This window comes from Oceanobacillus sp. M60 (genome assembly GCF_053839645.1).
In genome coordinates, this window is the sequence record NZ_JBSSNH010000003.1 from 1 (window position 1) to 113,762 (window position 113,762).

The 113,762-nt window shown below is 38.2% G+C and carries 132 protein-coding genes, 2 tRNA genes and 1 rRNA gene (1 of these 135 running past the window's edge); 102 read left to right on the forward strand and 33 right to left on the reverse strand.

Annotated features, from left to right (window positions below; all coding sequences use genetic code 11):
* Positions 1–76: ribosomal RNA gene (rrf, locus tag ACW0TQ_RS07795) — 5S ribosomal RNA — on the forward strand; the annotation flags it as partial.
* Positions 77–258: 182 nt separating this feature from the next.
* Here the strand turns inward: rrf and ACW0TQ_RS07800 are convergent.
* Positions 259–816: a DUF1697 domain-containing protein gene (locus ACW0TQ_RS07800; RefSeq protein WP_368901714.1), complete on the reverse strand. Its 558-nt coding sequence runs from the start codon at positions 814–816 to the stop codon at positions 259–261.
* 194 nt (positions 817–1,010) lie between these two features.
* Between ACW0TQ_RS07800 and ACW0TQ_RS07805 the strand changes: the two genes are divergently transcribed.
* Together ACW0TQ_RS07805 and yidC are read left to right on the forward strand one after the other, a co-directional pair.
* Positions 1,011–1,385, forward strand: a complete 375-nt coding sequence (locus ACW0TQ_RS07805; protein ID WP_042532511.1) for a hypothetical protein — start codon at positions 1,011–1,013, stop codon at positions 1,383–1,385.
* Entirely contained in the window at positions 1,331–2,113 is a 783-nt protein-coding gene (gene yidC / locus ACW0TQ_RS07810) for a membrane protein insertase YidC (protein ID WP_455725476.1), read from the forward strand. The genes ACW0TQ_RS07805 and yidC overlap by 55 nt, the downstream gene beginning before the upstream one ends.
* A 163-nt stretch (positions 2,114–2,276) precedes the next feature.
* Here the strand turns inward: yidC and ACW0TQ_RS07815 are convergent, their stop codons facing one another.
* Positions 2,277–3,053, reverse strand: coding sequence for a hypothetical protein (locus tag ACW0TQ_RS07815; protein WP_042532514.1), 777 nt, complete (start codon positions 3,051–3,053; stop codon positions 2,277–2,279).
* A 315-nt stretch (positions 3,054–3,368) separates the two neighbouring features.
* Between ACW0TQ_RS07815 and ACW0TQ_RS07820 the strand changes: the two genes are divergently transcribed.
* The 8 genes from ACW0TQ_RS07820 to ACW0TQ_RS07855 all read left to right on the forward strand — a co-directional run bounded on the left by ACW0TQ_RS07820 (position 3,369) and on the right by ACW0TQ_RS07855 (position 8,718).
* Positions 3,369–3,445: transfer RNA gene (locus tag ACW0TQ_RS07820), tRNA-Met, on the forward strand.
* Between the two features lie 53 nt (positions 3,446–3,498).
* Positions 3,499–3,575, forward strand: a tRNA-Asp gene (locus tag ACW0TQ_RS07825).
* Positions 3,576–3,791: 216 nt separating this feature from the next.
* The gene (gene thiL / locus ACW0TQ_RS07830; RefSeq protein ID WP_455725477.1) at positions 3,792–4,757 is read left to right on the forward strand and encodes a thiamine-phosphate kinase; all 966 of its coding nucleotides are present in this window, start codon (positions 3,792–3,794) and stop codon (positions 4,755–4,757) included.
* A 12-nt stretch (positions 4,758–4,769) separates the two neighbouring features.
* A complete protein-coding gene (tsaE, locus tag ACW0TQ_RS07835) occupies positions 4,770–5,216 on the forward strand; it encodes a tRNA (adenosine(37)-N6)-threonylcarbamoyltransferase complex ATPase subunit type 1 TsaE (protein WP_368901713.1) in 447 nt (148 codons plus the stop codon).
* Positions 5,217–5,226: 10 nt separating this feature from the next.
* Positions 5,227–5,931 carry a tRNA (adenosine(37)-N6)-threonylcarbamoyltransferase complex dimerization subunit type 1 TsaB gene (gene tsaB, locus ACW0TQ_RS07840; RefSeq protein ID WP_042532520.1) on the forward strand — a complete coding sequence of 235 codons (705 nt, stop codon included), beginning with the start codon at positions 5,227–5,229 and terminating at the stop codon, positions 5,929–5,931.
* Positions 5,895–6,377, forward strand: a complete 483-nt coding sequence (gene rimI / locus ACW0TQ_RS07845) for a ribosomal protein S18-alanine N-acetyltransferase (protein ID WP_306432763.1) — start codon at positions 5,895–5,897, stop codon at positions 6,375–6,377. Before tsaB ends, rimI begins: the two co-directional genes overlap by 37 nt.
* Complete coding sequence (tsaD, locus tag ACW0TQ_RS07850; protein WP_042532524.1) at positions 6,374–7,384, forward strand: tRNA (adenosine(37)-N6)-threonylcarbamoyltransferase complex transferase subunit TsaD; 1,011 nt, start codon at positions 6,374–6,376, stop codon at positions 7,382–7,384. The genes rimI and tsaD overlap by 4 nt, the downstream gene beginning before the upstream one ends.
* Positions 7,385–7,545: 161 nt before the next feature.
* Positions 7,546–8,718 (forward strand): FtsW/RodA/SpoVE family cell cycle protein, encoded by a 1,173-nt coding sequence (locus ACW0TQ_RS07855; protein WP_042532526.1) that lies wholly within the window; start codon positions 7,546–7,548, stop codon positions 8,716–8,718.
* Between the two features lie 97 nt (positions 8,719–8,815).
* Here the strand turns inward: ACW0TQ_RS07855 and ACW0TQ_RS07860 are convergent, their stop codons facing one another.
* Positions 8,816–9,976 (reverse strand): CBS domain-containing protein, encoded by a 1,161-nt coding sequence (locus ACW0TQ_RS07860; RefSeq protein ID WP_212928806.1) that lies wholly within the window; start codon positions 9,974–9,976, stop codon positions 8,816–8,818.
* Between the two features lie 117 nt (positions 9,977–10,093).
* Positions 10,094–12,028: an ABC-F family ATP-binding cassette domain-containing protein gene (locus ACW0TQ_RS07865; protein ID WP_042532528.1), complete on the reverse strand. Its 1,935-nt coding sequence runs from the start codon at positions 12,026–12,028 to the stop codon at positions 10,094–10,096.
* 356 nt (positions 12,029–12,384) lie between these two features.
* Here ACW0TQ_RS07865 and ACW0TQ_RS07870 point away from each other — a divergent pair, with 356 nt between their 5' ends.
* A complete protein-coding gene (locus tag ACW0TQ_RS07870; protein WP_042532530.1) occupies positions 12,385–13,020 on the forward strand; it encodes a redox-sensing transcriptional repressor Rex in 636 nt (211 codons plus the stop codon).
* Positions 13,021–13,138: 118 nt separating this feature from the next.
* On the opposite strand, the gene ACW0TQ_RS07875 is transcribed toward ACW0TQ_RS07870, so the two are convergent.
* Both ACW0TQ_RS07875 and ACW0TQ_RS07880 read right to left on the reverse strand, forming a co-directional pair.
* Complete coding sequence (locus ACW0TQ_RS07875) at positions 13,139–13,333, reverse strand: DUF4305 domain-containing protein (protein WP_042532532.1); 195 nt, start codon at positions 13,331–13,333, stop codon at positions 13,139–13,141.
* Between the two features lies 1 nt (position 13,334).
* Positions 13,335–14,039, reverse strand: coding sequence for a CPBP family intramembrane glutamic endopeptidase (locus tag ACW0TQ_RS07880; RefSeq protein ID WP_042532533.1), 705 nt, complete (start codon positions 14,037–14,039; stop codon positions 13,335–13,337).
* 383 nt (positions 14,040–14,422) lie between these two features.
* Between ACW0TQ_RS07880 and groES the strand changes: the two genes are divergently transcribed.
* Together groES and groL are read left to right on the forward strand one after the other, a co-directional pair.
* Complete coding sequence (groES, locus tag ACW0TQ_RS07885) at positions 14,423–14,704, forward strand: co-chaperone GroES (protein ID WP_042532535.1); 282 nt, start codon at positions 14,423–14,425, stop codon at positions 14,702–14,704.
* Between the two features lie 61 nt (positions 14,705–14,765).
* Positions 14,766–16,397: a chaperonin GroEL gene (gene groL / locus ACW0TQ_RS07890; protein ID WP_042532537.1), complete on the forward strand. Its 1,632-nt coding sequence runs from the start codon at positions 14,766–14,768 to the stop codon at positions 16,395–16,397.
* Between the two features lie 77 nt (positions 16,398–16,474).
* Here the strand turns inward: groL and ACW0TQ_RS07895 are convergent, their stop codons facing one another.
* From ACW0TQ_RS07895 to ACW0TQ_RS07910, 4 genes are read right to left on the reverse strand one after another with little or no spacing between them, the layout of a single operon-like run.
* Positions 16,475–17,677, reverse strand: a complete 1,203-nt coding sequence (locus ACW0TQ_RS07895) for a site-specific integrase (RefSeq protein WP_455725478.1) — start codon at positions 17,675–17,677, stop codon at positions 16,475–16,477.
* The gene (locus ACW0TQ_RS07900) at positions 17,677–17,802 is read right to left on the reverse strand and encodes a hypothetical protein (protein ID WP_455725479.1); all 126 of its coding nucleotides are present in this window, start codon (positions 17,800–17,802) and stop codon (positions 17,677–17,679) included. The genes ACW0TQ_RS07895 and ACW0TQ_RS07900 overlap by 1 nt, the downstream gene beginning before the upstream one ends.
* Positions 17,803–17,840: 38 nt before the next feature.
* Positions 17,841–18,110, reverse strand: coding sequence for a hypothetical protein (locus ACW0TQ_RS07905; protein WP_455725480.1), 270 nt, complete (start codon positions 18,108–18,110; stop codon positions 17,841–17,843).
* A 35-nt stretch (positions 18,111–18,145) separates the two neighbouring features.
* Positions 18,146–18,520, reverse strand: a complete 375-nt coding sequence (locus ACW0TQ_RS07910) for an ImmA/IrrE family metallo-endopeptidase (RefSeq protein WP_487247468.1) — start codon at positions 18,518–18,520, stop codon at positions 18,146–18,148.
* 262 nt (positions 18,521–18,782) lie between these two features.
* Between ACW0TQ_RS07910 and ACW0TQ_RS07915 the strand changes: the two genes are divergently transcribed.
* Positions 18,783–19,010 (forward strand): hypothetical protein, encoded by a 228-nt coding sequence (locus ACW0TQ_RS07915; protein ID WP_455725482.1) that lies wholly within the window; start codon positions 18,783–18,785, stop codon positions 19,008–19,010.
* Here the strand turns inward: ACW0TQ_RS07915 and ACW0TQ_RS07920 are convergent.
* From ACW0TQ_RS07920 to ACW0TQ_RS07940, 5 genes are read right to left on the reverse strand one after another with little or no spacing between them, the layout of a single operon-like run.
* Entirely contained in the window at positions 19,007–19,387 is a 381-nt protein-coding gene (locus ACW0TQ_RS07920) for a hypothetical protein (RefSeq protein WP_455725483.1), read from the reverse strand. The genes ACW0TQ_RS07915 and ACW0TQ_RS07920 overlap by 4 nt on opposite strands.
* Positions 19,377–19,829, reverse strand: coding sequence for a hypothetical protein (locus tag ACW0TQ_RS07925; protein ID WP_455725484.1), 453 nt, complete (start codon positions 19,827–19,829; stop codon positions 19,377–19,379). Before ACW0TQ_RS07925 ends, ACW0TQ_RS07920 begins: the two co-directional genes overlap by 11 nt.
* Positions 19,830–19,860: 31 nt before the next feature.
* Positions 19,861–19,947: an SHOCT domain-containing protein gene (locus ACW0TQ_RS07930; protein ID WP_455725645.1), complete on the reverse strand. Its 87-nt coding sequence runs from the start codon at positions 19,945–19,947 to the stop codon at positions 19,861–19,863.
* A gap of 33 nt (positions 19,948–19,980) precedes the next feature.
* Entirely contained in the window at positions 19,981–20,976 is a 996-nt protein-coding gene (locus tag ACW0TQ_RS07935; RefSeq protein WP_455725485.1) for a hypothetical protein, read from the reverse strand.
* 44 nt (positions 20,977–21,020) lie between these two features.
* Positions 21,021–21,431 carry a helix-turn-helix domain-containing protein gene (locus ACW0TQ_RS07940; RefSeq protein ID WP_455725486.1) on the reverse strand — a complete coding sequence of 137 codons (411 nt, stop codon included), beginning with the start codon at positions 21,429–21,431 and terminating at the stop codon, positions 21,021–21,023.
* Between the two features lie 150 nt (positions 21,432–21,581).
* Here ACW0TQ_RS07940 and ACW0TQ_RS07945 point away from each other — a divergent pair, with 150 nt between their 5' ends.
* The 21 genes from ACW0TQ_RS07945 to ACW0TQ_RS08045 all read left to right on the forward strand — a co-directional run bounded on the left by ACW0TQ_RS07945 (position 21,582) and on the right by ACW0TQ_RS08045 (position 32,199).
* A complete protein-coding gene (locus tag ACW0TQ_RS07945; protein WP_455725487.1) occupies positions 21,582–21,809 on the forward strand; it encodes a helix-turn-helix domain-containing protein in 228 nt (75 codons plus the stop codon).
* 11 nt (positions 21,810–21,820) lie between these two features.
* The gene (locus ACW0TQ_RS07950; RefSeq protein WP_455725488.1) at positions 21,821–22,627 is read left to right on the forward strand and encodes a phage antirepressor; all 807 of its coding nucleotides are present in this window, start codon (positions 21,821–21,823) and stop codon (positions 22,625–22,627) included.
* Positions 22,627–22,938 (forward strand): hypothetical protein, encoded by a 312-nt coding sequence (locus tag ACW0TQ_RS07955; protein WP_339236813.1) that lies wholly within the window; start codon positions 22,627–22,629, stop codon positions 22,936–22,938. The genes ACW0TQ_RS07950 and ACW0TQ_RS07955 overlap by 1 nt, the downstream gene beginning before the upstream one ends.
* A 13-nt stretch (positions 22,939–22,951) precedes the next feature.
* Positions 22,952–23,260 carry a hypothetical protein gene (locus ACW0TQ_RS07960; RefSeq protein WP_332094315.1) on the forward strand — a complete coding sequence of 103 codons (309 nt, stop codon included), beginning with the start codon at positions 22,952–22,954 and terminating at the stop codon, positions 23,258–23,260.
* Between the two features lie 115 nt (positions 23,261–23,375).
* Positions 23,376–23,639: a helix-turn-helix domain-containing protein gene (locus ACW0TQ_RS07965; protein WP_455725489.1), complete on the forward strand. Its 264-nt coding sequence runs from the start codon at positions 23,376–23,378 to the stop codon at positions 23,637–23,639.
* Positions 23,636–23,878 carry a hypothetical protein gene (locus ACW0TQ_RS07970; protein WP_193065309.1) on the forward strand — a complete coding sequence of 81 codons (243 nt, stop codon included), beginning with the start codon at positions 23,636–23,638 and terminating at the stop codon, positions 23,876–23,878. The genes ACW0TQ_RS07965 and ACW0TQ_RS07970 overlap by 4 nt, the downstream gene beginning before the upstream one ends.
* A 93-nt stretch (positions 23,879–23,971) precedes the next feature.
* A complete protein-coding gene (locus ACW0TQ_RS07975) occupies positions 23,972–24,190 on the forward strand; it encodes a hypothetical protein (RefSeq protein ID WP_193065310.1) in 219 nt (72 codons plus the stop codon).
* Positions 24,187–24,315 (forward strand): hypothetical protein, encoded by a 129-nt coding sequence (locus ACW0TQ_RS07980; protein ID WP_264299306.1) that lies wholly within the window; start codon positions 24,187–24,189, stop codon positions 24,313–24,315. Before ACW0TQ_RS07975 ends, ACW0TQ_RS07980 begins: the two co-directional genes overlap by 4 nt.
* Before the next feature lie 183 nt (positions 24,316–24,498).
* Complete coding sequence (locus ACW0TQ_RS07985) at positions 24,499–24,702, forward strand: helix-turn-helix domain-containing protein (RefSeq protein WP_455725490.1); 204 nt, start codon at positions 24,499–24,501, stop codon at positions 24,700–24,702.
* A gap of 449 nt (positions 24,703–25,151) precedes the next feature.
* Complete coding sequence (locus tag ACW0TQ_RS07990) at positions 25,152–25,421, forward strand: hypothetical protein (protein WP_455725491.1); 270 nt, start codon at positions 25,152–25,154, stop codon at positions 25,419–25,421.
* Complete coding sequence (locus ACW0TQ_RS07995; protein ID WP_455725492.1) at positions 25,387–27,360, forward strand: AAA family ATPase; 1,974 nt, start codon at positions 25,387–25,389, stop codon at positions 27,358–27,360. The genes ACW0TQ_RS07990 and ACW0TQ_RS07995 overlap by 35 nt, the downstream gene beginning before the upstream one ends.
* The gene (locus tag ACW0TQ_RS08000; RefSeq protein WP_455725493.1) at positions 27,360–28,328 is read left to right on the forward strand and encodes a recombinase RecT; all 969 of its coding nucleotides are present in this window, start codon (positions 27,360–27,362) and stop codon (positions 28,326–28,328) included. The genes ACW0TQ_RS07995 and ACW0TQ_RS08000 overlap by 1 nt, the downstream gene beginning before the upstream one ends.
* The gene (locus ACW0TQ_RS08005) at positions 28,328–29,029 is read left to right on the forward strand and encodes an MBL fold metallo-hydrolase (RefSeq protein ID WP_455725494.1); all 702 of its coding nucleotides are present in this window, start codon (positions 28,328–28,330) and stop codon (positions 29,027–29,029) included. Before ACW0TQ_RS08000 ends, ACW0TQ_RS08005 begins: the two co-directional genes overlap by 1 nt.
* Before the next feature lie 20 nt (positions 29,030–29,049).
* A complete protein-coding gene (locus ACW0TQ_RS08010) occupies positions 29,050–29,949 on the forward strand; it encodes a phage replisome organizer N-terminal domain-containing protein (RefSeq protein WP_455725495.1) in 900 nt (299 codons plus the stop codon).
* Entirely contained in the window at positions 29,879–30,688 is an 810-nt protein-coding gene (locus ACW0TQ_RS08015) for an ATP-binding protein (protein WP_455725496.1), read from the forward strand. The genes ACW0TQ_RS08010 and ACW0TQ_RS08015 overlap by 71 nt, the downstream gene beginning before the upstream one ends.
* A 2-nt stretch (positions 30,689–30,690) precedes the next feature.
* The gene (locus ACW0TQ_RS08020; protein ID WP_339183262.1) at positions 30,691–30,861 is read left to right on the forward strand and encodes a DUF6011 domain-containing protein; all 171 of its coding nucleotides are present in this window, start codon (positions 30,691–30,693) and stop codon (positions 30,859–30,861) included.
* Complete coding sequence (locus ACW0TQ_RS08025; protein WP_339183264.1) at positions 30,851–31,015, forward strand: hypothetical protein; 165 nt, start codon at positions 30,851–30,853, stop codon at positions 31,013–31,015. The genes ACW0TQ_RS08020 and ACW0TQ_RS08025 overlap by 11 nt, the downstream gene beginning before the upstream one ends.
* Positions 31,015–31,287, forward strand: a complete 273-nt coding sequence (locus tag ACW0TQ_RS08030) for a hypothetical protein (protein WP_455725497.1) — start codon at positions 31,015–31,017, stop codon at positions 31,285–31,287. Before ACW0TQ_RS08025 ends, ACW0TQ_RS08030 begins: the two co-directional genes overlap by 1 nt.
* Positions 31,288–31,299: 12 nt before the next feature.
* Positions 31,300–31,560 (forward strand): hypothetical protein, encoded by a 261-nt coding sequence (locus ACW0TQ_RS08035; protein WP_339183268.1) that lies wholly within the window; start codon positions 31,300–31,302, stop codon positions 31,558–31,560.
* Positions 31,561–31,664: 104 nt separating this feature from the next.
* Positions 31,665–31,964: a hypothetical protein gene (locus tag ACW0TQ_RS08040; RefSeq protein ID WP_455725498.1), complete on the forward strand. Its 300-nt coding sequence runs from the start codon at positions 31,665–31,667 to the stop codon at positions 31,962–31,964.
* 1 nt (position 31,965) lies between these two features.
* On the forward strand, positions 31,966–32,199 hold the full coding sequence (locus ACW0TQ_RS08045) for a hypothetical protein (protein ID WP_455725499.1): 234 nt from the start codon (positions 31,966–31,968) through the stop codon (positions 32,197–32,199).
* 56 nt (positions 32,200–32,255) lie between these two features.
* Here ACW0TQ_RS08045 and ACW0TQ_RS08050 read toward each other — a convergent pair whose 3' ends face one another.
* Entirely contained in the window at positions 32,256–32,540 is a 285-nt protein-coding gene (locus ACW0TQ_RS08050) for a transposase (protein ID WP_339183275.1), read from the reverse strand.
* Positions 32,541–32,678: 138 nt separating this feature from the next.
* Between ACW0TQ_RS08050 and ACW0TQ_RS08055 the strand changes: the two genes are divergently transcribed.
* From ACW0TQ_RS08055 to ACW0TQ_RS08120, 14 genes are all read left to right on the forward strand, one after another.
* The gene (locus tag ACW0TQ_RS08055; protein WP_455725500.1) at positions 32,679–32,918 is read left to right on the forward strand and encodes a hypothetical protein; all 240 of its coding nucleotides are present in this window, start codon (positions 32,679–32,681) and stop codon (positions 32,916–32,918) included.
* Complete coding sequence (locus ACW0TQ_RS08060) at positions 32,918–33,190, forward strand: hypothetical protein (protein WP_455725501.1); 273 nt, start codon at positions 32,918–32,920, stop codon at positions 33,188–33,190. Before ACW0TQ_RS08055 ends, ACW0TQ_RS08060 begins: the two co-directional genes overlap by 1 nt.
* Positions 33,147–33,521: a MazG-like family protein gene (locus ACW0TQ_RS08065; RefSeq protein ID WP_455725502.1), complete on the forward strand. Its 375-nt coding sequence runs from the start codon at positions 33,147–33,149 to the stop codon at positions 33,519–33,521. The genes ACW0TQ_RS08060 and ACW0TQ_RS08065 overlap by 44 nt, the downstream gene beginning before the upstream one ends.
* A gap of 204 nt (positions 33,522–33,725) precedes the next feature.
* Positions 33,726–34,088, forward strand: a complete 363-nt coding sequence (locus tag ACW0TQ_RS08070) for a RusA family crossover junction endodeoxyribonuclease (protein ID WP_455725503.1) — start codon at positions 33,726–33,728, stop codon at positions 34,086–34,088.
* A gap of 59 nt (positions 34,089–34,147) precedes the next feature.
* Entirely contained in the window at positions 34,148–34,342 is a 195-nt protein-coding gene (locus tag ACW0TQ_RS08075) for an XtrA/YqaO family protein (protein ID WP_455725504.1), read from the forward strand.
* On the forward strand, positions 34,339–35,076 hold the full coding sequence (locus tag ACW0TQ_RS08080) for a hypothetical protein (RefSeq protein WP_455725505.1): 738 nt from the start codon (positions 34,339–34,341) through the stop codon (positions 35,074–35,076). The genes ACW0TQ_RS08075 and ACW0TQ_RS08080 overlap by 4 nt, the downstream gene beginning before the upstream one ends.
* 125 nt (positions 35,077–35,201) lie before the next feature.
* On the forward strand, positions 35,202–35,642 hold the full coding sequence (locus ACW0TQ_RS08085; protein WP_455725506.1) for a helix-turn-helix transcriptional regulator: 441 nt from the start codon (positions 35,202–35,204) through the stop codon (positions 35,640–35,642).
* Between the two features lie 117 nt (positions 35,643–35,759).
* Positions 35,760–36,509 carry a hypothetical protein gene (locus ACW0TQ_RS08090; protein ID WP_455725507.1) on the forward strand — a complete coding sequence of 250 codons (750 nt, stop codon included), beginning with the start codon at positions 35,760–35,762 and terminating at the stop codon, positions 36,507–36,509.
* 120 nt (positions 36,510–36,629) lie between these two features.
* Positions 36,630–37,136, forward strand: coding sequence for a hypothetical protein (locus ACW0TQ_RS08095; protein WP_455725508.1), 507 nt, complete (start codon positions 36,630–36,632; stop codon positions 37,134–37,136).
* Positions 37,137–37,211: 75 nt separating this feature from the next.
* Positions 37,212–37,730 carry a terminase small subunit gene (locus ACW0TQ_RS08100; protein ID WP_455725509.1) on the forward strand — a complete coding sequence of 173 codons (519 nt, stop codon included), beginning with the start codon at positions 37,212–37,214 and terminating at the stop codon, positions 37,728–37,730.
* A complete protein-coding gene (locus tag ACW0TQ_RS08105; protein ID WP_455725510.1) occupies positions 37,720–39,012 on the forward strand; it encodes a PBSX family phage terminase large subunit in 1,293 nt (430 codons plus the stop codon). The genes ACW0TQ_RS08100 and ACW0TQ_RS08105 overlap by 11 nt, the downstream gene beginning before the upstream one ends.
* Positions 39,013–39,025: 13 nt before the next feature.
* A complete protein-coding gene (locus ACW0TQ_RS08110) occupies positions 39,026–40,480 on the forward strand; it encodes a phage portal protein (RefSeq protein ID WP_455725511.1) in 1,455 nt (484 codons plus the stop codon).
* Positions 40,464–41,390: a minor capsid protein gene (locus ACW0TQ_RS08115; protein ID WP_455725512.1), complete on the forward strand. Its 927-nt coding sequence runs from the start codon at positions 40,464–40,466 to the stop codon at positions 41,388–41,390. Before ACW0TQ_RS08110 ends, ACW0TQ_RS08115 begins: the two co-directional genes overlap by 17 nt.
* Entirely contained in the window at positions 41,387–41,557 is a 171-nt protein-coding gene (locus ACW0TQ_RS08120) for a hypothetical protein (RefSeq protein WP_339183305.1), read from the forward strand. The genes ACW0TQ_RS08115 and ACW0TQ_RS08120 overlap by 4 nt, the downstream gene beginning before the upstream one ends.
* Before the next feature lie 200 nt (positions 41,558–41,757).
* Here the strand turns inward: ACW0TQ_RS08120 and ACW0TQ_RS08125 are convergent, their stop codons facing one another.
* A complete protein-coding gene (locus tag ACW0TQ_RS08125) occupies positions 41,758–42,075 on the reverse strand; it encodes a hypothetical protein (protein WP_256705864.1) in 318 nt (105 codons plus the stop codon).
* A gap of 235 nt (positions 42,076–42,310) precedes the next feature.
* Here ACW0TQ_RS08125 and ACW0TQ_RS08130 point away from each other — a divergent pair, with 235 nt between their 5' ends.
* The 14 genes from ACW0TQ_RS08130 (at position 42,311) to ACW0TQ_RS08195 (ending at position 53,496) form a co-directional block, all read left to right on the forward strand.
* On the forward strand, positions 42,311–43,057 hold the full coding sequence (locus ACW0TQ_RS08130; RefSeq protein ID WP_455725513.1) for a DUF4355 domain-containing protein: 747 nt from the start codon (positions 42,311–42,313) through the stop codon (positions 43,055–43,057).
* A 2-nt stretch (positions 43,058–43,059) separates the two neighbouring features.
* Complete coding sequence (locus ACW0TQ_RS08135) at positions 43,060–43,419, forward strand: hypothetical protein (protein WP_339236890.1); 360 nt, start codon at positions 43,060–43,062, stop codon at positions 43,417–43,419.
* A gap of 10 nt (positions 43,420–43,429) precedes the next feature.
* Complete coding sequence (locus ACW0TQ_RS08140; RefSeq protein ID WP_455725514.1) at positions 43,430–44,491, forward strand: major capsid protein; 1,062 nt, start codon at positions 43,430–43,432, stop codon at positions 44,489–44,491.
* A gap of 65 nt (positions 44,492–44,556) precedes the next feature.
* Positions 44,557–44,850, forward strand: a complete 294-nt coding sequence (locus tag ACW0TQ_RS08145; RefSeq protein WP_455725515.1) for a hypothetical protein — start codon at positions 44,557–44,559, stop codon at positions 44,848–44,850.
* A gap of 2 nt (positions 44,851–44,852) precedes the next feature.
* Positions 44,853–45,206, forward strand: coding sequence for a phage head-tail connector protein (locus ACW0TQ_RS08150; RefSeq protein ID WP_379585831.1), 354 nt, complete (start codon positions 44,853–44,855; stop codon positions 45,204–45,206).
* Entirely contained in the window at positions 45,206–45,514 is a 309-nt protein-coding gene (locus ACW0TQ_RS08155) for a hypothetical protein (protein WP_379585833.1), read from the forward strand. The genes ACW0TQ_RS08150 and ACW0TQ_RS08155 overlap by 1 nt, the downstream gene beginning before the upstream one ends.
* Complete coding sequence (locus tag ACW0TQ_RS08160) at positions 45,514–45,894, forward strand: HK97-gp10 family putative phage morphogenesis protein (protein ID WP_455725516.1); 381 nt, start codon at positions 45,514–45,516, stop codon at positions 45,892–45,894. Before ACW0TQ_RS08155 ends, ACW0TQ_RS08160 begins: the two co-directional genes overlap by 1 nt.
* A gap of 9 nt (positions 45,895–45,903) precedes the next feature.
* Positions 45,904–46,293 carry a hypothetical protein gene (locus ACW0TQ_RS08165; RefSeq protein ID WP_455725517.1) on the forward strand — a complete coding sequence of 130 codons (390 nt, stop codon included), beginning with the start codon at positions 45,904–45,906 and terminating at the stop codon, positions 46,291–46,293.
* Positions 46,294–46,305: 12 nt separating this feature from the next.
* Positions 46,306–46,848 (forward strand): phage major tail protein, TP901-1 family, encoded by a 543-nt coding sequence (locus tag ACW0TQ_RS08170; RefSeq protein WP_455725518.1) that lies wholly within the window; start codon positions 46,306–46,308, stop codon positions 46,846–46,848.
* A gap of 118 nt (positions 46,849–46,966) precedes the next feature.
* A complete protein-coding gene (locus ACW0TQ_RS08175) occupies positions 46,967–47,347 on the forward strand; it encodes a tail assembly chaperone (protein WP_455725519.1) in 381 nt (126 codons plus the stop codon).
* Between the two features lie 137 nt (positions 47,348–47,484).
* Positions 47,485–47,739, forward strand: coding sequence for a hypothetical protein (locus ACW0TQ_RS08180; RefSeq protein ID WP_339236902.1), 255 nt, complete (start codon positions 47,485–47,487; stop codon positions 47,737–47,739).
* A gap of 133 nt (positions 47,740–47,872) precedes the next feature.
* Entirely contained in the window at positions 47,873–52,432 is a 4,560-nt protein-coding gene (locus ACW0TQ_RS08185; RefSeq protein WP_455725520.1) for a tape measure protein, read from the forward strand.
* A 10-nt stretch (positions 52,433–52,442) separates the two neighbouring features.
* On the forward strand, positions 52,443–53,231 hold the full coding sequence (locus ACW0TQ_RS08190; RefSeq protein WP_379585844.1) for a distal tail protein Dit: 789 nt from the start codon (positions 52,443–52,445) through the stop codon (positions 53,229–53,231).
* A gap of 10 nt (positions 53,232–53,241) precedes the next feature.
* Positions 53,242–53,496 (forward strand): hypothetical protein, encoded by a 255-nt coding sequence (locus ACW0TQ_RS08195; RefSeq protein WP_379585846.1) that lies wholly within the window; start codon positions 53,242–53,244, stop codon positions 53,494–53,496.
* Here the strand turns inward: ACW0TQ_RS08195 and ACW0TQ_RS08200 are convergent.
* Positions 53,493–53,696, reverse strand: a complete 204-nt coding sequence (locus tag ACW0TQ_RS08200; protein ID WP_379585848.1) for a hypothetical protein — start codon at positions 53,694–53,696, stop codon at positions 53,493–53,495. The genes ACW0TQ_RS08195 and ACW0TQ_RS08200 overlap by 4 nt on opposite strands.
* Positions 53,697–53,767: 71 nt before the next feature.
* Between ACW0TQ_RS08200 and ACW0TQ_RS08205 the strand changes: the two genes are divergently transcribed.
* The 6 genes from ACW0TQ_RS08205 (at position 53,768) to ACW0TQ_RS08230 (ending at position 59,770) form a co-directional block, all read left to right on the forward strand.
* Entirely contained in the window at positions 53,768–57,619 is a 3,852-nt protein-coding gene (locus ACW0TQ_RS08205; protein ID WP_455725521.1) for a phage tail protein, read from the forward strand.
* A complete protein-coding gene (locus ACW0TQ_RS08210; RefSeq protein ID WP_455725522.1) occupies positions 57,616–58,065 on the forward strand; it encodes a hypothetical protein in 450 nt (149 codons plus the stop codon). Before ACW0TQ_RS08205 ends, ACW0TQ_RS08210 begins: the two co-directional genes overlap by 4 nt.
* Complete coding sequence (locus ACW0TQ_RS08215; protein ID WP_455725523.1) at positions 58,055–58,309, forward strand: hypothetical protein; 255 nt, start codon at positions 58,055–58,057, stop codon at positions 58,307–58,309. The genes ACW0TQ_RS08210 and ACW0TQ_RS08215 overlap by 11 nt, the downstream gene beginning before the upstream one ends.
* Before the next feature lie 67 nt (positions 58,310–58,376).
* Entirely contained in the window at positions 58,377–58,691 is a 315-nt protein-coding gene (locus tag ACW0TQ_RS08220; RefSeq protein WP_455725524.1) for a hypothetical protein, read from the forward strand.
* 12 nt (positions 58,692–58,703) lie between these two features.
* The gene (locus ACW0TQ_RS08225) at positions 58,704–58,949 is read left to right on the forward strand and encodes a phage holin (protein ID WP_455725525.1); all 246 of its coding nucleotides are present in this window, start codon (positions 58,704–58,706) and stop codon (positions 58,947–58,949) included.
* Between the two features lie 56 nt (positions 58,950–59,005).
* Positions 59,006–59,770 carry an N-acetylmuramoyl-L-alanine amidase gene (locus ACW0TQ_RS08230; RefSeq protein WP_455725526.1) on the forward strand — a complete coding sequence of 255 codons (765 nt, stop codon included), beginning with the start codon at positions 59,006–59,008 and terminating at the stop codon, positions 59,768–59,770.
* A 514-nt stretch (positions 59,771–60,284) separates the two neighbouring features.
* Here the strand turns inward: ACW0TQ_RS08230 and ACW0TQ_RS08235 are convergent.
* The 7 genes from ACW0TQ_RS08235 to ku form a co-directional block, all read right to left on the reverse strand.
* Positions 60,285–60,959: a hypothetical protein gene (locus ACW0TQ_RS08235; RefSeq protein WP_455725527.1), complete on the reverse strand. Its 675-nt coding sequence runs from the start codon at positions 60,957–60,959 to the stop codon at positions 60,285–60,287.
* The gene (locus ACW0TQ_RS08240; RefSeq protein ID WP_455725528.1) at positions 60,960–61,343 is read right to left on the reverse strand and encodes a hypothetical protein; all 384 of its coding nucleotides are present in this window, start codon (positions 61,341–61,343) and stop codon (positions 60,960–60,962) included.
* The gene (locus ACW0TQ_RS08245; RefSeq protein WP_455725529.1) at positions 61,340–62,182 is read right to left on the reverse strand and encodes a ParA family protein; all 843 of its coding nucleotides are present in this window, start codon (positions 62,180–62,182) and stop codon (positions 61,340–61,342) included. Before ACW0TQ_RS08245 ends, ACW0TQ_RS08240 begins: the two co-directional genes overlap by 4 nt.
* Positions 62,183–62,399: 217 nt before the next feature.
* Complete coding sequence (locus tag ACW0TQ_RS08250; protein ID WP_455725530.1) at positions 62,400–62,597, reverse strand: hypothetical protein; 198 nt, start codon at positions 62,595–62,597, stop codon at positions 62,400–62,402.
* A 212-nt stretch (positions 62,598–62,809) separates the two neighbouring features.
* Entirely contained in the window at positions 62,810–63,247 is a 438-nt protein-coding gene (locus ACW0TQ_RS08255; protein ID WP_256705882.1) for an HIT family protein, read from the reverse strand.
* A gap of 330 nt (positions 63,248–63,577) precedes the next feature.
* Entirely contained in the window at positions 63,578–64,273 is a 696-nt protein-coding gene (gene yycF, locus ACW0TQ_RS08260) for a response regulator YycF (RefSeq protein WP_455725531.1), read from the reverse strand.
* A 746-nt stretch (positions 64,274–65,019) separates the two neighbouring features.
* Positions 65,020–65,898, reverse strand: coding sequence for a non-homologous end joining protein Ku (gene ku / locus ACW0TQ_RS08265; protein WP_339236941.1), 879 nt, complete (start codon positions 65,896–65,898; stop codon positions 65,020–65,022).
* A 90-nt stretch (positions 65,899–65,988) separates the two neighbouring features.
* Between ku and ACW0TQ_RS08270 the strand changes: the two genes are divergently transcribed.
* A complete protein-coding gene (locus tag ACW0TQ_RS08270) occupies positions 65,989–67,773 on the forward strand; it encodes a DNA ligase D (protein WP_256705885.1) in 1,785 nt (594 codons plus the stop codon).
* Positions 67,774–67,981: 208 nt separating this feature from the next.
* On the opposite strand, the gene ACW0TQ_RS08275 is transcribed toward ACW0TQ_RS08270, so the two are convergent.
* On the reverse strand, positions 67,982–69,286 hold the full coding sequence (locus ACW0TQ_RS08275; RefSeq protein ID WP_455725532.1) for a Y-family DNA polymerase: 1,305 nt from the start codon (positions 69,284–69,286) through the stop codon (positions 67,982–67,984).
* Positions 69,287–69,460: 174 nt separating this feature from the next.
* Here ACW0TQ_RS08275 and ACW0TQ_RS08280 point away from each other — a divergent pair, with 174 nt between their 5' ends.
* The 19 genes from ACW0TQ_RS08280 to ACW0TQ_RS08370 all read left to right on the forward strand — a co-directional run bounded on the left by ACW0TQ_RS08280 (position 69,461) and on the right by ACW0TQ_RS08370 (position 93,686).
* Positions 69,461–69,682, forward strand: a complete 222-nt coding sequence (locus tag ACW0TQ_RS08280) for a hypothetical protein (RefSeq protein ID WP_193063025.1) — start codon at positions 69,461–69,463, stop codon at positions 69,680–69,682.
* Positions 69,683–70,708: 1,026 nt separating this feature from the next.
* A complete protein-coding gene (locus ACW0TQ_RS08285; RefSeq protein ID WP_368901712.1) occupies positions 70,709–72,760 on the forward strand; it encodes a PTS sugar transporter subunit IIA in 2,052 nt (683 codons plus the stop codon).
* A complete protein-coding gene (locus tag ACW0TQ_RS08290) occupies positions 72,757–73,038 on the forward strand; it encodes a PTS sugar transporter subunit IIB (RefSeq protein WP_042532541.1) in 282 nt (93 codons plus the stop codon). Before ACW0TQ_RS08285 ends, ACW0TQ_RS08290 begins: the two co-directional genes overlap by 4 nt.
* A gap of 32 nt (positions 73,039–73,070) precedes the next feature.
* Entirely contained in the window at positions 73,071–74,429 is a 1,359-nt protein-coding gene (ulaA, locus tag ACW0TQ_RS08295) for a PTS ascorbate transporter subunit IIC (RefSeq protein WP_042532542.1), read from the forward strand.
* Positions 74,430–74,533: 104 nt separating this feature from the next.
* Positions 74,534–76,528: a transketolase gene (gene tkt / locus ACW0TQ_RS08300; RefSeq protein ID WP_042532544.1), complete on the forward strand. Its 1,995-nt coding sequence runs from the start codon at positions 74,534–74,536 to the stop codon at positions 76,526–76,528.
* A 644-nt stretch (positions 76,529–77,172) separates the two neighbouring features.
* Positions 77,173–78,081, forward strand: coding sequence for a DMT family transporter (locus tag ACW0TQ_RS08305; protein ID WP_341172724.1), 909 nt, complete (start codon positions 77,173–77,175; stop codon positions 78,079–78,081).
* 124 nt (positions 78,082–78,205) lie between these two features.
* Positions 78,206–78,934, forward strand: a complete 729-nt coding sequence (locus ACW0TQ_RS08310) for a YqjF family protein (protein ID WP_256705889.1) — start codon at positions 78,206–78,208, stop codon at positions 78,932–78,934.
* 97 nt (positions 78,935–79,031) lie between these two features.
* Positions 79,032–79,778: a DUF3270 family protein gene (locus ACW0TQ_RS08315; protein WP_042532548.1), complete on the forward strand. Its 747-nt coding sequence runs from the start codon at positions 79,032–79,034 to the stop codon at positions 79,776–79,778.
* A gap of 407 nt (positions 79,779–80,185) precedes the next feature.
* On the forward strand, positions 80,186–82,063 hold the full coding sequence (locus tag ACW0TQ_RS08320; protein ID WP_256705890.1) for a beta-N-acetylhexosaminidase: 1,878 nt from the start codon (positions 80,186–80,188) through the stop codon (positions 82,061–82,063).
* Positions 82,064–82,095: 32 nt separating this feature from the next.
* Entirely contained in the window at positions 82,096–83,685 is a 1,590-nt protein-coding gene (nagZ, locus tag ACW0TQ_RS08325) for a beta-N-acetylhexosaminidase (RefSeq protein WP_256705891.1), read from the forward strand.
* Between the two features lie 301 nt (positions 83,686–83,986).
* Positions 83,987–85,600: an extracellular solute-binding protein gene (locus tag ACW0TQ_RS08330; RefSeq protein ID WP_455725533.1), complete on the forward strand. Its 1,614-nt coding sequence runs from the start codon at positions 83,987–83,989 to the stop codon at positions 85,598–85,600.
* A 196-nt stretch (positions 85,601–85,796) separates the two neighbouring features.
* The gene (locus ACW0TQ_RS08335) at positions 85,797–87,410 is read left to right on the forward strand and encodes an extracellular solute-binding protein (RefSeq protein WP_212928857.1); all 1,614 of its coding nucleotides are present in this window, start codon (positions 85,797–85,799) and stop codon (positions 87,408–87,410) included.
* 80 nt (positions 87,411–87,490) lie between these two features.
* Entirely contained in the window at positions 87,491–88,438 is a 948-nt protein-coding gene (locus ACW0TQ_RS08340) for an ABC transporter permease (RefSeq protein ID WP_042532558.1), read from the forward strand.
* A gap of 13 nt (positions 88,439–88,451) precedes the next feature.
* On the forward strand, positions 88,452–89,339 hold the full coding sequence (locus ACW0TQ_RS08345) for a carbohydrate ABC transporter permease (RefSeq protein ID WP_455725534.1): 888 nt from the start codon (positions 88,452–88,454) through the stop codon (positions 89,337–89,339).
* Positions 89,340–89,359: 20 nt separating this feature from the next.
* Positions 89,360–89,977 carry a YesL family protein gene (locus tag ACW0TQ_RS08350; protein WP_042532561.1) on the forward strand — a complete coding sequence of 206 codons (618 nt, stop codon included), beginning with the start codon at positions 89,360–89,362 and terminating at the stop codon, positions 89,975–89,977.
* Between the two features lie 22 nt (positions 89,978–89,999).
* Entirely contained in the window at positions 90,000–91,151 is a 1,152-nt protein-coding gene (locus tag ACW0TQ_RS08355) for an exo-beta-N-acetylmuramidase NamZ family protein (RefSeq protein ID WP_226894778.1), read from the forward strand.
* A gap of 111 nt (positions 91,152–91,262) precedes the next feature.
* The gene (locus tag ACW0TQ_RS08360) at positions 91,263–92,138 is read left to right on the forward strand and encodes a MurR/RpiR family transcriptional regulator (RefSeq protein WP_084613031.1); all 876 of its coding nucleotides are present in this window, start codon (positions 91,263–91,265) and stop codon (positions 92,136–92,138) included.
* Positions 92,139–92,235: 97 nt separating this feature from the next.
* Positions 92,236–93,189: a GNAT family N-acetyltransferase gene (locus tag ACW0TQ_RS08365; protein ID WP_455725535.1), complete on the forward strand. Its 954-nt coding sequence runs from the start codon at positions 92,236–92,238 to the stop codon at positions 93,187–93,189.
* Between the two features lie 89 nt (positions 93,190–93,278).
* Positions 93,279–93,686: a cytidine deaminase gene (locus tag ACW0TQ_RS08370; RefSeq protein WP_193063039.1), complete on the forward strand. Its 408-nt coding sequence runs from the start codon at positions 93,279–93,281 to the stop codon at positions 93,684–93,686.
* 73 nt (positions 93,687–93,759) lie between these two features.
* Here ACW0TQ_RS08370 and ACW0TQ_RS08375 read toward each other — a convergent pair whose 3' ends face one another.
* A complete protein-coding gene (locus tag ACW0TQ_RS08375) occupies positions 93,760–94,953 on the reverse strand; it encodes an MFS transporter (protein ID WP_455725536.1) in 1,194 nt (397 codons plus the stop codon).
* A 249-nt stretch (positions 94,954–95,202) separates the two neighbouring features.
* Here ACW0TQ_RS08375 and ACW0TQ_RS08380 point away from each other — a divergent pair, with 249 nt between their 5' ends.
* Together ACW0TQ_RS08380 and ACW0TQ_RS08385 are read left to right on the forward strand one after the other, a co-directional pair.
* A complete protein-coding gene (locus tag ACW0TQ_RS08380; protein WP_042532572.1) occupies positions 95,203–96,120 on the forward strand; it encodes a VOC family protein in 918 nt (305 codons plus the stop codon).
* A gap of 4 nt (positions 96,121–96,124) precedes the next feature.
* Positions 96,125–96,547, forward strand: a complete 423-nt coding sequence (locus ACW0TQ_RS08385; protein WP_042532574.1) for a DUF1801 domain-containing protein — start codon at positions 96,125–96,127, stop codon at positions 96,545–96,547.
* A gap of 108 nt (positions 96,548–96,655) precedes the next feature.
* Here ACW0TQ_RS08385 and ACW0TQ_RS08390 read toward each other — a convergent pair whose 3' ends face one another.
* On the reverse strand, positions 96,656–98,683 hold the full coding sequence (locus ACW0TQ_RS08390) for a helix-turn-helix domain-containing protein (protein WP_455725537.1): 2,028 nt from the start codon (positions 98,681–98,683) through the stop codon (positions 96,656–96,658).
* A 134-nt stretch (positions 98,684–98,817) separates the two neighbouring features.
* Between ACW0TQ_RS08390 and ACW0TQ_RS08395 the strand changes: the two genes are divergently transcribed.
* The 4 genes from ACW0TQ_RS08395 to ACW0TQ_RS08410 all read left to right on the forward strand — a co-directional run bounded on the left by ACW0TQ_RS08395 (position 98,818) and on the right by ACW0TQ_RS08410 (position 103,124).
* Positions 98,818–100,269, forward strand: a complete 1,452-nt coding sequence (locus ACW0TQ_RS08395) for a M20 family metallopeptidase (RefSeq protein ID WP_455725538.1) — start codon at positions 98,818–98,820, stop codon at positions 100,267–100,269.
* 28 nt (positions 100,270–100,297) lie between these two features.
* On the forward strand, positions 100,298–101,119 hold the full coding sequence (locus ACW0TQ_RS08400; RefSeq protein ID WP_042532579.1) for a DUF3100 domain-containing protein: 822 nt from the start codon (positions 100,298–100,300) through the stop codon (positions 101,117–101,119).
* Positions 101,116–101,571: a hypothetical protein gene (locus ACW0TQ_RS08405; protein ID WP_289585292.1), complete on the forward strand. Its 456-nt coding sequence runs from the start codon at positions 101,116–101,118 to the stop codon at positions 101,569–101,571. Before ACW0TQ_RS08400 ends, ACW0TQ_RS08405 begins: the two co-directional genes overlap by 4 nt.
* A gap of 110 nt (positions 101,572–101,681) precedes the next feature.
* Positions 101,682–103,124 carry a M20 family metallopeptidase gene (locus tag ACW0TQ_RS08410; RefSeq protein ID WP_455725539.1) on the forward strand — a complete coding sequence of 481 codons (1,443 nt, stop codon included), beginning with the start codon at positions 101,682–101,684 and terminating at the stop codon, positions 103,122–103,124.
* A 104-nt stretch (positions 103,125–103,228) separates the two neighbouring features.
* On the opposite strand, the gene ACW0TQ_RS08415 is transcribed toward ACW0TQ_RS08410, so the two are convergent.
* From ACW0TQ_RS08415 to ACW0TQ_RS08435, 5 genes are all read right to left on the reverse strand, one after another.
* Positions 103,229–103,777: a CBO0543 family protein gene (locus ACW0TQ_RS08415; protein ID WP_455725540.1), complete on the reverse strand. Its 549-nt coding sequence runs from the start codon at positions 103,775–103,777 to the stop codon at positions 103,229–103,231.
* 55 nt (positions 103,778–103,832) lie between these two features.
* A complete protein-coding gene (locus ACW0TQ_RS08420) occupies positions 103,833–104,291 on the reverse strand; it encodes a hypothetical protein (protein WP_455725646.1) in 459 nt (152 codons plus the stop codon).
* A gap of 2 nt (positions 104,292–104,293) precedes the next feature.
* Positions 104,294–105,085 carry a hypothetical protein gene (locus tag ACW0TQ_RS08425; RefSeq protein WP_455725541.1) on the reverse strand — a complete coding sequence of 264 codons (792 nt, stop codon included), beginning with the start codon at positions 105,083–105,085 and terminating at the stop codon, positions 104,294–104,296.
* A gap of 306 nt (positions 105,086–105,391) precedes the next feature.
* A complete protein-coding gene (locus ACW0TQ_RS08430) occupies positions 105,392–105,892 on the reverse strand; it encodes a hypothetical protein (protein WP_455725647.1) in 501 nt (166 codons plus the stop codon).
* A 286-nt stretch (positions 105,893–106,178) separates the two neighbouring features.
* Positions 106,179–107,198 (reverse strand): DUF3231 family protein, encoded by a 1,020-nt coding sequence (locus tag ACW0TQ_RS08435; RefSeq protein WP_455725542.1) that lies wholly within the window; start codon positions 107,196–107,198, stop codon positions 106,179–106,181.
* 184 nt (positions 107,199–107,382) lie between these two features.
* Here ACW0TQ_RS08435 and ACW0TQ_RS08440 point away from each other — a divergent pair, with 184 nt between their 5' ends.
* The 6 genes from ACW0TQ_RS08440 to ACW0TQ_RS08465 all read left to right on the forward strand — a co-directional run.
* Complete coding sequence (locus tag ACW0TQ_RS08440; protein ID WP_455725543.1) at positions 107,383–108,921, forward strand: spore germination protein; 1,539 nt, start codon at positions 107,383–107,385, stop codon at positions 108,919–108,921.
* The gene (locus ACW0TQ_RS08445) at positions 108,918–110,027 is read left to right on the forward strand and encodes a GerAB/ArcD/ProY family transporter (RefSeq protein WP_455725544.1); all 1,110 of its coding nucleotides are present in this window, start codon (positions 108,918–108,920) and stop codon (positions 110,025–110,027) included. Before ACW0TQ_RS08440 ends, ACW0TQ_RS08445 begins: the two co-directional genes overlap by 4 nt.
* Positions 110,020–111,186, forward strand: coding sequence for a Ger(x)C family spore germination protein (locus ACW0TQ_RS08450; RefSeq protein WP_455725545.1), 1,167 nt, complete (start codon positions 110,020–110,022; stop codon positions 111,184–111,186). The genes ACW0TQ_RS08445 and ACW0TQ_RS08450 overlap by 8 nt, the downstream gene beginning before the upstream one ends.
* 19 nt (positions 111,187–111,205) lie before the next feature.
* A complete protein-coding gene (locus tag ACW0TQ_RS08455; RefSeq protein ID WP_339183440.1) occupies positions 111,206–111,376 on the forward strand; it encodes a hypothetical protein in 171 nt (56 codons plus the stop codon).
* 174 nt (positions 111,377–111,550) lie between these two features.
* Positions 111,551–112,978 (forward strand): FMN-binding glutamate synthase family protein, encoded by a 1,428-nt coding sequence (locus ACW0TQ_RS08460; RefSeq protein WP_455725546.1) that lies wholly within the window; start codon positions 111,551–111,553, stop codon positions 112,976–112,978.
* A gap of 325 nt (positions 112,979–113,303) precedes the next feature.
* Positions 113,304–113,762 carry the 5' portion of a GntR family transcriptional regulator gene (locus tag ACW0TQ_RS08465; RefSeq protein WP_455725547.1) on the forward strand. The gene runs 267 nt beyond the window's last position, so only the first 459 of its 726 coding nucleotides appear in the window; the start codon lies at positions 113,304–113,306; its stop codon lies beyond the right edge, outside the window.

Here is a 113,762-nt window from a genome sequence, read left to right on the forward strand (position 1 = left end):
CGAACACAGAAGTTAAGTTCTTCAGCGCCAATGGTAGTTGGGGGCTTCCCCCTGCGAGAGTAGGACGTTGCCAGGCATATTGAAAAAGAGTTAAGCATCATGCTTAGCTCTTTTTTGCATAAGTAAACATTAATTAATACACTAAAGACAAGCTCAGTATATATATGAGCTTGTCTGACTGGCTAAAAGTGTTGCAATTACTCGTATAATCAATATTTCGAAGTTTATCAAGTTTAAATGCTTTTACCTTAGCCTTTTTTATTCCGTTATTTTGGACATTGTTGCTAATTTATTAACTGTTTTCCAATTACGAGTTGTAGATTGGGTATCTAGTTTCTGAAGTTGATTTGCCAGTTTAGAGTTATGGATACTATCATAAAATAGAAGATAGATTTCTTTGTTTTGAATATGATATTTTTCTTTTTCATTTTGGAATTTCCGTAAACTTACTAAATTAGCTTTAGACGGATTGCTTGGAAAAAATGCTACATAGAGACTCTCTCCTGTAGAATCTGCTTCAGCTTTTGTAATCTCTTCTGCAGAGAAGGGGCAAGCTTTCATTATTTGTTCCCATTCTTCGGAGGTTCTCAAAATCACAGGAATGGAAAGTTGATAATCTTGCATTATTTTATATTCTATTTCCTCTTTAATAATTTTTTCCTGCTTATTGGATTGAAATAAGATATTTCCACTCTGTATATATGTTCGAACGTTTTTTAAACCTATTGCTGTAAGGGATTCTCGCAATTCCGCCATCTTAATCTTATTTTTTCCGCCTACATTAATACCTCGTAACAATGCAATATATCCTGTCATAGCCCGTCAACTCCTTTTGTATCAGTGTAGTCCAGTATTCTTTTTATTATTTTACTCTATTGACTGAAGCAATACAAAAAAGAAACCAATAATAAACTCTCTAGTTCTGAAGCAGATGCAGATAGGAAATCGTTTGTTTTTTTGATATAATTATAATCAGCTTAAACATTAATATGTGAAGGAGGTGAGTAAGTATGTTATTGGAATTGTTTAATAATGCTTTCATAGATTCTTCCATCTTTTATATGTATTTTGGTGTTATTTTGATGACGATGGGAATTATGTATTTTGTTAATCTGCATCATAATACTCCGGTTATCTATGAATACTCTTTTGGCAGTAAACACCAAAATATTAAAATTAATATGAATCAAATGAGAAAGACCTTAATTATTAATGAACCCTTTCTGATTTGGCTCATCATCACATTTAAAAGAGTCGACCAAAAAGATGATAAAATGGACAATGTATCCTCTTATTTTAAAAATGAGTTTAAAATAAGAGGAGGAGAATTATGGGAAAACATGGCTTACTCACAGCCTTTAAAAAATACAGGTTTTTCTTTTTAGTAATATTGTTAGTCTTTGTACTTGCAGGGTGTGGAGGTAATAACACACCTATTGACAGTTCATCAACAGGGTTCTTTGATCATTATTTTGTATATACCTTTTCTCTGCTAATAAAAAAGATTGCTTCTTTATTTCAGGGTAACTATGGAATTGCTATTGTATTGATTACAATTATTATCCGATTTGTGTTAATGCCGTTCTTTATTCGCCAGTCAAAGAATAGTAAAGACTCGCAAAAGAAAATGGCAGTTATGAAGCCTGAGATGGATGAGATTCAAAAGAAATATAAAGGAAAGAGCAGTACAGAAGATCAGCTAAGCATGCAGAGAGAGCTTAGTGAAGTTTATAAAAAGCATGATTTTAATCCGGTAAAGATGGCTGTGGGGTGTTTGCCGCTAATCATTCAGATGCCTATTCTTCTGGGGTTTTATTATGCTATTATGCGGACTACGGAAATAGCTGAGCACTCATTTCTATGGTTTAGTTTAGGAGAAACAGATATTTTATTTGTTGTTTTTGCTGTACTCATATACTATCTTCAAGCAAGAGTGAGTCTGATTGGTATGGATGAAACGCAGCGAAAGCAAATGGCTGTTATGAGCTTTATATCCCCGATTATGATTGGAGTGGTCTCTTTAAATGCACCTGCGGCTTTGCCTTTGTATTGGGCTGTCGGCGGAATGTTTATGATTGTACAGACACTGATTATAAAAAAATATGTGCATTAGTAAAAGAGACTGATAAAGGAATATAAAAAATATCAATTTCTTTTCCATACTGAAGTCAAGTTGATAACATGCTCTGAAAAACGCTTATTTTGTCTAATCTAATAGATGAAATAAGCGTTTTATTAATGTCTATTCATCTTTCAGGCATTATCAGATAAACGATTTATTTGCCTGATATCAACGCCTCAAAGGTTTCAACCTTTTGCTTTGTAGTAAAAGACTGCTCGTTCCACTCACTGGCCTGAAACGAATTTTTTCTTGTTTCGATAAGGAGCTGTTCAGAATTTGGACCAACGGTTACATCTTTAAACAATTTTACATCGGTAGTCTCATTATCTTCATTAAACAGTGTTAAGTAAATATTTCCGTTATATGGAGTGCTTCCGTTATTTCTTATGTGAAAATAATTATCATATGTTCTGCCGGTACGCGGCCGCGTTAATGGATCGTATGATGAGTCAATGAGTGCTACCATCATATTCTTATCTTCATCTGTCACTACACTTTTTTCATTTGGGTTTGCAAATAATTCCTCTTTTGTATCCAGCCTGTTCACATATAAATATTTATGTCCTAAAGGAATTATCCAAGTGAGAAAGAGTAATATGATGAGAAAGAAAACAGCGACCGCTTGAATAGATACTTTTTTTGTTTTTTTTAATCTGCTGGAGATACTGTTAAAAATATAGAGGATGATCGTTACGCCTAATAGGATAAAAATCATCGTATTTAAATTTTTAGTATTTGGTAAAACATTCAAATTATAAACGTAATAATAATACATATGACCAATCGTTGTGAGCAATAAAATAGTAATAGCTTCCATTAAGTAATAAGAAAGTAATCTAAGCTTTTTTTCTTTATAGACTGAGAAAAAAACATATGCAATAAGTGGAAGTATGATTAGCAAAATCAGGATAAAAAGGGTTAAAAAAGTCAATTCAATATTCTCCTTATTTCTTATTTAATAATTTTTGAAGCTAGAAATGTATATAAGATAAATGTCACTTATTAACAAATTGTATCAGATGCTGTTTTAAATGATAATAACTGTTTTAAAGAAAACATATAACTGCTTGTAAACAATCTTTCATCATTCTCCAAAACAGTTATAAATAACGCTTCTACTGGATAAACTTATAGATAAGCAAATAAAAATGAAAAAGTTTTAAAAAGGTATTGCATTATTCTCTAAAAAGAGATATAATAAATCTTGTCCTTAAATAAGGCATTGAAAAAAATTGATTATTCACATCGCGGGGTGGAGCAGTCTGGCAGCTCGTTGGGCTCATAACCCAAAGGTCGCAGGTTCAAATCCTGCCCCCGCAACCAAATAAGATCCAGATTCACCATCGAAGTACTGGATAAGAGAGAATACATACTTAGGTCCGGTAGTTCAGTTGGTTAGAATGCCTGCCTGTCACGCAGGAGGTCGCGGGTTCGAGTCCCGTCCGGACCGCCATGATTTTTAAAAATAATAGTAATCAGCGACACATGGTTTCCGATGAGAAACATGTGTTTTTTTAATGCAATAAATGAAGCAAGCATGCTTAGGTGTGTGAAAATAAGAAAAACAGGCCGTCGGAATAATTTATATTGATTTGCATGACATAAATTTTTATTTTTTGCCGTTGATTTGCTATGATAAATAGTAGAAAATAAAGGAATTGGTGATAGCATGGATGAATTTTCATTTATTAACGCCATTAAACCCAATACATATAATCAACCTGCATTGATTAAAGGAATCGGGGACGATGCTGCTGTTTTCCGCAGCACATCTGATATTGTCACCACAGTAGATACGTTTGTGGAAGATATCCATTTTTCCTTAGAAACAATGGCTCCCTTTCATATTGGGTATCGTATACTGGCTGCCAATATTAGTGATTTAGCAGCTATGGGAGCAGAGCCCGCCTTTTATTTGGTGTCGATGTGTATCCCAAAAAAATGGAAACAATCAGCGTTAGAGGAGATTTATCAAGGAATGCATGAATTGGCATCGATGTATCAAATGGACTTGATTGGCGGAGATACGGTATCGAGTGAACGGTTGATGATCTCGATTACAGCAATGGGTTACGTGCCAGAGAATAAAGCAAGATACAGAAGCCATGCAGAGCCAAATGATATTGTTTTTGCGACTGGAACCTTAGGAGATTCCAGAGCAGGATTAGAGATATTGCTGCAAGGACAGGAATGTAAAGATAAAGACTACTATATAGAACGTCATCGCCTGCCGAATCCGAGAGTGGCATTGGCATCAGGATTATGTGAGATAGACCGTGTGGCTTTAAATGACATCAGTGATGGTATCTCAAGTGAAGCAAATGAAATAGCAGAGGCTTCCAATGTGGAGCTTACAATTATAGAAGAAAAAATTCCTGTTTCTAACAGTTTTCAACAGTTTTCCAAAGAGCAGCAGTATGACTGGAAGCTGTCAGGAGGAGAAGACTTTGAGCTCCTGGGGACTGTGTCAGAGGTGCATTGGCCGCGAGTACAGGAAATTGCTGTCCAGACAGATACGCCTATCCAGCAGATTGGCTATGTCCGTGAAGCAGAAGAGCCATGTGTTCTCATTCAGACTCAGACGCATGGAGAGACGAAAAAATTAATGAAAAGTGGATATACACATTTAAAGTAGGTGAATGCGTTGATGCAGAGGCTATTAAAAACAGAAAAAGATACACAGGATTTTGCCTGCCGCCTGGCTGAAAAATTACAGCCGAACGATGTTTTGACGCTTGAAGGTCAATTAGGTGTCGGGAAAACGACGTTTACAAAAGGTCTGGCACAGGGATTAGATATCAAGCGGAATATCAGCAGTCCGACTTTTACAATTGTAAAGGAATACCGTGGGCGTTTGCCGCTTTATCATATGGATGTGTATCGTTTGGAAAATTCGATGGAGGATATCGGCTTTGATGACTATTTCTTTGGAGATGGTGTCACTGTGATTGAATGGGCAAGCTTTATTGAAGATTTTCTTCCAAAGGAACGGCTGGATATCAAACTGCATTATACAGAAGATGCGGATCAGCGTGAAATAACACTTACTCCTTTCGGGGAGCATTTTGAACAAGTTGTCAAAGCATTAAGTTAGGAGTTTTTTTATGAAAATACTTGCGATGGATACTTCCAATCAGGTTTTAAGTGTGGCATTATTAGAAGATAAACAATTAATCGGTGAAATCACTACGAATATTGCTAAGAACCATTCCGTACGTTTAATGCCGGCGGTGGAAAAGCTGATGCAGGATGTACATATCACTCCATCTGAATTAGACCGTATTGTCGTTGCGAAAGGCCCCGGTTCTTTTACAGGTGTTCGAATTGGTCTGGCTACAGCCAAAACAATGGCCTGGGCGTTAAACATACCGGTTATCGGTGTATCGAGCTTGGAAGCATTCGCTTACCAGGGGATTTTATTTGATGGAATCATTTGTCCGTTTTTTGATGCCAGACGCGGTTTAGTTTATACAGGGGCGTATCGATGGAAAAATGGAGAGCTTGAAACGGTAATGGAAGAAGAAAATATTTTAATGACAGAATGGCTGGCAAAACTGAAAGAAACGGGAGAAAACGTTTTGTTCTTAAGCCAGGATATCGAGGCATTTAAAGAAGTTATTAAAGAGCATTTACAGGATAAGGCTGTGATTGCTGATTCATCATTCCAGCTCCCGAGAGCAGCCCACTTGGCTTTGCTGGGAAGAGAAAGAGAAGCTGATTCTGTGCATGCGCTCGTTCCGAACTATCTTCGTTTGGCAGAGGCAGAAGCAAATTGGCAAAAACAGCAGAAGGAACAAGCAGATTCATGAGTGAGCTTGTTATTCGTCAGATGAATCTGGAGGATGTTCCGGGAGTAATGGAAGTGGAAGAAGCTGCTTTTACAGGACCGTGGGATGCAGAGATTTTTCATAAAGAGCTATGTGAAAATGATCATGCTTATTATTTTGTAGCCTGCCTAAGGGACAGAATTGTCGGCTATATTGGTTCATGGGTTGTATTTGAAGATGGGCAGATTACAAATTTTGCTGTTCATCCCGATATGCGCGGGCGCAAAATCGGGGAAAAGCTGTTTGGATATGTTACGACATTTATGACCGGTAACGGGGTGGAGCGTCTCTCCTTAGAGGTTCGTGTTTCAAATACCGTTGCACAATCTCTATACAAAAAATTCGGGCTTGTACCTGGCGGGATTAGAAAGCATTATTACACGGATAATTTTGAAGATGCTATTGTAATGTGGGTGAATTTAAAATGAAAAAAGATACAATGATATTAGGTATAGAAACAAGCTGTGATGAGACGGCTGCATCGATTGTAAAGAACGGACGTGAAATACTTTCAAATGTGGTTGCCTCACAAATTGAAAGCCATAAGCGATTCGGCGGTGTGGTTCCTGAAATAGCTTCCAGACATCATGTCGAACAAATGACGATGGTTTTAGAGGAAGCAGTGAATCAGGCGGACGTAACCTGGGAGGATATCGATGCAATTGCAGTCACAGAAGGCCCGGGCTTAGTAGGCGCCCTTCTTGTCGGGGTCAATGCTGCGAAAGCTCTTGCCTTTGCAAAAAATAAACCGCTTATTGGTGTTCATCATATTGCCGGGCATATTTATGCAAACCGTTTAGAAAATGAATTTGCTTTTCCGTTATTGGCCCTGATTGTTTCTGGAGGGCATACAGAGCTGGTTATTATGAAAGATCATTATGATTATGAATTAATTGGTGAAACAAGAGATGATGCGGCTGGAGAAGCCTATGATAAAGTAGCAAGAATGCTGAAGCTTCCTTACCCGGGAGGGCCGCAAATTGACCGTTTAAGTGCAGAAGGGAAGGATACGATTGATTTCCCGCGTGCGTGGCTGGAAGAAGGAAGCTATGACTTTAGCTTCAGCGGCTTAAAGTCAGCAGTTATCAATACGCTCCATAACGCTGAACAGCGCAGGGAAACCCTGAATCCCGCAGATGTTGCTGCGAGCTTTCAACAAAGTGTAATTGACGTATTGACTGAAAAAACATACCGGGCAGCACAGGAGTATAAGGTGAAACAGGTCATTGTTGCGGGCGGTGTTGCAGCGAATAAAGGCTTGCGGCAAAGCTTGAAAAATCGTTTTAATCATACAGATACGGAATTGTACATTCCACCGATTCATTTATGTACAGATAACGCCGCTATGATTGCGGCGGCCGGAACGATTTTGTATGAAAAAGAAAAATTTAAAGCACTTGATTTAAACGCAAATCCTTCTTTAATGTTAGAATAGAAATAGTAAATAATGAAAGCTTGTGATTTGCAAGAATGCAGATTGATTTTTATGTAACATAATGGATTATGTTGAATTTATCATTAATGATAACAGCTTATCTTATGAGGTTGGCTCATGAAAATCAAGGGTAGCGACAGGAGAAATTTGGTGGGAATCCGATGAATAAAAAACAAAATTATTATTTTCAAACCGATTTAATCTTATTATTGATTGCTTTCGCAATAATAAGCTTTCTGGCCGTGTACAATGCACAGCAGCTGGAACAATATAGTACAAACTTTCTGATACGGCAAATGCTCTTTTACGCAATTGGAGTCGGTATGATTGCTGCTATTCAGTTTTTAGACTTAGAGCAGTTATATAAAACAAGCCTCTACATTTATATAGGCGGGGTTGTGCTGCTGGCGCTTATCCCTATCAGTCCAGACTTTATTGCGAGAGAAATAAACGGTGCGAAAAGCTGGTATACCTTTATACCAGGATTGACGCTGCAGCCGGCAGAGTTCGTTAAGATATCAACTATATTATTTTTATCGGCAGTCATCAGCAGACATAAAGAAAAATTTGAAGTAAGTACGTTAAAGACTGATATACAGCTTCTTGGTAAGCTATTACTGTATACAGCTATCCCGGTATTTTTAATTATGCTGCAGCCGGATTTCGGTACGGCCATGGTATATTTATTTATTGCCGGCATGCTGATTATTTTATCCGGGATTAATTGGAGAATCATCTTTTCTCTAATTATTGTAGGAGTTGCTGTTATAGCCAGTGCTTTATTCGTTATCATTGAATTTCCGGAATTTGCGGAAGAGACAATTGGAGTAGCGCCCTATCAAATTGATCGTGTAATGACATGGTTTGACCCGTCACAGCAGTCACCAGATGCTAATTATCACTTTGAACGCTCACATATGGCGCTCGGGTCAGGGCAATTATTTGGTAAGGGAATAGGAAGCGTGGAAGTAAATTATCCGGAAGCCCAAACTGATTTTATCTTCTCTGTTATTGGAGAAAGCTTTGGTTTTGTCGGCAGCGCTTTTGTTGTTCTGCTTTATTTTATGCTTTTATATAAACTGGTAACGCTCGGCTTAAATATTTATAAGCACTCGCCATTTGGCGCTTATTTCTGTTTTGGTTTTTTGAGCATGATGCTTGTTCACGTCTTTCAAAACATTGGCATGACAGTAGGAATCATGCCAGTTACCGGGATTCCTTTGCTTCTGATAAGCTACGGAGGAAGTTCGGTGATGTCGACCATGCTGGGTATGGCGGTCGTTTATCGCGTTGCTGTGGAAGAAACGATACAGAATGACTATTTATTTAAATAAAAGGATGGCATCAGGAACAAAATTTGAACATGTAATTAAAATAGAAAGAAGTGCTTGGAATACCATATCCAAGCACTTCTTTCTATTTTATATAAAATCAGCCGGTAAATTGCTGTCCCATCAAATCCTCATCATATACTGTAACAACCACAGATTCAATAGGATTGTCCTTTGCAGAATGTACAGTAAATAATAAATGCTTATAGTGTATCGTGTTTGGATTGTCAGGCTGCTGTTTCATTAATTCCGATAAAAAGCTGTCCAACGTCTGATGCGGTGTATCGATTGGAAAAGTGATTCCAAGTGTTCCCTCTAATATAAACAGGCTGACCGACCCGTTAATCAGATAACGATTACCGGAAAGCGGCAGGATGTCCTTTGACTCTGTTGCCATTGACTTCTGTTCTCCTAACAAGTCTTTCGCTATGTCTCTGATAATATCTTCCAAAGTAATTAACCCAAATGTTCCTCCAAATTCATCGAGAACAATGGCGATGCTGTAATCTCTTTCCCTCATATCCTTAAAAACTTCATCCATTTCTTGATTCATTCTGATGTATACAGCAGGGCGAATAATATGATGAAGAGTAAAGAAAGCAGGAGATCCACCTGATTTCATACTTCGAAAGAAATCTTTTACATGTAATATCCCAGCGATTTCGTCAATATCTTCATCATAAACTGGTATTCTTGTAAATTCGGTTTCTTGCACAGCAGCAAATACTTCTTCCATGGTTGCATCTATTTGCAGAACGGTTAAATCCGTACGATGCGTTGCAATTTCACCTACATCCTTGCCGCTGAATTCGATAATATTTTGAGCTTCCTGATGATTATCTGACCATGTTGCTTCCTCACTCATTTTATTCGTAAAGGTATGGGGAATCAGCCGAGATAATCCTTGTGCAATAAACTGAGAATGATGATTTGCCAGCCATTTAGGCAAAAGTTGTCCTAAGCTGACCCACAAGCCAAATAAAAGCAGACTGGAGCCAAAAAGAATCATAAACTCATTTAGATTTTGTGAAAAAGGTAAAACCGAGTGAAAGAAAGCCTGACCAAGCGGAAGAGTGACAGCCGCAGTAAGCCATACACTGCTGAAAAGGCCGATAAATATCACGGCAAAGCGAAGGAAACGAAGAAAGGAATGGGAACGTACTTCTGCTGCGGTTGATTGAGACAGCATTGTTTCTTTGATAGCATAGTACATCAAACTGGCAAGAATGAAAACTAAAAAAGTAACGATGGGTATCGCCACGGGATAACAACCTCCGTTTATCGAATTGAATAGTTTACTATGTTGATTTAAGTAAAAAAACAGGCATTGGTTCTGCCTGTTTTCAGTATACAACAATCTGAAAATTATATCAATTGCTTAATTCTCTTCTAATTCTGCCCATTCCTCCATGAACTGATCCAACTCTTCTTTTAAAGCCGATAATTTATTGGTTAGTTCCATTGTCTTTTTATGGTCATCAAAGACGTCTGGCTTGGTCATCTCCAGTTCAATGGCTGCAATGGTTTCTTCCTGCTGTTCAATGCTTGTTTCCAGCTCTTCAATACGGCGCTTGCGTTTGCGTTCCTCCCGCTGACGCTGTTTTTCTTCCTGAAAGCTGCGTTTTTTTGCTGAAGCTGCCGGTTCTTCTGTTACCTTCTGCTGATTTTGCAGCTGTAACAGCCTTCGTTCCTCTTCCTCTGCTTTTTTCTCTAAATAATAATCATAGTCACCAAGATATATTTTTACACTGCTTGCCTGCATTTCTGCAACTTGATCGGCAATCCGGTTAATAAAATAACGGTCATGAGAAACAAAAAGAATAGTTCCTGGAAAATCAATTAAAGCACTTTCTAATACTTCTTTGCTGTCGATATCCAAATGGTTGGTCGGCTCATCAAGGATAAGCAAATTTGCTTTTTGCATTTTTAATTTTGCCAGAGCAAGCCTTGATTTCTCACCGCCGCTTAAGGCGGACACAGGTTTTAAGACATCCTCGCCAGAGAATAGAAAATTCCCGAGGATTGTACGAATGTCTTTCTCATTAATCAATGGATAATCATCCCACAGCTCCTGCAGAACAGTTTTATTTGAGTGAAGGTTTGCCTGCTCCTGATCGTAGTAGCCGATTTGAACATTCGTCCCGAGCTGGATCTCACCTTGATTTGCCAGATACTTGCCGACAATATTTTTTAATAAGGTGGTTTTGCCGACACCGTTTGGGCCTACCAATGCGATACGGTCGCCCCGGTTAGCATGCAGCGTGATGTTTTTGAAAATCGGCTGATCCGTATCAGGATATTGAAAGGTTAAATCTTTTATTTTTAATACATCATTTCCGCTCTGCCGGTTCACTTGGAAGGAAATTGATGCGGAGGATTCATCACCGGCTGGGTGATCAAGACGGTCTATTTTTTCAAGCTTTTTCCGTCTGCTCTGGGCACGTTTCGTCGTAGAAGCGCGTGCTAAGTTACGCTGAATAAAATCTTCCATCCGTTTAATTTCTGTCTGCTGTTTTTCAAATTCTTTTTTCTCCTGCTCATAATCAAGCGCTTTTTGAGCTAAGTAGTTACTGTATGTTCCGTGGAACTTTTTAGAATGATGTCTGGAAATTTCATAAACAATTGATACAGTTTTGTCTAAAAAGTAGCGGTCATGGGAAACAATAATGATAGCACCTGGATAGCTTACTAAATAGCCTTCGAGCCATGTAAGTGTGTCAATATCTAAGTGGTTCGTCGGTTCATCGAGAATAAGCAGCTGCGGTTTTTGCAGTAGAAGCTTACCGAGGGCAAGTCTTGTTTTCTGTCCGCCGCTTAAATCGGTAATTAATGTATCGTAATCATAATCACCAAAGGACAACCCGGTGAGCACAGATTTTATTTCCGCTTGATACGTATATCCGCCATTTGATTGATATTCATTTTGAAGCGTATCATATCTTTCGAGCAGCTGTTGATAATCAGATGCTTCCATATTGGAGGCGTCTGCCATCTGTGCTTCCAGTTCACGTAATTTTTTCTCCATGGCAAGCAGAGGCGAAAATACATCCAGCATCTCTTGCCAGATGGTTTTTCCGGACTCTAACGTCATATGCTGTGAGAGATAGCCGAATGTCAGGTCTTTCGGCTGGAAGATCTCACCGCCGTCATAAGGCATTTCTCCTGCCATGATTTTGAGAAGTGTTGACTTTCCGGCTCCATTGCGGCCGACTATTGCAATCCGTTCATTATCTTTTATTTCCATTTTTATATTAGCTAGAATCTCTTCTGCTCCAAAGGATTTAGAGATTCCATTTAGTTGCATTAAAATCATCGTTGCCATCCTTTCTGACTCGTAAAAAAGCTGTTCAAAAAGCACATGAAAATAAGGTGACGAGCATGTTATTGCTTATCCTGTCTTCTTGAACCATCCTGTAAAAGGAAAGTAATACCTTCTATCAGTGTAACGTATCCAAATAGAAGCTACAATAAAATTATAATAAAGTTCGCTATGTTGGCTGTATTTCTGTTAAAATTATATAGTAGAGTGTGTACTATTGAATAAATGCGTTATTTACAACATAATGAAAGCGAACGTGTAAAATTATGGCAGTATCCATGTACAAAAAATGAAATAATTTAACATGTAAGTTTTCCTAGACATTAGTAATTGAAGAGAGGCCGTTTCAAATGGAACAAAATAAAATCCCGCAGGCAACAGCAAAGCGTTTGCCTTTATATTACCGATTTTTAAATAATTTATATCAGCAAGGGAAGATGCGTGTATCTTCCAAAGAGTTAAGTGAGGCTGTTAAAGTAGATTCTGCAACGATCCGCAGAGACTTTTCCTATTTTGGTGCACTTGGGAAAAAAGGATACGGATATAATGTGGAGTATCTATTAGGGTTCTTTAAAAGTACACTGGACCAGCATGAGATAACGAATGTTGCTTTAATTGGTGTTGGAAACCTGGGAACTGCATTTTTGCATTATAACTTTTTAAAGAACAATAATATTCGTATCACGATGGCGTTTGATACGGATGATTCCAAGGTAGGCACGGAAGTTGGCGGTGTTCCCGTGTATCATGTGAATGAATTAGAGGATAAAATAAGCGGAATTGAAGTTGCTATTTTAACAATACCTGCAGAAGAAGCAGATGCCGCTGCGAACCGCCTTGTGGAGCTCGGTATTAAAGGTATTCTTAATTTCACGCCGGCACGTATTACCGTTCCAAACTATATTCGTGTCCATCACATTGATTTAACAGTAGAATTGCAATCACTTGTATACTTTTTGAAGCATTATTCCTTAGAAGAGGAGTAGGATATGCACAGAAGCTCCATAATGTTTTCTTAACCAATCTTCTGCTTTCTAATTGCAAAAAACTAGCTCTTTACAGAACTTCTAAATTTAAGAAGCTTCCTGCCTAAGAGCTAGTTTTTTATTTTTTATTCTTTACTTTAAAATAGAATCGCAGCATCCGGAAGCCGGCATAGAAGGTTAAAGCTGCAAATCCGGCGAATATAAGGGGAACTGTATCCCAGACGGATTCTCCCTTGCTGAGAACCCCGACATAAATAAATAAAACACCGAATAAAACATAAAGAATGGCTTTTATTAAATAAGGCTGATGCATGTTAACCTCCAAAGAATATGAGTTGTAATTGGTCAAGCCGTTTTTGAATTTCTTCTGGATCTAAGGAAAGCTGAGCCAGCACGACAAGGGTGTTCATCCCGGCATGTACGATGATAGGTACAAGAATTCGTTTTGTTTGTACATAAAGGAATGCAAAAACAAAGCCCATCGCAGCATATACTAGTATATGCAGAAAATCTGTATGAATCACGGCAAAAATAAGAGAAGAAATTAAAGCCGCAAAGAAAAAGTTCATTTTTTTATACAGCGAACCAAATATAATTTTCCGGAAAATGATTTCTTCTAAAATAGGCGCCAAAATTGCCGGAAGAACAATAAAAATTGGCACAGCCCGTGCCATGTTCATAATGCCTTGGGTATTCTCTGAACCGGGATCGATTCCAAATAGCTCCATTTCAATGGTGGCAGCCAGCCCTTGTGAAAGAAGGGCCATAATAATTCCCAGAACAGACCAGACAATAATACCGCCGATCCCGACAGCATCTGGATGAGCCCGGACCTGCATATCAGGCTTTAAGAGCCAGAGAACAATAACAAGGCCAAGAGTGAAACTAAAGACAGACCAATAAATACTGGCAAGCGCAAGGTTTACACCAAATATGGATGTAATCAGCGGGGCCATAAGTAAAACAGAAAATTGCATAATGATATATGTGAGAATGACATATGTATATCTTCGAGTCATAAAAACGCTCCTTCAACTATTATCGCCATAGGATATATTCTAACACAACTGTTACTGAAAATTATAATCAAAAGTACATCAAATCATGCATGAAACATTGAAAAAGAAAATAAACAAGGGTTAAAATAAGAAAGCAGAAAGTGAAAAGTAGAAGTTATCTTCAAAAAGTAAACGAATACAAGTTTTTCTAACACGATGGAGCAGTATAAGAAAAACGAAGGATTCGCTGAAGAACAAGCGAATACAAGTTTTTCTAAAAATTCATCATCATCGTGCTTGCATTTTTTCCAAGAATTAATTATTATAATAATTGGAGTTAGCACTCAAGTGTATAGAGTGCTAATAAAAAATAAAATGATTTGGGATTAAGGAGGCAATTCTACATGATTAAACCATTAGGAGATCGTGTTGTTATCAAACTTGTTGAACAAGAAGAAACAACAGCAAGCGGAATCGTACTTCCAGACTCTGCAAAGGAAAAACCGCAAGAAGGTGAAGTAGTTGCAGTAGGATCTGGACGTGTGGAAGATGGGAAAAAAGTGGCACTGGAAGTTTCTGAAGGAGACCGCATTATTTTCTCTAAATTTGCTGGTACCGAAGTGAAATATGAAGGTACAGAATACTTAATTCTTCGTGAGAATGATATTTTAGCGATTGTAGGCTAATCAAAAATATACGATGAATCTTTAATGAAACCGTGAATCAATTTGAAGGAGGAAGATTAACATGGCTAAAGACATTAAATTTAGTGAAGACGCACGACGCGCAATGCTGCGTGGTGTGGACACCTTAGCAGATGCAGTAAAAGTAACCTTAGGACCAAAAGGCCGCAACGTGGTTTTAGATAAAAAATTCGGTTCTCCATTAATTACAAATGATGGCGTAACCATTGCAAAAGAAATCGAATTAGAAGATGCATTTGAAAACATGGGTGCGCAGCTTGTATCCGAAGTAGCATCTAAAACAAATGACGTTGCAGGTGACGGTACAACTACAGCAACTGTACTTGCTCAAGCAATGATTCGTGAAGGACTTAAAAACGTAACTTCCGGTGCAAATCCAGTTGGAATCCGCCGCGGTATCGAAAAAGCAGTTGAGCTGGCAGTGCAAGAATTAAAAGGCATTTCTCAGCCAATCGAAAGCAAAGAAGCAATTTCCCAAATTGCAGCTGTTTCTTCAGGCGACGGCGAAGTAGGTCAATTGATTGCAGAAGCAATGGAACGTGTAGGCAATGACGGTGTTATCACCATTGAAGAATCAAAAGGCTTCAACACAGAGCTTGAAGTAGTAGAAGGGATGCAATTCGATCGCGGATACTCTTCTCCTTATATGGTTACTGACCAAGATAAAATGGAAGCTGTACTAGAAGATCCATATATCTTGATTACAGATAAGAAAATTGGAAATATCCAGGAAGTACTGCCAGTGTTAGAACAAGTTGTTCAACAAGGCAAACCGCTTCTTATGATTGCAGAAGATGTTGAAGGCGAAGCACTTGCTACCTTAGTAGTAAACAAATTACGCGGTACATTCAACGCGGTAGCTGTGAAAGCTCCAGGATTCGGTGACCGCCGTAAAGCAATGCTTGAGGATATCGCTGTACTGACTGGTGCAGAAGTAATTACAGAAGACCTTGGACTGGATCTTAAATCAACAAGCATTGAGCAATTAGGACGTGCTTCTAAAGTTGTCGTAACCAAAGATGATACAACAATCGTAGAAGGCTCAGGAGACCCAGAAACAATCTCCAGCCGTGTGGCACAAATCCGTGCACAAGCAGAAGAAACAACTTCTGATTTCGATAAAGAAAAATTACAAGAGCGCCTGGCAAAATTAGCTGGCGGTGTTGCTGTCGTTAAAGTTGGTGCAGCTACAGAAACAGAATTGAAAGAACGTAAACTTCGCATTGAGGATGCACTGAACTCTACGCGTGCAGGTGTAGAAGAAGGAATGGTTCCTGGTGGCGGTACTGCCCTTGTGAACATCCACGGAAAAGTAAGCGAACTTAGCTTAGAAGGCGACGAAGCAACTGGTGCGAGTATCGTACTTCGTGCACTAGAAGAGCCGGTTCGTCAAATCGTTCATAATGCTGGACTGGAAGGTTCTATCATTGTAGAGCGTCTAAAAGGCGAAAAAGTAGGCATCGGCTACAATGCAGCAACAGACGAATGGGTAAACATGGTTGAGGCTGGAATCGTAGACCCAACGAAAGTAACTCGTTACGCGCTTCAAAACGCAGCATCTGTTGCAGCAATGTTCTTAACTACAGAAGCTGTCGTAGCAGATAAGCCGGATGAAAATGAAGGCGGCGGAATGCCTGATATGGGCGGCATGGGCGGTATGCCTGGGATGATGTAAATCATTCGCAGAACGCTGATACAGCAATGGTTTAAGCGGTGTACTAATAAAAATGACCGCATTTTGACCACATTTCATTAAAAATCAAGCAAATTATTCATGAGACTTCCGAATTTTTCGGAGTCTCTTTTTCTTACTTCTTCGGTTGTATGCAAATAAATGTTGGTTGTTGTTTTATCATCAGAATGACCTAACCTCTCCATAATTCTCTCTAACGGAACGCCAGCTTCTGCTAATAAGGAAGTATGAGTATGTCTCAATGTATGTGGAGATAACTCTTGATTCAATTCCTTTGTTTTCTTTAAGATTCGTTTCATTCGAGAATCGATTAATTTAGGATAGATAGGATACCCATAATTCTCATTCCGATTAACAAATATAAAGTTTTCGTCATGATATTCTTCTCCGACCTCGTTTTTTATTTGATGATTTAATTCTATTACTTCTTTGAGGGCTTTAACAACACTATTGTCAATATCAATAGTTCTGACAGAGCTTTCTGTTTTTGGCGTAAGAATTTGATAATCAATAATATTATTTTTAGGATTGTAATAAGTCTTGGTTATTTTTAGAAAATAATGGCCGTTTTCATTTATCAAGTCTGTTTCTTTTAAAGCACACATTTCTCCAACGCGTAACCCTGAATAGGCTAATGTTAAAAATACCTCAAAATCAAGATCGAGACCTTCACTGTTTGCAGTTAATAAAAAGTATGCTAGTTGCCCTTTCTCCATATATTTTGGTAAGTAAGCCGTTGTTTCTAATTCTTCAACGGTTTTCTTCTTTCTTGTTAAATATGCATATTCTGTAGGGTTTTTCTTAATCACTTCTAATTGCATTGCTTTTTTAAATATCATTTTCCCGGTAGTATGGATACCGTGCACAGTTTGATAAGCGAATTTTTCTTGTAAATCATGCAATGCTTCTTGATAAACATTCCAAGTAATATCAATCATGCGTATATTTTCGAAGTGCGTATTAAGATTATTGATTTCGTGTTGTCTTATGCGTCTAGTTCCCGGTTTAACACTTCGTTCTTTTTCATAGATATCCAGCCACTTCATTGCAAACTCATTAAAAGTAATAGGGTTGTCGTAAACTGTCTTTCCTAAATCAAGTTCATTTAACAGTTCCCTTGCAGCTCTTTCTGCCTCCGGTTTAGTATCAAATCCTCTCCTTGTAGTTTGTTTCTTTTTGCCGGTTATTGGATCATGTACAGTTCTAAGTTTAAATAACCATTTTTCACCACTCTTTGTTTTGTACTTTTTAAAGCTTGCCATTATAAATCACCTTCATCCTCTAAAAAGTATTTCGGAACTTCTTTATAAGTAACTATATCCCCGATTAACTCTCCATCATCAAGATAGACGGAATCATCAACAGGTATAACCACTATTTCTTCCATAGCTTTCTATTTTCTCTTCTAATGATGTGATTTTCATATCATCCATCCTTTCTTTTCTCTTTTTCTAAAATCATTTCGTTAAAATGCAACGTGTTTAATAATTGGTAAGCCATAATTTTCGAATCTTCACGTGACCATTCCATGCCGTCATTCTCGTAATTTTTACCACTGAAATAATGGGCAATTAACTTTTCCAGTATTTTGTTTAATTCTATAAATACCCATCTTTGATTAGCTTTCTTAGCAACTTCCAACATTTCCTCTAAAGCAATACCGACTTCTCCATTCTTGAAATCTCTGTTCCTCATATTCGAGCACTCCTTGTGATTATGTTTAAGGTTAATTAATAATTTCTTTCGCTTTGATTTTCTGCTATATGATAAGTCGCGTAGTTTTGGCTGTAATCGATTTGCTTGTTTTCGTACATTTCTAATCGTCTTAACGCAAATTCACAATCTACATTAAAATGCTTCATAATGTCGGCCACACAATTAACTTTTAAATCTTCCAGCATAAATGTAGGGACGCAAAAATGATAAGCGAAATAGTCCGCCTGATATTCCTGTAGATCAATAAATAGCTGATGCATATTCAATTGATTTCCACAATGCCTTAAATAATGACAAATTTCATGACCGAACTCCATCCATTGTTCTCTGTCTGTTCCTGGCTCTAAAAATATTTCATCATCCAGCATGTATGCCTTCTTTTTATACAAGATTTCTACTCCTAATTTTTTAGCTATGGTTTGCAAATCCAATTTATTTGGTTTAGTGATGCAAATTTTTAAATATAGTTCATAAATGTAATCTTCTAGGTGAGAATACAAACTAACCCCCCCAATTGTAAGAATGTATGTTCGTTTTGAGATTAAAATAGAAGACGTACTTAAATACGCCCTCAATTGATTATTAATTTTTATCGTTTCTTGCTCAAATTATAATTATTAGTTATAATTTATCAAAAAGGTGGTGCTTAAGTTGGCTCTAAAAAATAATTACGAAATAAATGAAGAAGTATATACTGAATTAGCTGAAAAAAGAGCTATTGATCAACTTAAATTATCGGAAAATGAAGTTCTTATAGCTAAGGCTTATGAAACTACAAAAAAAGCTGAGTTATCTTCGATAAAAAGAGAAGTCAAAGAACAGCAAAATCAATACATTAAAACTCCTTCTTTTTGGTCCTTTTTATTTAGTAAAAGTTAAGAAATTCTTTTTACTTCATCACCAACTTTGATCAACGCATCAGTTGTATCTTCTCCTCCTGTAATTTCAAATGTGTCTACATTAAGTCGTTTTTTTCCAACACTTGGCATTGCGCTAGGAAAAAAAGCGAAATCTATATCCACAGTACGTAAACTTTCACAAATAGTCATTTTCTCTTGCACTTCTTTTGCTTTTATATAATCTTTAGCGGCATCTAAAAATCCCAATAATTCCCCTGATTCCGGATCGTGGACGGGGGCTTTTTCTTTATCTAGTATTTTAAACTTCACTCCTGGTTCGATTCCGATATTTGATCCAGCGTTTATCACTACATGATAGTCATCTATGATTTTCACGATTTGAATTTTATTTTCCATCTTCATGCACCTCAAGTTCTTTTGAATCTAAATGTTCAATAATTTCTTTTCTGGTAGGGGATTCATTTTTAGAGTAAAATTTCCAAACAAAATTCAAATCTCTTTTTAATAAGTAAATTTCTTGTTTGAGATTGTCCTCTTTTTCGTTTGATCTTTTGTGCAAGTTCGCTAGAGCATTTCTGTTGTTTTGGCTAACTTTATATTCTTTTAATAATTCGTTATAGTTAATAACTAATAATCTATACTGATTATATAAATAAATAACTACTGCTGCCAAAACGGCAATTAACAAGATTAATATGATAAAAACATTAACCAGTAGAGAAATTTGCTGAGCAAAACTTAAATATCCTATTACCCCACCGAATACAGTTAAGATGACAGCTATTGGTTTTTTTATATTGATTTTTCGGCTGGCTTCTTCGAATTTTTTATTTTCCATTGGATCACCAACTAACTTAATAAATCCATTTCTATAAATCTAATAATTGCTTTTTCTTGTAATTATACTCTTCATCTGTAATTGCTCCAGAATCTAATAGCTCTTTGTATTTCTTGATTTCATCAGATGCGGATGTGGTTTATTGTTTTAATTACTCTTTTTCAAACCACACTGATAATGTCAATTCTGATGACTGATTTTCTAATTCATTAAAAATCGTAACTTTATAACCTGATTCACTGAAATTATATTGATTATGTCTTTCATCAAGTGTTTCTGACATAGCAACTACTAAACTATCATTACTTATTCCCAAGACTTCTCCAACAAAAAATAGAGAAGAAAATGCATTTCCTGATTCATTGTCAACTACTCCTACAGCAAAACTATTTATTTCATTGTCGCTGTCATAAGCAACTCTTATAACATAATCATCCGAAGAGTGTAATACTTGAGATGTTCCGAATTCAGTTTCTTGTCTATCTTCAAAGGCATCTGGATTGAGTAATTCAAAGCCATCCAACTGTGAACCGTAGTGGTTATACTCTTCGATGAAATCTTCTAACTCTTCATTTATTTGTTTATCTAATTGACCTTTATTATTACTTTCAGATTCATCTACTTCACTAAAATCTTCTGATACTCTTGCTATTGTAGGAGGGAGTTCTTTATCAAGATAATTACGGGCTATTACACCTACCATATATCCAATTTCTCCAGATGCATTAGAAAGAGCTTCAAAATCATTATCATCAAGATACTTCTCCGAAGCCCCTTTCACAAAATCGGCAACTTCTACAACTTCTTTAGTTAAAGGGTCGTCAGAATTAAAATTTTTCTCTATATCTTCAATGGCAGTATCTATATTATCTATTCCTTCTGTCAAAAGTTGTTTTATCTCAGCTTCTCCGTCACCATCAGTAAGGTAAGAAATATTTAAAGAGCTCTTTGTAATCTCCTCTAAATAATATAACGCATCCCTTTTACCCATTTCCTCTTTATTCGATTCTTCACTATTTATTTCTGCAGAAACTTCTTCGTTTTGGGCATCGCTATTTTCTTCCTGGGAAGTATCGTCTCCTGAATTATCATTGCAAGCTGTAAGAAATAACGCCGACCCAATCAATAAATATAAGTATTTCTTCAACAAATCGCCCCTCAATTAAATATTATCTATATCAAAGCCATTCTCTATTTCTTTTGGCTCTTTTTAAATTTGATGTATTCATACACTTCTTTCATTTCTTCGGCGGTGAAAGATTCTAAATCCTTAAACATTAAATCAACATCCGGGAATTCTTTAGCTATTTTCTCTTTATAATAATCTAATCGTTTCACAATATTATCTGTGTCTGCGTTTAATTGTTTAGGGTTAGGGTGATCTGAAGCATCTTTCATTGAACCTCTCCCTGTTAATAACCATCTATATGAAACTTCGTACAAATCAGCTAAAGTCGATAATGTATGTGAATCAGGTTCACTAACATTATTTTCATATCCACTTAGTGTTTTGTTATTAATATTTGTCCTATCTTTTACTTGAGTTTGTTTAAAACCAGATTTTTCTCTAGCTAATTTTAATCTTTCTCCTAATGTAGACAATGTCTGCACCCACTTTCTAAGAAAAGGATAACATTTTCCTAAAAACAAAGAATGTTTTTCTTAAAAACTACGAAAAAAACCTTGACTTCTTAGAATTTAAGAATTATGATGTAAATATACTTCTTAGAAACTAAGAAAAGAGGTGATGTAATGAAGATGCATCAAATTATTAAAAACTATATTAAAAGAAATGGTTTAAAAATGAATTATGTTGCTAAACAATGCGATATAAACCCTAAGAGATTCTACAGAATCATTAATGGTGATGCTCCATTAGATGTGGAAGAATACTCTAAGATTTGCGAGGGTTTAAATGTAAGTCCGGGATATTTTTTTGAGAATTATTTCTTAGAATCTAAGAATAAACAAATCGTATAGGAGGAACCAAAATGAATCAATTACAAGTATTCGAAAATGAACTTTTTAAAGTAACCGCAAAAATAATTGATGGCGAACCAGCGTTTGATGCTGAGCAAGTTGCAAAAAATTTAGGCCTCGTTTCAAAAACAACTAAGAACGGTCATGTCTATGAAAACGTTAGGTGGTCAAGAGTTAATAACTTTCTGCCACAAGTGGCAGAACTCAAAAGTGGTGATTTTATTCCGGAGCCACTTGTTTACAAGTTAGCTTTCAAAGCGGCAAATGACATCGCTGAAAAGTTTCAAGATTGGTTAGCAATTGATGTCATACCCTCAATTAGAAAAACTGGTGGGTACGTTCAAGAAAACAGAGCAATAGATTTTGTTAATTCCTGGTTACCACAACTAGATGAGAATTCTAAACATGCTGTCGCTTCAACACTTGAACAAAATAAGTATTTAGTGAATGAAAATCAAAAATTAGTAACTACTATTGAAACTCAAAAGCCAAAAGTTGTCTTCGCTGATGCCTATGAAGTTTCTAATGACCTAATCACCGTTAAAGAAATGGCAAATCTACTGAAACAAAAAGGCCTTGAAACTGGAGAAATACGATTTTATACATGGTTAAGAGATAACGGTTACGTCTGCAGAAAAGCAGGAGACATGTACAACTTGCCGACGCAGCGTTCTCTCGATTTAGGAATATTGGCAATAAAGAAAGGCGTAAGAACTGGAACCGGCGGCGCTATACGTCAAACCAGGACAACTAAAGTTACAGGAAAAGGTCAAATTTATTTTGTAAACAAATTATTGCCGGAATTGGCGGTGATTTAATGGCTGAAATCAAACAGTTCAACAGTTTTCCGGTTAGTTTCAATAGATTAAAAGGTTTCACCAATCAAAAGGTATTAGCTGAATATTACCATCATGATGTTCCGTCGGAACCATCTGTATCTGTCTTGAACGTAGCCGAATATGTCTCATTTCTTGATTTCGAAACAGAAAATTTTATCGGTATAAGATTTGCTGACGGAACAAACGTTGATTTTTCCAGTCAAATTTACAATACCAATCTTTCTAATGATTCTGTGGTGTTTTCTTCAAAGAATGACGAAGAGACTTACTGCATTATCACATTAATTTAAAGGAGTGATCTAAATGTCTCAAGAAATCCAAGAACTCGAAGCCAGATTATTCGAGGAAAGATTGAAAGAACTATGCAGACGAGCTTACAACCAAGGTCTTGATGATGCACGTACTAATCAATCTTATCCTCCCATGTTCAAAAAAGAAGATGTTGCAGACTATTTTCAAGTCTCTAAAGCATCTGTGGAAAACATCATTCGTATGAGTGGTTTCCCGAAATCAAAAATTGTGAACGCAAGATACCCAAGAGATGAGGTGATCAAGTGGGCGAATGCGTCCGAAAACATCGAGCGTGTAAATCTATTAAAACAAGCAAACTAGAAACCAACTGAGGGATTGGTTAATTACATTATAACTCTATTCACCTATTAATGCGGTTCGCTATTGGAACATTCTGTATATGTTCGTATTGCGAACATGAAGGGAGGTGGGAGGATTGGAGATACCTGCAGCTTTGACCAAGATGCGTAAAGAAGCCAAATTAAAACAGACTTGCATGGCTAAATTAATGGGAATGACCCGCAGCAATATAGCCAAATTAGAGACCGGAAGAATTCAAACAAAAGCAGAGGATTTACTCAAATGGTGCAAGATAACCAATAATCCAGAAATGCTTATGGTTTTATATGCAGCAGTTGATATTGCTACAACGGCAACGCCATTAATCACAGGATTTATCAAATTAGGAGGGTTTATATGATAAACATTTTCGAAAGATTCCAAAAAGAAAAGGATTGCTACAAGTATTGCCGAGAACAAGAAGCAGCGGCTTTGAAAGAGTGCGATATTCCATCAGCTATTGCTTATGCAGAGAACGCAACTAGATCACTAAGAGAAATCAACAAGATTGAATCATACATCAAAGAATTAGAACAAATCAAAATCGTAGTTGTGGCTATTGAGCAAGATCATCACGATTTCATGGAGTCCCGGATATGAGCGAACGCATTATCAAATGGTCGTACAGGATAGGTTTTGTAGGAGCAATGACGTTTTTGTACTACATGATGATTAACGTATAGGAGGTTGGTTATGAGAGCTTATATCAATGTTTGGGATAAGACGTACCCAGTTGGAGTGATTAGTTGGTTTAACGACGGAAAAATTTCGAGCGTAGCGTTCATCGAAGAAAACGGTGTGGCCATAACTATTTTCCATTCGGATGATATCAGCACAGAAAAAGAAATGGTATTGATTGATGGTGTCTACCACGCAGATTTAAACAAACGCATTACATGGGAGGAATTATGATGAAAATCAAAGCAGGAGCTTGGCTATCACTTAACAGCCGGCAAAAACAAATCGTTTTGAAGTTATGGAATGAAAGAAATGAAAGACGAACAAAAGAAAAAAGCACCTCTGCCAAGGCGCTTTAAAAACTCTTAGAAAAACTAATTATATGCCTATTATACGGCGTTCAGGAGGTAAATGCAATGAGTGAAATAGTTGAAATGATGTTAGAAGGACTTTTATGCGAACAGTGCGGATCTTTGATAGATGGAGAAGAGACTGGATTTCCTCGCAGCTGTGAGGATTGCGAATAAAGGAGGCGATAATTTTTGGGTGAAAAACAGTCTCCAAACCATTTGAAAACATTTAGGACCCAGTTGGGATTATCCCAAAAAGATATGGCAGATAAAGTCGGCGTATCCATTTCGTTTTATTCGAAGATTGAAGGAAGGTTTAAATATCCTAGTTATCGATTTTTGAAGAAATTTAAAGAAGCTTTTGGTGATGAAGTTGATATGAATGAATTCTTTTAAATAAGAATCTGCCGGAACTGCTCTTCCCGGCAGACCACGGTATTTTTTACGCTTAGGTAATTCGTGAGCAGGTACGAATCCCAGTATGTACGCTGGTTCCGTTTCCATCGCATAAACTGACATACCGGCGAACTTAGCCCTAAACAGTCGCTACCAAGAAAAGTTCCATCCAAGTGCCCAACCGTTTCGGCTGGTACTGCACATACCATCGTAACCCACGGTTGTCTCAAACGCCCTGCATTTCTTGTGGTATAGCGCCCGCTATTACTCATTAAATAAACGTGGTTGGATGCCCCGGTTATTTAAAGGAGGATTCAGATTGTTAAAGCTCAGTAGAGTTCAAAAATGTGGACATAAAGACCACTCCATTCTAAAGGTTTTGAACAACTAAATTATAACAATTTTATCACTATAAGTGAATAACAAATAATGAGATGGAGGACTAAATCATGGCTAAAAGCACAGTCGAAACCAATAGGTTTGTCCTGATGTACAAGAACAAGGTCGCAGAAGGAAAAGATATTGACCATGCGTTCGTCTCTGTGGCAAGTGATATCGCTTATTTAGGAAGCATCGAGGATTTACAGAAGGTTGAAGAAGCCCATTCAAAAGATTTCATAGAAAGTGTTGATCTTGCAATAGAGGATTTAAGGAAAGCAATTAAATATACAGGAGGTACAAAAAATGAAAACAATCAAACTTATCTCATTAAACCTTAGAAACTTCAAAGGAACCCAGGATGTCACTATCACGTTTGACGGCAACACAGACATTTATGGAGCAAATGAATCCGGAAAAACCACCACTGTAGATGCCTGGACCTGGTTGTTATTTGATAAAGACAGTCAAAATCAAAAGAAATTCGATATTAAAACGCAAGACGAATCAGGTAATACCATTCATGGACTGGAACATGAAGTTACTGCAGTGATTGAAGTTGACGGTAAACGAACTGAATTAAGCAAAATCTATATGGAAAAGTGGACAAAAAAGCGCGGTCAAGTAACCAAAGAATTTACCGGTCACACAACTGATTATGCAATTGATGGCGTTCCGTCCAAGAAAAGCGAATATGAAGCCTTTATCAAAGATTTAATCGATGAAGAAAGCTTTAAAAAAATCACCAATCCAACTTATTTCAACGAGCAGCTGCATTGGAAAGAACGCCGAGAAACGTTGTTGGAAATCGCTGGTGATGTGAGCGATCAAGAGATTATCGCATCAAATAAAAAATTGGACAGGTTGTCTGAATTGTTGGAAGGAAAGTCCATTGAGGATGTCCGAAAGATTATTGCTGCCAAAAGAAAAGAAATCAATGAGGAACTAGAACGTATTCCGGTGCGCATTGATGAAATCAATCGAAATATGCCCGACACAAGCGATTTAAAGGAGTTAGATATTAATAGTCAGCTAGAGCAATTAAACGCTGATATCGAAGTTAAAAACGAGCAAATCAATAGCATTCAGAGCGGCGGAGAAGTCAGTAAGTTAAAAGCACAGATTAACGATATTGATTTAAAGATATCTCAAGTCAGAAACCAGCATGAGCAAGACAATCAGCAGTTGGTGTACAAGCATAAAGCAAGCCTGCAAGAAGCGGAATCAAACGCGAGCATTATTCAAAATAAAATCAATAACTCAGAAATGAGAAAAGCGAATAATAACGATCGCATTAAAGAACTAAGCGAAAACATGCAGCAATGGCGTTCGGAATGGGTTGAAATCGATAGTCGAGAGTTTGAGCACAAAGGAGACTGCAACTGCCCAACATGCGGTCAAGAACTACCGGAAGAACAAATCAATGAGGCTAGAGATAAGGCAGAAAAGCAATTTAATGCAGATAAATCTAGCAGACTTGAAGATATTGCCAGGAAAGGTACTGCAGCAAAACAAAAAGTAGAGGCTTTAAACCAAGAAAACGAATCGATAGTTAAGGAATTGGAAGATTTAAATAAGCAACTGGAAACGGCAAATAAAGCAATCGAGACTTATAAAAGCAAGGTTGAAAGTGCGGAAGAATTAGCTATTCCATTGATCGAAAACAGCGAATACAAGGCGCTGTCGGAAGAAAAACAACAACTGTCTGAAAAGGTATCTCAATCGCAAAACAGTGTAATGGATGAAGTGGAAAAGGTACGACTGGAGATTACTCCACTAAAAGAAAAACAGAAAGAATTACAAGAGCAATTGAGCAGTATCTCGCTTTCTCAAAAAGCAAAGGATCGTATTAAAGAACTGGAACAACAGCAAGAACAGCTGGCAGAGGAATTCGAACGCCAAGAAGAAAAACTTTATTTATCTGAGGAATTTATCAGAACCAAGGTCAACTTACTGGAAGAAAAAATCAATAATGAATTCTCCATGGCTAAATTCAAGTTGTTCAATCAGAACATCAATGGTGGTTTAGAAGAAACGTGTGAAGTGATGTATAAAGGCGTGACTTACAGCAATTTAAACACCGCTGCAAAGGTTAATATCGGCTTGGATATTATAAACCGACTATCAGAACAATATGGCGTGAGCGCTCCTATATTTATTGATAACAGAGAATCAATCGTTGAATTAATGGAAGTCAACGCACAAATTATTTCTTTGATAGTAAGTGGTCAGGATAAAAAATTACGAATTGAAAATACAGAAAAGGTTGGTGTCGCATAATGGCAAATCAAAATCAATTAGCACTTATTAAAAAAGATACGGTGGATGTGGTAGCAACAAAGGTCAAGCAATTCCAGGAGGCAGGGGAATTACATTTCCCTGCTAACTACAGCCCGGAAAACGCAATGAAGAGTGCATGGTTAATACTGCAAGAAACAAAGTCAGGAAAACAAGATGGATACCGACCAGCATTAGAGGTTTGTACGAAAGATTCAGTTGCTAACGCTTTACTGGATATGGTTGTACAAGGGTTGAATCCTAATAAAAAGCAGGGATATTTCATCGTGTATGGACATCAGTTAGCATTCCAACGTTCCTATTTCGGGACAATGACTGTAACTAAACGTGTTACAGGAGCAAAAAACATTGATGCCGCAGTCATCTATGAAGGCGATGAAGTGGATTATGAAATGGTTAATGGGCGTATTAAAAACCTTTCTCACAAACAAAAATTCGGAAACATCAATAAAGAAAATGTCATCGGAGCGTACTGCATTATAGATTTTGGAAATGACGATGTTTATACAGAATTGATGACAATTGATGAAATCAGACAAGCGTGGTCTCAATCACAAATGTGGGGCAAAGAACAAAAACAGGAAAGAAAAGGTTCTACTCACGATAATTTCAAACAAGAAATGGCTAAAAAAACAGTTATAAATCGTGCTTGTAAAAAGTATTTGAATTCTAGTGATGATAGCAGCTTAGTAATTGATCATTTCAACAAACAAGATGAACGAATTGCCGAAGCGCAAGCGCAACAAGAAATTTCAGAGAATGCCAATAAAGATTATATCGATGTTGAATACAGCGAGGTTCAGGAAGAATCGCAACAAAAGTCAGAGCAAACAGTAGAGCCAGCACCAGAAAAAGAAACAGAATCCAATGCAGAACAATCACAAGAACAACAGGTGCAATCTCAAATGACGTTAGATGAACAACCAGCTGATAACGGAGTTCCTTTCTAATGATTGAAATAAAAACACTTGCAACCGGCAGTAAAGGAAATTGCTATTACGTTACAGATGGCGAAACTCCCTTACTGTTGGAGGCAGGGATTAATTTTAGAGACATACGGATTGCATTAGATTTCAAAACTAGAGATTTAGCAGGGAGTTTGGTAACTCATGAGCATGGTGACCATTCCAAGTGCGTTAAAGACGTTGCTAAGGCCGGAATCAATATTTATATGAGCCACGGTACAGCAGAAGCTTTAAACATTAATAACCATCGGATCAAGCCAGTTAAAGCAAAGGAATCCTTTCAATTAGGAACATGGAAAATAATGCCGTTTGAAGTAGAACATGATGTATCTGAACCAATAGGATTCTTGCTTGCAAATAAGGCAGGGGACAAGCTTTTGTTTGCTACTGATACCTATTACATCCGCTACAAATTTAAAGGGCTGACACACCTTCTTATTGAGTGCAATTACAGCAAAGAAATACTTGATAGAAACATTGCAGAAGGTATTACGCCAAAAGTAATGAAAAAAAGGCTTATCCAATCGCATATGAGCCTTGAAAATTTAAAGGATATGTTAAAGGCAAATGACCTTTCAAAAGTGCAGGAAATACACTTGCTGCATCTATCTGATAGCAATAGTGATGAAGCATTGTTCAAGAGAGAAATACAGGAACTTACGGGGAAATTAGTTTATATAGCTTAACAAGGAGAAGTGATCCAAAAATGAGTGATGTGAAGTGGATAAAATTAAGTACAAATATGTTTGAGGACGAGAAGATACGACTGATAGAGCAGATGCCAGAAGCTGACACCATCCTCATTATTTGGGTCAAGCTTCTCTCACAAGCAGGAAAGACCAATGCAAGTGGATATATCTATTTAAGCGAAAACATCCCTTATACAGATGAAATGCTGGCGACTATATTTAATCGTCCTCTCAACGTAGTCAGATTAGCATTAGAAACCTTTCAACAGTTCGGAATGATAGAGATTGATGATGATTCCTTTATTTCAATTTCTAATTGGGAGAGGCACCAGAATATTGAAGGTATGGAACGTGTAAAGGCTTTAAATGCAGAACGTAACAGGAGGTATAGGGAAAGAAAAAAGCAAAAAACAATTGGAAATGAAAATAATGACGTCAGCGTGACGTCACGTGACGGTACAGAAGAAGAATTAGAACTAGAAGAAGAAATAGATAAAGAGAAAGAAAAGAATAAAGACTACTCGTCAAAAATCAAAGATTTATTGCCGGTCTTCTCTTCAATTAAAAATTTCAACCAATTGAACAAAGAATATTGGGATTGCATTAGAGAAACTCGCAAAACAGGTTCTGTTGCCAAAAGCGTCATTTTCAACAATATGGCCAAGTGGCAGAAATATGATCCGGTTGTTATTGAATATGCATTGAAAGAACATGTAGCACAACATAAAGGCAAAAAAGAAGAATACACCGTTGGCATCATGAGAAATACATCGAAAGAAGAAGCTGAAAAAGGATTGGCAGAAGGCCGTAAGAGCACATTCAAAGCGATAAACGGAGGGAGAAAGCATGAAACACGTCAGTCAAGTTATGAATCGGACTATTCCCAGTATGACTTTTCTAAGGGAGGAGACTTGTGACTGCGGTGAAGATGTGAAGGTTTATGAAATGGAAATCGGCATTGGACCACGTAAGGGAGAAATGATTGAATCCAGAATTGGATGTAAGTGTGAAGATATCAAATTAGCCAATGAGGCTATTAATCGCAGGAATCGATTGAAAGTAGACAAGATGAAAACCGTATTTGATAAGCATTCATTGATTAATCGGGAACTGCAGCAAGCGACATTTGAAAACTATCAATCTAGCAATTCATCACAGGACAAGGCTTTGAAAATATCCAAGCGCTTTGTAGAGGTCTTTGACAAGGGCAAGCCCATTAATCTTTTATTCGCCGGCGCTTATGGAGTAGGGAAATCACATCTTGCTAAGTCTATTACGGACGGAATCATTTCAAAAGGGTTCAGCAGCATCTTTATATCCGTACCTAAGTTATTAACCAAATTTCGCAGCAGTTACAACAAGGACAGCGACTATTCAGAGAGCGATTTAATCGATGCGCTTAGTACGGTAGATGTTTTGATACTAGATGATCTAGGGGCAGAGAAAGACAGTGATTGGAGCTGGGAGAAGTTGTTTGAAATCGTTGATAGTAGACAGGGACTGCACACGATTTACACATCTAACTATTCTCCAGAAGATTTGATAGTCAAGATGGGCGAACGTAATTTCAGCAGAATTGTAAATAGAGATACAACCACAGTGGAAATCAAAGGAGACAATTACCGACTTGGAAACTTTAAAAAGGGAGCGAATTAACCATGAACCAATGCGCACGCTGCAACCGAAAGCTGATTGACAAAAAGAGTATCGAACGAGGATATGGACCTGTCTGTTACAAAAGACACTTAAAAGAGCAGGCAGATGCAGAGTTTGAACGGAATCAATTAACCATAGATGAGATTCCAGAGGAGGCGCAATATGTTTCATGACATGAAATCAGTAATGATATTTGACACAAACGATACGGACGAGCAGACAAACGCTGAATGGGCTAGATGGTGGCAGGATAACAAGAGTGCTGTTGGGGATAAGGCAGTGCCAGGAGTACAGGAAACACAAGAATATCTTAGGAGGTATGCGTGATGCTGAAAATGTTTGTATTCGGTGAAAATGACGATGTTATTACATGGGTTGCTGCTGAAACCCAAGGACAGGCAATTGATTTATATGAAAATATAACAGGAGACGAGATTGCTCATTGGTTTAATGATCTTAATGAATATGCAAGAGAAATGGATCCGGATGAAATGATGACCTATTATCATGACGGCAAAACTCCAGAAAAAGATACAATTCAGAACTTAATCAATAAATATTGTGATACTCCAGATATATTTGCAACTAGTGAATTTTAGGAGGTGCAACTAATGGGAGTAGTTAAGTTCAAGACGAACGGTAAGCATGTGCCGATGCTGAAACAAACAGGAAACGTAAGGATCGTGCACGAGGATAAGGAATTCGCATTTTATGAAGATCAATTAGACCGAATCGCTAATGATTGGAACAACGGAATGCGTATGGAGGATTTAGCGGAACAAGAAGGTCGGCTGCCACTTGAAATATTATTTGCCCTAACAGAACTAGCAGAGGAAGACAGGATAACTCGACCGATGGGTTATATCTATTGAAATTAGTAACGAGAGATACCTTATTTAAAGAGATTAATAGATTTGAGACTAAATATATACAAATATGTAAAACGTCTCAAATTAACCAAATGGAGGGTTATTTCATGACAACCAAAGAAAAGAAAGAATCACATGTTTTCATTCAAATCGATAACTGTCGTGTTGTTGGATATGACGAAAGAAATGTACTGGTCGAGAGGAATGAATTAACAAAAGACCCACGCACAAAAGAAGAAAAGTACAGATGGAGAGTTAAAGGCTATTATGCCTCTATCAGACAAGCGTTGTATGGAATCTTAAATAAAGAGTGGCTGATTGACGAAAACGCAGTGAGCGACTTAAATAGCTACTTAAAACAGGTAGAGGAATCAAACCAAAAGGTACTGGATGCATTGGAGGGATAGCATGAAACAAAAGATATTAGATGCTGGGTTAGCTTTTTTATTGGTTAGTGCTGTTATTGCAATGTTTGTTATGGCTAACGAAGTCAAAGAAGTACATGCAGAGAATGAACAATTAAAGCAAGAGAACGCAGATTTGCTGCTAGATAAAATCAATCTGGAAATCGATTTAGAAAATGCTTTGGATGCTTATTGGCAGTTGAATAATCAGTTAGAAAGAAAACAGGGTGCTGATTAGCATTAAACATCTAACAATGTTCGAGGGATTAATCAAATTAGGGGAAAGATAAATTACTATCTTTCATCTAATGTCAAAATCAATAATCTGTAAATAGTGAATAACCCAATGTAAGCACCAGTTATTAGGAAAAATGGATTAAGAAAAACGCTATGAATTGCAGTCATGAATACAGTGTCATCAATTAAAACTTGCCGAATGGATACTGCTGCAATAACACCGAAAATAACTGCTGATATTGCAGCAATGGCGTTAAAAGCTATTTGAAATTTCTTGCTTCTATTCTTTAGATAAAGCATAAGAATCGGGCAAATAATGGATCCAGTTAATATAATTACCAAAATGTCACTCCTTTAACGATAGATATATGATGCTGTGTTAGTTAGTTTTGCCAAAATATATAGGATTAATCAAATATAGGACAATACGTTTGAATGGAAGTGAATCGTGATGGAGGAAGCGTTGAGAGGAGAATCGGAATGATACCACTAAAAAAATACGGGCGATTAGAAGTTGGGATGACAATTATTGATTCAAACGGGATTGAAGCTACTGTGGAATCAATTGGAGAAGGTGGTCTGGTTAAGTTAAACGGTGAAACATTTATCTGGGATTGGGAAAGGTTGCATCCTGATGTGATGGTTAAAGAGACGGCGGCTGAACGGGATGAGAGATTGAGAAGCAAGGTTGTTGAACAGCCACAAGCGAGTTGGTTCTGATGGCAAGAGGAAGACCAAAAGGATATAAACTGCAGAAAGTAACAGAGTACGCCATTTATATCGGTGATGAATTTCAGTTTACGGGAACAGCAGAGGAATGTGCTGCAAGATTAGGTGTAAAACCGGAAACAGTACAATGGTACGCAACTGAAAGTTATAGAAAGCGAATGGAAAATGCGAAATTCGGTGATCCGATTGTTTCTGTGAACGTTGGAAGGTGGGAACAAAATGAAGAGAATTTATGTCAAAGAAGCCACCAAGATAAACCATGATGGAGACAAGGGAGGATTTAAAATAATGTTAGATAATTTAACGGATTTAATAGAGCGGTGGGCAATCGATAAAAACTTGCATGAAGCCACACCGGAAAAACAGATGCTTAAACTTATGGAGGAAGTCGGAGAGTTGGCTCAAGGATTAGCGAAAAACAATCAAGAGCAAGTAATAGATTCAATAGGAGACGTGTATGTTGTCTTAACGATTTTATCGATGCAAATGAGGATGGATATTGGAGATTGTATAGAACAGGCTTATGAAGAAATTGCAGACAGAAAAGGAAAAATGGTAAACGGCGTATTTGTTAAAGAGGAGGACTTGCAATGAGCGACATTATACACGCTGGAATGGACAAATATATCCGCAAGGTATGGACTTGCCAATGAGAGCTATTAGCATTGTTAAACATGTTGATAAATTCAAATGTCTGGAAATGTGCCGGAATAAGGAAGATGAGGGGTTTATCTGTGTTAAGCCTATGCAGCACAATTTTAGCTGGTACGAGGCTGTTTATGTAAAAGAGGTGGTTAAGTGATTAAATTCGTTATCCCGTTAAAGCCAGTGCCAGCAGTAAGAATGACGCAGAAAAGCATGTATGCCAATAAATACGCTAAGCGTTACCTCCAGTATAAAAAGCAAGTGGCGTGGATAGCTAAAGCGAGTATGAAAGCACAGCCGATTGATGGGGATGTAGGAGTTAAATTAACGCATTATGCGCATGGAAATAGGGCTGATATTGATAACCTATTCAAGGGAGTGACAGACGCTCTTAACAAGGTTGTATATAACGATGACAGGCAGGTTAAGCACATGGAATCGAGTATTATTAAGTGCGGCAAGGAAGAAGAGCGGACGGAAGTTGAGATTTATCGATTGGAAGGTGTTAAGTATTGAAAACAAGCAAAGCAGAAATCGATCTGAGGGATTTTTTCAACCAGGAGGATAGCTAAATTATGTCGAAAAATATTGATATATCTAATACAAATAGACTGGAAGTTGATACAATGGAAATACCACCTAATTGTGTGATTGTTGTTAGTAGAGGTATAGCGAAAATTAGAGAGCTTCCTCCATTTGGTGAGTTTAAGATAGTTACACATCAGGGACAAGTAAAGAGAATGAGGAAGGAAGAGGGGGAGGAGTTTTGAAATTTTCATTTGGTAAAATAAATATAGCTGACCAAATTTTAAGTGATCAAAGGAAATTTAGAGAAAATTTGAGAAAAAAATATAGAGATATGTTTAAGATTAAATTCTCAATAGATATGGAAAAAGCCTATCAAGAAATTAAGCAGCAGATAGAAATTAATACCCAAAATGAGTGGCCAATTACACCTAATGTAGATATGATAACATACCGAGAGATGGGGCAGGAAAGTTTATCAAAAAAGGAAAGAGATGACACCTTCTTGAATTTGTATCAAAATAAAGAAATTAATCTTATAGTGAGGGAATGGGAGCAAATTATTGCACATGCATTTAAAGGGTGGAAAGAGTTATTAATAGAAGCTAAAAACGTTTATTTAGACGGTAATTATAAGGTAGTAATACCTCTATTATTTTCTTATCTAGAAGCATTTATGAATTACTATATTGGAGAGGATTCTAAAGACGTTTCAGCAAAACTCGTAAAGCAATTTACAAATAAATATAAAGAAGAACACAAACTAAAAATGGACTATTATATGCTGGAATCAAATGAAATTTTATTAACAGAAGTTATATTTAAGCGTGGTGATTTTGGTAAGAAAAAACCAGTATTCAATAGACATTGCGTATTACATGGCAGATATGACCCTAAAGAATGGAAAGAGATTCATGCAATTAAATTAATTGTTATATTATCTTCTTTAACTTTTATACAAAATGTTCATAAAGATTAAGTAAATATAAATAATAATAGAATTAGTAATTAATTTATATAGTTCTACCAGCTAACTGGAGGACACTGAATGACGCAATAAGCGTTGTTTGGTGTCCTCTTTTATTTTATTGAGGGGGCATTCGAATGAACAACAAGCAAATTGAGGAAACACTGAGGGATTACAGCTGGATGTTGAATGAGATTAAGAGACAAAGGCAGTTAATGGATTATGAGGGTGGTAATCTTGTGGCTCAATCAGGTATTGAATCGACTATGCCAAAAGCGAAAGGCGGCACTAGCGATCCGATTGCTTTGGAAGTGATTAGACGTGATAAAAATAGTAAGTGGCTTGATAAATTAGAAACTAAAGTATTGTTTATTCAAAAAAGAATCCATCTCATTACCGACGAAAGAGAAAAGGCAGTGTTGGAATGCATGTTGGATGGGTTAAGTATGAGCTCCATTTCAAATCACATGGGATTGTCACGCAGGCACATTTACAATATTAAAGAATCTATCGTGAACAGGATTGCACACTTTGCACACTCTGCCCAAGATATGACAAATAATAAGCAGTGCGTGTAGAATGGGAGGTAGGTCGGCGTGGCATACAGTAACGGTATTAAAATTTGCTACGTCAGCACTTCCGTGCTAGGAAAAATTCCCCTCATTAGATATTATTAGATGGAAAGGGGGAATACTATGAGAATGAACGAATTTCCTGGATTAGAGAATGCAAAACTTTTTGTAAAATTCACAAGTAAAAAATATGTGAATGATTTAGAAAACGGGAAATTATTTATGAATAATATTGGCTATTTTATTGATTTAGAAAAAGAATACAAGAAAAAAGGTGTGGGCGATAAAAGGGAAGCTGCATATGTGTCCCTTCCTGACAAAATTTATATTCAAGATCCTGAAACAAAAAAGATATTAATGAAATCTACAAATGCGGAAATTATTTTAAGACACGAGAGATCTAAAGAAGTCCCCATTTTTTGTTTTACAAAATTTAATTCGGAAGACTTTGTGCTCTTTGAAGAACAAGAAGATTATTTGAGTTTCAAAATAGACATTGGCGAAGATAAGAAGAAATTCTTGGAATTTGGAGACACAGCAATAATACTTCCGGATAAATTTACTGATTTATTAATATCAGAAGCAGAGAAGAAAGATACTGTAGCCCGAGTGGCTCCTGTTGAATATAAAACATTTATTGATAAAGACAAAAGTTCGTCCGACCTTTTTCAAAAAGCAAAAATTCAAATGTATTATTGGAAACATGTTGATTTTTCTCATCAAAGGGAAATGAGGTTTGTATTACCAGCTACTTTTGTTGAAAACAATTATATTTTTCAAATGGATAATCTAAAAGACCAGATTCATGCGAGACCTATAGAAGATTTCTTTGAAAACTTTAGAATAAGTGCAGTAAAGATAAAAGCGGAATAAGGCACTCCCTTACGAGGGATACGCTATTTTATTGAGCAATATAAATATTATGTAGTAAGCAGGAAAATAACTTCTAATTGGTGTATCATAATCCCCATATAAATTAAAAGGGGAGATTTGATGGAAGAAATACTTTTGAATTATGAAGGTATAATAGGAGCTGTGTCAGGGGCGGTGTTGGCAACTGTGGCTACTCTAATTACAACTCACATGTTAAAGAATTCCGGGAAAATCGAGGCTACAGTTTTTGATACCTGTTTTAATTTGGTGGAAAGAAGCAAATTTAACAGTTCTAACACCGCGCAGTTGGACTTCAAATTAAAATTTTATAATTCTTCAGAGTCAATAAAATATATCGATGACTTAGAATTAATCTGCCTTGACGAATACGAGAAAGTGATATACAAGAAAAGGCCATATAACTTAGAAACGCTTCAATTAAGTCAACATAGCATGAGTGTGGAAGATTTATATTTTGTGAATCTACCAGCAAAGCAACTTACTCTGTCAAAGCTAAGAATGAGTATAAATGATGATAATATAGAGCGTCTTAACAGAATAAGGGTTATTAAATTAAACTATGTAAATAAAAAGAAGAAGAACAGTTTAATTGTTTACAAAAAATAAAAAGTATCCTTTCGAGGGTGCTTTTTTTCTTATGCTAAAATCAATTTCATTACAAATGGAGGCGGTGAATATGTGATGGCTAAATTAACACCTAAACAGAAAAGTTTTGTGGAAGAATACTTAATCGATTTAAATGCTACACAAGCAGCTATTAGAGCAGGGTATAGCAAAAAGACAGCTTATAAAACAGGAACGGAAAACCTAAGAAAACCTCAGATCGCAGAATCCATTCAAGCAGCTATGGATGAAAGGTCAAAAAGAACTGAAATCACTGCTGATAAAGTGTTGCAAGAACTAGCAAAAATCGGTTATTCCAAATTAACGGATTTCGTTCATTGGAATGAACATGGTGTGGAAATATTAGATTCTGAAGAGGTAGACGGCTCAGTCCTTTCTGAGATCACCGAAACTATAAATGTCCAGGTATTCCCCAATGGTGGGGAATCAGAGAAAAGACAAAAAAAGGTGAAATTACATGATAAGATGAAAGCACTTGAACTATTGGGAAAACATCTTGTGTTGTTCACTGATAAACAACAAGTAGAGAATATCGCCCCTGTATTTGTTGAGGATGTGCCAGAAGATGACGACTAAGGAGCAGCTGAAAGTTTCACCAGCAAAAGCAATAGGTAAGGGGTATAACCGGTTTTGGCACAACAAGCAGTTTTATAGAGTTGTGAAAGGCTCACGTGGTTCTAAGAAATCCAAGAACACAGCAATTAATTTCATCTATCGGCTAATGAAGCATGAATGGGCGAACTTGCTTGTTATAAGGCGATACTCCAATACTAATAAACAGTCCACATACACTGATTTGAAATGGGCAGCTAACAAATTAAAAGTAGCTCACCTATTTAAATTCAATGAATCTATGCCGGAAATAACCTATATTCCTACTGGTCAAAAGATATTATTCAGAGGTCTGGATGATGAATTGAAAATCACATCAATTACAGTGGATGTTGGTATTCTTTGCTGGGCTTGGTTTGAGGAAGCATATCAAATTGAAAATGAAGATAAATTCCGTACCGTAGTTGAATCTATTCGTGGAACATATGACGATGAAGACTTTTTTAAGCAAATAACAGTGACGTTCAACCCTTGGAGCGAACGACATTGGCTTAAGAAAGTCTTTTTTGATGTGGAGACAAAGGAAAGAGATACATTTGCAGACACAACTACTTTCCGAGTGAATGAATGGTTAGATGATGTCGATAGAGCAAGATACATGGACTTGTACCGTACTAATCCAAGACGGGCAAGGATTGTATGTGATGGAGACTGGGGCGTCGCAGAAGGTCTTGTGTTTGAGAATTTTGAGGTAAAAGATTTCAATCCTTTTGAAAAAATCAAACAGATACAAGAAACAACTGATGGGATGGACTATGGTTTCACTAATGATCCGACCACTCTTGTTAGCTCCGTCGTTGATTTGAAACAAAAAGAAATATGGATTTACGATGAGCACTATGAAAAAGGCATGACTACCAAAGACATATACAACATGCTGCAGAAGAAAGAAAAGTTAAAAGCATCAATCACAGGAGATAGCGCAGAGCCTAGGTTGATTCGTGAATTGGTATCGAAGGGCGTGAGAAGGCTTCATGCATCAGTTAAAGGTAAAGACAGTGTGATGCACGGCATTAACTTCTTGCAAGGATTCAAAATATATATCCACCCTTCTTGCGAATACACTATCGAGGAGTTCAACACTTATGTATTTGACCAAGACAAAGAAGGTAAGTGGCTCAACGTTCCTGTAGATGCCAATAACCACATCATAGATGCATTAAGGTACAGCATGGAACGTTACCACTTAGGCAAAGGAAAAGATAAAAAGAAAACTTACAAAGCGATTCAGTCGCTTGGATTATAAAAGGAGGGATGACATGACAAATGCATCTAAACAACGCTTTCCGGATGAAGCAAATGAACATTTTACCTATGAGAGTGCTGAAAAGCTACTTGAAAATATGGAGCACCTCCAACAGATGATAGAGCAGCATAAAAAAGTACAGCGGCCGCGGCTCCAAACGCTACAGAACTATTTCAAAGGTAATAATGAAACCATTCTAAAAGACAACCGCCGCAGAGAAGAACACCTTGCTGATAACCGTGCCATTCATAATTTTGGAGAATATGTTTGTGTGTTTATCCAAGGATATATGTTTGGAATACCATTGAAAACAACATATGATGATAAAAAGATTTCAGAGTTTATCATGGAAATAAATCGTATCAATGATGCGGATGAGCATAACAGCGAAATAGGTCTTGATCAATCAATTTATGGCCGTGCTTATGAATTGCTCTACAGGAATGAAAATGATGAGTATCGATTTACTCAGGTAGACGTACTAAATACTTTTGTTATTTATGATGAATCAGTAGAACGCAATTCAATTGCTGCTGTCCGTTATTTTAAAAACAAGTGGTCCGGAGAAGAATCGGTTCATTTATACACAGCGGATCAAATTTATAAAATGGTTTATGATGATTCCGGAAAGCTAGTCTTTATTCATTCTAATTCGGAAAAGGAAAGAGAAGGAGAAGTAAATTATTTTCAAGGCGTGCCAATTATTGAATATGAGAATAATAAATTTCGCCAAGGAGATTTTGAGAATGTACTTGCTTTAATCGATATGTACGATGGCGCTCAGTCCGACTTAGCCAACTACTCAGAAGATTTAAACGATGCCGTGTTAAAAATCGTTGGTAGTCTTGATTTAGATGTTGAAGAAGCAAAAGAAATGAAAGAGAAAAATATTCTATTTCTCCGTACAGAACCTAATGTAGACGGGAAAGAAACAAATGCTGACGCTGATTACATTTACAAGCAGTATGATGTCGCAGGGTCAGAGGCTTACAAGACGCGGATAGCTAATGATATTCACTTATTTACAGCTACACCAAACCTTAGTGATGAAAATTTTGCGGGAAATATGAGCGGAGAAGTAATGAAGTACAAGCTATTTCTCATGGAACAGAAGCGTGCGGCCAAAGAACGTCGTTTCAAGCGTGCTTTAAGAGAACGATACCGTTTGATTAACAATATGATGCAGACAGCTAGCGAGGGAGCGATTGATGTATCTAAGTTAACAATTACGTTCACCGAGAACCTACCAAAGAACGTTGAGGGTGATATGCAATGGTTCACTAATGCTGGTGGTCAATTATCCCAAAGAACTATGATAAGTCAGTTACGCTTTGTTGATAATCCAGATGAAGAAATAGAACAGCTTGAAGAAGAAGAAAAACAACGTCCTATCAATCAACCGCAATATGATTTTGAAGAGCATCAACATAATGAGCAACAAGAAGAAGTGAATGAAGATGGCGAATAATTATTGGCGTAAACGTGAACAGGACCATATTAAAAACCAAATCAAGAATGATGCTGAAATAGCCAAGCGAATCAGAGCCAATCAAGATGCAGCGTTAGAAGAAATAGAGCTACTCATACAAGCTTTCTATGCTCGATATGCAAGTAAAGAAGGTATTTCTATGTCTGATGCTAGAAAACGTGTGAGGAAGGCTGATGTTGAACGATACGCTAAGAAAGCAAAGCGATATGTGAAGAAAAGGACTTTCACTGCAACGGCCAATGAAGAAATGCGTCTCTATAATGCTACAATGCGAATCAATCGCTTGGAGATGTTGAAACATGATATCCGATTAGAGATTATTTCTATGACAAGTGATGAAGAGAGAATACTTGATGAATCATTGACCGAAGCAGTAAGGGTAGAGTATGAAAGGCAGTCAGGAATCTTAGGTGAGACAGTCACAGCGAACTCCAAAAAAATTGATACGATTGTCAATTCCTCTTTTCAGAATGCTACGTGGTCAGAAAGACTTTGGAGCAATCAAGATGCACTACGATTGGAAGTTGAAAGACAGTTGAATCGTGGTATTGTACAAGGTTTGAACCCGAGGGAACTTGCCAGAGAACTTAGGAAGTCCATTGATTCCAGTATCAGTAATTCAGAACGATTGATGCGGACAGAAATGGCCAGGGTACAAAGTGATGTATTTAAAGATAGCCTTGACCAAGCTGATTTTGAACAGTACGAATTTATTAGTGAGCCTGATGCCTGTCCTATTTGCAAAGCATTAGATGGTGAGATATTCAAAAAGTCCGCTATGGAGATCGGTACAAATATGTACCCAATGCACCCAAATTGCCGATGCTCTACTGCAGCATACATGGACAGAGAAGCATTTTGGGAAGAGGTTGAAAGGAGAGAATCATGATGAATTATTTAATTGCAGTGGCAAATGGTGATTGGATGACAGAACGAAAGGTTATTGAAGTGAACTCTATTGAGGTTAGAGATGATGTGTATATCTTTTATGACAAAGATGGAACAATATTATTCAGTTCTCCAATTGATTCCACAGTATCCGTTGAATTAGCTTAGAATTTTGTAATTGTTAGATATGAAAGAGGATTCGGTGAAATGTGGGTTGAAAAACTAAATGCGAAAATGGAACGAACTGGTGATTTCACTTGGATGGACGGAACAGAGGTTTACCACAAACTCAAAGATGTTGAGTGGATTAACCGCACTTAGCAGACAAGCGTTAGTGCGGTTAAATTGATTGAAATCAGAATTGAATATTAGAAAAACCTGCCGATACCAGCTTTTTGTTGTTTCCTTTGTTCCAAAGACACAATAGACCCAGTTTTATAAACAGTTCTGTTTGTTTGTCCTTCTTCAGATAAAAAGAAGAATTCATTAAGTGCAAAAACGGATGTTAATGCAGGTATTAGTCCTTCACTGTGATGCATTTCTTCCTCTAAAACAATTGGTTCAGAAGTGGAACAAAATTTTTCGTTTTTATGTTCAACTAAGCGAACAGGAAAAATAATAGCATCTTGTTTAATATATAACTTTTCATCGTTAGCGAAAGTTACAACAACCTCAAGATTATCCATAGTTAATCACCTCCTGATTAGATTATATCTATTAACGGAAGTGAATACTATACAATTGCTTTTGTCCGGAACGACGTTAAACTATCAAAATTTAATACTGTGTGGGCGTTAAATATCAATTGAATAGTTTTATAGGGGTAAGCGCTGAATGGGCCATGAATGGACTGTACGGGGCTTATTTTTGTTTGATGAAAGATTGATAGGCAATGACTGCAGGGGATTAGGAGGAAAAGAAATGAATGAATTAATGGATAAAGTTAAAAAGTTAGCAATCGAAACACCTTTTACAGAGGGACAGATTGCATCAAGTTTGGCGATTCGTGCACAGAAAGGATTACCACTCGATTTACAATTCTTTGCTGAGGGTGAAGAAGGTGCTGGCCAAGTCGATGGCGGTGAAGGAGGTCAGCAAGGAGAATCCGGCAACGGCGAAGGTGGAGAAGGAAACGAAAAAACCTTCACTCAATCTGAGGTAGATAGCAAGATTAGCAAGGCGGTTGCAGCATTTGAAGAGAATCAGAAGCCAAAACAACAAGATGCTATCAATCAAGCTGTGAAAGATGCTTTAGCAGAGCAGCAGCGCTTATCTAAGCTGTCTGAAAAGGAACGTCAGCAAGAAGAATTGACACAGCGCGAACAGGAACTTTTAGAGCGTGAAGAAAAAATCAAACGATCAGAATTGCGCTCTGATGCAGTAGCAGATTTGCAAGAAAAGAAACTGCCATCTGATTTCGCCGACATCTTACTTGGTGAAGATGCAGAAAGCACGTTAGCAAATATCAAAATGTTTAAAGATGCTTTCGACAATGCAGTGAATGATGCTGTTAAAGAAAAATTGCGCCAGGACACTCCACCAGCTGGTAATGCAGGAGGTTTATCAAACACTGATAATTTAGGAAAAAAAATAGCACAAATGAACAAGCAAAGTGGTGCCGATATTCAAAAAGCACAAGGAAATTATTTTAATACAGGAGGTAATTAATAATGAAATTTACTAAAACACCATTTGGTGGACCGCAAAAACAAATTTTAAAGTTTGCTGACCATTATGTCGCATTACCTGTGACTGTTGATGATGCAGGAGTGTCGACAAATGATAACGGAAAGAAGATTGTACCTGCAGGAACTGTTATTGGTGGAGGTTTTATTGATGATAGATCAGCCTTTGCAGTTAAATCAAATGATGAAAATGCAGAGGGTGTTTTATTTAATGATGTGGATGTAACGTATGGTCCTGCAGCTGGTGCTGCGCTCATTCATGCATTTATCGAAACAGATAAGCTACCAGAAGCGCCGGCATCAGAAGCAAAAGCAGCATTAAACCAAATTAAATTTATTAAATAAAGGAGTTTTGATGATGGATAACATTTTTGATTTAGTGAACGCACCAAATATCGCAACTTATTATCAAGAGAATGCCTCAGACCGCATTCCGTATTTAGGAGAAACGCTATTCCCTGCTCGAAAGCAAATGGGATTAGATTTGTCGTGGATTAAAGGGAGCAAAGGGCTTCCAGTAGCATTGAAAGCATCTGCATTTGATGCAAAAGCTGATTTACGTGATCGTATTGGCGTTACGAAAATCGAAACAGAAATGCCGTTCTTCCGTGAAGGCATGCGAATTGGAGAAAAAGAACGTCAAGAAATTTTAAAGGTAATGAATTCAGCGAATTCTCAGTATCTCATGCCTTTGATTAATCGTATTTATGATGATGTCGCTAATCTAGTAGATGGTGCAAGAGTTGTGCCAGAACGAATGATTATGCAGCTATTATCAACTGGTCAAATTAGTATTGAATCCGGTCGGCAAGTTTATGATTATGATTATGATCTTTCAGATAACAATCAAGATACACTGACAGGTTCAGATCAATGGAGTAATCCAGATTCTAATCCGATTACTGACATTAAAGAATGGCAGGATGAAATCGAGGATAGAACTGGCACGCGTCCTACGAGAGCGATTTGTACACGCAAGACATGGAACTATCTTGTTAACAATAAAACAATCCGTTTAGACATGAATCCTCTAGGAGGTCAGAACATCATTCTAACTGATGCGATGGTGCAGCAATACCTGTCAAACAAATTAGGTCTAACCATTGCTGTCTACAACAAAAAGTACAGTACAGAAGTTGGTGGAGATTCTAATTTATTCTTTCCGGACGATGTGTTTACTCTGATTCCAGAAGGTAATTTAGGTAACACCTATTTTGGGACAACTCCGGAAGAAGCTGATCTCATGAGTGGAAATACCGATGCCGAAGTATCACTTATTGACAACGCTATCGCTGTTACATCGGTAAAAGAGCCGCATCCGGTCAACGTTTATAACATTGTGTCTGAAATTGTACTGCCGTCCTTTGAATCTATTGACAATATCTTTATCGCAAAGGTTGCTGACGGTACTCCCTAATGGACCCCTATCAATAGGGGAAGCCACAATTGGTGAATCTTTTGAAATAGGATAGGAGGCTAATAATGGCTACAAAAGAAGAATTGAAAGAAAGATTTGTAACAGGACACGTTATTACAGAGCAAGATATGAAAGACTTGTTAGATGTGATTGAGAGAGGTCCAGAAGGTCCGCAAGGAGAACCGGGACCTCAAGGTCAACGCGGACCCAAGGGTGATAAGGGAGACAAAGGCGATACCGGCGAACAGGGTCCACAAGGTCCTGCTGGTTCTGATGGTGCGGATGGCCAAGACGTCGAACCTCAATTTACCGAAGAACAAGTGGCGGCGTTATTGGCATTGATTGAAGATGGTGAATAACCATGGATGAAATTAAAAACAATGTAAAAATCGTATTAAACATCCAAGACAACCTTCAAGACCCTGTCTTGGATGTTTTAATTAAAAACGTTCGCAGTCTGTTGTTAGGGAAGTTGCGCAAGGTTAACAAGTCTATCAAAGAGATTCCAGAAGAATTGGAGTATATCATCGAAGAAGTAACCTTGCGTCGCTTCAATCGTATTGGCTCAGAAGGTATGAAGTCTGAATCGGTAGAAGGCCATAAAATCGATTTCTATGATTTAGATAAGGAACTGGATCCGTATCTTGATATCATCGATGATTATGTGGAGGATGAAGAATCTAAGCCGAAGCGTGGAAAGGTGCTGTTCTTCTAATGCGCTTTGATAAAAGAGTCACCTTCGTTAGTGAAACCGATGGATACTATGATCCGGAAAAAGGCGAATGGATACCGGGAGAGAATATTGAAAGAACACTTCCTTGTAATGTATCCAAACTAAGCATAGACCGAACCAATCAGATATTCGGACAGATTGACAAAGTGATGTCTGTCATTCGTTTGCAACAGCCTTATTATAAAGATTTTAAGCATCTGTATTTAGGTGACAACGAAAAGCAGACTTACCAACCAAAACGCCAATCCAATTACCGGAAAGGCGTTATTTTTGTTGAGGGTGAAGTGTAATGGCTAGGGGCAGTTTTGGTATCAAAGGAACTGGGCAGTTAATAAAAGCTCTGCAGAAAAGTTCTGATATGAGTGCTGTGAAAAAGGTTGTCATGCAAAATGGTTCTGAGATGCAAAGAAGGATGCAGAGAGAAGCATCCTTTAAAGGGCATTATCATAACGGAAAATTCATTCCACCAACAGGAACAACGAAGCGTTCTATTGGTATTTCATCTCCTATGGGAGATAGAGGATTTGCAGTAAGGGTTGCCCCGAATACGTATTATTCATGGTGGTTGGAACATGGCAGTCGTTATATGGCTGCACAGCCATTCGTGCAACCAGCTTTCTTGGCTCAAAAAATGCAATTCATAAAGGATTTAGAAAGACTATTAAAGTGAGGTGGTTGAGTGAGAAAAACGGCCGACCAATCCATTTATGATGCAATTTATAAAATAAGCCAGCAATTAGGATACGCAACTTTTAACTATCTGCCGGATAGTAAAGCTCCGTATCCTTTTGTTTATGTCGGAGAGACATTTAACGTCAGCAAACGAACAAAATTCAACAGATATGGCGATTACGTGGTAAGAGTACATGTCTATTCCGATGAACCAGAACGCAATCGAAAAAAGGTAACGGAAATGCGGAGTGCCATTGAGAATGCTTTTTATGGTTTGAAAAGAACTGATGGTTATCAGGTACTGAATCATAATACAACCGGTCAAATTATGGATGATAATTCGACCGGAACACCATTGCTTCATGGCGTTTTAAGCTGTGAGGCTACTTTAAATTAGGAGGGAAATAACATGCCAGAAATGTTACAAGGTAAGGATAAAATATTGCTATTCAGAAAGTATTCAGATCGAGATAAAGCGGCAGCTAAATTAGTGTTTCAGACGGAGCATACGTTTAGTTATAGCCGTGAATTAGAATCTATCGTCACAAAAGACGGTACAGTTGTTCAGGTTGGAGAGCTGGAATCCTCTGTTAGTATCTCAGCAATCCAGGCAAAGGATGACCCAGTGCGAGAAATGTTAGAGGATGCCGTTAAATCCGGATCTAGACTGGAAGTTTGGGAAGTAACAGTCGATGAAGATTTAAGGGATGAAGACGGAAAATACCCAGCAGTTTATTGCCAAGGCTACCTTGATTCATGGGAAAACCCTGCAAATGTTGAGGAGCAGTCAAACATCGAGTCAAATCTTGTCGTAGAACTAGAACCGCAAACAGGAATGGCCACGTTGACAGAAGAACAAGAGCAAGCAGTACAGTATGCATTTACTGATACCGTGCCTGAAAGTGAAAACGACAACGGAAACGGTGATGATGACGAAGACGAAACTCCCTAATGTACCCCAAGCGATTGGGGATGCAGAAATCGGTAGCACGTTAATCATTGACTAAGAGCGCTGAAATAGCGCTCTTTTTTTGTACTTATTTTTATTTATATTTAGGAGGAATTTTATTATGGAAATTCAAATTGGCGAGAAAAAATACGAGTTAGCTTTTGGTTTAGGATTTATTAGAAAGATGGATGAATTTCATACAGTAAAGGCGCAAGGAATTCCGTTAGGTGTCGGGGTAGAGACAGCTATCACTCACTTAGGTACGAGGAATCCAGTTATTTTGGTAGATATTATCAAAGCAGCAACTGATCACCTTAAATCTAAGCCATCTAATAGTGGTATCGATGAGTATATCGAGGGACAAGCTGCAGGGGGAAAATTAGAAGAACTATTTAAAACCATTACAGAGGCTATGGAAGAATCGGTTTTTTTGAAACCAAAAATGCAAGAGTTCAAAAAAGGCGTTCAACGAGCTCAACGGGAACAGAAGCAAACCCAGTAAAGAATGAAAATCCTCCATCAGAAGAGGCCTATGAACAGATTGTTATAAATTGCTTTTGTTATTTAGGATTTACAAGCCTTTATGACATCAAAGTGCTCTCACTGCGTGAATATTCACTGCGGATGAGGGCTTTTAATTTGGCTCAAATCGACAAGCAATATGATATGCATATGCAAGCGTGGCTTAATCATCAAGTTACCGCAAATAAAAATGTCGGCAGTAAAGACAAGCCGAAAATGGAGCCTGTTTTCAAAGACTTCAAGTCTTTCTTTGATTATGAAAAAGCTATTAAGTCATTAGAAGGTCCAAGCAAACCGAACAAAAGCAATTTAACTAATAGACAAAAAAGAATGGTAGAAGCAGCAAAAATCCTGAATAAGAAGGGAGGTTAATACTATTTCTGAACAATACAGTGTGGAAGCATATCTGAGAGCGACCGGTATTGAAGAGTTTATTAGATCATTTCAACGAGGCACACAAAGCATAATCGATTTCGATAGCGCAGCAAGCAGTTCTGGAAGCGGAATGAAGTCTGTTGAATCCGGTCTTGAAGGTATCACAGGGGCAACTGGTGGTGCTGAATCCGGAATGCATGATGTAGGCGACTCTATGGGTTCACTTCATGATAGTGGAAGTAGTGCGGGTGTTGGCATTGATACTGTTGATGCTGCGTTGGGAGGTGTGATGGATTCTAGTTCATCTGCATCCAGCGCAATAGAAAACACAGGTTCCTCCCTTGATGATTTAGGGTCCAGTGGCGACGGCGCAAGCAGTGGATTAGATGTAGTTGATTCATCGTTAGACGGCATGACAGACAGTAGTTCTCAAGCATCAACAAGTGTTGAGGGCATAACCGATGCGATGGATAATTTGGGAACAAGTGGTGACGGTGCCGGCGCTGGAGTAGATATTGTCGATGCAGCACTGGATAGTGTTGACGGAAGCAGTGACAGTGCTACGACTAGCGTTAGTGATGTAGGGTCTGCACTTGAAGAAGCAGGGATGAGTGGCGAAAGCGCTGGAGCCGGTATTGATGGCGCATCCGATTCGTTAGAAGGCGTCAGCGGAAGTAGTGAACAGGCGAAAGATGGATTAGACGGCGTGGCCGACTCAGCCGACGAAACAGATATATCCATGAATAAGTTGATTAAAACAATCGCAGGTATCGCTGCAACAGTTGGCGTTTTCAAAGTATTACGCAATGCCGTTGATTTAGCATTTCAGCGAATCGATACCATGGAACAATTCGAGCGTGTTATGACAGAAATGACAGGTAGTACAACAGATGCTAATGCAGCGCTTGATAAAACGAATGACATTGTAACTGGTACAGCTTACGGTTTGGATGTCGCAGCATCCAGTGTGCAGGACTTTGTAACGCGTGGCGTTGAAGTTGGAGAAGCGACTAAATATATAGAAGCTTGGGGAGATGCCGTAGCTTTTTATGGTAATGGCTCAAATGAGCAGTTTGCGAACGTAACAAATGCACTCCAAAACATGCTGACAAAAGGTAAAGTTGGCATGGACCAATTAAATCGATTATTTGAAGCTGGTATTCCGGCGGTTGATATATACGCTCAGGCAACCGGAAGAAGTGTTGATGAAGTATCTAAAGCATTGTCTGATGGTGAAATCAGCGCAGAGGACTTTGTAAACACTGTAACCACAGCCATGATGGAAGGTACCAATGGCGTTACCAATATATCCGGTGCAGCAAAAGAAGCTGGTGCATCTTGGTCTGGTGCATTTGCCAATATGGGCGCAGCTGCTGCCCGTGGTGTAACTGCAATCATTGAAGCAATCGACGGCATGCTTACAAATAACGGATTGCCAACAATGCGTGATATGGTTAGTGAATTTGGCTCCTTCATGGAATCAAGTATGAAAACAGCAGCTGCAGTAATTGAACCGGTTGGAAATGCATTGTTTGGTTTGTTAGATGTATTTAGTCCTTTGCTGACTGTGGCTAAACCGTTTGTTCCTGTTATTGGTGGAATGGCAGCAGCGTTTGCAGGGTTGATGGTGGTCAAATCCGTTGGTACAGCACTTCTTGCTTTTAAAGCAACTCTAATGGGAATCCCAGTGATTCAAGCAGCTGTCACAACAACTACAACAGCAATGTCCTTAGCTTACAATGCTTTAAGAGGCAGGGCGACAGCAGTAATTGCTGCACAAATGGCACTTGGAGTAGCAACAACAGGTCTAAGGACGGCGATGTTAGCACTAATGGGTCCCGTTGGCTGGATTATTACTGGAGCAGCTGGATTAGCCGCAGGAGCATACGCTGTATGGAATCATTTCAACCAAACTAGCGAAGAAACCGAGCGCTTAAAGGAAGAAACAGATGAACTGGGAGAATCTACTGATACATTAATAGATTCTATGAATGAAAGTGCCGGAGTTTATAAAGATAGAGTTAATGATATTGATGCAACCAGAGAAGCGAATAACACATTACTGGGAACGGTCGAAGAACTATCAGAAAAAGAAAACAAATCTGCTGAGGATAAACGTAATCTAAGCATCGCAGTTGAACAATTGAATGGTAATGTTGATGGTTTAAACGCTTCATATAACGAAGAAGCAGACATGTTGAGCGAATCAACTGAAAAAATGCAAGCGCGTATCGATCTTATGGCGGAGCAAGATAAGGGTAACGCTGCCCAAGAACGCCTAACAGAAATCTTAAAAGAGCAGCAAGAAGTAGAACTACAACTCGATGAAGTTATAGCGATGCGTAAAGAATGGAACTCAACTATTCAAGAAAGTGGAAACGACACTGCTGACGCTCGAATAAAAATACAAGAACTTGACGAACAAGAGCAAGAGTTACTGGCAACACTTGATGAACTAGGTATTCAATATGAAACAACGAAAGACACAATGGTTGAATCCAGTCAGAATGCTAAAGACATTATCGCTGACAATAACCATGACATCATCATATCTTATGAGGATTTAGAAGGAGCTGCAAAAGATGCTTTTGATTCGCTTGCTGATAAATACGGAGAATTAAAAGATGCTGCAACCAACGCTTTCGAAGAAATTGAAAGCAAGACTGACCACACTATGGACAGCATGATTGAAACCATGCAGCATAACCAAAAAATGGTGGAACAGTGGGGAGAGAACCAAGCCACATTGATGGAATGGGCAGGAGACAATAGTTATGAAAGCTTTATTCCATTCATTGAAGATATGGGGATTGACCATGCGGCTGTCTTGCAAGAAATGGTTGATGATTTAGAAGGAACTGAAGGCACTAGTGGTGAGAAATTAAAAACGTTAGCAGACACTTACCAAGAAGGTGGAGAACTATCATCAAATGCTCTTAAAGATGCTTTAGGTGAAGGATTCGAAGAAGTTGTAGATTTGATGACAACTCTTGTAGAACGTATGGAAACAATCCTTCGCACGCAAATCAATGAGGCGGATTGGGAGGCCTATGGTCTTCAAGTTGGAAATGAGACAGCAAGCGGGGTTGATGAAAGCGCCGAGGAAGTTGAGGAATCCACAACCAGATTAGGTGGAAGACTTTGGGAAGGGCTTGATATAGCTTTAGGAAACCATGATTTCTCTGCAAAAGGTGAAGAAGTTCCTGTTGATATATCTGCTGGAATGGAAACCGGATCTCCTTATGTAAAGGCTGCCTCTGAAATGTTAGGTAGAGAAGCGACTAATCCAGCGATAGAAGAAATGAACAATTCTGATATCGAAGGAGCGGCAGATGGCGTTCCAACCAGACTTGCAGGATCGCTTAACAACGGTAAAGAATCCGTTGCATGGGCTTCCGGTGAAATTGGAAGAGCGCCAGGCGAAGAAATATCAGCAGCGCTCGAAGGTACACCGCTAGAAATATTCGGAAGCTCCGTGCCGATTAGAACAGCGATAGGAATCCAAGGGAGTACAGGTGAAGCAACTGGTGCTGCTAACAGCATGACAAGTGGTGTTCAATCTGAAGTAGAAGAGGGTATGCCTGAATCTATTTATATCAATTATGGCGGTAACGTAGGTCAAGGTACTGGCACAGGAATCGAAGGTAGCAAAGGTAACGCTACAAGCGCTGCAGAAACCTTAACGAATGACGTAACCACTACGACAGAGAGTGGGTTGCCGAAGTCTACATTTGAAACAATTGGAAATAATGTCAGCCTCGGCCTCAGTAACGGTATTCGCGGAATGGGTGACGGTGCGGTAAGTGCTATGCGCACCGTTGCGCAAGATGTGATTAACGTAGCAAGAGGTGAATTTGATACGCACAGTCCTTCTCGTGTGTTTTTTGCTATTGGTCAATTCGTATCTCAAGGTTTAGGCAATGGTATATCTGATAATCAATCTAGTGTAATTAATTCAATAATTACTATGACAACAGCCATGATTAACAGAACCGACATGGGAATGCAAAGCCTTAATCGAACCACGCAAAGCGGCGTATCCAATATGAGTAATAGCTTGAGTCGATTACCAGGATTAGCCCGAGTATCTATGGGCGCTTTTCAAGGTAGCTTGAATTCTGGCGCTTCGGCGAGCATGGGAATTATGTCAAGGCTATCTAGTGGATTAGTTTCTCCATTTAGAGGGCTCCGCGGAGCGATGTCCGGTGTGGGTTCTAACGCAATGGCAGGCTTGCAAGGCGGATTAAACAGCCGATCAGGTGCCGTTATGTCTACAGCACGCAACATAGCAAGTCGTGTCGCATTAACTATGCGCAGTGCATTGAAAATTAAATCACCATCCCGAATTATGAGGGACGATGTTGGTCGCTGGATTCCAGAAGGAATTGCAGTTGGAATCGAGCGTTATGCTAGCAAGGTATATTCTGTCATGGATGCGATGGCTGATTATGTATCGTCACCATTTGACGTAGCAACACCGCAGTTTGATATTGCAGGACAAGTTGCAAATACAAATGCGCAAATACAATCCCGTGTCAGTCACGAATTGAGTCATCAGGGAGAAATTCAACAACCGCAACCAGCAATCATTAATTTGGTTCTGGGAGGCAAGGATTTCAGCACATTTGTAGATGATATCAGCCAAAATCAAAATCGAAAGCGTAATAGATTAAGACCTAGAACGGTATAGGAGGTGCTTTATGTACCAATTTGTAGATACACAACCAACAAGCGATACAGGAGGCACTTCCTTATCGCTCCAAACGGTATTTGATGGGAAGAATCTGGATGAATTGCTGACAGATGAAACAGGAAGATTTGTAACGTTATCTGTAGGCGGTAGAGGTATTTTAAATCGTAGATTAGACTTAGTACAGATGCCAGGTGCTCATGGTTCAAGGGTAAAAGATGTGACTTATGACGTCAGGGAGATACCAGTTAAATTTTTAATTGCAGATGCCACAAATGAAGGACTTAGAGAGCGTTTCAATCGGTTGAATGGTTATCTTAAAGGAAACGAGAAAAGACTTGAATTCACCGACGAAAATGCTCATTTCATCGCTACCTTATCAGGTGCAAATATACCTGATGAAGATAGTAACAGTCTTATTTGTACGATGACTTTTACTTGTGCGGATAGCGCTAAACGGATGAACGAGAAAACGATTGATGTAACAACTGCAAACACAACGCACAATGTCACAGGCCAGGATTCAGCACCTTGGGAAATCAATCTGACTCTTGCTCAAGATACAAACAAATTTGAATTAGAGACGAATTCCGGACTGTATATCTTGCTCGGATATGAATTTATAGAAGGCGACCGAGTAACGATAAAATATGAGGGGCGCGAGGTCTGGCTTAATGATGACCGCGACCTTCGTTTTGCTATTCGGTTGGCGTCAAATTATGAACTGTTAGAACCAGGTCCACTAGTTGTCAAGGCAAGCCATGCGTGTCAATTAAAATATGATGAAAGATTATATTAGGAGGGGTATTATGAGTAATAAAATAGAAAGTAAGAATGATAACATGTCTTTGGATTTGGTTACAGGTAAATTAGTGATGAAAAATGCTGAATTAACCTACCATGACTCAGAAGGTAATGAAATCAGTCGTGAGAGGTTTTATGAGTTGAAGGTTGAGAAAATGGAAGAAAAAGTGGACAAAATCCTTAAGCTATTAGAGAACAAGGACCTGTCCACTTCTTATGAACTGGGTTCTACAGAAAATAAATGGAAAAAACTAACCTAATCATGAAAAATAAACTGAATAGATTTAACTTCTTGAGCTTTAATGGGTTTTGGACCAGCATCGGTGTAAAGGTTAATAAAACCATTAGTGTTTTTAGCTCTTTCAATACCTATAACAGCATTTTGCTTGTTTTCATTAGTTAAATCTTGCGCTCCAAATACGTCGCCGTTCTTCAAATGAACTATTGATTCTATTCTCATATGTATCACCTCCCTATAAATTACTATATTCGACATAAATAGGGAGAATCCTGCTAGAAAGGAGGAAACCAATGGAATTATTTATATTTAGTCAAGACGAACAACCGCTAACGGTTATATCAGAAGATACAGGGCTTGTCGAAACGCATTATCGCATTGAGGTAAACAGCGTACCGTCAGAGCCTTTTTCTTTTACCGTTGAAGCAGATGACCCTGTGGCTAAACATGTTAAAGAAGAAAACAAGGTAGTATTCAAAGACCATGAAGGCGATTGGCGTTTGATGACCATTAAAGAAATTGATGATAGCAATGATATTGATGGGCCGACAACTATTGCCACCTGTGAGCCAACTTTTTTGGCTGAACTAAACGATCATATTGTAGTCGAACGTCGCTTTGTTAATCAGACTGCTGATGTTGCATTGACTGCTGCAGTAAATGGCACACGTTGGCAAGCAAGTGTTGAAGTCGAACTAGGCAGAGCTACCACTAACTTTTATTACATTTCCAGCACCGAAGCTATATGGGAAACGATTGATACTTGGGGTGGAGAATTTAAAGACGTTGTTGAATTAGATGAAGAGACTAACGAGATTACAGGTTGCTTTGTCAAGATTATTCAGCGTTTAGGCAAGGAACAAGGGCAGCGCTTTGAAATTGACCATAACACTACTGAGATAGGTCGTACTGTTCTTTCTTATCCAAAGACAGCCTTATACGGGAGAGGCTCAAGTCTTGAGGTCGAAGATGAAGACGGTGAGCATACAGGCGGTTATACAAGGTATATAGATTTTGCTGATGTTGAATGGCGCACAAGCCAAGGTGATCCAGTAGATAAGCCACTTGGTCAAAAGTGGGTAGGCGACACAGACGCTTTAGCTGTATATGGCTATGAAGGCGGAATAAGACACCGAGAAGGCATCTTTAGCAATCAGGATTACGAAGACCCGGCGGACTTGTTATACGCTACTTGGGAAGCACTCCAAAAAGCGAATAAGCCAGAAGTTAACTATCGCCTATTTGTCAATCTATTCAATGAAAAAGTAAGCCTTGGTGATACATGTCAGGCTATCGATCGTAAATTCGCAAGACCGATAGAGATTCAGGCTAGAGTAATAGCCATGGAATATGACCTGATGGATATCGAAGGCACAATGGTCGTTGAGATGGGACAATTCCTTGACCTTGGAGACGATATAGACGACCTACGGAAAGAAATAGAGGATGTTAAGAACAACCCGCCAAGACAGCGAATTGATGAAAATAGCTACCCGAACCGTAAGCCTTCCACTCCTGTTAATTTGGAAGCTTACGGCGGTATGGAAGTCATTCAGCTTTACTGGCAGTATGCTGATGAACTCTTTATCAAGCATTACGAGGTCTATGGCAGTCGTACCGAGGACTTTGTGCCAGATACACAGCATCTTTTATGGCGCGGTGATGTCAGTGCCTTTAGCCATACGGTCGGCACAGACGAAGTCTGGTACTACCGAGTACGCGCAGTTAACTACCATGGCAGACCGTCTGATTGGAGCGTACAGGTAAGAGCAGCTACTCATCGGGTGCTGACAGAGGATATCATGTGGGGACCTGACCTTGCCGAGCGCATGAGGGAATTGCATCGTGTTAGCGACATCATTGGAGAAAATGGCGTAGACTTTGACCAAATATCACAGGAAGCCAAGGACTTAATTAATCAGCAAGCACGTATCTATACGGATGAGGAGATACAGAAGACTCGTGAAGATGTACTCCGTGATATGAGTGAAATAGCTGATGACCTAGAGTATTTAGATGGTCAACTAGTCGATAAGGTCAATGTTGGTGATGTTTACACCATAACTGACATCGATGGCATGTTTGATAACACAGTGAGTATTACACGCTATGAAACTGATATGGATGGTGTTGTGAAAGACTTAGAACATCAGTCAAGCCTTATTAGTCAAAACGAAGAAGAAATCTTAAACAGGGTTAAAGAATCTACATTTAACAAAGAGACTGGATATTTGAGAAATTCTATTGCTGATGTGGTGCTACAGGCAGATAGGATAGAGCAGACTGTTTCTAGTATAGAGATAGGCGGTAGGAATTTAATTAGAGAGCCTTATAACACGGAGTTTACAGTGACAGGTACAAACGACTATGCTTACGAAATCGTGTATAGAGGGTTGGAGAAAGACACGACATATACAATTAGCTTTTATGCAGAAGCTATAAATGGAAGCCCTAGCACCATAACAGTATATCCGTATCTAAGAAATGGTCAGAGTATGCCCCACATTCATATTCCGTACACGAAGGGTAAGAGAATGACAGCTACTTTCACGACCGATGGCAGGTACGACTATAATGTACTCATGTATGCGGGTCGGTCCGGTCAAACGTCGGGCAATGAAGTGAAGTTTACAAGAGTAAAACTTGAAATAGGCAACAAAGCTACCGACTGGACCCCAGCCTTCGAAGACACCGACCAGCGCATGACACAAGCTGAATCATCTATCACGCAACTAGCAGAAGACCTTACCTTTAAAGTAGACGTTGACAGCATAGTCAGCGAACTTAATATTAACCGAGAAGGCATACGCTTATCCGGCGCATTAATCCACCTTGACGGATTATCGCTTATAGATGAAGCCATTATCCAAAATGCTCATATAGCCGATGGAACTATCGAAAGAGCCAAGTTAGAACGTGCCATCATAGGCACAGCACAAATTGATGATTTAGCCGTTACATCTGCAAAAATATCTAGCGTCAATGCTGATAAGGTTAATGCGGCTACTCTGCAGGCGATTACTGCGAATATGGGAACACTGACATCAGGCAGGTTGCTATCCAATAATAACAACATGGATTTGAACCTTAACACCGGTAATCTTACCATGCGTAATGCCCATTTTACGCTTGGCAGTGGGGCGAGAATTGATTTTACTTCCGTCGGAAATCGCATCCAGTATCGGGATACGAAAGACGGTACAGTACGTTCTGCCGGTTTTGGTGTGGGTAAATCACTTCAAGATTATCCATTTGCTTATTCAGGAACGACTGGTGCTGCAAACCTTGATACGTTATCTGAATGGTACAGCGGTGCTATGTGGCATACGACTAGAGCAATTGCAGACGGAGCAGCCAACAGTATCAGTGGCTTTAGATTCCAACTTAGAAACCGTGCCGTTGGATGGGATAAAGGAATTGAATATGATTTTAACGGCACTCCGACCGTTCGTCCCTTTAGCCATGGAACCCATGACATTGGCACGTCTGGATATAGGTTCCGCAGAATTTATGTTGATAATGTGCTAGGATGGCGGACAGTCTATATATCCAATCCAACTGCCAATAGAGGTTTTGCTATTGATACGGATCATGTTGACGGTCACAATCCATCCATTTACGGGCAGTATCCAGCAAATAATAATTATAATATTGGTCGTAGCAATCGGTATATGACTTATGTATATACAAACACCGTTCGTGCCAATTATCTGCATGGCGCTTTGCAGGGCAACTCCGCCCGTAAATTCAAGAAAAATGAAGGCACAATAGATTTAGCAGATAGCCTTGAATTTATTCGTAATGCCAAAATCGTTACGTTTGACTGGCGCCGGGATGAAAGCATGAAGTTTAACAAGGATAATCCGCAAACCATTTATGACAGGCAAGTCGGATTTATTATTGATGACTTGAAGATGCGGAATGACTACCTTGTTAAAAGTGACGAGGAGACAATCAAAAAAGATAATATCCTGTTTATGCATCAGCATGTTATTCAGGACAACTTGAGACGGTTGGATAGCATAGATGAGGAACTGAACTGGCAACGCTTCGAATATCAGTATATCAACAACGAGGTAACCAAATTGAAAGAAGAAAATAAAACGCTCAAGAAAAGAGTAGCACAATTGGAGGAATCAGCATGACAATCAAATTAACTTATGGAGATATCCGAATCATAAACAACTTTTTAGTACAGTCACTCAATCCGAAGAAGGAAAAGTCAATTCATCGGATGCGTGTTGTGAAAGCACTGGAAGAAAAGCAAAAGCAGGTGGCAGAAGAATCCAACGAATTGATGAAAGAGTTTGCCAAGCTGGACGATGAGGGTGAGGTTGTTTATCTGGATGACGGACAGCCTGCCATTAAGGATAAGCGCGCCTTCAATAAGGCGCAAGTTGCTCTGTTAGACGAGGAATTTGTCCTTGATGATAAGAACCTCCAATCAGCTTTAAACACTGTCAAAAAGCTTGTAAATGATTACGGAAAGGAGCTGGTTGGCGATGATGCCATTGCTCATTTTACTTTAGTAGATGCTTTTGAAAATGCAGAGGAAGAAAATACAGAAGGAGAGGATAAGGATGATGAATAATTATGAATTTAAGGAAACTGGCTCACGCAACATTGAACGGGACGGAGAGCAGGTTAGATTAGTCAGTTTTCGAGGTAATTCACCGATTGAAGGCGATGACAGGGAACGACTCAATATTGATGGAGCGATTGTTGTGCAGATAACGGAATATTTCCAAGCTGGTATAGATGGAGAGATTCCAGAATTGATTAAAAATAAGGTTGTCGAGCGATTGACAGCACGTGAAACAGAAAACGCTGAATAAGCGTTATTTTTTATGGGGTTAGCGCTATGCTAGCCTCTTTTTAATGTCTGATTGTAGGGGGTCGAGGATGCCACAACCAGAGGAGTTGGCAGAGATGAACGACAAACAAATAACCGTTCCAGAGATACTGCTGGACCATGAGCGACGGCTGACCAACGTCGAAGCACAGCAAGGTAAGATGTTCGAAAAGTTGGATGATATCAAGTCAAACATGGATGAAAACAACAAGGAGCAAAAAGAGTTGCTTAACAAGCTGATAAGCCATCATCTAGATACAAAAAAGATGAATCTGTCCAGCTTTTGGAAATGGTTTATAAGTATCACAGGAGCAGGCGGACTGGTAACCACAGCTGTAATTTTAGCGCTCCAATTTATATTTTAAGGAGAGGATAATATGCAACAAGCAATGACAAGATTAGTGGTATTGGCAGTTTTATTAGTCAATCAAACGTTAGTAGCTTTCGGATGGAATCCACTGCCGTTCAGCGAAGAAGAAATTTATGAAGGAGTTTCCGCAGTTGTTTTAGCAGCAGCGGCAGTATGGAATTGGTGGAAAAACAACAGTGTTACCAAAGAAGCACAGGAAGCAGACCGTATTTTAAAAGCTTCAAAAGATGATAAAAAAGCAAAACGTTTATAAGAGTAGCTGCGGCTGCTCTTTTTCTATATAAAAAATTATTTTAGGAGGAATTTATTATGGCAAAAATTTATTTAGACCCAGGACACGGCGGAACAGACCCAGGTGCAGTTGCAAACGGATTACAGGAGAAGGTGCTTACTTTAAAAATCGCACTAAAAACACGAGATATCTTAAATCGTGACTATGAAGGGCATAGTATTCGTATGAGTAGGACAAGCGACACGACTCGAAGCCTGTCACAGCGTACAAATGATGCAAACAGCTGGGGTGCTGATTATTTTGTATCCATCCACATTAATGCTGGTGGAGGAACTGGCTATGAGGACTATATTTATAACGGCAGTGTCTCCAATAACACGGTAACGTATCGTGATAAGCTTCATGCGGAAGTTATGAAGCAGGTTGACTTTAACAATCGTGGTAAAAAGCGTGCTAATTTCCATGTGTTACGTCAGTCGAGCATGCCAGCAGTTTTAACAGAAAACGGCTTTATTGATACCACAGCAGATGCAAATAAACTCAAATCAGATGCCTACCTTGACCGCATTGCTTTAGGTCATGCAAATGGCATCGCTCAAGCTCTTGGATTAAGAAGAAAATCAGGTGGTGGAAGTGGTCAGGCATATGTGGAAGTTATTACACCATCTTTATGGACGTACAATACTCCGAATTGGGATGATCGTGCTGTTATTGTAAGTCAGGGAGAGGTATTTACCGTGATTAGGGATAGGTTCCCGGTTGGTAATGGATATATGTATCAGCTTAAAAGCGGACTGTATATTACTGCTAGCACGCAGTATGTAAGGTATTACACTAAGTAAGAACAAAAATAGCCCTCCGATTGTGGGGGCTTTACATAATAAAAAATTTTAAGCTATAATATCCCCGTAGAGTTGCAGGTGATCTAATACCTCCATCTTCAGCATTTGGATAACTGTGACTCTGCAATTAGGCGCCTGTCATACATAGCAGGCGTCTTTTTATTTCCTTTTTCGTATGCGATACTCGTGAATTCATACTTAAAATAAAATGTGTTAACTACTATTAGCTTTGTCCAAACTCTCTTTCTGATATTGCGTATATTGATTGAGAAAGGAGTGATAAAGCTATGTGTTACTATTATGACCCATGTAAGAAGAAATACGATGATCATTGTAAATGTCGTTGCCACAAGAAAAAAGAATATGATTATGATTATGATTGGTGTAAAAAAGACGACTATTATGATGATCATAACAAATGCCGAAAAAATTGCTACAAAAGTCGTTGTAAGAAAAAATCCAATCATTGTTTTGATAAATTCTGGTAAAAAAAAGCCCTCACGCTTGTGGGGGCTTACTTTACTTTTGAAAGAAATATGCTATATAATTCATCTTTGATTAAATATTTAAGTTCCTGTTTATTTCGATAGAAGGCGTTCTCTATTACCTGTGGGTATGAATATACAAGTAGTTCTATCATTTTCTTTAACGTTAATAAAACTTTATTAATTAATCTATTTAAAGTGTGTTTATCGAAATCATCATTTTGAATAATTTCCTTATAGTAAGTTTGAATTTTTGTATTCGACTTTTGGTTACTATGAACAACCATACATGAGTTACTATACTCACTATAAATAAAATCAATCAATTCAGTAGTTTTATTACAAACCCCGTATATTTCTGTTATATTTCTAAAAAGTTCATTAATGCCTGTTTCGTCATTATCTTTTAATTTTAAAAAAACTCGCACAAAATTTTCCAAGAAAGATCTGAATATGTAATGAAATTGTCTTATTGAATTACCGGTAAGTGAATGCATAGTAGACAATACATCAAATATTAAACTATTTTTATAGTGGCTTTCTCCTGTATAAGTGATTATCTTTTTTGTGAATATTACACATTTTGTAATGGATCTCACTTCATTAGAATAGATAAGGTTTCTTTGACTGAAAAGTAATTGAACATAATTTTCTATCTCTAATTTTAATTCAGGTAGTTTGTCATATTTAGTTACATATTCCATTTACAATCCCTCTAACCAAGATTTTAGCTTTTCATTTGAATCTTTTTTTGAACTTTTAGTTTTATTTTCTACAGGAGAATTTTCATATTTTAGATAATCAATCAATTTTCTTCTAATTTCATTTAATTCATTTTTGTTCTTATTGTTTAATACTCTGGTAATTCTAGCTACAATCAACGTTCTAGATTTCATTACATAAGGAAGAAAAGTTATATTATAAACTTTTTCAAGGAATTCATTAATATCGCTATTCTTTTGAAATATTTCTTTAGAGTATAATATAGCAACATTTAAACCTATTATATCAATATAATCTACATTATTATGTGATAATCTGTTTAATAACTGATTAATAGTATTATAATTTGTTTTTTCCGAAGTCACTTTTCTCCCTCCCTATCTATACGATAAATGAGTTCTTGTGAAACTTTCTTTATGTCATCTCGAGATTTTTTGTAATTAGTAGAAATATTCCCTTGTAACCCAACCATTAAGTCTTTTACGAAGTTAGTTTGTGAATCAAAAAGATCTATTTCTTTTACAATATTTGACCCTTCAAAAGTATTTTGCAATTTCTGGGTTTTTAACGTTGGATTATCTACCATAGTATAAATTATACCCAATGGTTTGATTGATAAATCTTCATCATAAGTCAGTCTATCAATTACTTGTTTTAATAATTTAATCCCTAAAATAGAATATCGGTCAATTCGATTAGGAACCAAATAAAAGTCTGATGCATTAAGCGCAGCATCTGTGTAAAACGAGATTGTTGGAGGGCAATCTATAAGTATGTAATCATAAATTTCTTTTAGTTTATGTTCATTAATGAATTTTTTTATTCTTCTTGAAAGAGCTCCGTCTCCTGCGTTATCATCAAATATCAGATCAATATTTCCACAAATTAAGCTGATGTTTGGGCACTTTTCAAAATTTAATATAACTTCATCAGGGTTAGGTAATTTGGGTTTTTCAGAAATAGTGGTAACTGTCTTAAATAGTTTTCTAATTGATTTATTATGCCGGTAATTATTCATATATTCATCTTCTGAATCAAAATAATCCATTAATGTTTGAGTTGTATTAAATTGAGGGTCAACATCTATAAATAATATATTTTTATTCATATAGTTGGCAAGATATTCACCAACACCAACACATAATGTTGTTTTTCCAACACCACCCTTCATATTTATAAATGATATTACTTTACCTTCGGCCATTATTATCTCCCCTTAACTATTTAGGTAGTTCAGATAAATTATATCACATTGAAATGAATTGCTAACGAAATTTAGAAAATTCCTATAATTACATATCCAGTAATTTCATGCTAACAGCTTAATATTTTCTCTTATCATACCAATCCAACACATCCATAAACTCCATGTTATTTTAAGCATAAAAAAAGTCCTCACAGACCGTGAGGGACTATACCAATTAAATTTCCTGTTTTTCAATGTTATTAAGCTCTGAAGTGTCACGAATTGACCAACTAATTATGCTTGGTCCAGCAACAGGCTCAGAATAGATGATTTTCTTTCTAGAAATATATTTAAAATATTCATTAGCCTCTTTTTGAGAGTTAGCTACTACCGTATGTTGCGCCCCGTCCGTATAAATATCGAATGCTTGCATTTTAATTTCCCTCCTAGTTATTAAACGTTTTATCTTTTCTCATGTTTAAAAACCAGTATTACCAATCTATCTATATATTAAACAATTAATAGGGGGATTTAAATAAAAAATAAGCCCTCACGGTTGTGGGGGCTTTAAAAACTTAAGCGACGTTAAGAATTGGTTTGTTTATCTTTCAGCACTCTATACTCTCTTCATTCTTGATAGTATTTTTACTGATCTTTCGACGAACATTTAAATGATAAAAGATGTTCATATACTTTGTCTAAATTATCATTTAGTGCAGCGATTTTATCTGTATCTAGTTTAAAATGTATTTTATCATTTTTTTGCCTAGGTATTATATGAAAATGAAGATGTTTAATATGTTGGCTGGCTGAATCGCCATTTGCTTGCACAATTGAAAAATCATTACATAGTCCTGATTGAATCAGTAAATTCGAAACATTGATTAGAGATTCCATCAAGGCATTAGAAATACTGGGATGTTGAATTTCATTTAATTTCTCAATATGATTGTTTGGACAGACTAATACATGTCCTTTTGCAGCAGGGTTAATATCCAGAAACGCAGTTACATCTTTATTTTGATAAATTATATAGGCTGGTTTATTTTTATTAACGATTTGGCAGAAAACACATTTTTCCATAATTTAGTTTAAATCCTCCCCTTTTGAAGCATTTCGAAAGGTTATTTTTATTCAGTTACTAAATCTTTATCCAAATCAAATTTTGCCCTCATTACTGCATTCTTCTCTTATTGTTTATACGAACAGGGAAATTGTAACATGATATAGTCGATAAAAACACTATTTCATTAGAACAAAACACTTATAAATCGAGTTGGAGTCTGACTAGTATTGGTCATCAAGTGCCCTATCTAGATGATGATCTAAGTTATTTTCAAAATAAGAAGCACTTCCAACAATGCAAAATTAATTGAGTACATATTTATCGGACTTCGTTATGCCATACTTCTGTCAAGGTCTGCGCAGATAATATCCGACACCTCTTCTTGTTACAATCCAAAATGGGTTACTAGGATTATCTTCAATTTTTTCACGCAGACAACGAACAGTCACATCAACGGTGCGCATATCACCAAAGTAATCATAACCCCATACTGTTCTTAATAAGTGTTCACGTGTCATGACTTGCCCAATATGACGCGCTAAATAATATAATAGTTCAAATTCAAGATGTCTTAATTCAACCTTTACACCTTTGCAAGAAGCAACATATGCGTCAGGATATATGACTAAATCACCAATCACAATATCCTTCGGTGTTTTCGTCGGCTTTTCTACCAGGACATTTTCACGTCGCAAATTTGCCTTCACTCGAGCGATTAATTCACGATTACTGAATGGTTTCGTCACATAATCATCTGCACCCAGTTCTAATCCGAGCACTTTATCAAATTCAGCATCTTTTGCAGTCAGAATGATAACAGGGACTCTTTGTGTTTTACGTACCTCACGCAATACTTCATTTCCGCCTTTTCCAGGAAGCATGATATCCAATAGAATAAGATTAGGACGCTCTGTTTCTGCAAGTTCAATTGCAGTATCTCCATCATTCGCTACCACTATCTGGTACCCTTCTTTTTCTAAATTAAATTGTAATATATCAGTAATTGGCTGTTCATCGTCGACAATTAATATTTTTTGACTCATTGTTTGTACATCCTTTTAAGTTAAGTAAATATTAAAAATACTCAGTGAAAAAATCATGTAAAAAATTATACCACAATATGTTAATAAAAACATCATTTCTCAAATAAAATAAGAAAAACCCTCAAATAAATGAGGGTAATCATGAAGTTGCTTTTTTCTTCTTTGCAGGCGTCTTAGTGGATTTTTTGGCAGCTGGTTTCTTTATTGCAGTTTGCTTCGTCTTAGGCTTATCATTTTTAGCTCTGTCTAGCGACTCTTAGAGCGTTCATGGAGATTTAAAACCAACTACATTGACAATCGGAAACGCAGTAGAACGAATACGAGAGATAGGCTGCCTGTGTGAAAGTTATTTTGAGATAGGGAGAAAACAAAAACTGGATAAAGTTTTGAAAATGGTAAAAGAGTAAAAAGTCTTTACTTGGTTGTGGGCGCTTTACATAATAAAAAATCTTAAGCTATAATGTCACCTTAGAGTTGCAGGTGATCTAGTACCTCCATCGTCAGTATTTCAACTATTAGTAACTCTGCAATTAGACGTCCCACTATGCTGAACTGCACCGCGGGCGCCTTTTTTTTAAAATAAGAATAAGCCTTCACGTTTATGGAAGTACGTACATAGAATGTTCTGCGGGATATTTGGATTTGCTTTGGCAATTGGGACTCAAAGAATGAACGCTTGCATAGATAATTACGGGCGTCTTTCTTTCTGCAAAAAATAAGCCCTTCACACGAGGGCTTTACATATATTAAGAAGTAGCTTTTTTCTTTTTAGCAGAAGTCTTGGTAGTAGTTGTTTTCTTCTTGGCAGCTGTTTTCTTTTTCGGTTTTGTTGTTTTTGGTTTTTCGCTTTTAGCCTTATCTAACGATTCCTGCAACGCATCCATTAAGTTGACCACGTTATCCGGTTTTGTTTTTGTCTCTCCACCGATTTCGATTTCTTTATTATTTTTCTTAGCTTCAATCAATTCCATTAAGGCTGTACGATAATCATCCTTATATTTTTCGGGTTCAAATTCAGTAGTGAGTTGCTCAATTAACATCTTAGCAGTATCTAATTCTTTTTTGCCAACAGATTCTTGGCTCGGAACATTAGGCACTTCTCCTACGTCCCGAACCTCATCAGGATAGTGTATTGTTTCAACTACGATAGCATCTTTATACACTCTGATTACAGCAAGCTGTTCTTTAGAACGTATCATCATTTTAGCTATGCCAATCTTTCCTGTATCTGTTAAAGCCTCTCTCAATAGCGCATATGCTTTCGATCCGCCCTCATTAGGGGATAGATAATAACTTTTTTCAAAATAGATGGGGTCTATTTCTTCCAACTGGACAAAATCAACAATTTCAACAGCCTTATCTTCTTGCTCTTTCTTCAATGCTTCCAGTTCTTCATCATCCAAAACCACAAACTTGTTACTTGCATATTCATAAGCCTTAACAATATCCTCGCTTTTAACTTCTTCATCACCGCAGTTAGGACAGGTTTTTTCATATTTAATTGGTGTTTTGCATTTCTTATGCAGCTGCCGCAGTTTAATATCTTTATTTTCGGTAGCCGCGTGCATCTTTACAGGAATATTAACCAGACCAAAGCTGATGGTTCCTTTCCACATCGTGTGCATTTTCCGTGCCTCCTTTTAAAATTTATTTTGCTGATTTGTATGTTTTTTATACAAAGATATGAGGCATCCTATTTAAAAGAGGTGATACATATGGATTGGATGAAACCGATAGAACGTACTGATATTCCAGAGGGCGATGATTGGTTGTATGAAGTTAAATATGATGGCTTTCGTTGTGAATTAAGCTGGACTGATAAAAAGATAACTCTGGCAAGCAAAAACAGTCATGACATCTCCAGTAAATTTCCTGAGATTATTAATTGGTGCAATGAAAATTACGATTACTTTAAAAATAAATTACCTTTAAAGTTGGATGGGGAACTTGTCGTTTTAAATCATCGATATCAAGCTAATTTTTCTCAAATTCAAATGCGTGGTCGAATGAAAAGTAATGATCGGATCGAAAAGCAGTCAAGTATTAGGCCTGCATCATTAATGGTATTTGATATAACTGAAATTAGAGGGAAGAAACTCACTAAAAATAATTTATCCTTACGAAAAGAAACACTTTATCAACTATTGGATTCAGTCAACGATAACAAAGTTTTAAAATACGTAAAAGCATTTACATCCATTGAGGAAATTCAGAAGGTTGTTAATGCATCTAAAAGTGAAGGAATCATTGCGAAACAAAAAAACAGTACGTATCAAAAAGGGAAGAATCATCATGATTGGTACAAGATTAAAAACTGGAGAGTGATTCAAGGTGTATTAACAGAGTATAATCCAAGTAACGGGTATTTTGCTGTTAATGTATTAGAGGGCGATGATTTAATAAACGTTGGTACGTGCAAACATGGACTACCAAAAGAATCAGTAGAAACGGTGCAAAAGCTTTTTAAGGAGCAAGGTGAGTTTTCCGATGGGTCGTATCATCTGCCACCAGCTATAACAAGTACAATCAATACTCTGGATTTATATAGTAAAGAGTTGAGAGAACCTAATTTTAGAGATATCAATCCTTCTACACCTTATACTGACTGTACACTGGATAAACTGCAGTTAGACATGGCACAGATACCTATTGAAGTTTCGAATACAGATAAGTACTTATGGCGTGATATTTTTAAAAAGAAAGACCTTTTAGTCTATATCAGAGAAATATCGCCATGGATGCTGCCATTTTTAAAACAACGTGCATTAACAGTTATTCGCTGTCCCGACGGAGTAGAAGAAGAATCATTCTTTCAAAAAAGTCTTCCCGATTACGCACCAGATTACTTAGCATCAGATGCTACTGACGATTTAATTGTATGTAATCAGTTAGAAAGCTTAGTTTGGTTAGCAAATCACGGATCCATCGAATATCATGTTCCTTTTCAACGAATCGGGCAAGTTACTCCTTTAGAAATTGTATTTGATTTGGACCCACCAGACCGGGAACACTTTTCTCTAGCAGTAAAAGCAGCCAAATTGTTGAAGCAAATGTTAGATGATTTAAACCTTGTGTCTTTTGTGAAAACGTCTGGAAATAAGGGAATACAAATATATATTCCTATCCGAGAGGGAAGTATGACATATGACGAAACAGGGGTTTTTACTGAGGCAGTAGCAAAAGTTTTGGAGAAAGCGTATCCCAAAGATTTTACGACTGAACGCCTGAAAAAGAATCGCAACGGCCGATTGTATATTGATTACGTGCAGCACGGTCAAGACAAAACGTTAATTGCTCCATATTCTCCAAGAAAAACGGAAGAAGGAACTGTCTCAACTCCTTTGTATTGGCATGAAGTGAATGAAGAATTGACTCCTATTGCATTTACAATAGGAAACGTAATAGAACGTGTACGTGAAATAGGGTGCCCGTTTGCAGGATATTTTGAAACAGGGAGCAAACAAAAACTGGATAAGATATTGAAAATGGTGAAAGATTAAAAGCCCTCACTTCATCGTAGGGCTAATCAAGTTTTTGTTTTGGATTAGGTCTATCTGCAAATTTTATTTACCGTATATTTTATTTTTATCATTTGGATACCTTTGTGCAACCCATCTATCTCCAACTTTATATATCGGCATCAATATTCATCCCTTTTTTGTTTTTTATTTTATCCCTATTGTACATTAAATAATGTGGGTAACGTTATTATTTATCATCCCCAGCACGATGGCCACCGACCAACTTAGCGCGGAACCTAGCCATTCCGCCATCAAGCAGGCTCGAAGCATGCAACAAGGATGTATATCCAAATTTTCTCCTAATATGGTCAATCGTCTGGTCAAGTTCTTCATTTTGTATTGTTTCTTCTGCAGGTTCAAATAAATTAAGTTGCAGCGACTGCTTATGTTTGAGTTTGCCGAAAGTGACGTTAACCGTTCTTACAGGTGTATTTTCTTCGTAGTGCTTGTAAAAAAGATATATAATATGTTCTTTTAATATTTTAGATGAGTCAGTTACTGGAATCTTCATCTGTTGGTTAAATCCACCCTGAACGACATCTCTGGAATAACCAATATACAATTTCACAAGACCAGTCATTAAGTAATTCTTTCTTAATCTGGCCACATTCTCATCTGTCATTTCTCGAATGACTACCTCAATTTCATGCCTATCTTTATAATCCCTGTTAAGTATCTGATTTCTGCTGAATGACGTACTTTTAGGTTTGTAAACCTCTGATAAAAGCGTTCGGTCGATTCCGTGAGCATGAAAAAAGAGTTGCTCGCCAATCACTCCGAAATTATTTTTGAGCTTACGAAGATTATATTGCGATAACTCTCCGATACTCCGGATCCCCATGCGATTTAGTTTTGCCTCCGTTTTCCCGCCAATTCCCCAAAATTCAGTTAAGGGTCTTATTTTCCAGACTGTTTCAGAAACATCTTCATAACGCCACTCGCCTATGAACCCATTCTTTTCATCATGCTTTGCCTGGTGGTCCAATGCTAATTTAGCAAGAAGAGGGTTGTCACCGATGCCAACAGTCAATACTAACCCCAACTCTCTCCATACATCATTCTGTATTTTTCTAGCTATGTCATGCGTGCTGCCAAAAAGTTTATGTGATTTGGTTACGTCGAGGAACGATTCGTCAATAGAATAAACAAGTAAATCCTCTTTCGCTACATATCGCTTAAAAATACGTAATATCTCCATATTCTTTTGTAAATACACTGCCATACGAGGCTCTACAATTTCTATGTTTGCTTTTTTTGGTATCTCATAAATCCTTGTGCCGGTTTTAACACCATATTCTTTCTTGACGCGAGGAGAAGAAGCTAAAACCAAACCACCTTGATTATCTGGTTTCGAAACAACAGCAATACGAGCATATAAAGGGTGTTGTCTACGTTCGACCGCCTCGACGCTTGCGAAAAAGGATTTAGCATCAATACACATAATATCCCGACGCGGTTCATTCCTGTAATCCATCATCATAATTTCATCCACAACAAACACCCCTTATACGAATATACGTTTGTATCTATTATATGCGTTTAATTATAAGAATATACGTTCCTATAGTCAAGAAAGTTCGGTATGTAATATTTGGAACCTGTTTAAAAAAGAAGGATATTAGTCCCTCTTTGTCGTATATGTAGTATAAAAGGAGGGTTTATTATAATGAAGAAAAAATTTAAAATCACAATTCCATTTATAGATTGGGAGGACGGTGGAAGATTTATCGATGCGTTAGATTTGCAGACAGGCATTACATACAGCTATTACGAGGAAGAATTTGAAGATATGCATCTGCCGGAAAATCAAGATGTTAAAAATTACGTCCTTAAAAGGATGCATCTGATTAAATCTGGTGCTTATGATGATGCAGAGACAGAAAAATAGAGAGGGGAGACCTCTCTATTGTAATGTGGTATAATTGGCTAAAAATAAAGTTCAAAAATTACGTATAAATGAAGTGACCTTATTTTGACCACTAATTATTTAAAAAGTATTACCAATGATTATAAAAACTATTTAAATACTTTTAATATATTCGCTACATAATGGGTAATTAAAAGAAAATAGAAGTAAAAATATCAAAGTAGTTCATGCCTGGGATGATGTAATTATCCCGCCTTGAATATTGATATAGAAGGGTTTTGGAGCTTTATAGTGTTGATGAAACTCTAAAAATATCACAAAAAGGTAACATTTTATTTTAAAATAATATCTTGAAGGACGTTTTCGTATAAAGTTTTCACTTTTGCGGAAGCGTCTTTTTTTATTTTCTTTGTGACATGTGTATAAATTCTTATTGTAGTTGGCATATCATCATACCCTACTTTTTCCATGATAGTTGCTAAGTCACCCCCTTGCTCTGTTAACATACTTACATGAGAGTGGCGGAATATATATTGTGTTGCGTACTTTTAATATTTGTATAAGCTAAAAGTCGCGTCATTCGAGTGTTAACATTTTTTGTATAAATGGATAACCGTCAACATAGTAAAAACAAAATTTGCATCATGAAACTCCTCTAATCTATCTTTAAATACGGATTGAGTTTTTAGTTGTCTTTTTTATGACTACGCAATAAATTCATGATTTCTTTCCTGATTTCAAATGTTCGAATAGAACCGTCTGTTTTTGGGGAGATCAAAACATACTTTCTTATACTATTATCTTCATTATATAAAGTTTTGGTTATCTTTATTTCATTTTTATTGAAATTGATAACAGACCATTTCAAGGCTAACGGAATCAACATTATATTTAGACGTTGAAAGTGCTGAGAGTACCTTAGAATTAGAATCAATTCCAGAAAAGGAAAGCACAATCTATGTCAATATATTCATCATAAGTTGTGCCTAAACGTTGTTGTGACAATGTTGTAAGCGTTTTATAATTATATTGAGAGGTGATAGTAACATGTTAGATCAGCGCTCGATTCGACTAGTTGAAGAATTAATGAACCATGAACAGATTACAAAGCTGGAGTTGATGCAACAGTTAAAATTATCTGATCGACAGTTGATGTATGATTTTGAGAAGGTAAATGGAATTTTGGAAGATTTCAACATTCCAAAGTTAAAAATTAACCACCAACGCTTTCAAATCTCGAAAGAAGCCAGAGAGATTTTAAGAGAAAAATTACATTCTGATAGGAGCATAGGACAATATAATTTTTCAGAGGATAACCGATTTTACATGATTTATCTCTATGTTTATATCCGAAAAGAGCCTGTATCTAATTTTCACTTGCAATCTCTGTTTAAAGTAAGTAAAAATACCGCATTAAGTGATGTACGCAGGTTGAAAAAGCATTGTCAGGAAAAAGGACTGACCTTCAGGTACAGCCGAAATGAAGGATATTGTATTGAAGGAAATGAGATGGAGAAGCGGAGAAGCGTCATTTCATGCATCCATCAATTATTAAGCCAATCTATGGGAGAAGAATTTATCATTTATATTCTTAGAGCATGGGATCAGGAAAATTTTTTAAACCGGACAAATGATGTCATGCAAAAATGGCTTGCAGAACACGGGGTGCAATTAGTAAAAACAAGAAAAATTGAATTGATTTATTATTTTACATTTTTTCAAGCAGGTGAAAAAGGAGTCCTATTCTTTTCAGAGAATGAGAAGAAGCTGTTAGAAAATCAATCATTATTTTGTTTGGTAAGTTCTCTTTTCAAACAGCTGTATGGAGAAGACAGCTCTGAAAACGAAATATATCTGATAACGATTTTATTATTAACAGCAATCGAACATATTCAACGAGTTGACAACCCAGGACTTTTAACATTATCTGAGAAGATTATTGAAGAATTTGAAAAAAATACGCTCCTTCCTGTGAAGAATAAACAGCTTTTAAAAGAGAGTTTGTTTAATCATTTAGTGCCTGCATATTTCCGAATTTTATTTGAAATTCCTTTTCATAATCCGTTGTCGACGACGATTCAATCAGAGTATGCTGAGCTATTCCAATTTGTAAAACGCTCCTTGTCGCCATTAGCAAGTTGGACAAAAAAAGAAATAAGTGATGATGAAATTGGATTCTTCACCATGCATTTTGGCAGTATTATTGATCGCCAAAATACAATGGAGATTGGGCGAATTACCGGATTAATTGTCTGTGCAAATGGAATCAGTTCATCCATGATGCTGGCTTCTCAGCTGAAAGAATTGTTTCCTGAAATTTATTTCTCTGAGGTGTTTAATGGGGATCAATTTACAGATATATCTGTACAAAACTATGATTTAGTATTTTCAACCATACCGGTAGAATCTCCAAAGCCGACATTTGTAGTGAAGCCTTTGATGACCCTGGTGGAGAAAAAACATTTACTACAATCGGTTTATAGACATTTTCCTAATTTATCGAGTCAATCAAAGCATTTGATGATTGATGAGATTATGAGTGTTATCAAAAAAAATGCAACAGTCACCAATGAAGAAAAACTGTACGGAAATCTCGTTCAATTATTTTACGCAACAAGTAATCAGAAAGAGGTGTATAAACCGATGTTATCCGAATTACTAACCGAAGATATGATTCAATTTACTGAAGAGAAACTTGACTGGGAAGAAGCAATTCGTAAAGCTTCTATTCCATTACTTGATCAGCATATTATTCAAGAATCATATGTAGAGGCGATGATAAAAAATGTGAAAGAATTAGGAACTTACATCCATGTTGGCAAGGGTGTAGGTATTCCACATGCAAGACCTGAAAATGGTGTGAATAAATTGGGGATGTCGCTGCTGAAGTTAAAACAGCCCATTGCATTATTAGGTAAAGAGGATCATCAAATTGATGTATTCATTTGCTTAGCTGCAGTGGACAATGAAGCGCACTTAAAAGCTTTGGCCCAGTTAACCAAAATATTAGGGAATAAAACTTTAATTACCCGTTTAAAAGAAACAAAATCTATAGATGAAATTATATCTATTATCCAAGAAGGAGAGAAGGTATTATGAAATTTTTAACAGTGTGTGGGTCAGGATTAGGTACAAGTTTTATGGTAGAAATGAATATTAATCAGATTCTACAAGAATTAGGTGTAGAAGGTATAGAGGTTGCTCATTCAGATTTGAGTTCTGCAACGCCTGGAGATGCGGATGTCTTTTTCCTTGCTAAGGATATTGCTGATGGCGGAGGTCATTTAGGTGAGGTTGTGGTTTTAGAAAGTATTATTGATATGGATGAGCTGCGTGAAAAAGTAGAGAAAGTGGTGCGTGAAAAAGGTTATCTATAAAAACTGCTTAACTGAAAAAGGAGGTTTTCCATATGAGTACAATGATTGATATTTTAAGTGAACCGGCAATACTCGTAGCTTTAATTGCTTTAATTGGATTAATTGCTCAGAAGAAAGGTCTTGCGGATACTGTAAAAGGAACGACAAAAACCTTTGTTGGTTTCCTCGTCATTGCAGCTGGTGCTGGTATTCTATCCGGGTCATTAACGCCGTTTGGTGCCATGTTTGAAGAAGCTTTTAATGTGTCTGGAGTAGTACCAAATAATGAAGCTGTTGTAGCTTTGGCGTTAACCGAGTATGGAACAACAACAGCCCTGATTATGTTTTTTGGGATGATCGTTAATATATTAATTGCCCGTTTCACCAGGTATAAATATATCTTCTTAACCGGACATCACACGCTTTATTTAGCTTGTATGCTGGCAGTTATTATGGCAGTTGCCGGTTTCGACACATTCGGGTTAATTGCAGCAGGATCGGTAGCTTTAGGGATAGTAATGACATTATCCCCAGCAATTTTACAGCCTTTCATGCGTCAATTAACGGGAAACGATAATGTTGCGTTAGGTCATTTCAGTGCTGTTGGATATGCTGCGAGCGGATTAGTTGGAAAACTATTTAAAGGAAGTAAAGAAAATTCTACAGAAAATATTAAATTTCCGAAAGGTTTAGGTTTTTTACGCGATAGTACAGTAAGTATTGCTTTAACGATGGTAGTAATGTACTTGATTGTTGCATTTTTTGCTGGACCAACATTTATTGAAGCAGAATTAAGCGGGGGCACAAACTTTCTTGTATTTTCATTAATTCAAGCAGGTACATTTGCTGCAGGGGTTTACGTTATTCTTTCAGGAGTACGTCTAGTTCTAGCAGAAATTGTACCAGCATTTAAAGGTATCTCTACAAAGCTTGTTCCAAATGCAAAACCTGCATTGGATGTACCGATTATTTTCACTTATGCACCTAATGCCGTGTTAATTGGTTTTTTTGCAAGTTTCATAGGCGGTATTGCAAGTATGGTAATCATGATTTTCTTAGGAGGAGTAATTATCCTTCCTGGTGTAGTTCCTCACTTTTTTACTGGAGCAGCAGCTGGAGTGTTTGGTAATGCTACTGGCGGGTTTAAAGGATCGGTAGCAGGTTCATTTGTAAACGGGATTATTATTTCCTTCTTGCCAGTATTCTTAATGCCGGTACTTGGAGATTTAGGTTTTGCAAATACAACTTTCTCTGATGCAGATTTTGGCGTATCAGGTATCTTCTTTGGAAGTCTGGCAAACTATGCAGGGCCGATTGCAATTACGGTTAGCTTGGCAGTAATTATTCTTCTGATGATTATTCCAGGAAAAAAGAAAAATAGTAATCGATCAGAAGAAACGAAAGTAGGTTAAGCCAAAAGTACGTTGTAGAACAAGTACATATAGTTGGAAAATATATGCACTTGTTCTATCACATCATAAAAGAGAGTTAATCTTATATTGGAGGTAGATTTTTAATGACAACGAAAGATTATACCATTTCTGAACTATCCATCAATACCATTCGAACATTAACAATTGACAGTGTAGAGAAAGCTCAGCATGGGCATGCAGGAATGCCAATGGGAGCGGCACCAATGGCATATGCATTATGGAAAAAACATTTAAGTATTAACCCGGAAAGCCCAAGCTGGTTTAATCGCGATCGATTTGTGCTTTCTGCTGGGCATGGGTCTAATCTTCTCTATAATTTATTACATCTATCTGGGTATCCTATTACTATCGAAGATTTAAAGCAGACCAGGCAGTGGGGAAGTAAAACACCTGGTCACCCGGAATATGGAATTACTCCTGGAGTAGAGGCAACCACAGGTCCACTGGGTCAAGGTATTCCAGTAAGTGTTGGAATGGCAATTGCAGAAAAGCATTTAGCTGAAATATATAACAAGCCTGACTATAAAATGATAGACCATTATACGTATACGATTTGTGGTGATGGCGATTTAATGGAAGGTGTTTCCTATGAAGCTATTTCCCTTGCAGGACACCTTCAATTAGATAAACTTATTGTTCTCTACGATTCTAATGATATCAGTTTAGATGGCGATTTAGATATTTCGTTTAGCGACCATATTCAAAAACGTTTTGAAGCAGCTTGTTGGCAGTATCTAAATGTTGAAGACGGTAATGATGTAGAAGCAATTACAAAAGCAATTGAAGAGGCGAAACAAGATAAGGAACGTCCAACTGTTATTGAAATAAAAACGACAATTGGATATGGCTCTCCGAACTTACAAGGAACACATCATGCACATAGTGACCCATTAGGTAAAGAGGAAATTGAACGTACGAAAGAAGTATACGGATGGGAATATGAACCGTTCCATGTACCAAAAGAAGTATATGAGGATTTTGCAACAATTAAAGAAAATGGAAAGACCGCTGAAGAGAAATGGCATAAAATGTTTGAAATCTATAAAACGGATTATCCTGAACTTGGAGAACAGTTAAACCGCATTGTAAAAGGAGAGTTAGCTGATGATTGGGATATAGATCTTCCTACGTATTCCTCAGAAGATACACTTGCAACACGTGTTGCATCAGGTAGTACATTGAATAAATTAGCAGAAAAGCTACCTGAATTAATAGGTGGATCTGCAGACTTAGACTCCTCTACGAAAACACGTTTAACAAATGAGGGAGATTTTAAAAGAGGTCAATATCAAGGAAGGAACTTGCGTTTTGGAGTTCGTGAGTTTGCAATGGGAGCGATTGCTAATGGTTTAGCACTTCATCACTTGCGCCCATTTATTAGTACTTTCTTTGTATTTTCTGATTATTTACGTCCGGCTATCCGTTTAGCATCATTAATGGAGCTCCCAGTGACTTATGTGTTCACACATGATTCTGTTGCGGTAGGACAGGATGGTCCAACACATCAACCAATCGAGCATTTAGCATCTTTCCGCGCAATGCCAGGATTGTCCGTTATCCGCCCGGCAGATGCAAATGAAACGAAAGAAGCTTGGAAACTTGCAGTAGAAAATACTTCTCAACCAACGATGCTTGTTCTTGGCAGACAAGGTTTACCTACACTGAAGAATTCCGCAGAACTTGCTAAAGATGGCGTGAGAAAAGGTGCTTATGTGGTTTCTAAATCGGTACAAGAACCAGAAGGAATTTTAATTGCTGCCGGTTCAGAAGTCAACCTAGCTATTGAAGCCCAAAAAGAATTAGAAAAGCAAGATATATTTGTTAATGTGGTAAGTATGCCAAGCTGGGATCGCTTTGAAATACAATCGGAAGCCTATAAAGAGAGTGTTCTTCCAAGAGGTATAAGAAAACGTGTTTCTATTGAGATGGGCTCTAAACTTGGATGGAGAGAATATGTTGGAGATAGCGGGATTGTAATGAGTATTGATTCATTTGGGGCCTCAGCTCCTGGTAACGAGGTTATTGAAAGGTATGGATACACTATAGAAAATGTAGTTAATACGTATAAGTGTCTTTGAAGGAAATAAGTCTGGCTCAAAAGTATTTTGAACTGGCAAATTTTAAACTTATGATTTGCAGGTAATGGTTTCAGAAGTTATTTCCATTGACGAATAAGTAAACCAATTTATAAAAGCAAAACTAAGGGGTTCACCAAAAACTTTGGGAATGCCTTAGTTTTTTATGCTGATATATTGTACGGTGTGTCTTCTGCATTTTGTTGTTTCTTAAATAATTCTTGCCCTGTGTTCAAGTATTGTTCCTTTATTTAAATTGAAATTTTATGTCTAAATAATGGCATATTTTCTCAAGCACCTTGCTATATACGATAATGACTTTCAGAAATAGATTGTAATCTGATTTTATCATATAATTTAAGTATGGATTTATAAATGGTTGTCAAAGTGTATTATGAATTATATCAGTCTTTTCATTGTATGTTTCTCCTTTAAACTATCAAAAACGTAAATTTATTAAAACAGTCAGGATGAAATTTGATTGGATGTTAATAAGCTATAAATTAGTCTGTTAAAGGGAAAATTATACTGAAAGCAGAAAAACCAAAAAAACCCCCTTTTGAAATTCCCCACCCAATATGATAGTTTAATAGAAGACATATTTATTTTAAAATTTTCTGTATATTAAATAGAAATCAGGTGTTGAATTGAAAAAAATACATATCCTCTTATTTATTGTAATGCTGTTTTGGGGATTCAACCTTTCCGCTATTAAGGTTTTGGTTACTGATATTGATCCGATTTTAGTAACAGCGCTCCGTATTTTTGTTGCGGGGGCTGCGGTGCTTTTAATTTGTTTATTTATGGGTCATTTTCGATGGCCGAATAAAAAAGAATGGAAGGTTATCCTTTATGTCGGGATATTTAATGTTGTCCTCCATCATACGCTGCTGAGTGTCGGGTTAAAATATACCTCTGGTGTAAACAGCAGCTTGATTTTAGGGACGGGACCATTATTGACTGTTTTATTAGCGATTTTATTATTAAAACAGCGTGTTCCGAAATTGCGTTTATTTGGATTTGTTTTAGGGTTTGCTGGTATTTTTCTGACGACGAGTTCAGGTGGAGGTTTTCACAGTATAGCAATAGGTGATGTGATTGTCTTTTTTGCTGTTTTAGTGCAGGCCTTCAGCTTTATTTTAATAGGAAAATACCATGATGATTTCGATTCGATATTGAGTACAGGTTTTATGCTTTTCCTCGGATCGGGTTTTATCTTTCTGACGAGTCAGCTTTTTGATAATCAAGTTTCCGATTTAACCCAGCTGTTCTCATGGAAGCTGGGGCTGGTTTTTCTCTTTAGTTCCCTGTTGTGTACGGCCTTTGGTCATATTATTTATAATTTAGCGATTAAGCAGGTAGGTCCTGCGGAAACAACGCTGTTTATGAATCTGAATACTCTTTTTGCAATAGTTGGTTCTGTACTGTTCTTAAATGAAAGCCTGACATTATTTCATATCATTGGATTTGTTTTCATCCTGTGCGGGATATTTGTCGGGACAGGAACATTGGAGTATATATTATTAAAACGAAGAGGAAAGTTTGTTGCTAAGTAAGTGGATAGATGTGCTTCCTGATTGATGTGCTTTTTTTGAAGCAGAGCGAATAACGGAGTATAAAGCTGTTTAGACTAATGGATGTATAAACATACTCAAAAAAAATGAACAGGAAAAAATCCATATGATCATTAAAAAAACAATCCAAAAAGCAGGCATGCATCATCCTTCTTCATGGGTTCTTCTCCAAAAATGGGAGCATCTGTTATTTATCCATCTGCCAGTATCACGGGATGCTTTAGCAGCCCAGTTACCCAAAGGAGTAGAACTGGATACTTATGATGGACAGGCGTGGATTAGTATTGTTGCTTTCAAAGTAAGCAAGAACCGTTTTCGCTATCTGCCTGGAACCCCTTTTCTGCGCCCAATGCTGCAGCTGAATGTAAGAACGTATGTAAAAAGAAATGGAGAAAGAGGCGTTTATTTCTTTACGATGGATACGAATAAATTCGTTGTCGTTTTAGGAGCAAAAATAGTACATGCTCCTTTTCTTCATGCAGATATGAAAATGGAGACATCAGCTGATGCCTATTATCTGGAGAGCTCACGTAGAGGAGAGGTGGCGGCTAAATTTCAAGCAAGCTATACGCCGGTGGAAGCAGCTTTTTATCCGGAAACAGAAAGCCTTGATTATTGGCTGTTGGAGCGGTACATCTTCTGGTCATATAAAAAGGATTCTTTATATCGCGGGGATATTCAGCATAAGCAGTGGCAAGTCCAAAATGCAGAAGTCACTTTAGAAAAGCAGACGATGGTTTCCTTTTTATCGAAAGAACTTTTAGGTGGAAATCCAGTTATCCATTATTCCCGTTCTAAGGTTGCGTTCAATGGGATGATAAAAAGAGTAGAATAAGGTGTTGGTTGAGTGATAAAGTTGGTTTTTAACGAGATGATTAGGGGTATAGGTTATTGAATGAAGGAAAGATTTTTTGAACGTAGGAGTGTAAATATTGACAATTGGAGCGTTCGTGGTTGGGGTTATATTGATAACCATTCATTTATTAACTAATCAGATACTGCCCTCTGATCGTATTAAAAGAGATCGTTGGCTGTCTTTTTCCGGAGGGATTGCAGCTGCGTATATCTTTGTCTATGTATTACCTGCTTTTCATGAAGAACAGGCAAGCTTGCAGGATACAGATGATTTGGCAATGGAATCGGAATTATATTTTGTTGGATTAATTGGTATGCTGCTTTTTTTCGGTATTCAAAATATAGTAAATCGGTCTTTGAACAGATCAGAGAAGGAGTCAGACACTGCTCAGGCAAAGGCCATTGAAAACCGCGTTTTTTGGGTGCAAATTATCTTTTTTAGCATTTATAATATGTTAATTTCATTTGTTGTTATTCAATCACAGGTACAAGGGATACAAGTCGCTTTTTATTCTTCAGCTATCGGCCTGCACTTTTTTGCAGTAGCTCATGATATGTGGAGAGAAAATTCAGAAATGTATAATAAATATGGCAGGTACGTGCTGGCAGCAGGAATCGTTATCGGCTGGCTGGTTGGTTCTTTTATAACCTTTAATACGCTTGTCCTCGCTGTTATTTTCTCTTTTATTTCCGGTGCGATGATTCTCAACGTTATCAAATATGAGATGCCGGAAGAAAGAGAGGCCCACTTTAAATGGTTTTTAACAGGGGCTGTAGGATATGCAGTTATTGTTTTAATGTTAAAATTTTTCTTTGACTGGTAACAAGGCCAATATTCTCTTTGATATAAAAAAATCATTTGATACGCTCCCTTTATAGCAGCTGGAGATTTCTCTCCTGCTATGAAGGGAGTTTTTCGTATGTCTTCTAAATACCGGAAAGATTGTACAATAAGCACTTGCTAATGATTCCTATCATCAAACTGCGGAAAAGTGTTGGAAATCCAAGCTAAATCTAAAAGACGAGGAAAAATGACAAGGAGCGTTTTCTAGAATTTTGGCCCAGATAAAACAGAATAACAATATTTCGAATGAAAATCTGATATTCTATTTCAATTTTTAGAAGCATACTCTAATACAAACCAAAAGTACAGCTTGGAATATTCAGATACGTACGATAACGTTCAAAACGGATAAATACTATATGAAAGAAAAGCGAGGTCGGAGCGGATATGAAACTTCATTTAACAGGTGATGTATCACAGGTGAAAAAAGGACTGAAGCAGCTTTTAAAGGATTTGGGTATTGAATTATCCAAGGATGGGCATCCCATTCATGTGAGTCAAAGAGAAGGGCCCCTTTCTGTAAAAAATGAAAATAAGGAAGGTGAAATCTTATTTCAGGAAAAGATTCATTTTTTTAGAGGAATTGGATTATGGCTGGAGCATTTTTATACGGAAAAAGATTTTACCCTTGTGGAGTATCCTCAATTTGCGATGAAGGGTGCGATGCTGGATTCCTCACGAAATGCAGTTATGACGGTAGACGGAATAAAGGATTTATTGCGAAAAATGGCCATGATGGGGTTAAATACGCTGATGATTTATACAGAAGATACATATGAAGTGAAGGAATATCCCTATTTTGGCTATATGCGTGGAAGATATACAGAAGGGGAACTCAGGGAATGTGATCAGTATGCAGCGGATTTAGGGATTGAAATGATTCCTTGTATTCAAACATTAGCTCATTTAACCGAGGCTTTAAAATGGAACTATGCCATCCCTCTCCGCGATACAGCCGATATTTTATTGGCCGGTTCAAAGGAGACGTATACATTTTTAGAACATCTTATTGAAGCTGCAAGCCGTCCCTTCCAATCCAAACGGATTCACATTGGAATGGATGAAGCACATCAGCTGGGATTAGGGAAATATTTGGATAAACATGGCTATGAAAAAAGATTCGATATTATGAATAAACATTTGCAAGAGGTAACAGCTATTACAGAGAGAAAAAAGCTGAAGCCGATGATTTGGAGTGATATGTATTTCCGCCTTGGGTCCAAGCATGGAGGATATTATGATCTGGAAGCGGATATTCCTGAATCGGTCATCGCATCGATTCCAGCTACGCAGCTTGTTTACTGGGATTATTACCATGATGATGAAGCATTTTATCGTACATTTATTCAGAAGCACAAAGCATTAAAGTATAATCCCGTATTCGCGGGCGGAGTGTGGACGTGGAATGGAATCTCCCCGAATTATGGAAAAGCTTTTGCCACCACGGAAGCGGCTTTACGTGCTTGTAAAAAAGAGAATATCAAGGAAGTATTCGTCACGATGTGGGGGGACAATGGAGCGGAGACACCAATGATGACGGCTTTGCCGGTCCTGCAGTTATTTGCCGAACATGCTTATCAGGAATCCTTTTCCTATGTCCATTTGCAGAAACGGTTTCGTTTTTGTACGGGTGCTTATTTTGATGATTTTATGCTGTTCAATCAATTGGATGAAACGCCTGGGGTCAGTAAGCATAATTTACAAACCTCCAATCCCTCCAAGCTGTTATTATGGCAGGATATTTTAATTGGTTTGTATGATGAGAATATCAAAAATCTGCCTTTAAACAAACACTATAAGCTTTTAACGGTTAAATTAGAGCGTGCAGCAAAAAGAAATAAGGATTGGAGCCTGTTGTTCCATTTTTACCGGCAATTATCCCATGTGCTCAGTATCAAAGCGGAAATAGGCAGAAACTTAAAAGTAATATATGATAACCAAAATCGGGGAATGCTTCAAGATATGCTCCCTATCTTAGAAGAGATCAAAGAGCGTGTGGATACATTGCGAAAAACACATCGCGCCCTATGGTTTTCTCTCCATAAGCCCTTTGGCTGGGAAATTATTGAGATTCGGTATGGCGGCGTGCTTACACGAATCGATACGGTAATGTACCGCCTCAATCAATACATTGGAGGAGAAATCAATAAAATAGAGGAGCTGGAGGAAGATCGGCTTTATTTTGAAGGTCCGTATCCGATGCAGGAAGGTTCATTAGGCAGAAATTTATACCATCGTATTGTCACAGCAGGAAATCTATCCTGATTTCTATGCGATTAAATAAAGGAGGATATTTTGTGAGTAATAAGAAGTTAGCAAGAAAAATTGGGCAGCTGCTCGTTGTCGGGTTTAACGGAAAAGCAATCACGCCCGAAATAAAAGAATTGATTCATGATTATCATGTTGGCTCCATCATTTTGTTTAGCCGGAATATCGGTGAGCCGGAAGAGGTTCTTCAATTGACTTCCAGTTTACAAAAGGAAGCAAAAGCCGCCGGATATGAAAAGCCCCTATTTATTTGTCTGGATCAGGAAAACGGGGTCGTCAGCAGAATGCATCAAGGGATGACAACCTTTCCAGGAGCGATGGCGCTTGGTGCAACAGATGAACCGCAGCATGCATATAAGATCGGTTTAGCAACGGGAAGAGAATTAAAAGCACTGGGAATCAATTGGAATCTGGCGCCGGTCTTAGACGTGAATAATAATCCTGAGAATCCAGTTATCGGTGTGCGCTCTTTTAGTGAAAACCCCCAAAAGGTTGCAGCATTTGGAAAAGCAATGATGAAAGGACTGCAGGCTGCAGGTGTGATGACATCGTTAAAGCATTTTCCCGGTCATGGGGACACCAGTGTAGATTCTCATTTAGACTTACCGGTGATATCGCATGAGATGGAACGGCTGGAAAACGTGGAATTAGTTCCATTTCAAGCATGTATTCAAGCTGGAGCAGACACTGTCATGGCTGCTCATGTGTATTTTCCGGCAATTGAGCCGAAAGCAAATACGCCTGCAACCTTATCGAAGCAGGTGTATGTGAAACTGTTACGAAAGAAGCTTGGATTTCAAGGAGCGATTACAACGGATTGCATGGAGATGAAAGCGATATCAAACTCCGTTGGAACAGAGAAAGGTGCAGTAAAAGCACTGCAGGCGGGTACGGATTTTGTCATGGTTTCCCATACGCATCCTGTTCAAAAAGGAACGATACAGGCAATTACCGATGCTGTAGAAAACGGGGAATTACATGCATCCCGTATCGAAGCATCATTTCAGCGCATCCAGCTGTTAAAAGAAAAGTATACCTCCTGGAAGGATACCTTAGTACCGGATAAAGAAAAAGCTTTACAAATCGTCGGTTCAAAGGAGCATCATCAGCTCGCCCGGAAAGTGTATAGAGAAAGCGTCACAACGGTGCATAATCATCAGCTGCTGCCGTTAAAAGTAGATAAACAGCTGCAAATCCTTGTATTAGAACCATCCCACAGCTTCATGACGCAGGTGGAAGATAAAACATCGCAGCAGAAGTCACTTGGCTCAGCAGTAAAGGAGTATATTCCGCACGCAGCTGTGGAGGTGTATGACGAAAATAAACTGGAGCATGAGCTGGAAAAGCTTGTTCACGCTGCTAAAAAAGTTGATTATCTCATTTTAGGAACAATGACTGTGACGGAAAAGAGCCCTGTTATTGCGTTTGTTAATCAATTAGTAAAAGATAATAGCAATATTATTGGCGTTGGCATGCGGAATCCATATGATTTTCATTATCTAAACAAACTGCGAGCCTTTATCAATACCTATGAACCTGGTTATCCTGCATTACAGGCAGCCGCTGGAGTAATTTTTGGCAGGGAAAAAGCGAGAGGCACACTCCCGGTCAATATTTGATAGCAGCATGATCATTAAAGCTGTTAATTAGCTGAGAGAGAAAAATACGAAAGGGGGAGGGGAAGGTGAGCTAAATAATAGGGGGGACAAAAGCTGCTGCTCACAGTATCTGAATAGAAGAAATGCAATATCTTGCATTTTATTTAATTAAAATCTATATAAGTTGAAATATTTAAACTAATCTTTCCACCTAATAAAATTAAGCACTATAACTAGCGTAGTGTATTTCCGGAGCGGTTGCTAGAAGGTAAAATTTTTATTTCAACTTATATAGAAAAATAAAATAGGGGGAGGTTTTTGAGTGAAAAAGAATAAGAAAATCTTATTTCTATTATGCATCTCCTTTTTTTCCGTGCTGGTTGCGTGCAGTAAGGATGAAAAAGAAGCTGTCGGGGGAAGTGAGGATGCACTCGAAAATCTGAATCAAGAAGGGATGCCAATCGTGGAGGAGGAAATCACGATTGATGTATTTGCAGGTAAAGCTGCTTCAGCGGCAGATGATTGGAATGATGTTCCTGTTTTAAACGAATATGAAAAAATGACGAATATCGATATGAACTGGAATCAGGTTCCGGTTGACGGGTTAGAAGAAAAAAGAAATTTAGCGTTAGCAAGCGGCGATTTGCCGGATCTTTTCTATGGTTCTTATATGCCTAATTCTGATTTATATAAATACGGCGAGCAGGGCATTTTCATTCCGCTTAATGATTTGATTGATGAATATGCTCCCAATATCAAGGCATACCTGGAGAAATATCCTGAAATCAAACAAGGAATCACATTTCCAGATGGAAATATCTACGCCATTCCCCGGTTAAGAGATCCAGAATCGCCGACATCCTTGATGGATGATAAGCCATGGATAAACCAAGAAATCCTGGATGAGACCGGAACGGATAATCCGGAAACGACGGACGAATTTTATGAATATTTAAAAGCAGCCAAAGAATTATCCGTTGATGGAAATGAAGTGATTCCATTTAGCAGTGTGTCGATGGATCGTTTATTCCATTGGCTGACCGGTGCATTCGGAGTATCGAATAAAGGAATTTTGCATCCTTCCATTGATGAAGATCCGGAAACGGGAGAACTGCGTTTTTACCGTACAGCGGATGAGTATAAACAATTGCTTGAATATATGAACAAACTATATACAGAAGGCTTGATTGAACAAAATATCTACTCGATTGAAGTCGATCATTTTCTGGCGAATGGAGCAGAAGGAAAATATGCAGCCATGAACTTCTTTAATCCTAAGGATTATTTTGGAGAAGAAGTCGGGGGACGTTATATTCCAGGTAATGCACTGGAAGGTCCGAATGGAGATAAGCTGTTTACCTCTGTCATTTCACCAGTAAATAGTCTGGGGCATTTTTCCATTACCAATGTCAATGAAAACCCGGAAGCAACGATTCGCTGGATTGACTATTTCTGGAGTGACGAAGGGGCGAAGATGTTCTTTATGGGATTAGAGGGAGAAACTTATGAAGAAACGTCGGATGGGCCGGAATTAACGGAAGAAATTACAAATAACCCAAATGGGTTAACGGTTCAAGAAGCATTGGCGCAGTATATCATTAACCCGGGCGGAGGACATCCAGTAATTGAAAATCCGGAATATTCGACAGCACCTGAATTTCAGCCGGAAGATCTCGAAAACGCAGAAAACATGGCCCCCTATCTGATTGAAGAGCCTTGGCCGTTTTTCTTCTATGAAGAAGAGGAACAGGCGGCGCTGGATTCTTTAGGGGCGGATATTCAGAAGTATGTTGGAGAGATGGAAGCACAATTTGTTACGGGAGAAACGTCCTTTGATGAGTGGGATAATTATGTGAAGACATTGGAAGAAATGGGTCTCGATGAGTATATGGAAATTCAAAACGAAGCACTGAAACGCTATGAAGAAGGACAGTAAGTAATAGCCTCATTAGAAAACTTGGCATTCGGATGAATGCCTTAGTTGGGACTGCGATTACTCGTCCCATCGAAGAGCTTTTGCACTTATGCAAATAGGGAAGTTTATATTTGCCAAGTGGAAAAAAGGGAGAAGCCCCTTCCTTTTTTCCGCCTTATATTAAAATAAAAAAAGCTTGGAGGTACTTCCTGTGAAAATGAAAAAGAAATTCATGATGCTGGCAGCTGTGCTGCTGATTGCTTTATCGGCGTGTAATAACGACGATAAGGCTGATGTCGGCGGCAGTGAAGAGGCGTTAAATAACTTAAATACAGAAGGCATGCCAATTGTAGAGGATACGATTGAATTAGAGGTTTTTGCCGGGAAAGCAGCAACGACGGCGGATGATTGGAATGATGTGCTGCTTTTGAATGAATATGAAGAAATGACAAATATGGATATCACATGGAATATGGTGCCGGCAGATGGATTGGAGGAAAGAAGAAATCTGGCTCTGGCCAGCGGCGATTTGCCGGATGTATTTTACTCTGCTAACCTGCCTGTTTCCGATGTTCAAAAATATGGAAGTCAGGGCACATTTATCCCTTTAAATGATTTGATTGAGGAATATGCGCCAAATATCAAAAAGGTCCTTGATGAAAACCCGGATATTCGGAAAGGGATTACGTTCCCGGACGGAAATATCTATTCCATCCCGACCGTCTATTCCCCTGATTTTTCGTCCTTATTGATTGGAGCAAAAGGGTGGATAAATGGAGATTGGCTGGAGCAATTAGAGATGGATAATCCAGAAACAACCGAAGAATTCTATGAATATTTGAAAGCGGTGAAAGAAACAGATTTAAATGGGAACGGAAAAAATGATGAAATTCCATTAAGCAGTGTAGCGGAAATGTCCCGTATCATTCATTGGATTTCAGGAGCATTTGGGGTTCAAAACCGCGGGCAGCTTCATACCTTGATCGACAGTGACCCAGATTCAGAGGATATCCGTTTTTATCCGATTGCGGATCAATACAAGGAAATGTTGGAATATTTAAATAAGCTTTACGAGGAAGGGCTGATTGAGCAAAATATTTATTCCTTGGAAGTCGATCAGCATTTAGCAAGTGCGGCAGATGATCTTTATGGCGCTGTGCAATTCTATAACCCAATGGAATTATACGGAAAAGAAGTAGGCGAGCAGTTTATCCCGGGCAATGCTTTAGAAGGTCCGGATGGAACAAAAATGTATACGGGGATCACTTCACCGGTTCTTTCGTTAGGGAACTTTCTGATTACCAGTGAAAATGAAAACCCTGAAGCGGCATTAAGATGGATTGATTATTTCTGGAGTGAAGAAGGACAGAAAATGTTCTTTATGGGCATCGAAGGAGAAACCTATGAAGAAACAGAGGAAGGTCCGAAGCTGACAGAAGAAATCACGGATAATCCAGACGGCTTAACGCTGACACAGGCACTTGCCAAGTATATTATCAATCCCGGCGGCAATCACCCGGTTATCGTTACAGATGAATACTTTACCGGTTCAGAGAATGCGCCGGCAGATGTAGAAGCTGCGGAACAGCTGGAGCCGTATTTGATTGATGAAATTTGGCCGGCATTTACGTATACAGCTGAAGAAAATGACCGTATCGCTGTATTGGAAACAGATTTACAAAAATATGTAGAAGAAATGCAGGCTGGTTTTATTACGGGAGAAAATGATTTCTCTGAATGGGATGCCTATGTGGAAACGATTCAAGAGATGGGCTATGACGAATATATGGAAATCCAGCAGGCAGCCTATGAACGCTATCAAGAAAATTAACGGCTTGTCATCCTGAACAGAAGTTGAATTTATCGGTGTCTGGAGGGGAATCCAGACACCGATAAATAGGGGGTTAAAGAATGAAGGGAGTTAAAAATGACGTTTCTGTCCCAGCCCAAAGTAAATTTTATCAAGTGAAAAAGAATTTTGCCCGTAATTGGCAAATATATGTCTTTTTGCTTCCGGCGGTTGCGTATTTTATCATATTGCATTATATCCCGATGTACGGTGTCCAGATTGCCTTCAAGAACTTTTTTGCCAACCTTGGAATCTGGGGGAGCCCTTGGATAGGATTTGATCACTTTGAGCGTTTTTTTAATTCGTATTATTTTTGGAGGCTGCTTAAAAATACACTGGTTTTAAGTGCGTATCAATTAATCTTATTTCCATTGCCTATTATTCTCGCACTCTCTCTGCATGAAGTGAGAAATAGAATGTTTAAAAAGTGGGCTCAGACATTAACCTATGCGCCGCATTTTATTTCTGTCGTTGTTGTGGTAGGGATGATTGTTATCTTCTTAGACCCGACAACAGGCTTAGTCAATCGTCTGATTGTTGTTTTTGGCGGAAGTCCGATTGATTTTCTGACAAGCCCAGGCTGGTTCCGGCACATTTTTACATGGTCTGGTGTCTGGCAAACGCTCGGATGGGGATCGATTATTTATCTGGCGGCATTATCCGGTGTTAATCCGGAATTACATGAAGCGGCAAAGGTGGATGGTGCATCCCGGCTGCAGCGTATTTTCCATATTAATATCCCAAGTATTTTGCCGACAATCGTTGTGTTATTTATTTTAAATATCGGCAGCTTTATGACCGTCGGCTTTGAAAAAGTGCTGCTGATGCAAAATAATTTAAATGCCAAAACATCGGATGTAATCCAGACATTTGTGTATCAAACAGGTCTGCTGGAAGGGCAATACAGCTTTGCGGCGGCAATCGGGCTGTTCGATTCAGCAATCAATATTGCATTGTTGGTCGTGTTTAATTATACAGCCAGAAAGGTAAGCGGCAACAGTCTATGGTAAGGAGGTTTAGAAGATGAAGAGGTTTACGCTCTCAGATAGAGGATTTGACTGGATCAATACCATATTTCTTCTCATTATTTTAGTATTGATTGTCTATCCATTGATCTTTGTTCTAAGTGCCTCTATCAGTGATCCGCAAGCAGTCAGCTCAGGCAGGATGTGGCTCTGGCCGGTCGATATTACGTTTAAAGGATATGAGCGTGTATTTGCCAATGATGCTATTTGGCTCGGCTATAAAAACACCATTATTTACACATTTGTAGGAACGGCCATTCACTTATTTGTTTTATTGCCTTGTGCATACGCCTTGTCACGTAAAGAATTAATGGCTAAAAAATTTATCCTCTGGTTTATTTTATTTACCATGCTGTTTAACGGAGGTTTAATACCTACGTACCTTGTTGTCCAATCCCTGGCAATGCTCGATACAATGTGGGCGATTATTATTCCGAACGTGGTAGGAGCCTGGTCCATTCTGGTTGCAAGAGCCTTTTTCCAGCAAAGTATTCCGGATCAATTAGTAGAAGCATCTAAAATTGACGGAGCTTCTGATTTCTATATATTTATACGGGTTGTATTGCCGTTGTCTTTGCCGATTATTGCGGTGATGGCACTGTTTCATGCAGTGAATTTATGGAACCAGTATTTTAACGCTTTGATTTATTTATCCGATCGTGATAAGTACCCATTGCAATTGATTCTAAGAGAGATTCTCGTGGTGAACCAGATGCAATTGAATGATCCAGGCGGGTCAGCCGAATCGCTGGTGGATCAGGTAAAAACAGCCGGTCTGATCAAATATGCAGTGATTATTGTATCGTCACTACCATTATTATTAGTTTATCCATTTGTCCAGCGATTTTTTGTACAGGGTGTATTAATCGGATCGATTAAAGAATGAAATAGACGGGAGGGATGGCGATGAACGGATTTATAGATGGATATTATCGTTTTGCTGTATGGATTACGAGATTTGCTTATCTCAATTTACTATGGATTGCTTTCTCGCTGGTCGGACTTGGTGTAGTTGGATTTTTCCCGGCTACGGCAGCGATGTTTGCAGTGGTGCGGAAGTGGGTCCATGGAGAGAAGGATATTCCTGTCTTCCAGGTTTTTTGGAAAAACTATAAAAAAGAATTTCTGAAAATCAATGTTTTAGGATATCTACTGGCTGGAACAGGATATCTCATGATAATGGAATTTCGAATTTTACGGACACAGGAGCATATCGCCTATACGATGGCAAGCTTTGCTGTTGTCGGATTGTTTTTGTTATTCACTGTGATTGTACTCTATCTTTTCCCTATTTATGCCCATTTTCAATTACGGGCAGTGGACTATATCAAATGGGCACTGCTTATTGGAATCGGTCATCCTTTATTAACCATCTTTCTTCTGGGCATCGTCATGGCGCTTATCTACCTTTTGTTTATTACCATTCCCGCTGTCCTCTTTTTCTTTGGCGGAAGTGTGATCGCATATATTTTGATGTGGGGAACGCATTTAACCTTTGCCAAAATGGAGGAAAGCCTTGCATAAATGATGTACGGAGGTGGAACGATTGGTACGGTTAGGTTTGGATATATTTTTAGAGAAAGGATATAAACGAGTGGAAGGGCAGCGGATTGGCCTGGTTACGAATATGACAGGAGTAAACGAAAAACTGCAGCCATCCATCGATTTGTTTACGGAGCATCCGGCAATTCATCTGACGGCCTTATATGCTCCGGAACACGGCATCCGCGGAGATGCGAAAGAAGGGCAGGAGGTATCCTCTTCCATAGATGCTAAAACAGGGCTGCCGGTATACAGTTTGTACGGAGAGACAAGAAAGCCAAGTCAAGAGATGCTTGCAGATGTGGATGTGCTGGTCTTTGATTTACAGGATATCGGTTCAAGATACTATACGTACATTTATACCATGGCTTATGTGATGGAGGCGTGTATGGAATATGGAAAGAAGCTGATTGTCCTTGACCGGCCCAACCCGGTGTCCGGTCTGAACATGGAGGGGAATCTGGTCGAACCGGATGTGCGTTCCTTTGTCGGTTTGCTGCCAATCCCGAATCGGCACGGCATGACTATAGGGGAATTGGCATGGTTATTTAAAAAGGAATTTGCTTACGCATGCGACCTTTCTATTGTGCCGATGGAGGGCTGGAAACGCCGTATGTATTTTGATGATACGAATTTATTCTGGATTCCGCCATCGCCGAATGTGCCTGTGGTTGATACGGCTATTTTATATCCTGGCACCTGTCTTTTGGAAGGAACCAATGTATCCGAGGGAAGAGGGACAGCGAAACCGTTTGAGTGGATTGGCGCTCCTTTTATAGAAGGGCAGAAGCTGGCGAAAGTATATAATGATAAAAAAATTCCTGGCGTGCTCGCCCGCCCTGTATCTTTTGTTCCGACTTATCAAAAACATGAAGGTGAAATCTGTGGCGGTGTACAGCTTCATATCGAAAACCGCCATACACTTCATGCCTTACGAGCAGGGGTCACTTTAGTGGAAACCATCGCAGCACTCTATCCGAATCAATTTCAATTTATCGAAAATGAAAATGGGAAGTATTTTTTTGATTTACTGGCAGGAACCAAGCGTTTAAGGAAATACATCTTAGCTGGAGAAGCAGAAAAGTATATAGAGGAAGGCCAACAGGAGCTGGGGAAATTTAAAAAAACGCGAAAAAAATATCTTTTATATCGTTAGAATCATTACGGCAGTTATGCATCCCTCTACAATTACTGAACCGAGGAGTTATTGGATTTAATCAAAAACAGGTTCTTCTGTGAAGAGAGAAAAAGAAATGAGTTGATCCTATTGCCTTTTATAAACGGTGGAATAACGAGAATCAATGAAATGCTTTTGAGTCTCCCGCCATCTGAAAAGAAGATTGCTGATTATATTTTAAAAAACCCGGAAAAAGTCATTTCATTAACTGCCAAGGAGCTCGGGAAACGCAGTGAAACAAGCGGCGCAGCAGTTATCCGATTATGCAAGTCTTTGAATTTGAAGGGTTTTCACGATTTGAAAATCCGTATTGCGGGTGATTTGCAAAGAAAAGAAGAGTACGGATTCCGCGATATTGATCCGGATGAAACGTCTCTATCGATTATTGATAAAATGACAAATAACAGTATTCAAACGATAAGAGAAACAGCACAATTAATTGATATTGATCAACTGCAGACAGGAGTCCAATGGATGAATGACGCCTCAAAAATCCTATTTATCGGAGTCGGTGCATCGGGAATGATTGCACAGGATGCAGTTCAAAAATTTATCCGGATTAATAAAAACGCCTATGCCTTTGAAGACATGCATATTGCGGCAACAGTCATTGCCAATATGAGCGAAAACGATGTTGTTTTTGGCATTTCTTTTTCAGGAGAAACCGTTGAAATTGCAAATATGCTTCATCTTGCCAAAAAAAGAGGTGTGAAAACAATCAGTCTGACTAAATACGGAAAATGGCCGGTTACCGAGCATGCAGATATAAAACTGTATACATCTACGACAAGAGAACCTATTTTTCGGAGCGGCGCCACATCATCCCGAATCGTACAGCTGCAGGTCATGGATATTTTGTTTATGAGTGTAGCTGCCTTACAATATCCTGTTACCGTAAAGCATCTGGATGAGACAAGAGACGCGGTGGATTTCTTTAAAAAAGGGAATGAAAAGATAAAAAAATAAAGAAGATAAAAAGTGTTGCAAGGCTTCTTATTGCGGCATCAGAACAAGAATAAAAGCTTACTATACACATCCTCAAAAAAGAAAGGAGATGTGAAGCATGAAGCTGGAATCCTGGAATGACAGAAGAATAGATGCACTGGTTCAATTATGGAATCAGGAAATAGGAAAACATTTTCCAATGCGGAAGGAGCTGTTTAAACAAAATAGCTTTGAGGATGAGAATATATGCGAAAAAGCCTCCGCAATTGCTATCGATGAGGAAAATCATGTGGTAGGATTTGTTGTTGCAAAGAGATATCAGGAAAAAAAGGAAGCGGGTATGAGCAAGGAAATCGGGTGGATCCAAGTACTTCTTGTGGCGGAGAACCGGAGAAATCAAGGAATTGGCTTCTTATTGTTAGCAAATGCTGAAACGCATTTAAAGGCTGCCGGTGTAAAACAAATTCTGCTGGGACGTGACCCATGGCATTATTTTCCCGGTATCCCCATGGAATTGGCAGAAGCAAAATCCTGGTTTGAACAGAAAGGATATCAAAACAGCGGGATAGAGCATGACATGATTCGAACTTATGATGCCCATGATGAAGCGGCAATTCCCAAAATAGCAGGGATAGAATGCCAGGTGTTAGATTTAAAAGATAAGGACTTATTTCTTGATTTTTTACATCGGTGTTTCCCGGGAAGATGGGAATATGAAGCAATTCATTATTTTCATAAGGGCGGTACAGGAAGAGAATTTGCGATTCTAAAAAAAGGGCAGCGAATCATTGGGTTTTGCCGAATGAATGATGAAAAATCACCTTTCATCGCTCAAAATGTATACTGGGCTCCTTTGTTTCAGGAGGAATTAGGCGGGGTTGGACCTTTAGGAGTGGATGCGAACGAACGCGGGAAAGGATATGGATTAGCTGTTGTGGAAGCAGGAATCGGTTTTTTAAGAGAACGGGGCGTCTCCCGCATTGTCATTGATTGGACAGGGCTGACAGCTTTTTATAATAAATTGGGATACACTGTTTGGAAGAGCTATGCTGGGTATAGTAAGGATTTGTAAATACGTATTTGTTTTAAATGTATAGAAACAAACAGAAGTTAATTGCTGTTATACTAACAATAACAAAACAAAAAATTGGAGAAATGAATATGAATATAGAACAACAACTTTATAAAGTAGCAGCAGACTTAGTAAAAAAGAGATATCCTTCTGGCTGGGGCGGTGCAGCGGCGATGTATACCGAATCTGGCCATATATTGACAAGCGTTGCCCCGGAGGTGATTAATGCTTCTACAGAATTATGTATGGAAACAGGAGCGATTTTAGAAGCACATAAACTAAATACCAAAATAACGCACTCAATTTGTATTGCCAGAGAGGATGAAAATGCATCATTCGTTATCTTAACGCCATGCGGTGTTTGTCAAGAGCGTCTTTTTTACTGGGGAGAAGGCGTAAAAGCAGCAATAACAAATTCGAATAATGAAATTGAATTTAAAGCGTTAAAAGAGCTACAGCCGTATCATTGGTATAAGGCTTATGAAAATGAGGGGTGAAATACAATTTTAACAAGAGCGAGAAGAGGAGGGCTAAATATATTTGGCCCTCCTCTTCCTATATTCCCATATGCTATTCATAAGCCTCTCCAGAAACTCTAAACAAAGACTTATCCTCAATTTTATGCGTAACAAACATCAGAACAACGCCAAAGAAAATCATTCCACCGGCGACAAAGGTGATTTCTCTATAGGAAAATTGATTCGTTAATAAGAGACTGCCTAATGTTGCCCCAATCGAATTTGCTAAATTAAATACAGATGCAGCTATCGTTCCCGATAAGGCTGGCGCTTCTGTTGCTGCCAAGATGATCTTTGCATTTAATATTGGTGTGGTTCCAAAGGTTCCGGCACCGAATAAGAAGCAGGCAACATACGTCAAGATTGGGTTCATAAATAAGAACGTAATGGCAATCAGCACAGTGCCTAAAATAGTCATCGCTACAATTAACCGTTCCGTCAGTACTTCAGGCTGAATACTTCCAGAAACAAAATTACCAATAACTGCGCCTAATCCAAATAAGAATAAAGCAATTGTAATACTGGTTACATCAAAGCCTGCAATATCTCGAAGCATAGGCTCTGTAAACGTATAAGCGGTAAATACCCCGGAAAAGCCAAAGACAATAACGGCAATCAGCATCCAGACATTTTTATTCTTTAATACGGCCATTTCATTTTTTAACTTAGGAGTTTCGCTTTGCTTTATATTTGGTGTCACAATCATAAGACCAATTAAATTAATAACGCCCATCGCTGCAATAAACCAGAAAACGAGTCTCCAATCAAGTACGCCGCCGATATAGGAACCAAAAGGAACGCCAAGCATAATGGCAATCGTCAGTCCGCCCTGCACAGCAGCAATGGAGCTGGTACGTTTATGAGGCTGAGAAATTTCAACTGCCATGCTCATACATAGTCCAAAGAATGGGGCATGCATAATTGCAGAGAAAAGTCTGGAAAGTAGCAGTACCTCAAAGGTTGGAGCGGTGGCCGCAATAATATTACTTATAATAAAGATGGAGATAAGTGCGATAAGCAGCGGCTTCGGTGAAAATTTAACCGTTAATATCCGAAGCAGCGGGCCGCAGACAGCAACACTGATCGCGTAAACGCTGAGCAGTAACCCAGTGGTTGAAACAGGCACATCTAAATCTGCCGCAAACTGTGTTAATAAACCAGTAACGGCATACTCTGTCATTCCAATCGCAAATGTACCAATCATAAATACAAATAGAATCGTATTACGGGAGAATTTCATCGTCATTTTAACACTTCCTTTCTGTCCGTCTAAAAAAACAATAGCACTATCATAGTGGAACAGAGACCTATTGTCTAGGTATCTGTTTGAAAAAAATAAAGAAATAATTTTCAGATTAATGGAAGCGCAGAGCAAATGCTTGCTGTGTAAAAAATAGGTTTTTTGAAGCTGTAAATAAGAGCAAATGAAAAGAAGTAGAAAAGCTAAAAAATGGTATAATAAAAGAATCTTGATTCCGTGAAGGAGGATATAATAATGACAGCAGACACAAATAAGATTGTGCCCCATCTTTGGTTTGATAAAGAAGCAAAAGAGGCAGCGGCTTTCTATACGTCCGTTTTTCCAGATTCTCAGATAATCAGTGAATCGGTTATTCCAGACACCCCATCAGGAGATTGCGATTTGGTTTCTTTTGATTTATGGGGGCAGCGATTTATGGCAATCAGTGCAGGGCCTTATTTCTCATTCAATCCATCCATTTCGTTTATGGTAAATTTTGATCCGGCAAGAGATAAAAACGCTGCCGAACAGCTTGAAGCAGTTTGGGAAAAGCTGTCTGATGGCGGTGTACCGCTGATGCCGCTTGACTCGTACCCTTTTAGTAAAAAATATGGCTGGATACAAGATAAATATGGATTGTCCTGGCAGCTTATTTTGACGAACCCGGAAGGCGAGGAGCGCCCGCTGATTCTTCCATCTATGATGTTTACAGGGGAAAATGGAGGAAGAGCAGAGGAAGCCGTTCAATTTTATTTATCTATTTTTAACGACAGTAAAAAAGGGAACATGGCTTATTACCCGGCAGGAATGGAACCAAATAAGGAAGGCACGGTTATGTTTTCCGATTTTGCACTTGAAAATGTCTGGATAACGGCAATGGATAGCGGACTGGAGCATGGTTTTCAATTTAACGAAGCTGTTTCTTTGCTGGTTAACTGTGATACACAGGAAGAGATTGATCATTATTTTGAACAGTTGTCAGCTGTACCTGAAGCAGAGCAGTGCGGTTGGTTGAAGGACAAGTTCGGTGTTTCCTGGCAGATTTCCCCAAGTGAGATGGATGAAATGATGGGGAAGAATGCCACAAAGGAACAAATTGCCAGAGTGAATCAGGCAATGATGCCAATGAAAAAATTGGATATAGAGACATTGCGAAAGGCATATAGGGGGTAGTAAGATGTATCAATTAAAAACGAAAGAAACAGATAGTAGTGTCATTGAATTTATTGAGCAGGTAGAGCAGCTGAAGAAGCGGGAGGATGCATACCGTCTGCTGGATTTATTTACAGAAACGACGGGGTTTGAGGCGAAAATGTGGGGGCCGAGCATTATCGGTTTTGGCAGGTATCATTATAAATATGATTCTGGTCATGAAGGAGATGCCCCTTTAGTCGGCTTCTCTCCGCGTAAAGCAAAAATCAGTCTTTATTTTGCGACAGGTGATACAGAGCGGGAGCATTTGCTTGCGAGGTTTGGCAAGCATACAACTGGCAAGGCCTGTGTGTATATTAATAAAGTAGCAGATATTGATGAAGAAATATTAAAGGAATTAATCAAACAGTCGGTGACGTTTTTACAGGAGAAGTATCCGGAAAAGTAGGTGGATTCTTAAGTTTGCCATCCGAAGACTCAAGCAAGGCCAGAAGGATAATAAGACGTATGAAATCAAACATTCATACGGCTTATTTATTTTATCATTCCTTCTGAATCAAGCATCAATTACCCAGTGTTCTTTTAAGTAGCAGGCTAGCTGAGCATTTAACACATCCTCTGAATCTTTTAAAGAAATCTGAAGAGCGGATTCGATTTTATGAATGCGCTGATATAATGTATTAACGTGAATATGAAGAGCTTTTGCCGTTTCCTGCATACTCTGGTTATGCTGCATATAAATTTGCAGTGTTTCAACGAGATGTGAGTCATTTCCGTTAGGAGCCATGATTGGTTCAAAAAAATCATCAACAAAAGAACGTATTTCTTCTTCTGAATGAGATAGGAAGAGCTGATTGATTCCGATATCTTTGAAATTTAAGTGCTTGTTCCATATCCTTTTTTCCTGCAGCTGATTTAGCGCTTTATAAGCTTCTTTATAACTTTTGCTAATTTGAACAAACTGAACTGCTCTTCCTCCAATTCCCGCGCGTGCTCTCACGGAAGTATTAGAAAGTACTTTAGAAACAAGCATTTCTGCTTCTTGTGCAGTGGAAGCCTTCAGCAAGGTAATGATGGATGAATCCTGCGTATATAGAACATGGAGGTGCTTTTCCAGCTGGTTTTTAAGAAAATGTAAAAAACGTTGCATATATAAGTTTATAAATGTAGGATTCATATCCAATGCCACTTCGAATATAAGTGCAAATACAGGCTGTGTTTTCTCCAGTTTAAGTTTTTTGGCCGCTTCTAACAACTCTGCATTTGTCTCGGCAAGAAGTAAATGCTGAAAGGCTTCTTCGGAGACTTTAAACTGATTGTTTGTTTCTGTTTGCCGATGTGTAAATTCAAGTGCCAGAATAGGAATGCCTTGTTCCAGCACCATTCGCTGTGTGGAAGACAGGGTCATTTTTGCCTCAAAAACAACGTATCCCAAACAGGTACTCGAACCCACGATGGGATACACCTGATGTAAATAATTCTTGGGAGACCGGACATAGAATGATGTACTTAAGGACTTGCTGTCATTCCATTTTTCGAGGTGTTTATCAATAAGATAGAAAGCCTCATTTTCATCCTCGTCAATAGAAAAATGGAAAGCATCGATCAATGAAAAAGAAAAACCAATAATTTTTTCTAAAGCATGTTTGATGTGGTAAATTCCTTTATTTTCTAAGGAAAGCTTTACGAGTCGTTCGTGAATTTCTGTCCGTTTTTGTAACAGGTGATTTTGTTTCTGCATCGCTTCAAAAATATTCGAATTATGTAACGCAATACTGATTTGATCAGCGAAATTTTTGAGCAATTCCAATTCAGATTTATCAAATGTTGCTTGTTTAAATTGATAAAGAATCAAAACACATTTAGTTTTTTTCTGTACTTTGACTGGAGCACATATAACAGATTTTACATCTTTAAAAGAATAGGCCCTCCCCAAATAACGAAGGTTCATATTAGACATATTCGCACTTGCTTGGAATACCTCACTGCTTGTCTGATATACTTTAGCCTCCCCCTCCTGAAATACGGAACCAATCATTCCTTCCCCGGGCTTCATTCTCATATGCTTCATTGTCTCGTTATCAACCAAGGCGGATGCTTTTCTGACTTTTAGGCATTTTTCCTGTTCATCATAAACCCATAACACGCCAACATCGGCTTCAGGGATAACTTCCATTGTCGTGTCAATCATTTTAGAAAGTAATTCATCCAGATTGGTTAAAGCTGTAATGGCATTGATACAATCGTAAATCTTCAGCAGCAGCCTTTTTTGAGTCTGTTCCATGATTCTTTGAGCATAAAAAGGAAGCTCACTGGAAAGCTGTGCTTCCATATCGTCCGAAAGCTTAAAAGAGGAAGGAAGCCGAAGGACATAACGTACATCATATGCGTATTGAAAATGGATGTCTTGACTTGTTTTTAACCCTCCGTCGGTATAGGCGATATCATTTGTAAGTAAGGGAAAATGAGTTGGCGGTTCAAAAATAGGCAATTCGTGATTATCTATTTGTTTAAATCGATTCGAGTTATTTTTTTGCCATAACTGATAAGGAACATCAAGTATGAATGTAAGGTTATCTGACATAATTAGCTCCTTTCAGAGTAAGAAGATAGATGAATATACATATATTTTAATTAATTATAGATGTTTATACACTATTATTGCAATTATTTTTACTATAAGATAATTATTAATATTATATATGGAGGCGAAAATGCATGAAGACAGATGAAAACAAAGTTACGAGTCAAATTGAAGCAATTATCGAAGAAAAACGAGAAGCATTTTTTAACGTAAGCGATCAGATTTGGCAGACACCGGAGATACGGTTTGAAGAAGAAAAGTCTGCTGCTTATTCCTCTGATTTTATGGAACAGCAGGGATTTCAGGTGGAACGCGGTGTGGCTGGAATTCCGACAGCATTTGTGGCAAACTTTGGAAATTCGGGACCGGTAATTGCCATATTAGGAGAATATGATGCCTTACCGGGACTCAGCCAAAAAGCAGGTGTGACAGAATATATCCCCGTTGAAACAAGTGGAGCAGGACACGGATGCGGACATAATTTACTTGGTGTAGGTGCAATGGCAGCAGCTGTTGCTGTAAAAGAATACTTAGAGAAAAATAATCTGGAAGGGACGATTCGTTATTATGGATGTCCTGCCGAGGAAAGCGGCTATGCAAAGACATATATGGTTAAAGCTGGACTGTTTGATGATGTAGCAGCATCCTTCTCATGGCACCCTCATTATTCCAATTCTTTATTCCATGGACCATCCTTAGCGGTGATTCATGCTACGTTCACTTTTAAGGGGAAGAGCTCTCACGCCTCTGCTTCACCGGAACTTGGAAGAAGTGCATTGGATGCTGTCGAACTGATGAATGTAGGTGCGAACTACATGCGCGAACATATGATTGATGAAGCCCGTGTACATTATGCGATTACGAATACTGGCGGAAAGTCTCCGAATGTGGTCCAGCAGGAGGCGGAGGTTTCTTATTTTGTTCGTGCGCCGCACGCAGAACAAGCCCGTGCGCTATTTAAACGACTGAATAAAATTGCAGAAGGGGCAGCGTTGATGACAGAAACAAAAATGACCTATCGAATTGAAGGAGCATGTTCTAATCTTGTTCAGAATTCGGTATTGGACAAACTGCTTCATAAAAATATGCAGGAGCTGCAGCAAGATGGATTTACTGAGGAAGAAATAGAATTAAGCAAAAAATATTACGCAACATTGAATGAAGATGATAAAGCTTTTGCTGCACAGCTAGTTGGGAAGAAAAGATCGGAAGAATTGGCGGAAAGACCGCTCATCCATGAAATCACACCGTATATAGAAGCACCGGAGTATCGAAAAGGGGCAGGGTCGACCGATGTAGGTGCAGTGAGCTGGGTGACACCAACTGCACAGCTCACTGCAGCAACCTGGACCTATGGAACACCATTTCATACATGGCAGGTCGTATCTCAAGGAAAGACAACCTATGCAAAAAAAGGCATGCTCTTTGCGGGTAAAGCAATTGCCAGTACGGTTATTGATGTACTCCGCAAGCCGGAAGTATTAGAAGATGCTGTTAAAGAATTATATGAACGTGAGGCCGGTCCAGAAAATTATCAATCGCTTTTGCCGGAAGAACAAGAATTGCCGTCATTAATTAAAAATTAAGATATCGTCACTAGAGGGGGAAGACAACATGTTGAAACAAATTCCAGGATACTTAAAAGATTGGCGGCTGCATGCTGCAGCTCTTTTAATTGTATTGCTTGCAGAATCGATCGGCACCATTTCATTCGAACTTGGAGCTGGAATGATTCTTATCCTGCCAATGATTTATGCTTTTATATTGGGAATTGCAATGGTATTTACTCCGGTTATCAAGGAGAAGCAATTTAAGCATTCAGAAATAATGACAACAGCTTTAATAGGGTTGCTTGTTGCAAAAGTAAGTCTGAATATTGGCCCGGCAATTAGCATGATTGTTCAGGTAGGCCCAGCTATTTTACTGCAGGAAATTGGAAACCTCGGTACTGTTTTACTGGGTCTCCCCCTTGCGATTTTATTAGGAGTAAAGCGAGAAGCGATTGGAATGACATTTTCCATTGCAAGAGAAGGAAGTTTGGCTATTATAAGTGATAAATTTGGTTTTAATTCTCCAGAAACGAGAGGTGTTTTTTCGATATACTTATTCGGATCGATCTTTGGAGCTGTATTCTTCGGATTAATGGCAAGTTTATTGGCTAGTTTTACTCCATTAAACCCGCTGGCACTTGCGATGGCATCAGGGGTCGGAAGCGCCAGTATGATGGCTGCATCAAGCAGTTCTCTATCAGCTGTATACCCGGAGATGGCAGCAGAGATTCAATCATTAGCCTCGGCCAGTATGATTTTATCCGTTGCGACAGGCTTTTTTGTATCTATTTTTATTGCACTTCCGCTGGCAGAAAAGATGTATCATCTGTTAACGAAAAGAAAGTCTGATAAGGAAGCGGAAGAAAAGAGGGAGGTAGGATCATGAGCAAACAGTTATTTCACACGGTATTGGCTTTGATTTTATCAGCAATTATTGTGTTGATAGGAAATTGGATTGGTTATGAAGTTGTCCCGACAGAGGCCTTAATGGGAATGTTGGTTATTATTTTAATTGCTGGAGCCGGCTTTGCTTTAAAAATGATTATTCCGTGGAAGACGATACCGGGCATTCTTTATGTTGCAGGGATATCCATTATTGTCTCCTTGCCTATAACGCCTGGTTCTGAGCAAGTTATTGAATGGGCAAGTGCTATAGATATTCAAGCATTTACTACTCCGCTGTTAGCGTATGCCGCTATCGGAATTGGTAATTCATTGGCTGATTTCACGAAATTGGGTTGGAAGAGTATTGTAATTGGTTCTATGGTATTCTTAGGTACATTTTTGGGATCAGCGATCATTGCAGAAATTGTTTTAAGAATTCAAGGTATAGTTTAATAGCTGAACATCCTCTTAAAAATAGAAAAAGAACCAAACATTATACAACGCAGTCTGCTTTGCTATAAAATATATAGTGAAGTCATTGTAGAAAGGGATGTATAGAAACAATGAGGGAAGATGTTGTAAAACAAATCGAAGAAATTATCGAACAGAAGCGGGAAGCTTTCTTTAAAGTAAGTGACCAAATTTGGGAAACACCTGAAATTCGTTATGAAGAAGAAAAGTCTTTCCAATACTCATCGGATTTTATGGAAGAGCAGGGATTTCAGGTAGAACGCGGGGTAGCGAATATTCCAACTGCATTTACTGCAAGCTTTGGGAATAGTGATCCAGTTATTGCGATTTTAGGGGAATACGATGCTTTACCCGGGTTAAGTCAAAAAGCTGGCGTGACAGAATTTGATCCAGAAGTACCTTATGGACCAGGGCATGGCTGTGGTCATAATCTGCTTGGTGTCGGATCGATGTCTGCGGCTGTTGCGGTAAAAGAATACTTAGAGAAAAATCATTTAGAAGGAACCATCCGTTATTATGGGTGTCCGGCAGAGGAAAGCGGTTATGCCAAAACATATATGGTTAAAGCGGGATTATTTGATGATGTGGCTGCATCTTTTTCTTGGCATCCGCATTACACAAACGGTTTATTCCATGGGCCATCTCTGGCAGTTATCCATTCTACCTTTACTTTTAAAGGGATAAGCTCTCACGCAGCAGCTTCACCAGAACTGGGAAGAAGTGCGCTTGATGCGGTGGAATTAATGAATGTCGGCGCGAACTACATGCGTGAGCATATGATTGATGAAGCACGTGTTCATTATGCGGTTACGAACACTGGAGGGATGTCTCCAAATGTTGTCCAGAAAGAAGCAGAGGTTTCCTATTTTGTACGTGCTCCGCATGCAGACCAGGCGCGTGCTTTGTTTAAACGGCTCATAAAAATTGCGGAAGGTGCTGCGTTAATGACAGAAACGTCCATGGAACACCGCATTGAGGGCGTATGCTCCAATCTTGTTCAAAATGCAACGTTAGATAAAATGCTCCATAAAAATATGAAGGCCTTAGAGCGTCCGCATTTTACAGAAGAAGAGCTGGAATTAAGCAAGAAGTACTATCAAACATTAAATGAAGAGGATATTGCATTTGCTGCATCCTTGGTCGGCAAGGAAAAAGCGAATGAACTCGCAGCGCGCCCGCTTATTCATGAAGTGGATGCCTATCGCGAGGCGCAGGAATATGTCAAAGGCTCAGGCTCTACAGATGTAGGAGCGGTCAGTTGGGTGACGCCTACTGCACAGCTGATGGCAGCAACCTGGACTTTTGGGACGCCATTCCATACATGGCAGGTTGTATCACAAGGAAAGACTTCCTATGCTAAAAAAGGAATGCTTTATGCAGGGAAAGCTATAGCGAGCACCATCATTGACGTCCTGCAAAATCCAGAGGTTCTCGAGGATGCTGCAAAAGAGCTTCGTGCCCGTGAAGCAGGTCCGGAAAACTATGTGTCCTTGTTGCCGGAAGATCAGGATTTACCTTCTATGCTTCGTAAATAGGCTGGAAAAAGCCAATTCTTGTTGAAATAAGAAACAAAATCTATGCTCCCTTTATCATTGGCAGAGAAAGAAGAAGGCTGCTTTTACACGATAAAGGGGGCATTTTAAGATTCATAATAACGGTCCAGTTTCTTAAATTTATTCACCACGAATTTGAATACAATCCCTATCAGTATATAAGGAAAGAAGGAATAGATATGTTTCCAGCTATGCAGTTCATATATCTGTAACCAGACCAGAAGCGGTTCCAGGATAAATGCGAACACAAAAGCATTTATAGTAGAGGCAACTATAAAGGATTTCCATGTACGAAAATATTGGTAGACAAGCATATAAATAAAAGGCATCTGTATGGTATGTATTTCAGCAATCTGAGAAACCGGCAATAGTGTATTTGTATAATGCCATAGAAATAAAGAAACTCCTATTGCGTCCCCGATTACTCCCACAGCAGTAACAAAAAAACCGTATGTGACGACCTCGAATATTCTTTTTTTATCTAAAAAAATTATCCATACAATAAAAATACCAACAGTAGTGACAAAAAGAATCCACCAGCTGATGGTAAATAAGTTTTCGTGTAACCAGTACGCCGTTTTTACTTCTCTATACTGTTGTAATAATTCAATTACTTCATTCCGAGCAGATGACATTTACGTTCACTCCTTTATTTAAAGAAAAAGTAAAATGATGAATATAGATGAATAATCATTTTACTTTTGCTACACCTAAAGCCAGGTGTTCCCATAGAATATTCTCTACTAACTCAGCCATTGTTTTCTCGCATTCGACAATAAGAATGACCTCCGGACGCTTTCCTTTTAAAAGTCTTTTTCGTTTCTTGAAAACCTTCTCTGTAAACAGCCTGATGGCGACTCCTAAAATAAATCCAATCAGTGCAGTAATCAACCCCCAATAAATTGGCCCCCACGTTAATTCAAAACCGATACTGGTGCCGATAACAGAAAAAGCCGTAGCAAGGGCAACTCCAATATCAATCAATGAGGTGCCGTCAGAGTTATGCAAACTATCAAACAACTTACGCTTTTCACCTCGATTATCCAGGGGAACTGCATAAATACTTGCTTTGTGGATTCCGTTTTTTTCAAGTGTGGCAATAGCCATTTCTATATAAATGTTATTTTCTAGTATCGCGTAAATTTGCATCATTATTCATTCACTTTCTCTCCCTTTAGAATTTGAAAATTAGAGTTCTGGTACTGGTCCTTTAAAAATTTCCGTTGTTCTTTTTCAAAAAGTTTATTATTTTCCACCGTATTTACATATGCATCATAAATCGAAAATCCATATATAGAAGGCAGCATAAGCAAAAATTCCGCTCTTAAGACAGCAGTGGATTGACTGATATTTCCCAAAAATAATAGCGTGACAGCTTCAAGCAGATGGGACAAATACAAAAAAGCAACTGTCCAGCTGATAACGAAGAGTGCCGTAACAAGTCTATGAATATAGAGCTGCCCCAGACCTGGCACTAAAGCAGACCAAATAGCCGCCATTATGGGGTTTCTTTTATCTAAGTAGTTGATTTCCAATGAACCGATACTGAATAGATTGAAACGATGATCTTCACGCTCTGCCAGCATATAAACCTTGTTCATATCTACCGTTGTTCGGTGACTGTCCCATATAGCAAAGAAATAGACGGGTAAATAGGCTAAAAGCCAGCGAGAATCTAGCACGTTTGTAGCCATATCAAATTTTCCCTGGAATGAATAAATAATGGCTAAATTTACGTTCGCATTTAAATTAATAAAAACTTCCCAAATAAATAAGACAAATCCGCGAAGATATTTCGATAAAAGCAGATGACCAAATCCTGGATAAGCTGCACTCCACCATGCAATAATCGAGGGACTTCTTAAATGAAGCTGTGTGGTGCCAAGAACACTGACATGAGCTTTATAACGTCTGGCGGTATTATCGGTTAGATGATTATCCATGAAGGCTCTCCTCGTTTTCCTATTTTTTAACATCTTTTCCTTTTACCCAATGTTTTATACGGAATGTCCTATTAATTGGGATTTTATAGGCGGTTCATGTTGCTGAATATATACAATCCATGTCAAATGAATTTCCATCCAGTTAACTTTCTGAAAAGGCAGCGATATACATGTATTTATCCAAAAAAAGATAATAAAGGCGCCAATTGTTGTCACAAAAAGAATCCACCAGCTGGGTGCGAATGCAGGCTGCAATCCGTAATAAATAAACTTTTTATCAGGCGAAGCAATCGCTTGAAAGCATGGTTAGAGAACCTCTTCAGTTTCTCTGTCCGTATATATTTTTAATAAAATCCATCTGATCAGTCCGCCGACTGCTAAACCGACCGGTGTAGACAAAATAGGCAGCCATAATGGACCAATCAAGTAACCGGCAATGGTGAAGGTGGGCGAATAAATGACGCCAATCGTACCAAAATAGGCAGAAAAAACAAGCGGCAGATATGCAAAAGCCTTTTCCCCGCCGCCAGCATTTTTATAAGCATCCCATATCGCATAGAAATATAAACACGGATAAAACATTAACCATAAATAGTTGGTCTGTGCGATGGCTTCCTCGATTTTAAGGTTGAAGCTCAATACAATAATTGTATTCAAATTTCCCATCACGTTAACTAAGAATTCCAATCCAATAAACAGAATTCCCTTTATATAATAACCATTTAGTAACTGAGCAAATCCAGGCAGAGCAATGCTCCAAAGCACTGCTTCAAGCTTCTTGCTTTTTCTTGATAACGTCGTCCCCATTGGTTCACCCACTTTGTTAATTTTCTTATCATCCATTCAGGAAGGGCTGTTTCGATAGTTTCATTTTGGTATAAAAGCCATATTCAGAGTAAGGTAAGGTTCAACAACTAAACGGAGATAATTTGTGAAGATGTATTTTTTATTGACCAAATTGCCTTAATGATAACCGGCTGCCTTGTTTAATGATGCTTGTTAGGTAAATCATTGATTTTTCAAGAAAAAATTCGGCCTTGCAATTCAGCAAAAGCCGATGTTTTTTCCGTATGATTCAAAATGATAAATGGTATCAATTCTTCTCCTTATTCTTTGCCAGTTTTTCTCGATTTCTCGTACCTGGAGGCTGCTCCAGCCAATTGTTATCAATCATGATATCGGCACCGCTTTTTGCAAGCTTAGCAACTTCCATAGACAGCCGTTCATAATTCGCAGCCAGATCCATTCGCTGACTAGCTGCAGCGGCAGTGGAATAGTTTCCAATCCCGGCAGACATGAGCAAGGACATATGATACATCATTAATTTATCTGAAAAAGTTTGTGTTGTAGAGTCACTTACTGCTGTATCAGGTACTTGCGGTGCTCCAATATCATTGGCCATCAAGTTATCCACGAATATTTTTATATGTTTCTGAGAAACATTTTTACATCTGATCATAAAATCCTGCACCGCTTTGGAAGGGGAGGTCTGCGCAAAAGCAAGACATAACCTGACTCCCATCTCATTTGTCTGGATGTTCATATATAAATGAGATATCTCAATCGCGTTTAACGGACGTTTATCACTAAATGGATTAAGTCCGCTGAAATACTTTTTGCTGTCTACATAATCGATTTGTTTTGGAGGCTCAATATAGGGATGCCTTGAATTGATTCCTTTTTTTAAAGCAATTTCCACAGCATGATCATAGAGTGCAGTCATGTCCTGAAGCGCTTGTATGGAGTAATCCCGAATTTCTTTTTTTATACTCATCGTGACAAACCCGCTGTAAGTAATCATTCCAATTCTTGCCATATGTGTCACATAGGTTAAACAAAAAACATCGGTGAAAAGCCAGGGAGCATTCATATTGACATCCTTCTCTGTAAATCCGTTTGGAGTTGCAAAGTTCTCTTCTTCATAAATCTGATGCAGCTGGTCTATTTGTTTTGTGAAATTGTCATAGGCATGCTGGACAACAGGCTTTATTTCAGGATCATCCATATGCTTTAACATAAAGCTTAAAATGCTTTTTGCCAGCGTATCATTCATATATCCTGTCCATACTGAAGCAATCTCGGCAGCAGTTAAATGTATATTTTTTTCATCCATTTGATTTGTGACCCCTTTCGCAGGCGATATAGATAGGTTTAGATTTTACAGCTGGATATATTTTATACATAAATGAGGTCCTATTGGGAAAAAGAAGAGGAGTAACTATTTTTAGAGGTTGTTCAAAAAGTCTGGGTTCTCCTCCTTTTTGAACACGTACTATTTCAGATGACTTGAGGGGATAATGTTGGGACGATCTTTCTATTGGCAAAATAAAAAGAAAAGTGGAAAAGAAAATTTCTCTCTGGAAATCGGAACAAAACTGGCTGATAACCTGGATAATATAAGAAAAATGCTCGAGAATCCAAGTGATTTAGTAATACGTGAATTCACTATTGGCAATACGAATCATCGAATCGCAATTGTTTATATCGATGGCATCGTGGATAATGTCTACATTTATGATCATATTATGGAGGATTTGAAAAATGCTTCGGGCTTGCCTGAGGACAAACAGAAGCTTTTTGATGCGATTGATAAGAAAGTTATTACGGTAACAGGCATCGAATTGGGACACTCGTTAGATGATGTATCGAATGCCATTTTAAGCGGAAATACGGTGCTTTATTTAGATGGAGTGGATCAAGTACTTATCATGGATACGATAGGCGGAGAAAGTCGTGCTATCGAGGAGCCGCAGTCGGAATCGCTGATTCGCGGATCCAAAGAGGGGTTTGTCGAAAATATACGAACCAATACCATGATGATCCGCCGATATATTGCGGACCCTAATCTGCGTTTCAACACCTATAAAGTCGGCAGACGCTCCAAGAAAGAGCTTGTTGTGTCCTATATGGATGGTATTGTGAATCCCGATATGGTGGATGAAGTAAAACGAAGACTGGAAACAATTGATATTGATGATGCACCGGAAAGCGGCTATATTGAGCAATGGATTGAGGATAGCTTTTTATCTCCTTTTCCGCAGATTTTAAATACGGAAAGACCAGATAAGGCTTCTGAGGCGCTTCTTAAAGGAAAAGTGGTCATTCTCCTTGATCGTACGCCATTTGTATTAATCGCACCGGCGACTTTTGGAAGCTTGCTGCAGTCACCTGAGGATAATTATTGGCGCTGGTCTCTTGGAACGCTGGTTAGAATGCTGCGTTATCTGGCAGCTTTTATTTCCGTATTTTTACCGGCTCTTTATATCGCATTGGTATCCTATCATCCAGGTCTGATCCCATCTGATTTAGCATTTTCCATTGCGGCAAGCAGAGATGAGGTTCCTTTCCCGCCTGTTATGGAGGCATTGATTATGACGGCAACGATGGAATTGCTGCGGGAAGCTGGATTACGGCTGCCGACTGCGATTGGGCAGACCATCGGCATTGTTGGTGGACTCGTTATCGGGGAGGCAGCAGTTTCCGCTGGGATCGTCAGCCCTGTGATGGTCATTGTCGTTGCGCTCAATGCCATTGCATCGTTTGCTTTGCCTTCCTACAGTATTGCCATCACATTTCGAATCCTGCAGTTTGGGTTGATGGGAGCAGCTGCTGTATTCGGTCTGTATGGAATCATTCTCAGTTATATTATGATAAATATTCATATTGTGAATTTAATGAGCTTTGGTGTTCCGTATTCTACCCCATTTGCACCAAGCTTTATGAATGATTGGAAGGACCTTGTTTTACGTGCACCGATTGCAATGCTGAAAAAACGGCCTGTCTATATGCAGACCAATGATAAAAAGCTCATGAACAAAGGGGAGCGTAAACAGTGAAAAGGTTTAAATATGCAGATGAAAGAATTAGTGAAAGAGATATCATGATTGCTATCCCATCCATTGTTATTGGAGTAGGGATTCTTTCGATGCCAAAACAATTAGCATCTGTAACGATAGGGGCTGATGGATGGATCCCCTTGCTCCTTGTCGGATTATTTGCTGTTTTTATGTCTTGGGCAATAGCTAAATTTGCGTCAGGATTTCAAGGGCAAACCTTCCTTACCTACGCTTCCAAAATCGTAACAAAACCAGTAGCGATAGTTTTAAGTCTGATGTTTGCGATTCTCTCCATCTTTGTCACTGCCTATCAAATTCGTAAAATCAGTAATATATCGCAGCAATATTTATTCGACCGTACACCAATTGAAGTGATTGCACTAACCTTTTTGCTGGTAGTTGTTTATGCTGTTTCGGGATCACGCGCTGGGTTGTTTCGAATCAACATGATGTTTATGCCGATTATTCTTTCGATAGCGCTTATCATCGTGGTATTTAATGTTGGCTGGTTGAACACTGGAAACTTAATGCCTGTATTACAGACCCCCATAACTGGTTATACGCAGGTGATTGCGAATACAGGAGCCATCTCTTATCTTGGATTTGGAATTTTATGGTTTTATCTTTCATTGGTTGATAAACCTAAAAAAGCACCAAAGGCAGCTGCGCTTGGTATGTGTATTCCAGTTGGATTATATATGATGATTTTTATCATGTGTGTTGGCGTCTTTGGGAATGCTGTTACAGCTAATTTACTCTATCCGACGATAGAGCTGGCAAAGGTGGTAGAGATACCCGGCGGTTTTTTTGAACGGTTTGAATCGGTTTTCTTTGTGATATGGATTATGGCTATTTTTATTACGGCAACAATGGCTATGGACATTGGGGTCTTTGCATTGAATGCCATTTTCGAAAATGCGGAGAAGCTAAAAATTATTTTTATTTTAACACCTATCATATATTTTGTCGGGATGTTTCCGCAAGATGTCATGGAAGTGGATTTATTAGGATCAGTAATGAGTTGGATGATGCTTATTTTGAACATCACGGTGCTTATTCTATTGACGGCAGTTGCTAAAATCAGAGGGGTGAAGCGAAATGAATAAAGCATATCTATTCCTTTTTGGCTGTATTTGTTTGCTGCTCGCCGGATGCTGGGATGAAGTGAATATTGAAGAACGAGGGTTTGTGATTGGTGTTGCACTCGATTTAGCAGAAGAACAATCTGGAGATAAACCAATTATAACAATGACAGATCAGTTTGTTGTTCCTTCAGGGTTAGGCACTCCCAGCGAAGGCGGAAACAATGCTGATACTCCTTATAACAACCTATCTATTAGCGGTCAAAGTTTGTTTAAAATAACTCGGGAAATGGCACTCATTCAGGGCAATCCTCCCTTTTATGAGCATTTAAAATTAATCGTGGTTTCAGAAGAATTAGCAAGGGAACCAGAAATATTTGCAAATAGCATGGATTTACTTATTCGTGACCCCGAGATGCGAAGAGAAACCAAAGTGATCATTTCCGACCAGAAGGCGAAAGAGTTGCTGGAAATTGAATCCCAAATAGAGCCGCTTCCTGCGATGCATATTGACAGGGTAAATGAAAATATGGATAAATCAGGAGCATTGATTGAACCGCTACGAATAGGGGACCTAAATGAATACATGTTAGAAAAAAATAATTACCTTATTCCAAGAGTCGTTCCATCAGATGGAAAAATGATGTTTAACGGAGCTGGTGTCTTTAATGGAAAGACGAATCAATTAGTTGACGTTATCAGTGGATTAGAGATTGTTTCCGTCAATTTAATAACAGGAGATTTAAAAGGGGGTTATATTGAATTTGAGAGTAATGATGGAGAGATGGTTTATGAAATTAAGCGTGCAAAAAGTAACATAGAAATGGACATAGATGAGACGGGTAAACTGAACATTGATATAGAAATTGATACAGAGGGTAATATTGCCGAAGTGTTTAGCGATAATTCCTTGCTAAGTAAAGACTATTTCAATGAATTAGATAAACTGATAAGCGGAAGGATGGAACAAATCACATCCAATATCATAAAAAAGGCACAAGAGGAAATAGGAATGGACTTTTTTGGATTTAGAGAAATGATGGAGGAAAGGGATTACAAAGAGTGGTTGAAAGTAAAGGATAACTGGGACGAAGGCGAAAATATCTTTCAGAATGCATCCATAAATGTAACGGTAGATGCCACTGTCCGTGCAACAGGCACCATGGATCAGACAAGGGATTAAGAAGGGAAGTGACGTATTTATGTGGGATCAACTGACAGGCATATTACCTAATTATTTAATTCTGCTGTGTACCTTATTATCCTTCCTGGTTCCGTATGTTATTTATAAAGTGAATCAAAAGCTGCATGAATATGGAGACCCGCCGTGGAAGCATAGCAGATATGAAGAAAATAAAAACAAAAAAACATGACCCCTGCAGATGCTGGCAGGTAAACAGATTATGTTCCGTTTTTGCGGAAGATAACAGCAGCGAAGCAGGGGCAGTTAATCAATTGTTATTTCGGAAACGTCCAAATACTCAACACCGAGAACTGCAAGACAAAGCAACCTGTGATGTAAATTGGAGAAAAAGGAGTGTGTACAGATGGTGCTCGATATCATTATTCTTATTCTGCTTAGTCTGTTTATTATCATGTGTTTTTTGTTGTTTATCATGAGACGCCATTTGATAAAAAGGATGGTTGATCATTATGGGAAAACCTTAATGGAAGATCGTTATCAAGAGAATTTATTTGAAATGGTAACCGGTTTTAAACATATGGGGATCCAGCGAACCTTTGAGAATAATTTACGGGCGGAATCTGGCGATGTCTTGCACCGTCCGCTTGGTTCTTCCAAAACGTGGCCGGATTTTGAAATGCTGACATTTATACCGGCCCAAGTAGCCGCGTTCCCAACAGAATATACGGAGCAGGTAGATTTAAAGGTGAAGATAGGTCCGCAGGCCAAGCAGCCAATGGAATTAGATATTCCCTTAATGGTCAGCGGGATGGCGTACGGGATTGCATTAAGCAAAGAAGTGAGACTGGCGCTGTCTGATGCGGTAAATCAGCTGGGCACCGCACTTAATTCTGGAGAAGGCGGGGTGATGGAGGAAGAAATCGATGGAACAGATAAGTATATCCTGCAGTTTTCCAAGACAAGCTGGTCCAAGGAAGAACAGCTTATCAAGAAAGCATCGATGATTGAAATAAAATTTGGCCAAGGTGCTTTGATGAGCTCCGGTGTTGTGATTCCGGCAGAGGAACTTCAAGGAGATATTCGAAAGGTCTTAAACCTGGATGATGGAGAAGAGGCCATTATTCATAATCATTTTTTTAAGGATCAAACCTTAGAAGATTTTAAAAACCTTGTCCAGGAGTTAAAAGAATTGACTAACGGCGTGCCGATTGGAGCAAAAATTGCTGCCGGCGGAAAAATAGAAGCGGACATTGATGCTTTATTAGAAATCGGCGTAGATTATATTGCTGTAGATGGCGCACAGGCAGCAACCCACGGAGCACCGCCAATCTTATCAGAGGACTTTGGGATTCCTACCATTCACGGTCTGCACCGGGCGCATCAGCATTTGCAAAAAAAGAAGGCAAGAGATAAGGTCAGTCTGATTATTTCGGGCGGAATGTTTACACCGGGACAATTTTTAAAAGCAATGGCATTAGGGGCGGATGCTGTTTATTTAGGATCGGCTGTTTTATTTACTGTCTCTCACAAGCAGGTGTTAAATGCTGTGCCCTTTGAACCGCCGACACAGGTTGTCTGGTACGATGGCAAATACAAGGATGACTTCAACAGACAGGAAGGGACGAAGGCATTAGTCAATTATTTTAATGCTTCGGTAAAAGAAATGGAAGAAGGGATTCGGATGATGGGAAAAAAAGCATTATCGGAATTATCGAAGGATGATCTTGTGGCCTATGATGAGGCTGTTGCCCGGGATTTTGATGTTCCTTATAGTGTTTGTTCGGATGAGGGAGATTCTGAGAAGAAGGAGGAGCCGATGATTGAGCTTTAGATTTTAAAATTTATACCTATTTCATCTATTTTGTTGTTGTATTTTAAATAAAGTAACCTCTCCAAGATAAATTTTGGGAGAGGTTACTTTATTTAGTGAAAAATTAATAGAACTTATCAAATTATATTTTCTTAGGAAAAAATATATTATATTTTTATATGCTTAACTATTAAAACCTCTTTAGTCAAATTTATTAGTTGGCAATCAAATTAAAATAAATTGTATCGCTGTATTCTAATTTGATTATGAATTTATAAATCATTTAAAATAATTAGAAAATTACATTGACAATATATCATATATGATGTAGGTTAGATGATATAGGATGATGAAAGGAGTAGTTGACGTGAGGGGATACCAAACCAAGAAAGATATAATTTACGAAACATTAAAAAAAGAAATATATGAAGGTGAGTATGAATTCGAAGAAAAATTGGTAATTAGTAAGATAGCAAAAAGGTTTGATAGTAGCGAAAGCCCAGTAAGAGAAGCAATGAATAAATTGAATTCTGAAGATTTAATTGAATTCAAACCACATGTAGGAGCAGTTGTTAGCACGTTATCATCAGAAGATATTAAAGATATTTTTGAATTAAGAATAGAATTGGAGGGATTCGCAACTAGGTTAGCAACAAATAATTTAGAGGAAAAAGATTTTGAAGAAATTCGACATATAGTAAAGGAATCATACAGTGCAATAGAAAAACAGGATTATGACTTGTTTGAGAAACTAAATATTGATTTTCATATGAAAATATATAGCAAATGTCAAAACAAATTACTG

Excerpts from the sequence above, each read along its gene's own strand:
- ACW0TQ_RS08440 (WP_455725543.1), top strand. The coding sequence starts at position 107,383 with ATGTTGGGACGATCTTTCTATTGGCAAAATAAAAAGAAAAGTGGAAAA.
- ACW0TQ_RS08090 (WP_455725507.1), top strand. The coding sequence starts at position 35,760 with ATGAGAATGAACGAATTTCCTGGATTAGAGAATGCAAAACTTTTTGTA.
- ACW0TQ_RS08455 (WP_339183440.1), top strand. The coding sequence starts at position 111,206 with ATGTGGGATCAACTGACAGGCATATTACCTAATTATTTAATTCTGCTG.
- tsaD (WP_042532524.1), top strand. The coding sequence starts at position 6,374 with ATGAAAAAAGATACAATGATATTAGGTATAGAAACAAGCTGTGATGAG.
- ACW0TQ_RS08345 (WP_455725534.1), top strand. The coding sequence starts at position 88,452 with ATGAAGAGGTTTACGCTCTCAGATAGAGGATTTGACTGGATCAATACC.
- tkt (WP_042532544.1), top strand. The coding sequence starts at position 74,534 with ATGACAACGAAAGATTATACCATTTCTGAACTATCCATCAATACCATT.
- ACW0TQ_RS08140 (WP_455725514.1), top strand. The coding sequence starts at position 43,430 with ATGATGGATAACATTTTTGATTTAGTGAACGCACCAAATATCGCAACT.
- ACW0TQ_RS08350 (WP_042532561.1), top strand. The coding sequence starts at position 89,360 with ATGAACGGATTTATAGATGGATATTATCGTTTTGCTGTATGGATTACG.
- ACW0TQ_RS08170 (WP_455725518.1), top strand. The coding sequence starts at position 46,306 with ATGCCAGAAATGTTACAAGGTAAGGATAAAATATTGCTATTCAGAAAG.
- ACW0TQ_RS08390 (WP_455725537.1), bottom strand. The coding sequence starts at position 98,683 with ATGTCAGATAACCTTACATTCATACTTGATGTTCCTTATCAGTTATGG.
- ACW0TQ_RS08460 (WP_455725546.1), top strand. The coding sequence starts at position 111,551 with ATGGTGCTCGATATCATTATTCTTATTCTGCTTAGTCTGTTTATTATC.
- ACW0TQ_RS08145 (WP_455725515.1), top strand. The coding sequence starts at position 44,557 with ATGGCTACAAAAGAAGAATTGAAAGAAAGATTTGTAACAGGACACGTT.
- ACW0TQ_RS08245 (WP_455725529.1), bottom strand. The coding sequence starts at position 62,182 with ATGGCCGAAGGTAAAGTAATATCATTTATAAATATGAAGGGTGGTGTT.
- ACW0TQ_RS08210 (WP_455725522.1), top strand. The coding sequence starts at position 57,616 with ATGACAATCAAATTAACTTATGGAGATATCCGAATCATAAACAACTTT.
- ACW0TQ_RS08035 (WP_339183268.1), top strand. The coding sequence starts at position 31,300 with ATGGGAGTAGTTAAGTTCAAGACGAACGGTAAGCATGTGCCGATGCTG.
- ACW0TQ_RS08250 (WP_455725530.1), bottom strand. The coding sequence starts at position 62,597 with ATGCAAGCATTCGATATTTATACGGACGGGGCGCAACATACGGTAGTA.
- ACW0TQ_RS08055 (WP_455725500.1), top strand. The coding sequence starts at position 32,679 with ATGATACCACTAAAAAAATACGGGCGATTAGAAGTTGGGATGACAATT.
- ACW0TQ_RS08235 (WP_455725527.1), bottom strand. The coding sequence starts at position 60,959 with ATGGAATATGTAACTAAATATGACAAACTACCTGAATTAAAATTAGAG.
- ACW0TQ_RS07945 (WP_455725487.1), top strand. The coding sequence starts at position 21,582 with ATGAAGATGCATCAAATTATTAAAAACTATATTAAAAGAAATGGTTTA.
- ACW0TQ_RS08020 (WP_339183262.1), top strand. The coding sequence starts at position 30,691 with ATGAACCAATGCGCACGCTGCAACCGAAAGCTGATTGACAAAAAGAGT.
- ACW0TQ_RS08095 (WP_455725508.1), top strand. The coding sequence starts at position 36,630 with ATGGAAGAAATACTTTTGAATTATGAAGGTATAATAGGAGCTGTGTCA.
- ACW0TQ_RS08130 (WP_455725513.1), top strand. The coding sequence starts at position 42,311 with ATGAATGAATTAATGGATAAAGTTAAAAAGTTAGCAATCGAAACACCT.
- ACW0TQ_RS08065 (WP_455725502.1), top strand. The coding sequence starts at position 33,147 with ATGAAGAGAATTTATGTCAAAGAAGCCACCAAGATAAACCATGATGGA.
- ACW0TQ_RS08215 (WP_455725523.1), top strand. The coding sequence starts at position 58,055 with ATGATGAATAATTATGAATTTAAGGAAACTGGCTCACGCAACATTGAA.
- ACW0TQ_RS07950 (WP_455725488.1), top strand. The coding sequence starts at position 21,821 with ATGAATCAATTACAAGTATTCGAAAATGAACTTTTTAAAGTAACCGCA.
- ACW0TQ_RS07865 (WP_042532528.1), bottom strand. The coding sequence starts at position 12,028 with ATGATTTTAATGCAACTAAATGGAATCTCTAAATCCTTTGGAGCAGAA.
- ACW0TQ_RS08400 (WP_042532579.1), top strand. The coding sequence starts at position 100,298 with ATGTTGAAACAAATTCCAGGATACTTAAAAGATTGGCGGCTGCATGCT.
- ACW0TQ_RS07880 (WP_042532533.1), bottom strand. The coding sequence starts at position 14,039 with ATGACTCGAAGATATACATATGTCATTCTCACATATATCATTATGCAA.
- ACW0TQ_RS08190 (WP_379585844.1), top strand. The coding sequence starts at position 52,443 with ATGTACCAATTTGTAGATACACAACCAACAAGCGATACAGGAGGCACT.
- ACW0TQ_RS08385 (WP_042532574.1), top strand. The coding sequence starts at position 96,125 with ATGTATCAATTAAAAACGAAAGAAACAGATAGTAGTGTCATTGAATTT.
- ulaA (WP_042532542.1), top strand. The coding sequence starts at position 73,071 with ATGAGTACAATGATTGATATTTTAAGTGAACCGGCAATACTCGTAGCT.
- ACW0TQ_RS08220 (WP_455725524.1), top strand. The coding sequence starts at position 58,377 with ATGCCACAACCAGAGGAGTTGGCAGAGATGAACGACAAACAAATAACC.
- ACW0TQ_RS07960 (WP_332094315.1), top strand. The coding sequence starts at position 22,952 with ATGTCTCAAGAAATCCAAGAACTCGAAGCCAGATTATTCGAGGAAAGA.
- ACW0TQ_RS08045 (WP_455725499.1), top strand. The coding sequence starts at position 31,966 with ATGAAACAAAAGATATTAGATGCTGGGTTAGCTTTTTTATTGGTTAGT.
- ACW0TQ_RS07920 (WP_455725483.1), bottom strand. The coding sequence starts at position 19,387 with ATGGAAAATAAAATTCAAATCGTGAAAATCATAGATGACTATCATGTA.
- ACW0TQ_RS08290 (WP_042532541.1), top strand. The coding sequence starts at position 72,757 with ATGAAATTTTTAACAGTGTGTGGGTCAGGATTAGGTACAAGTTTTATG.
- ACW0TQ_RS07900 (WP_455725479.1), bottom strand. The coding sequence starts at position 17,802 with ATGGAAGAAATAGTGGTTATACCTGTTGATGATTCCGTCTATCTTGAT.
- ACW0TQ_RS08025 (WP_339183264.1), top strand. The coding sequence starts at position 30,851 with ATGTTTCATGACATGAAATCAGTAATGATATTTGACACAAACGATACG.
- ACW0TQ_RS08030 (WP_455725497.1), top strand. The coding sequence starts at position 31,015 with ATGCTGAAAATGTTTGTATTCGGTGAAAATGACGATGTTATTACATGG.
- ACW0TQ_RS07870 (WP_042532530.1), top strand. The coding sequence starts at position 12,385 with ATGGAACAAAATAAAATCCCGCAGGCAACAGCAAAGCGTTTGCCTTTA.
- ACW0TQ_RS08370 (WP_193063039.1), top strand. The coding sequence starts at position 93,279 with ATGAATATAGAACAACAACTTTATAAAGTAGCAGCAGACTTAGTAAAA.
- ACW0TQ_RS07970 (WP_193065309.1), top strand. The coding sequence starts at position 23,636 with ATGATAAACATTTTCGAAAGATTCCAAAAAGAAAAGGATTGCTACAAG.
- ACW0TQ_RS08375 (WP_455725536.1), bottom strand. The coding sequence starts at position 94,953 with ATGACGATGAAATTCTCCCGTAATACGATTCTATTTGTATTTATGATT.
- ACW0TQ_RS07895 (WP_455725478.1), bottom strand. The coding sequence starts at position 17,677 with ATGGCAAGCTTTAAAAAGTACAAAACAAAGAGTGGTGAAAAATGGTTA.
- ACW0TQ_RS08175 (WP_455725519.1), top strand. The coding sequence starts at position 46,967 with ATGGAAATTCAAATTGGCGAGAAAAAATACGAGTTAGCTTTTGGTTTA.
- ku (WP_339236941.1), bottom strand. The coding sequence starts at position 65,898 with ATGCACACGATGTGGAAAGGAACCATCAGCTTTGGTCTGGTTAATATT.
- ACW0TQ_RS08185 (WP_455725520.1), top strand. The coding sequence starts at position 47,873 with ATGAAGTCTGTTGAATCCGGTCTTGAAGGTATCACAGGGGCAACTGGT.
- ACW0TQ_RS08405 (WP_289585292.1), top strand. The coding sequence starts at position 101,116 with ATGAGCAAACAGTTATTTCACACGGTATTGGCTTTGATTTTATCAGCA.
- ACW0TQ_RS08195 (WP_379585846.1), top strand. The coding sequence starts at position 53,242 with ATGAGTAATAAAATAGAAAGTAAGAATGATAACATGTCTTTGGATTTG.
- ACW0TQ_RS08395 (WP_455725538.1), top strand. The coding sequence starts at position 98,818 with ATGAAGACAGATGAAAACAAAGTTACGAGTCAAATTGAAGCAATTATC.
- ACW0TQ_RS08270 (WP_256705885.1), top strand. The coding sequence starts at position 65,989 with ATGGATTGGATGAAACCGATAGAACGTACTGATATTCCAGAGGGCGAT.
- ACW0TQ_RS07805 (WP_042532511.1), top strand. The coding sequence starts at position 1,011 with ATGTTATTGGAATTGTTTAATAATGCTTTCATAGATTCTTCCATCTTT.
- ACW0TQ_RS08450 (WP_455725545.1), top strand. The coding sequence starts at position 110,020 with ATGAATAAAGCATATCTATTCCTTTTTGGCTGTATTTGTTTGCTGCTC.
- ACW0TQ_RS08010 (WP_455725495.1), top strand. The coding sequence starts at position 29,050 with ATGAGTGATGTGAAGTGGATAAAATTAAGTACAAATATGTTTGAGGAC.
- ACW0TQ_RS07980 (WP_264299306.1), top strand. The coding sequence starts at position 24,187 with ATGATGAAAATCAAAGCAGGAGCTTGGCTATCACTTAACAGCCGGCAA.
- ACW0TQ_RS08075 (WP_455725504.1), top strand. The coding sequence starts at position 34,148 with ATGTCGAAAAATATTGATATATCTAATACAAATAGACTGGAAGTTGAT.
- ACW0TQ_RS08310 (WP_256705889.1), top strand. The coding sequence starts at position 78,206 with ATGATCATTAAAAAAACAATCCAAAAAGCAGGCATGCATCATCCTTCT.
- ACW0TQ_RS07975 (WP_193065310.1), top strand. The coding sequence starts at position 23,972 with ATGAGAGCTTATATCAATGTTTGGGATAAGACGTACCCAGTTGGAGTG.
- ACW0TQ_RS08125 (WP_256705864.1), bottom strand. The coding sequence starts at position 42,075 with ATGGATAATCTTGAGGTTGTTGTAACTTTCGCTAACGATGAAAAGTTA.
- ACW0TQ_RS08040 (WP_455725498.1), top strand. The coding sequence starts at position 31,665 with ATGACAACCAAAGAAAAGAAAGAATCACATGTTTTCATTCAAATCGAT.
- ACW0TQ_RS08160 (WP_455725516.1), top strand. The coding sequence starts at position 45,514 with ATGGCTAGGGGCAGTTTTGGTATCAAAGGAACTGGGCAGTTAATAAAA.
- ACW0TQ_RS07875 (WP_042532532.1), bottom strand. The coding sequence starts at position 13,333 with ATGCATCAGCCTTATTTAATAAAAGCCATTCTTTATGTTTTATTCGGT.
- ACW0TQ_RS08205 (WP_455725521.1), top strand. The coding sequence starts at position 53,768 with ATGGAATTATTTATATTTAGTCAAGACGAACAACCGCTAACGGTTATA.
- ACW0TQ_RS08110 (WP_455725511.1), top strand. The coding sequence starts at position 39,026 with ATGACAAATGCATCTAAACAACGCTTTCCGGATGAAGCAAATGAACAT.
- ACW0TQ_RS07955 (WP_339236813.1), top strand. The coding sequence starts at position 22,627 with ATGGCTGAAATCAAACAGTTCAACAGTTTTCCGGTTAGTTTCAATAGA.
- ACW0TQ_RS07905 (WP_455725480.1), bottom strand. The coding sequence starts at position 18,110 with ATGAGGAACAGAGATTTCAAGAATGGAGAAGTCGGTATTGCTTTAGAG.
- ACW0TQ_RS08105 (WP_455725510.1), top strand. The coding sequence starts at position 37,720 with ATGACGACTAAGGAGCAGCTGAAAGTTTCACCAGCAAAAGCAATAGGT.
- ACW0TQ_RS08000 (WP_455725493.1), top strand. The coding sequence starts at position 27,360 with ATGGCAAATCAAAATCAATTAGCACTTATTAAAAAAGATACGGTGGAT.
- ACW0TQ_RS08230 (WP_455725526.1), top strand. The coding sequence starts at position 59,006 with ATGGCAAAAATTTATTTAGACCCAGGACACGGCGGAACAGACCCAGGT.
- ACW0TQ_RS08115 (WP_455725512.1), top strand. The coding sequence starts at position 40,464 with ATGAAGATGGCGAATAATTATTGGCGTAAACGTGAACAGGACCATATT.
- ACW0TQ_RS08100 (WP_455725509.1), top strand. The coding sequence starts at position 37,212 with ATGGCTAAATTAACACCTAAACAGAAAAGTTTTGTGGAAGAATACTTA.
- ACW0TQ_RS08005 (WP_455725494.1), top strand. The coding sequence starts at position 28,328 with ATGATTGAAATAAAAACACTTGCAACCGGCAGTAAAGGAAATTGCTAT.
- ACW0TQ_RS08425 (WP_455725541.1), bottom strand. The coding sequence starts at position 105,085 with ATGGATAATCATCTAACCGATAATACCGCCAGACGTTATAAAGCTCAT.
- ACW0TQ_RS08380 (WP_042532572.1), top strand. The coding sequence starts at position 95,203 with ATGACAGCAGACACAAATAAGATTGTGCCCCATCTTTGGTTTGATAAA.
- ACW0TQ_RS08430 (WP_455725647.1), bottom strand. The coding sequence starts at position 105,892 with ATGGGGACGACGTTATCAAGAAAAAGCAAGAAGCTTGAAGCAGTGCTT.
- ACW0TQ_RS08365 (WP_455725535.1), top strand. The coding sequence starts at position 92,236 with ATGAAGCTGGAATCCTGGAATGACAGAAGAATAGATGCACTGGTTCAA.
- ACW0TQ_RS08120 (WP_339183305.1), top strand. The coding sequence starts at position 41,387 with ATGATGAATTATTTAATTGCAGTGGCAAATGGTGATTGGATGACAGAA.
- ACW0TQ_RS08340 (WP_042532558.1), top strand. The coding sequence starts at position 87,491 with ATGAAGGGAGTTAAAAATGACGTTTCTGTCCCAGCCCAAAGTAAATTT.
- ACW0TQ_RS08225 (WP_455725525.1), top strand. The coding sequence starts at position 58,704 with ATGCAACAAGCAATGACAAGATTAGTGGTATTGGCAGTTTTATTAGTC.
- ACW0TQ_RS08435 (WP_455725542.1), bottom strand. The coding sequence starts at position 107,198 with ATGGATGAAAAAAATATACATTTAACTGCTGCCGAGATTGCTTCAGTA.
- tsaB (WP_042532520.1), top strand. The coding sequence starts at position 5,227 with ATGAAAATACTTGCGATGGATACTTCCAATCAGGTTTTAAGTGTGGCA.
- thiL (WP_455725477.1), top strand. The coding sequence starts at position 3,792 with ATGGATGAATTTTCATTTATTAACGCCATTAAACCCAATACATATAAT.
- ACW0TQ_RS08415 (WP_455725540.1), bottom strand. The coding sequence starts at position 103,777 with ATGTCATCTGCTCGGAATGAAGTAATTGAATTATTACAACAGTATAGA.
- ACW0TQ_RS08155 (WP_379585833.1), top strand. The coding sequence starts at position 45,206 with ATGCGCTTTGATAAAAGAGTCACCTTCGTTAGTGAAACCGATGGATAC.
- ACW0TQ_RS08285 (WP_368901712.1), top strand. The coding sequence starts at position 70,709 with ATGTTAGATCAGCGCTCGATTCGACTAGTTGAAGAATTAATGAACCAT.
- ACW0TQ_RS08135 (WP_339236890.1), top strand. The coding sequence starts at position 43,060 with ATGAAATTTACTAAAACACCATTTGGTGGACCGCAAAAACAAATTTTA.
- ACW0TQ_RS08150 (WP_379585831.1), top strand. The coding sequence starts at position 44,853 with ATGGATGAAATTAAAAACAATGTAAAAATCGTATTAAACATCCAAGAC.
- ACW0TQ_RS07925 (WP_455725484.1), bottom strand. The coding sequence starts at position 19,829 with ATGGAAAATAAAAAATTCGAAGAAGCCAGCCGAAAAATCAATATAAAA.
- ACW0TQ_RS08255 (WP_256705882.1), bottom strand. The coding sequence starts at position 63,247 with ATGGAAAAATGTGTTTTCTGCCAAATCGTTAATAAAAATAAACCAGCC.
- ACW0TQ_RS08015 (WP_455725496.1), top strand. The coding sequence starts at position 29,879 with ATGAAACACGTCAGTCAAGTTATGAATCGGACTATTCCCAGTATGACT.
- ACW0TQ_RS08200 (WP_379585848.1), bottom strand. The coding sequence starts at position 53,696 with ATGAGAATAGAATCAATAGTTCATTTGAAGAACGGCGACGTATTTGGA.
- ACW0TQ_RS07855 (WP_042532526.1), top strand. The coding sequence starts at position 7,546 with ATGAATAAAAAACAAAATTATTATTTTCAAACCGATTTAATCTTATTA.
- ACW0TQ_RS07800 (WP_368901714.1), bottom strand. The coding sequence starts at position 816 with ATGACAGGATATATTGCATTGTTACGAGGTATTAATGTAGGCGGAAAA.
- ACW0TQ_RS08060 (WP_455725501.1), top strand. The coding sequence starts at position 32,918 with ATGGCAAGAGGAAGACCAAAAGGATATAAACTGCAGAAAGTAACAGAG.
- ACW0TQ_RS07995 (WP_455725492.1), top strand. The coding sequence starts at position 25,387 with ATGAAAACAATCAAACTTATCTCATTAAACCTTAGAAACTTCAAAGGA.
- yycF (WP_455725531.1), bottom strand. The coding sequence starts at position 64,273 with ATGAGTCAAAAAATATTAATTGTCGACGATGAACAGCCAATTACTGAT.
- ACW0TQ_RS08085 (WP_455725506.1), top strand. The coding sequence starts at position 35,202 with ATGAACAACAAGCAAATTGAGGAAACACTGAGGGATTACAGCTGGATG.
- ACW0TQ_RS08420 (WP_455725646.1), bottom strand. The coding sequence starts at position 104,291 with ATGCAAATTTACGCGATACTAGAAAATAACATTTATATAGAAATGGCT.
- tsaE (WP_368901713.1), top strand. The coding sequence starts at position 4,770 with ATGCAGAGGCTATTAAAAACAGAAAAAGATACACAGGATTTTGCCTGC.
- groES (WP_042532535.1), top strand. The coding sequence starts at position 14,423 with ATGATTAAACCATTAGGAGATCGTGTTGTTATCAAACTTGTTGAACAA.
- ACW0TQ_RS08335 (WP_212928857.1), top strand. The coding sequence starts at position 85,797 with ATGAAAAAGAAATTCATGATGCTGGCAGCTGTGCTGCTGATTGCTTTA.
- ACW0TQ_RS08280 (WP_193063025.1), top strand. The coding sequence starts at position 69,461 with ATGAAGAAAAAATTTAAAATCACAATTCCATTTATAGATTGGGAGGAC.
- yidC (WP_455725476.1), top strand. The coding sequence starts at position 1,331 with ATGGGAAAACATGGCTTACTCACAGCCTTTAAAAAATACAGGTTTTTC.
- ACW0TQ_RS07990 (WP_455725491.1), top strand. The coding sequence starts at position 25,152 with ATGGCTAAAAGCACAGTCGAAACCAATAGGTTTGTCCTGATGTACAAG.
- ACW0TQ_RS08320 (WP_256705890.1), top strand. The coding sequence starts at position 80,186 with ATGAAACTTCATTTAACAGGTGATGTATCACAGGTGAAAAAAGGACTG.
- ACW0TQ_RS08410 (WP_455725539.1), top strand. The coding sequence starts at position 101,682 with ATGAGGGAAGATGTTGTAAAACAAATCGAAGAAATTATCGAACAGAAG.
- groL (WP_042532537.1), top strand. The coding sequence starts at position 14,766 with ATGGCTAAAGACATTAAATTTAGTGAAGACGCACGACGCGCAATGCTG.